The 114,000-nt window shown below is 69.0% G+C and carries 103 protein-coding genes, 1 other RNA gene and 2 pseudogenes (1 of these 106 only partly in view); 44 read left to right on the top strand and 62 right to left on the bottom strand.

All coding sequences use genetic code 11. The features are described from left to right. The 3 genes in view from AB0H78_RS31460 to AB0H78_RS31450 are tightly spaced (at most 37 nt apart) and all read right to left on the bottom strand, a layout consistent with a single transcriptional unit that may run on beyond the window. Window positions 1–90, bottom strand: the 5' portion of a protein-coding gene (locus AB0H78_RS31460; RefSeq protein ID WP_363238150.1) for an A24 family peptidase. 633 nt of this gene lie to the left of the window's left edge; the window shows 90 of its 723 coding nt (coding positions 1–90); the start codon lies at window positions 88–90; its stop codon lies off the left edge, out of view. Between the two features lie 37 nt (window positions 91–127). Next, window positions 128–910: a class I SAM-dependent methyltransferase gene (locus tag AB0H78_RS31455; protein WP_363238073.1), complete on the bottom strand. Its 783-nt coding sequence runs from the start codon at window positions 908–910 to the stop codon at window positions 128–130. Window positions 911–921: 11 nt separating this feature from the next. Then, entirely contained in the window at window positions 922–1,311 is a 390-nt protein-coding gene (locus AB0H78_RS31450; protein ID WP_363238072.1) for an anti-sigma factor antagonist, read from the bottom strand. A gap of 242 nt (window positions 1,312–1,553) precedes the next feature. Here AB0H78_RS31450 and AB0H78_RS31445 point away from each other — a divergent pair, with 242 nt between their 5' ends. The 3 genes from AB0H78_RS31445 (at window position 1,554) to AB0H78_RS31435 (ending at window position 3,973) form a co-directional block, all read left to right on the top strand. Then, window positions 1,554–2,864, top strand: a complete 1,311-nt coding sequence (locus AB0H78_RS31445; protein ID WP_363238071.1) for a histidine kinase — start codon at window positions 1,554–1,556, stop codon at window positions 2,862–2,864. Continuing rightward, the gene (locus tag AB0H78_RS31440) at window positions 2,828–3,475 is read left to right on the top strand and encodes a response regulator transcription factor (protein ID WP_363238070.1); all 648 of its coding nucleotides are present in this window, start codon (window positions 2,828–2,830) and stop codon (window positions 3,473–3,475) included. Before AB0H78_RS31445 ends, AB0H78_RS31440 begins: the two co-directional genes overlap by 37 nt. A gap of 96 nt (window positions 3,476–3,571) precedes the next feature. Beyond that, window positions 3,572–3,973, top strand: a complete 402-nt coding sequence (locus AB0H78_RS31435; protein WP_363238069.1) for a VOC family protein — start codon at window positions 3,572–3,574, stop codon at window positions 3,971–3,973. Window positions 3,974–4,004: 31 nt separating this feature from the next. Here AB0H78_RS31435 and AB0H78_RS31430 read toward each other — a convergent pair whose 3' ends face one another. Next, window positions 4,005–4,901 carry a sigma-70 family RNA polymerase sigma factor gene (locus tag AB0H78_RS31430; RefSeq protein WP_363238068.1) on the bottom strand — a complete coding sequence of 299 codons (897 nt, stop codon included), beginning with the start codon at window positions 4,899–4,901 and terminating at the stop codon, window positions 4,005–4,007. 197 nt (window positions 4,902–5,098) lie between these two features. On the opposite strand from AB0H78_RS31430, the gene AB0H78_RS31425 reads away from it, so the two are divergent. From AB0H78_RS31425 to AB0H78_RS31410, 4 genes are all read left to right on the top strand, one after another. After that, window positions 5,099–5,596, top strand: coding sequence for a sigma-70 family RNA polymerase sigma factor (locus AB0H78_RS31425; RefSeq protein WP_363238067.1), 498 nt, complete (start codon window positions 5,099–5,101; stop codon window positions 5,594–5,596). Beyond that, the gene (locus tag AB0H78_RS31420) at window positions 5,593–6,255 is read left to right on the top strand and encodes a hypothetical protein (protein WP_363238066.1); all 663 of its coding nucleotides are present in this window, start codon (window positions 5,593–5,595) and stop codon (window positions 6,253–6,255) included. The genes AB0H78_RS31425 and AB0H78_RS31420 overlap by 4 nt, the downstream gene beginning before the upstream one ends. Window positions 6,256–6,436: 181 nt before the next feature. Then, window positions 6,437–7,420: a DMT family transporter gene (locus AB0H78_RS31415; protein WP_363238149.1), complete on the top strand. Its 984-nt coding sequence runs from the start codon at window positions 6,437–6,439 to the stop codon at window positions 7,418–7,420. A gap of 41 nt (window positions 7,421–7,461) precedes the next feature. Further along, window positions 7,462–8,136, top strand: coding sequence for a hypothetical protein (locus AB0H78_RS31410; RefSeq protein ID WP_363238065.1), 675 nt, complete (start codon window positions 7,462–7,464; stop codon window positions 8,134–8,136). 18 nt (window positions 8,137–8,154) lie between these two features. Here the strand turns inward: AB0H78_RS31410 and AB0H78_RS31405 are convergent, their stop codons facing one another. The 3 genes from AB0H78_RS31405 to AB0H78_RS31395 all read right to left on the bottom strand — a co-directional run bounded on the left by AB0H78_RS31405 (window position 8,155) and on the right by AB0H78_RS31395 (window position 10,216). Beyond that, on the bottom strand, window positions 8,155–8,562 hold the full coding sequence (locus tag AB0H78_RS31405; protein WP_363238064.1) for a hypothetical protein: 408 nt from the start codon (window positions 8,560–8,562) through the stop codon (window positions 8,155–8,157). Between the two features lie 86 nt (window positions 8,563–8,648). Next, a complete protein-coding gene (locus AB0H78_RS31400; protein ID WP_363238063.1) occupies window positions 8,649–9,212 on the bottom strand; it encodes a dihydrofolate reductase family protein in 564 nt (187 codons plus the stop codon). Between the two features lie 56 nt (window positions 9,213–9,268). Further along, window positions 9,269–10,216 (bottom strand): sigma-70 family RNA polymerase sigma factor, encoded by a 948-nt coding sequence (locus AB0H78_RS31395; RefSeq protein WP_363238062.1) that lies wholly within the window; start codon window positions 10,214–10,216, stop codon window positions 9,269–9,271. A 107-nt stretch (window positions 10,217–10,323) separates the two neighbouring features. Here AB0H78_RS31395 and AB0H78_RS31390 point away from each other — a divergent pair, with 107 nt between their 5' ends. Then, entirely contained in the window at window positions 10,324–11,310 is a 987-nt protein-coding gene (locus AB0H78_RS31390; protein WP_363238061.1) for an NAD-dependent epimerase/dehydratase family protein, read from the top strand. Window positions 11,311–11,343: 33 nt separating this feature from the next. Here the strand turns inward: AB0H78_RS31390 and AB0H78_RS31385 are convergent, their stop codons facing one another. Next, window positions 11,344–12,474 carry a winged helix DNA-binding domain-containing protein gene (locus AB0H78_RS31385; RefSeq protein WP_363238059.1) on the bottom strand — a complete coding sequence of 377 codons (1,131 nt, stop codon included), beginning with the start codon at window positions 12,472–12,474 and terminating at the stop codon, window positions 11,344–11,346. 211 nt (window positions 12,475–12,685) lie between these two features. On the opposite strand from AB0H78_RS31385, the gene AB0H78_RS31380 reads away from it, so the two are divergent. Then, the gene (locus AB0H78_RS31380; RefSeq protein ID WP_363238058.1) at window positions 12,686–13,369 is read left to right on the top strand and encodes a hypothetical protein; all 684 of its coding nucleotides are present in this window, start codon (window positions 12,686–12,688) and stop codon (window positions 13,367–13,369) included. Window positions 13,370–13,446: 77 nt separating this feature from the next. On the opposite strand, the gene AB0H78_RS31375 is transcribed toward AB0H78_RS31380, so the two are convergent. Next, window positions 13,447–13,920, bottom strand: coding sequence for a MarR family transcriptional regulator (locus AB0H78_RS31375; RefSeq protein ID WP_363238057.1), 474 nt, complete (start codon window positions 13,918–13,920; stop codon window positions 13,447–13,449). A gap of 78 nt (window positions 13,921–13,998) precedes the next feature. On the opposite strand from AB0H78_RS31375, the gene AB0H78_RS31370 reads away from it, so the two are divergent. Further along, window positions 13,999–14,325, top strand: coding sequence for an HGxxPAAW family protein (locus AB0H78_RS31370; protein WP_363238056.1), 327 nt, complete (start codon window positions 13,999–14,001; stop codon window positions 14,323–14,325). Between the two features lie 11 nt (window positions 14,326–14,336). Here the strand turns inward: AB0H78_RS31370 and AB0H78_RS31365 are convergent, their stop codons facing one another. Continuing rightward, a complete protein-coding gene (locus tag AB0H78_RS31365) occupies window positions 14,337–15,017 on the bottom strand; it encodes a TetR/AcrR family transcriptional regulator (RefSeq protein WP_363238055.1) in 681 nt (226 codons plus the stop codon). 107 nt (window positions 15,018–15,124) lie between these two features. Here AB0H78_RS31365 and AB0H78_RS31360 point away from each other — a divergent pair, with 107 nt between their 5' ends. The 3 genes from AB0H78_RS31360 to AB0H78_RS31350 are packed head-to-tail and all read left to right on the top strand — an operon-like array spanning window position 15,125 to window position 16,998. After that, window positions 15,125–16,234 (top strand): FAD-dependent monooxygenase, encoded by a 1,110-nt coding sequence (locus AB0H78_RS31360; RefSeq protein ID WP_363238148.1) that lies wholly within the window; start codon window positions 15,125–15,127, stop codon window positions 16,232–16,234. Between the two features lie 42 nt (window positions 16,235–16,276). Then, a complete protein-coding gene (locus tag AB0H78_RS31355) occupies window positions 16,277–16,606 on the top strand; it encodes a hypothetical protein (RefSeq protein ID WP_363238054.1) in 330 nt (109 codons plus the stop codon). Then, on the top strand, window positions 16,582–16,998 hold the full coding sequence (locus AB0H78_RS31350; RefSeq protein WP_363238053.1) for a PIN domain-containing protein: 417 nt from the start codon (window positions 16,582–16,584) through the stop codon (window positions 16,996–16,998). Before AB0H78_RS31355 ends, AB0H78_RS31350 begins: the two co-directional genes overlap by 25 nt. Window positions 16,999–17,047: 49 nt before the next feature. Here AB0H78_RS31350 and AB0H78_RS31345 read toward each other — a convergent pair whose 3' ends face one another. Further along, complete coding sequence (locus AB0H78_RS31345) at window positions 17,048–17,578, bottom strand: ATP-binding protein (protein WP_363238052.1); 531 nt, start codon at window positions 17,576–17,578, stop codon at window positions 17,048–17,050. A gap of 266 nt (window positions 17,579–17,844) precedes the next feature. On the opposite strand from AB0H78_RS31345, the gene AB0H78_RS31340 reads away from it, so the two are divergent. The 6 genes and pseudogenes from AB0H78_RS31340 (at window position 17,845) to AB0H78_RS31315 (ending at window position 23,110) form a co-directional block, all read left to right on the top strand. Further along, the gene (locus AB0H78_RS31340; protein WP_363238051.1) at window positions 17,845–18,696 is read left to right on the top strand and encodes a helix-turn-helix transcriptional regulator; all 852 of its coding nucleotides are present in this window, start codon (window positions 17,845–17,847) and stop codon (window positions 18,694–18,696) included. A gap of 9 nt (window positions 18,697–18,705) precedes the next feature. Beyond that, window positions 18,706–18,897 carry a hypothetical protein gene (locus AB0H78_RS31335; protein ID WP_363238050.1) on the top strand — a complete coding sequence of 64 codons (192 nt, stop codon included), beginning with the start codon at window positions 18,706–18,708 and terminating at the stop codon, window positions 18,895–18,897. A gap of 99 nt (window positions 18,898–18,996) precedes the next feature. Next, the gene (locus AB0H78_RS31330; protein WP_363238049.1) at window positions 18,997–19,899 is read left to right on the top strand and encodes a hypothetical protein; all 903 of its coding nucleotides are present in this window, start codon (window positions 18,997–18,999) and stop codon (window positions 19,897–19,899) included. Window positions 19,900–20,681: 782 nt separating this feature from the next. Then, window positions 20,682–21,447: pseudogene (locus AB0H78_RS31325) on the top strand (IS5 family transposase). 175 nt (window positions 21,448–21,622) lie between these two features. Beyond that, entirely contained in the window at window positions 21,623–22,450 is an 828-nt protein-coding gene (locus tag AB0H78_RS31320; protein WP_363238048.1) for a hypothetical protein, read from the top strand. Window positions 22,451–22,477: 27 nt separating this feature from the next. Next, window positions 22,478–23,110 (top strand): hypothetical protein, encoded by a 633-nt coding sequence (locus tag AB0H78_RS31315; RefSeq protein ID WP_363238046.1) that lies wholly within the window; start codon window positions 22,478–22,480, stop codon window positions 23,108–23,110. A gap of 361 nt (window positions 23,111–23,471) precedes the next feature. Here AB0H78_RS31315 and AB0H78_RS31310 read toward each other — a convergent pair whose 3' ends face one another. Both AB0H78_RS31310 and AB0H78_RS31305 read right to left on the bottom strand, forming a co-directional pair. Next, window positions 23,472–23,930 (bottom strand): hypothetical protein, encoded by a 459-nt coding sequence (locus AB0H78_RS31310; protein WP_363238045.1) that lies wholly within the window; start codon window positions 23,928–23,930, stop codon window positions 23,472–23,474. Continuing rightward, entirely contained in the window at window positions 23,927–24,403 is a 477-nt protein-coding gene (locus AB0H78_RS31305; RefSeq protein WP_363238044.1) for a hypothetical protein, read from the bottom strand. The genes AB0H78_RS31310 and AB0H78_RS31305 overlap by 4 nt, the downstream gene beginning before the upstream one ends. 146 nt (window positions 24,404–24,549) lie before the next feature. On the opposite strand from AB0H78_RS31305, the gene AB0H78_RS31300 reads away from it, so the two are divergent. Beyond that, a complete protein-coding gene (locus AB0H78_RS31300; RefSeq protein WP_363238043.1) occupies window positions 24,550–25,113 on the top strand; it encodes a dihydrofolate reductase family protein in 564 nt (187 codons plus the stop codon). A gap of 273 nt (window positions 25,114–25,386) precedes the next feature. On the opposite strand, the gene AB0H78_RS31295 is transcribed toward AB0H78_RS31300, so the two are convergent. After that, on the bottom strand, window positions 25,387–25,689 hold the full coding sequence (locus AB0H78_RS31295) for a hypothetical protein (protein ID WP_363238147.1): 303 nt from the start codon (window positions 25,687–25,689) through the stop codon (window positions 25,387–25,389). Between the two features lie 150 nt (window positions 25,690–25,839). Between AB0H78_RS31295 and AB0H78_RS31290 the strand changes: the two genes are divergently transcribed. After that, window positions 25,840–26,109 carry a hypothetical protein gene (locus AB0H78_RS31290; protein WP_363238042.1) on the top strand — a complete coding sequence of 90 codons (270 nt, stop codon included), beginning with the start codon at window positions 25,840–25,842 and terminating at the stop codon, window positions 26,107–26,109. A 69-nt stretch (window positions 26,110–26,178) separates the two neighbouring features. Beyond that, a complete protein-coding gene (locus AB0H78_RS31285) occupies window positions 26,179–27,693 on the top strand; it encodes a S1 RNA-binding domain-containing protein (RefSeq protein WP_363238041.1) in 1,515 nt (504 codons plus the stop codon). On the opposite strand, the gene AB0H78_RS31280 is transcribed toward AB0H78_RS31285, so the two are convergent. The 15 genes from AB0H78_RS31280 to AB0H78_RS31210 all read right to left on the bottom strand — a co-directional run bounded on the left by AB0H78_RS31280 (window position 27,694) and on the right by AB0H78_RS31210 (window position 40,847). Further along, the gene (locus AB0H78_RS31280) at window positions 27,694–28,314 is read right to left on the bottom strand and encodes an SMI1/KNR4 family protein (RefSeq protein ID WP_363238040.1); all 621 of its coding nucleotides are present in this window, start codon (window positions 28,312–28,314) and stop codon (window positions 27,694–27,696) included. After that, complete coding sequence (locus AB0H78_RS31275; RefSeq protein WP_363238039.1) at window positions 28,311–28,880, bottom strand: DUF4240 domain-containing protein; 570 nt, start codon at window positions 28,878–28,880, stop codon at window positions 28,311–28,313. The genes AB0H78_RS31280 and AB0H78_RS31275 overlap by 4 nt, the downstream gene beginning before the upstream one ends. 223 nt (window positions 28,881–29,103) lie before the next feature. Then, complete coding sequence (locus AB0H78_RS31270; protein WP_363238038.1) at window positions 29,104–29,736, bottom strand: OmpA family protein; 633 nt, start codon at window positions 29,734–29,736, stop codon at window positions 29,104–29,106. A gap of 4 nt (window positions 29,737–29,740) precedes the next feature. After that, entirely contained in the window at window positions 29,741–30,328 is a 588-nt protein-coding gene (locus AB0H78_RS31265) for a hypothetical protein (protein WP_363238037.1), read from the bottom strand. A 15-nt stretch (window positions 30,329–30,343) separates the two neighbouring features. Further along, window positions 30,344–30,913 carry a pilus assembly protein TadG-related protein gene (locus tag AB0H78_RS31260; RefSeq protein ID WP_363238146.1) on the bottom strand — a complete coding sequence of 190 codons (570 nt, stop codon included), beginning with the start codon at window positions 30,911–30,913 and terminating at the stop codon, window positions 30,344–30,346. A 35-nt stretch (window positions 30,914–30,948) separates the two neighbouring features. Next, window positions 30,949–31,194 (bottom strand): hypothetical protein, encoded by a 246-nt coding sequence (locus tag AB0H78_RS31255; RefSeq protein ID WP_363238036.1) that lies wholly within the window; start codon window positions 31,192–31,194, stop codon window positions 30,949–30,951. Window positions 31,195–31,319: 125 nt separating this feature from the next. After that, the gene (locus tag AB0H78_RS31250) at window positions 31,320–32,186 is read right to left on the bottom strand and encodes a response regulator transcription factor (protein WP_363238035.1); all 867 of its coding nucleotides are present in this window, start codon (window positions 32,184–32,186) and stop codon (window positions 31,320–31,322) included. A gap of 37 nt (window positions 32,187–32,223) precedes the next feature. Then, complete coding sequence (locus tag AB0H78_RS31245; RefSeq protein WP_363238145.1) at window positions 32,224–33,480, bottom strand: histidine kinase; 1,257 nt, start codon at window positions 33,478–33,480, stop codon at window positions 32,224–32,226. Window positions 33,481–33,666: 186 nt separating this feature from the next. Then, complete coding sequence (locus AB0H78_RS31240) at window positions 33,667–34,557, bottom strand: DUF5936 domain-containing protein (protein ID WP_363238034.1); 891 nt, start codon at window positions 34,555–34,557, stop codon at window positions 33,667–33,669. Between the two features lie 16 nt (window positions 34,558–34,573). Next, on the bottom strand, window positions 34,574–35,515 hold the full coding sequence (locus AB0H78_RS31235) for a type II secretion system F family protein (RefSeq protein ID WP_363238033.1): 942 nt from the start codon (window positions 35,513–35,515) through the stop codon (window positions 34,574–34,576). Window positions 35,516–35,588: 73 nt separating this feature from the next. Next, the gene (locus tag AB0H78_RS31230; RefSeq protein WP_363238032.1) at window positions 35,589–36,932 is read right to left on the bottom strand and encodes a CpaF family protein; all 1,344 of its coding nucleotides are present in this window, start codon (window positions 36,930–36,932) and stop codon (window positions 35,589–35,591) included. Beyond that, window positions 36,929–37,234: a hypothetical protein gene (locus AB0H78_RS31225; protein WP_363238031.1), complete on the bottom strand. Its 306-nt coding sequence runs from the start codon at window positions 37,232–37,234 to the stop codon at window positions 36,929–36,931. Before AB0H78_RS31225 ends, AB0H78_RS31230 begins: the two co-directional genes overlap by 4 nt. A gap of 293 nt (window positions 37,235–37,527) precedes the next feature. Then, window positions 37,528–39,078, bottom strand: coding sequence for an AAA family ATPase (locus AB0H78_RS31220; protein WP_363238143.1), 1,551 nt, complete (start codon window positions 39,076–39,078; stop codon window positions 37,528–37,530). A gap of 72 nt (window positions 39,079–39,150) precedes the next feature. Then, window positions 39,151–39,876 (bottom strand): Flp pilus assembly protein CpaB, encoded by a 726-nt coding sequence (cpaB, locus tag AB0H78_RS31215; RefSeq protein ID WP_363238030.1) that lies wholly within the window; start codon window positions 39,874–39,876, stop codon window positions 39,151–39,153. Window positions 39,877–39,959: 83 nt separating this feature from the next. Then, window positions 39,960–40,847 (bottom strand): hypothetical protein, encoded by an 888-nt coding sequence (locus AB0H78_RS31210; protein ID WP_363238029.1) that lies wholly within the window; start codon window positions 40,845–40,847, stop codon window positions 39,960–39,962. Window positions 40,848–41,148: 301 nt separating this feature from the next. Here AB0H78_RS31210 and AB0H78_RS31205 point away from each other — a divergent pair, with 301 nt between their 5' ends. After that, the gene (locus AB0H78_RS31205) at window positions 41,149–42,630 is read left to right on the top strand and encodes a glycosyl hydrolase family 18 protein (RefSeq protein ID WP_363238142.1); all 1,482 of its coding nucleotides are present in this window, start codon (window positions 41,149–41,151) and stop codon (window positions 42,628–42,630) included. A gap of 73 nt (window positions 42,631–42,703) precedes the next feature. Here the strand turns inward: AB0H78_RS31205 and AB0H78_RS31200 are convergent, their stop codons facing one another. Together AB0H78_RS31200 and AB0H78_RS31195 are read right to left on the bottom strand one after the other, a co-directional pair. Further along, entirely contained in the window at window positions 42,704–43,567 is an 864-nt protein-coding gene (locus AB0H78_RS31200; protein WP_363238028.1) for a serine protease, read from the bottom strand. Window positions 43,568–43,651: 84 nt separating this feature from the next. Continuing rightward, window positions 43,652–44,047, bottom strand: coding sequence for a hypothetical protein (locus AB0H78_RS31195; protein ID WP_363238027.1), 396 nt, complete (start codon window positions 44,045–44,047; stop codon window positions 43,652–43,654). A gap of 109 nt (window positions 44,048–44,156) precedes the next feature. Between AB0H78_RS31195 and AB0H78_RS31190 the strand changes: the two genes are divergently transcribed. After that, window positions 44,157–44,618, top strand: coding sequence for a MarR family transcriptional regulator (locus tag AB0H78_RS31190; RefSeq protein ID WP_363238026.1), 462 nt, complete (start codon window positions 44,157–44,159; stop codon window positions 44,616–44,618). 49 nt (window positions 44,619–44,667) lie between these two features. Here AB0H78_RS31190 and AB0H78_RS31185 read toward each other — a convergent pair whose 3' ends face one another. The 4 genes from AB0H78_RS31185 to AB0H78_RS31170 form a co-directional block, all read right to left on the bottom strand. Then, window positions 44,668–46,146: a gluconate:H+ symporter gene (locus AB0H78_RS31185; protein ID WP_363238025.1), complete on the bottom strand. Its 1,479-nt coding sequence runs from the start codon at window positions 46,144–46,146 to the stop codon at window positions 44,668–44,670. A 182-nt stretch (window positions 46,147–46,328) separates the two neighbouring features. Further along, a complete protein-coding gene (locus AB0H78_RS31180) occupies window positions 46,329–46,745 on the bottom strand; it encodes a RidA family protein (protein WP_363238024.1) in 417 nt (138 codons plus the stop codon). Then, window positions 46,742–47,527, bottom strand: coding sequence for an IclR family transcriptional regulator (locus AB0H78_RS31175; protein WP_363238023.1), 786 nt, complete (start codon window positions 47,525–47,527; stop codon window positions 46,742–46,744). Before AB0H78_RS31175 ends, AB0H78_RS31180 begins: the two co-directional genes overlap by 4 nt. After that, on the bottom strand, window positions 47,524–48,558 hold the full coding sequence (locus AB0H78_RS31170; protein ID WP_363238022.1) for a sugar kinase: 1,035 nt from the start codon (window positions 48,556–48,558) through the stop codon (window positions 47,524–47,526). Before AB0H78_RS31170 ends, AB0H78_RS31175 begins: the two co-directional genes overlap by 4 nt. Window positions 48,559–48,687: 129 nt before the next feature. Between AB0H78_RS31170 and AB0H78_RS31165 the strand changes: the two genes are divergently transcribed. Both AB0H78_RS31165 and AB0H78_RS31160 read left to right on the top strand, forming a co-directional pair. Next, window positions 48,688–49,944 (top strand): amino acid deaminase, encoded by a 1,257-nt coding sequence (locus tag AB0H78_RS31165; RefSeq protein WP_363238021.1) that lies wholly within the window; start codon window positions 48,688–48,690, stop codon window positions 49,942–49,944. A gap of 19 nt (window positions 49,945–49,963) precedes the next feature. Further along, on the top strand, window positions 49,964–51,574 hold the full coding sequence (locus AB0H78_RS31160; RefSeq protein WP_363238020.1) for a D-aminoacylase: 1,611 nt from the start codon (window positions 49,964–49,966) through the stop codon (window positions 51,572–51,574). Window positions 51,575–51,695: 121 nt separating this feature from the next. Here AB0H78_RS31160 and AB0H78_RS31155 read toward each other — a convergent pair whose 3' ends face one another. Then, window positions 51,696–53,141 (bottom strand): cellulase family glycosylhydrolase, encoded by a 1,446-nt coding sequence (locus AB0H78_RS31155; protein ID WP_363238019.1) that lies wholly within the window; start codon window positions 53,139–53,141, stop codon window positions 51,696–51,698. 112 nt (window positions 53,142–53,253) lie between these two features. On the opposite strand from AB0H78_RS31155, the gene AB0H78_RS31150 reads away from it, so the two are divergent. The 8 genes from AB0H78_RS31150 to AB0H78_RS31115 all read left to right on the top strand — a co-directional run bounded on the left by AB0H78_RS31150 (window position 53,254) and on the right by AB0H78_RS31115 (window position 61,535). After that, a complete protein-coding gene (locus tag AB0H78_RS31150) occupies window positions 53,254–53,817 on the top strand; it encodes a hypothetical protein (RefSeq protein ID WP_363238018.1) in 564 nt (187 codons plus the stop codon). Window positions 53,818–53,827: 10 nt separating this feature from the next. After that, entirely contained in the window at window positions 53,828–55,039 is a 1,212-nt protein-coding gene (locus tag AB0H78_RS31145; protein WP_363238017.1) for a pyridoxal phosphate-dependent aminotransferase, read from the top strand. A 67-nt stretch (window positions 55,040–55,106) separates the two neighbouring features. After that, window positions 55,107–55,490, top strand: a complete 384-nt coding sequence (locus AB0H78_RS31140; protein WP_363238016.1) for a hypothetical protein — start codon at window positions 55,107–55,109, stop codon at window positions 55,488–55,490. Window positions 55,491–55,818: 328 nt separating this feature from the next. Beyond that, window positions 55,819–56,976 (top strand): serine hydrolase domain-containing protein, encoded by a 1,158-nt coding sequence (locus tag AB0H78_RS31135; protein ID WP_363238015.1) that lies wholly within the window; start codon window positions 55,819–55,821, stop codon window positions 56,974–56,976. Window positions 56,977–57,076: 100 nt separating this feature from the next. Next, window positions 57,077–58,186: a substrate-binding domain-containing protein gene (locus AB0H78_RS31130; protein WP_363238014.1), complete on the top strand. Its 1,110-nt coding sequence runs from the start codon at window positions 57,077–57,079 to the stop codon at window positions 58,184–58,186. A 1-nt stretch (window position 58,187) separates the two neighbouring features. After that, window positions 58,188–59,378, top strand: coding sequence for a toxic anion resistance protein (locus AB0H78_RS31125; RefSeq protein ID WP_363238013.1), 1,191 nt, complete (start codon window positions 58,188–58,190; stop codon window positions 59,376–59,378). Next, the gene (locus AB0H78_RS31120) at window positions 59,375–60,934 is read left to right on the top strand and encodes a substrate-binding and VWA domain-containing protein (RefSeq protein WP_363238012.1); all 1,560 of its coding nucleotides are present in this window, start codon (window positions 59,375–59,377) and stop codon (window positions 60,932–60,934) included. Before AB0H78_RS31125 ends, AB0H78_RS31120 begins: the two co-directional genes overlap by 4 nt. Further along, the gene (locus AB0H78_RS31115) at window positions 60,921–61,535 is read left to right on the top strand and encodes a hypothetical protein (protein ID WP_363238011.1); all 615 of its coding nucleotides are present in this window, start codon (window positions 60,921–60,923) and stop codon (window positions 61,533–61,535) included. The genes AB0H78_RS31120 and AB0H78_RS31115 overlap by 14 nt, the downstream gene beginning before the upstream one ends. A gap of 94 nt (window positions 61,536–61,629) precedes the next feature. Here the strand turns inward: AB0H78_RS31115 and AB0H78_RS31110 are convergent, their stop codons facing one another. Then, entirely contained in the window at window positions 61,630–63,465 is a 1,836-nt protein-coding gene (locus AB0H78_RS31110) for a phosphoenolpyruvate carboxykinase (GTP) (RefSeq protein WP_363238010.1), read from the bottom strand. 217 nt (window positions 63,466–63,682) lie between these two features. Here AB0H78_RS31110 and AB0H78_RS31105 point away from each other — a divergent pair, with 217 nt between their 5' ends. From AB0H78_RS31105 to AB0H78_RS31095, 3 genes are all read left to right on the top strand, one after another. Next, the gene (locus AB0H78_RS31105) at window positions 63,683–64,369 is read left to right on the top strand and encodes a hemolysin III family protein (RefSeq protein ID WP_363238009.1); all 687 of its coding nucleotides are present in this window, start codon (window positions 63,683–63,685) and stop codon (window positions 64,367–64,369) included. A gap of 124 nt (window positions 64,370–64,493) precedes the next feature. After that, the gene (locus AB0H78_RS31100) at window positions 64,494–65,981 is read left to right on the top strand and encodes an MFS transporter (RefSeq protein ID WP_363238008.1); all 1,488 of its coding nucleotides are present in this window, start codon (window positions 64,494–64,496) and stop codon (window positions 65,979–65,981) included. Window positions 65,982–65,983: 2 nt separating this feature from the next. Beyond that, a complete protein-coding gene (locus AB0H78_RS31095; RefSeq protein WP_363238007.1) occupies window positions 65,984–66,592 on the top strand; it encodes a TetR family transcriptional regulator in 609 nt (202 codons plus the stop codon). Window positions 66,593–66,646: 54 nt separating this feature from the next. Here AB0H78_RS31095 and AB0H78_RS31090 read toward each other — a convergent pair whose 3' ends face one another. From AB0H78_RS31090 to AB0H78_RS31065, 6 genes are all read right to left on the bottom strand, one after another. Continuing rightward, window positions 66,647–69,058 carry a galactose oxidase-like domain-containing protein gene (locus tag AB0H78_RS31090; RefSeq protein WP_363238006.1) on the bottom strand — a complete coding sequence of 804 codons (2,412 nt, stop codon included), beginning with the start codon at window positions 69,056–69,058 and terminating at the stop codon, window positions 66,647–66,649. Further along, window positions 69,055–70,233, bottom strand: a complete 1,179-nt coding sequence (locus AB0H78_RS31085) for a glycosyltransferase family 2 protein (RefSeq protein WP_363238141.1) — start codon at window positions 70,231–70,233, stop codon at window positions 69,055–69,057. Before AB0H78_RS31085 ends, AB0H78_RS31090 begins: the two co-directional genes overlap by 4 nt. A gap of 11 nt (window positions 70,234–70,244) precedes the next feature. Continuing rightward, the gene (locus AB0H78_RS31080; RefSeq protein WP_363238140.1) at window positions 70,245–71,798 is read right to left on the bottom strand and encodes a glycosyltransferase family 39 protein; all 1,554 of its coding nucleotides are present in this window, start codon (window positions 71,796–71,798) and stop codon (window positions 70,245–70,247) included. Between the two features lie 113 nt (window positions 71,799–71,911). Beyond that, entirely contained in the window at window positions 71,912–73,186 is a 1,275-nt protein-coding gene (locus AB0H78_RS31075) for a glycosyltransferase family 2 protein (protein ID WP_363238005.1), read from the bottom strand. Between the two features lie 196 nt (window positions 73,187–73,382). Next, entirely contained in the window at window positions 73,383–75,395 is a 2,013-nt protein-coding gene (locus AB0H78_RS31070) for a thioredoxin domain-containing protein (RefSeq protein ID WP_363238004.1), read from the bottom strand. Window positions 75,396–75,487: 92 nt separating this feature from the next. Continuing rightward, window positions 75,488–76,066, bottom strand: coding sequence for a CGNR zinc finger domain-containing protein (locus AB0H78_RS31065; RefSeq protein WP_363238003.1), 579 nt, complete (start codon window positions 76,064–76,066; stop codon window positions 75,488–75,490). A 111-nt stretch (window positions 76,067–76,177) separates the two neighbouring features. Between AB0H78_RS31065 and AB0H78_RS31060 the strand changes: the two genes are divergently transcribed. Then, the gene (locus AB0H78_RS31060; protein WP_363238002.1) at window positions 76,178–77,371 is read left to right on the top strand and encodes an MFS transporter; all 1,194 of its coding nucleotides are present in this window, start codon (window positions 76,178–76,180) and stop codon (window positions 77,369–77,371) included. Between the two features lie 21 nt (window positions 77,372–77,392). Here AB0H78_RS31060 and AB0H78_RS31055 read toward each other — a convergent pair whose 3' ends face one another. Together AB0H78_RS31055 and AB0H78_RS31050 are read right to left on the bottom strand one after the other, a co-directional pair. Continuing rightward, complete coding sequence (locus AB0H78_RS31055; RefSeq protein ID WP_363238001.1) at window positions 77,393–78,244, bottom strand: PRD domain-containing protein; 852 nt, start codon at window positions 78,242–78,244, stop codon at window positions 77,393–77,395. 139 nt (window positions 78,245–78,383) lie between these two features. Beyond that, complete coding sequence (locus AB0H78_RS31050) at window positions 78,384–80,498, bottom strand: glucose PTS transporter subunit IIA (protein WP_363238000.1); 2,115 nt, start codon at window positions 80,496–80,498, stop codon at window positions 78,384–78,386. Between the two features lie 308 nt (window positions 80,499–80,806). Here AB0H78_RS31050 and AB0H78_RS31045 point away from each other — a divergent pair, with 308 nt between their 5' ends. Continuing rightward, on the top strand, window positions 80,807–81,385 hold the full coding sequence (locus AB0H78_RS31045) for an anthrone oxygenase family protein (protein ID WP_363237999.1): 579 nt from the start codon (window positions 80,807–80,809) through the stop codon (window positions 81,383–81,385). On the opposite strand, the gene AB0H78_RS31040 is transcribed toward AB0H78_RS31045, so the two are convergent. The 3 genes and pseudogenes from AB0H78_RS31040 to AB0H78_RS31030 all read right to left on the bottom strand — a co-directional run. Continuing rightward, window positions 81,334–82,482: a uroporphyrinogen-III synthase gene (locus tag AB0H78_RS31040; RefSeq protein WP_363237998.1), complete on the bottom strand. Its 1,149-nt coding sequence runs from the start codon at window positions 82,480–82,482 to the stop codon at window positions 81,334–81,336. The two genes, AB0H78_RS31045 and AB0H78_RS31040, sit on opposite strands and share 52 nt — an antisense overlap. Before the next feature lie 74 nt (window positions 82,483–82,556). After that, complete coding sequence (locus tag AB0H78_RS31035) at window positions 82,557–83,897, bottom strand: nitrate/nitrite transporter (RefSeq protein ID WP_363238139.1); 1,341 nt, start codon at window positions 83,895–83,897, stop codon at window positions 82,557–82,559. 156 nt (window positions 83,898–84,053) lie between these two features. Next, window positions 84,054–84,516: pseudogene (locus AB0H78_RS31030) on the bottom strand (GNAT family N-acetyltransferase); the annotation flags it as partial. A gap of 206 nt (window positions 84,517–84,722) precedes the next feature. Between AB0H78_RS31030 and def the strand changes: the two are divergent. Further along, the gene (def, locus tag AB0H78_RS31025; protein WP_363237997.1) at window positions 84,723–85,394 is read left to right on the top strand and encodes a peptide deformylase; all 672 of its coding nucleotides are present in this window, start codon (window positions 84,723–84,725) and stop codon (window positions 85,392–85,394) included. Here the strand turns inward: def and AB0H78_RS31020 are convergent. From AB0H78_RS31020 to AB0H78_RS30995, 6 genes are all read right to left on the bottom strand, one after another. Then, on the bottom strand, window positions 85,391–86,209 hold the full coding sequence (locus AB0H78_RS31020; RefSeq protein WP_363237996.1) for a pentapeptide repeat-containing protein: 819 nt from the start codon (window positions 86,207–86,209) through the stop codon (window positions 85,391–85,393). The genes def and AB0H78_RS31020 overlap by 4 nt on opposite strands. Window positions 86,210–86,239: 30 nt before the next feature. Then, a complete protein-coding gene (locus tag AB0H78_RS31015; protein WP_363237995.1) occupies window positions 86,240–87,643 on the bottom strand; it encodes a hypothetical protein in 1,404 nt (467 codons plus the stop codon). A gap of 53 nt (window positions 87,644–87,696) precedes the next feature. Further along, window positions 87,697–88,923, bottom strand: a complete 1,227-nt coding sequence (locus AB0H78_RS31010; RefSeq protein ID WP_363237994.1) for an acyltransferase — start codon at window positions 88,921–88,923, stop codon at window positions 87,697–87,699. Further along, window positions 88,920–91,043 (bottom strand): bifunctional polysaccharide deacetylase/glycosyltransferase family 2 protein, encoded by a 2,124-nt coding sequence (locus AB0H78_RS31005; RefSeq protein ID WP_363238138.1) that lies wholly within the window; start codon window positions 91,041–91,043, stop codon window positions 88,920–88,922. Before AB0H78_RS31005 ends, AB0H78_RS31010 begins: the two co-directional genes overlap by 4 nt. Window positions 91,044–91,082: 39 nt before the next feature. Next, on the bottom strand, window positions 91,083–91,736 hold the full coding sequence (locus tag AB0H78_RS31000; RefSeq protein ID WP_363237993.1) for a hypothetical protein: 654 nt from the start codon (window positions 91,734–91,736) through the stop codon (window positions 91,083–91,085). A 225-nt stretch (window positions 91,737–91,961) separates the two neighbouring features. Further along, window positions 91,962–92,915, bottom strand: a complete 954-nt coding sequence (locus AB0H78_RS30995; RefSeq protein WP_363237992.1) for a LysR family transcriptional regulator — start codon at window positions 92,913–92,915, stop codon at window positions 91,962–91,964. 243 nt (window positions 92,916–93,158) lie between these two features. On the opposite strand from AB0H78_RS30995, the gene AB0H78_RS30990 reads away from it, so the two are divergent. Together AB0H78_RS30990 and AB0H78_RS30985 are read left to right on the top strand one after the other, a co-directional pair. Then, window positions 93,159–94,382, top strand: a complete 1,224-nt coding sequence (locus tag AB0H78_RS30990; RefSeq protein ID WP_363237991.1) for an MFS transporter — start codon at window positions 93,159–93,161, stop codon at window positions 94,380–94,382. Window positions 94,383–94,439: 57 nt separating this feature from the next. After that, window positions 94,440–95,432, top strand: a complete 993-nt coding sequence (locus AB0H78_RS30985; protein ID WP_363237990.1) for a LacI family DNA-binding transcriptional regulator — start codon at window positions 94,440–94,442, stop codon at window positions 95,430–95,432. Window positions 95,433–95,497: 65 nt separating this feature from the next. Here the strand turns inward: AB0H78_RS30985 and ssrA are convergent. The 5 genes from ssrA to ftsE form a co-directional block, all read right to left on the bottom strand. Then, window positions 95,498–95,886, bottom strand: a transfer-messenger RNA (tmRNA) gene (gene ssrA / locus AB0H78_RS30980). Between the two features lie 92 nt (window positions 95,887–95,978). Beyond that, window positions 95,979–96,458, bottom strand: a complete 480-nt coding sequence (smpB, locus tag AB0H78_RS30975; protein ID WP_363237989.1) for an SsrA-binding protein SmpB — start codon at window positions 96,456–96,458, stop codon at window positions 95,979–95,981. Between the two features lie 18 nt (window positions 96,459–96,476). Beyond that, window positions 96,477–97,679 carry a S41 family peptidase gene (locus AB0H78_RS30970; RefSeq protein WP_363237988.1) on the bottom strand — a complete coding sequence of 401 codons (1,203 nt, stop codon included), beginning with the start codon at window positions 97,677–97,679 and terminating at the stop codon, window positions 96,477–96,479. 67 nt (window positions 97,680–97,746) lie between these two features. Further along, window positions 97,747–98,667: a permease-like cell division protein FtsX gene (gene ftsX / locus AB0H78_RS30965; RefSeq protein WP_363237987.1), complete on the bottom strand. Its 921-nt coding sequence runs from the start codon at window positions 98,665–98,667 to the stop codon at window positions 97,747–97,749. A 9-nt stretch (window positions 98,668–98,676) separates the two neighbouring features. Further along, window positions 98,677–99,366, bottom strand: coding sequence for a cell division ATP-binding protein FtsE (ftsE, locus tag AB0H78_RS30960; protein ID WP_363237985.1), 690 nt, complete (start codon window positions 99,364–99,366; stop codon window positions 98,677–98,679). Window positions 99,367–99,642: 276 nt separating this feature from the next. On the opposite strand from ftsE, the gene AB0H78_RS30955 reads away from it, so the two are divergent. Beyond that, complete coding sequence (locus AB0H78_RS30955; protein WP_206963810.1) at window positions 99,643–99,834, top strand: hypothetical protein; 192 nt, start codon at window positions 99,643–99,645, stop codon at window positions 99,832–99,834. 68 nt (window positions 99,835–99,902) lie between these two features. On the opposite strand, the gene AB0H78_RS30950 is transcribed toward AB0H78_RS30955, so the two are convergent. From AB0H78_RS30950 to AB0H78_RS30940, 3 genes are all read right to left on the bottom strand, one after another. Further along, window positions 99,903–100,580: a hypothetical protein gene (locus AB0H78_RS30950; protein ID WP_363237984.1), complete on the bottom strand. Its 678-nt coding sequence runs from the start codon at window positions 100,578–100,580 to the stop codon at window positions 99,903–99,905. Between the two features lie 272 nt (window positions 100,581–100,852). Further along, the gene (prfB, locus tag AB0H78_RS30945; protein ID WP_363237983.1) at window positions 100,853–101,959 is read right to left on the bottom strand and encodes a peptide chain release factor 2; all 1,107 of its coding nucleotides are present in this window, start codon (window positions 101,957–101,959) and stop codon (window positions 100,853–100,855) included. 162 nt (window positions 101,960–102,121) lie between these two features. After that, window positions 102,122–106,087, bottom strand: a complete 3,966-nt coding sequence (locus AB0H78_RS30940) for a hypothetical protein (RefSeq protein ID WP_363237982.1) — start codon at window positions 106,085–106,087, stop codon at window positions 102,122–102,124. A 571-nt stretch (window positions 106,088–106,658) separates the two neighbouring features. On the opposite strand from AB0H78_RS30940, the gene AB0H78_RS30935 reads away from it, so the two are divergent. Then, window positions 106,659–113,468: an RHS repeat-associated core domain-containing protein gene (locus AB0H78_RS30935; RefSeq protein WP_363237981.1), complete on the top strand. Its 6,810-nt coding sequence runs from the start codon at window positions 106,659–106,661 to the stop codon at window positions 113,466–113,468. Window positions 113,469–114,000: the final 532 nt, after the last annotated feature.

The raw sequence follows: 114,000 nt of genomic DNA, 5'->3' as shown, positions 1-114,000 counted from the left end.
GACCGCCAACCGGTAGGCGGGGCGCGGCAGCAGGAGCCCGGCGGCGGCGCCGAACAGGCCGCCTGCGAGGGCGAGGATCGTCGACTCGATCACGTGGCGAGCGTAAGCGACCCTCGGCCGCTTGTCCTCAGTCGCCGGACGGGGTCGATACCGGCTTGCGCGCCTCGACCAGGAACCGTGCCGTCGTGGCGACGAAGGGACCCTCCGCCTCGATCTGCTGGTGCAGCGACCGGAGTTGGGGCAGGTACTCCTGCACCGTGAAGCCCGGGACCATCCAGATCACCTTGCGCAGGAAGTAGACGACGGCCCCGATGTCGAAGAACTCCGTGCGCAGCTTCTCCAGACGCAGGTCCACCACTTCCAGACCCGCCCCCTCGGCCTCCGCCCGGGTCGCCTCCGGGTCGCGGCCCTTGCGGGCCTCGGGCAGGGGGCCCAGGAAGTACTCGACGAGTTCGAAGACGCTCGCGGGGCCGACCTCCTGCGAGAAGTACGTACCGCCCGGGGCCAGGACCCGGGCGATCTCCGTCCAGTACGCCTTCACCGGATGCCGGCTGACCACCAGGTCGAACGCCCCGTCCGCGAACGGCAGCGGCGGCTCGTCCGCGTCCGCGACGACCACCACACCCCGCGGGTGCAGCAGCGCCGTCGCCTTCGCGACGTTCGGCGGCCAGGACTCGGTGGCTGCCATGAGCGGCGGCAACTTCGGTACGGACGCGAGGACTTCACCTCCGCCGGTCTGGATGTCGAGTGCTGCGGACGCCCGCCCCATCCGCTCCCCCACCCCCTGCGCGTACCCCCACGAGGGGCGCTCTTCCGTGGCGCGGCCGTCCAGCCAGGAGAAGTCCCAGCCCGCCACGGATACGGAGTCGGCCTCGGCGACGAGCTCTTCGAACGATCGGTTCGCGGTCATGGGAGGGGAGCCTACGAAAGAGGCTGGTGCGGGATCCACCCGATTAAGGCATCCGCCACCGTCCCCACCACCCGGAAACTGTCGCCGAGTCCGGCCCCGCGAAGGATCCGCAGATGCCAGGGGTTCGTACACACCACGGCCATGGTGCCGTCCCTGGCCCGCACCCTCCTCCTGGCGCGGCAGAGCAGAGCCAGTGCGGAGCAGTCGATGAAGGTGGCGGGCCCGAGGTCGACGATGAGCCGGGCCCCTGGGAGTGCGGTTGCGGCATCGAGGTGTGGGCGGACGCCGGGGCCCGTGGCCACATCGATCTCTCCGTGGAACTCCACGACGGTGAAGCCGCTCACCACGTAGCTGAAGGCGCTTTGGCCGGAATCAGGCAACAGCCCCGGTAGATCTTTCACACCCACGGCAGTCCTCGCGCTAGCACGAATCGGGACAGCCGCCGAAGTCCAGGGCGACGCTCCTCACCATAGGAAGGCGGAGGCCGCAGAAACGTGCATGCTTTTAGCACTTCACCCGTGCAAGTGAAAATTAGCCAATGGTTCAGCGCAAGAACCCATTCATCTGCTAGCAGTCGCCCGCTCCCCGGAAAGGGGAGTTTTCACCACCGACACGGCCCGTCCGACCATCGGATACTGACGCCATGAGCGACAGCGAACACACCACGACGTGCACGGACTTCACCCTCCGAGGCGGCCTCATAGCCTTCCGCAGGTCCCTCGCCCTCAGCGGCCTCGCGCATCTGGCCTCCCTGCGTTCCCTCGCCGTCACCGCAGCCGTGTGGCTGGCCGGTCCCGGCCTGGGGCTCGTCCCGGCCGCGATGGCCGGCGTACGCAAACAGGCGGACCGGCAGCGGCAGGTGACCGCCGCGTGGTCAGGGGTCGAGATCCCCGCACCGCCCGGACCCCTGCCACCCGTCCCACCGGGCACCCATGGCCTGGCCGCCCGGTACGCATGGCTGGCCAGTGACCCGCAGACCCGGCGGGAGCGGCTCTGGGCCCGGCTGGAGCCGCTGGTCGGCGGGCCCCTCGCCTTCGTGCCGGCCGCGCTGGTGCTCAGCGGACTCTGGGGGCTCTTCCTCGCCGCGTACGGGGCGCAGCTCTCCCAGGGGTCCTGGAACAACGCCTGGTATCTCTTCTTCCCCGTCATGGGGTGGAAGACCGCGGCCCTGGCCGGGCTCGTCGGGGTCGTGCAGTTCCCCCTCGCCCTGTGGGCCGCCCCCAAAGTCGTACGCCAGCACGCCCGTTGGACCCGCAAGATCCTGACGCCCAGCGAGAAGGAGCTGCTGAACGCCCGGGTCAGGCACCTCGCGGAGACCCGCTCGGACGCGGTCGGCAACCAGATGTCGGAGATCCGCCGCATCGAGCGCGATCTGCACGACGGGGCGCAGGCGCGCCTGGTCGCGATGGGCATGACGCTGAACGCCGCCGAGCACCGGCTCTCGACCGACCCCGAGTCCGTACGGGAACTGCTCGTCGAGGCCCGCGAGTCGTCCACCAAGGCCCTGCAGGAGCTGCGCGACCTCGTCCGCGGCATCCATCCGCCGGTCCTCGCCGACCGCGGACTCGCCGATGCCGTACGGGCGTTGGCGCTCGGCAGCCCGCTCGCCACCGAGGTCGTCGCCGACCTCCCCGGCCGCCCCGATCTGCCCGTGGAGTCCGCCGCGTACTTCGCCGTCTCCGAGGTGCTGACCAATGCCACCAAGCACGCGAACGCCGATCGTGCCTGGATCGAGGTCGGTTACGATTCCGACCGCCGCGCCCTGCGGATCACCGTCACCGACGACGGCCACGGCGGCGCGGACGTGACCCGTGGCACCGGCCTGCGCGGCATCGAGCGCCGGCTCGCCACCTTCGACGGCGTACTGGCCGTGAGCAGCCCGCCGGGCGGCCCGACCCTGGTGACGATGGAGCTCCCGTGCGAATTGTCCTCGCCGAAGACCACTTCCTTCTGAGGGACGGCCTGATCCGCCTGCTGAAGGCGTACGGCCACGAGGTCGCCGCCGCCGTCGACAACGGCGAGGACCTGCTCGCCGCCCTCACCGCGGACCCCCGCCCCGACGTCGCCGTCGTCGACGTCAGGCTGCCGCCGGGCTTCAGCGACGAGGGGCTGAGGGCGGCCGTGGAGGCGCGGCGCCGGGTGCCGGGTCTTCCCGTACTGCTGCTGTCGCAGTACGTGGAGCCGCTGTACGCAAGGGAGTTGCTCGCCGGGGGCGGAGGCGGCGTCGGGTACATGCTCAAGGACCGGGTCACCGACGGCACCCAGTTCATGGACACCGTCCGCCGGGTCGCGGAGGGCGGGACCGCGATGGACCCGCAGGTCGTCTCGCAGCTGCTGGTGCGCAGGGACCGCGACGAGCGGATCGGGGCACTGACCCCGCGCGAGCGCGAGGTCCTGGAGTGGCTGGCGCAGGGGCGGTCGAACGCCGGGATCGCGGAGGGGCTCTTCGTCACGGAGAAGGCCGTCGCCAAGCACATCGGCAACATCTTCACCAAGCTGGGGCTGCTGCAGGGGGACAGCGACAACCGGCGGGTGCTGGCCGTGCTGGCCTATCTGGACCGCTGATACCGGCTCCCGTATGATCCACGGCAGCATCGCGTGCCGGCCGCCGCCTGGGCGGAGCATGGAGGTGCCGGGACATGCCTCTGGAGGCATCTCACCGTGCAGTCAAGTGACACAGCAGGATCCGTCCAGCTCAACCACACCATCATTCATGCCCGTGACAACCGGGCGTCCGCCGCGTTCCTCGCGGACATCCTCGGCCTCGAAGTAGGCGAGGAATGGGGGCCGTTCGTCCCCGTCGTCACCGCCAACGGAGTCACTCTCGACTTCGCCACTCTGCCCGACGGGCCGATCACCCCGCATCACTACGCCTTCCTCGTGCCCGAGGAGGACTTCGACGCGATCTTCGCCCGGATGTACGCGACGGGCGTCGACTATTTCGCCGATCCGCAGAAGCGGTACCCCGGCGAGATCAACCACAACGACGGCGGCCGCGGGGTCTATTTCATCGACCCCGCGGGCCACGCCATGGAAGTGATCACCCGCCCGTACGGCGGCTGAACCCTTCCGCGGCATCTACGCGATCACACGATCACGCGATCCGGGCGAGCTTCTCCGGGTTGGTCACGATGTAGATGCTCGCCACCTCGTCGGTCTCCGGAGCGAGTTCCAGGACGAGTACGGCGAAGAGCACATCCCCGCTGAACAGCAGTGCCGACGGGTCCCCGTTGACCCGTCGGTACTGGATGCGCGCATCCGGAATCTGGCGCCCGGAGCGGACCGCGAGCAGTCTGGCGACCTTCTCCCGCCCGTGCACCGGCCGGCGACCCGCCGCCGGGGCCTTGCCTCCGCCGTCGGCGAGCAGCGTCACGTCCTCGGCGAGGATCTCCAGGAGCGCTTCCAGGTCTCCGCCCGCGTTGGCGGCCATGAAGCGCTCGGTGACCTGCTGCCAGATCTGCGGGTCGGGCCGGTAGCGGGGGCGCCGCGCCTGTACGTGTTCCCTTGCCCGGTGGGCGAGTTGGCGTACGGCGGAGGGTGAGCGGCCCAGGATCCTGGCCGTCTCGGTGTGTGCGTACCCGAACACCTCGTGCAGGACGAAGACGGTCCGCTCCAGCGGTGTCAGCGTCTCCAGGACGACCATCAGGGCCATGGAGACGGAGTCGCTGCGGTCCGCGTCGGCCTCGTCGGTGCTCACCAGCGGTTCGGGGAGCCACGGACCGAAGTAGGTCTCGCGGCGGCGGCTGATCAGGTCCTTCCTGGCCAGCGCCTTGTTCACGGCGATCCGCACCAGATAGGCGCGCGGGCTCTCGATCGGCTGCGCGTCCGGGAACTCGTTGCGGCGCGACCAGGCCAGCCAGGTCTCCTGCAGGACGTCGTCGGTGTCGGCGACAGAGCCGAGCATGTTGTAGACGAGGGAGAAGAGCAGCTCGCGGTGTTCGACGTAGACCTCGGTGGGCGGGGCCGGCGGGATCAGCGGTCCTTCGGTCATGGTGCGTGCCTCCTGTAGCGGTCCCTTCTTGCCCACTGAGAGCGGAAGCGGAGCCGGAAATGTGACACCCCTTGTCCCGGCCCTCCGGGACCTCGTCCACTGGGGACGTGAAGGGGGACGAGATCCCGGAGATGGTCGAGGGTACGACGGGTCGTCCGGCAGGTAAGCGGATCGGGGCCCCCAAGCGTAGGAGGGGTGTGAAGCAGCTGGAATTCAAGGAGTTCTACCGGGCCGACCGGGATGTGTGCCTGCGGGCCGTCCTGGCGAGCGTGGGTGACCGGCAGTTGGCCGAGGATCTGGTGGCCGAGGCCTTCACCCGCGCATGGACGGGGTGGGCGAAAGTGAGCCGGCATCCGTCACCGAGGGCATGGGTCGTACGGACCGCGCTCAACACCCGCGTCACCTGGTGGCGGCGCAGGCGGCGGGAGGTGGCGCTGATCGGGGACCACGACCCCGCCGGGCCGCCCGTCACCGATGCCGCCCTTGATCCGGCGCTGCTGACCGCGCTGCGCCGACTGCCGCAGCGGCAGCGGGAGGTGGTCGCCTTCCGGGTCTTCCTGGACCTGGACACGGCGGGCACAGCCAAGGCCCTGGGGATCGCGCCCGGGACCGTGACCGCGCATCTGGCGCGGGCTGTTGCGGCGCTGCGCGGCGAACTCGTATCCGTACCACCGCAGCGGGAGGACCTGCCATGAGCGATGCCGAGACCAATCAACTGCTGGACACCCTGAGGGACTCACTGGACGACGTCCGTCTCTCCACCCCCGTCGAGGAGATCATCGCGGCGGGCCGGGCCCGCAGGCGCCACCGCAAGGTCGCGGGGGTGGCCACGGTCGCCCTGGCCGCGGGCCTCGCGCTCGGGGTCTCGACCCTCTCCAACCCGTCGACCGCGCCACCGTCGGACGCGACGTCCGGCACGGGGGTGCACATCCACACGGCCGCGTACACCGTGGACACCCAGAGCGACGGCACGGTCCACGCCACCTTCGACAAGCGGCGGTACTTCACCGACCACGCGGGCCTGCAGGCGGCGCTGCGCAAGGCCGGATTCCCCGTCCTCATCAAGACCGGCATCTTCTGCAAGGGGCCGCACGACAGCGGCAAGCTGAGCCCGGCGGGCCAGGGTGCAGGGGTGACGCGGGTGATGGAGGGCGTACGGGAGGACGACGGGCAGGTCACCTTCGTCTTCAAGCCGGAGAAGATGCCGGCCCACACCCAGCTGTTCATCGGCTACCTGAACGCGGCCCAACTGGCCGCCGTGCACAACAATCCCGGGTCCGTGGAGCGACTGGTCCCGACGAACCAGAAGCTGACATGCGACGCGGTGGCGCCGCCGGAGCACGTACGCCGGTAGCCGAGCCAATCCCTGGAGGGGGGAGCGGGATCAGGGGGCAGCCGCCGCGACCACTGCGGCGGCTGCCCTCTGCCGATGCGTCCCGTTGCACCGAGCCGAGCCACCCGTCGGGCGGAACCGGCGGAACCACTTACGCTGTCCGGGCCCGCAGACCCGATCCCCGTCGAGGAGCCCGATGAGCATGCCCGCGGCCCGCCGTGCCTGGCTGACCGATTTGCCCGTGCTGCTGGTCGCGGTGGTGTGGGGCTCCAGCTATCTCGCCGCCAAGGGGGTCACCACGACCCAGACCGTGCTGGCGGTTCTCGTACTCCGCTTCGGCATCGTGCTGCCGGTGCTCGGCGTCGTCGGGTGGCGGAAGCTCCGGGCGCTGAGCGGTGCACAGATACGCGGGGCCGGCGTGCTCGGGCTGATCCTGGCGGGGATCTTCCTGCTCGAGACGTACGGCGTCGTGCAGACCTCGGCGACCAACGCCGGGCTCATCATCAGCCTCACGATGATCTTCACGCCGATCGCCGAGAGCCGTATGCGCGGGACGAAGCTGTCGCGTGGATTCGTCGCCGCGGCCGGGCTCTCGGTGCTCGGTGTGCTGCTGCTGACGCAGGGCGCCGGATTCAGCGAACCCTCGCTCGGCGACCTGCTGATGCTGGGCGCGGCCGTCGCCCGTACGGTCCACGTCCTCGCGATGTCGCGGATGGCCTCGGTGCAGGACGCGGACGCGCTCTCGATGACCACGGTCCAACTGGGCAGCGCCGTCGTGGTGTTCGCGCTGCTTTCGGCCGCTCCCGGGACCGGGGGCACGCCCTGGGCGGCCGCCGCGGACTTCGGGGCGGGCGACTGGCTGGGGCTGCTGTATCTGTCGGCGTTCTGCACGCTCTTCGCGTTCTTCGTGCAGATGTGGGCGGTGCGCAGGACGTCGCCCTCGCGGGTCAGCCTGCTGCTCGGTACGGAACCGGTGTGGGCCGCGGTGGTCGGCATCGCGCTCGCCGGGGACCGGCCCGGCTGGCTCGGCTTCGTGGGCGCGGTGCTGGTCCTCGCGGGCACGGCATGGGGGCGTACGACCGCCGTACCGCAGGAGGCCGACGAGCCGTTGCGGGCGGACCGGCCGGACACCTCCTTGGAGTTGCAGGTCCTGACCGCCTCCCCGCACCCTGCCAACCCTCGGTAATCTGGAGATGATTGAGCTTCAGGGATGAGACGGGGGAAGTTGTGGACAAGCGTGCCGGTGCGATGGGGCCGGGGGTCGAGGGATTCGCTCCGTGGACCGAGCTGGACGACCATCTCTTCTATACGTGCGATGTCGTCCACGATCTCGTGGGCGGACGCCTCCCCGGAAGGACCCCGCTGCCGACGATGACGCGGCTGGAACCGGGCGAACTGTCCCTGGCCTCGGGGCCGGCGGCGCGCGCGACCTGGCGGGCGGTGGGCAACGGTTCGTACCGGCACAGCAGCAGCTTCGCCTTCGGCTCGACGAGCTTCGTGGTGGGCAGCATGGCCGCCGACGCCATCGGAAACGCCTCCCGGCGCAACCAGGCGGCGGCCAACGCACAGCCGCGCTGGGTCGGCGACGGACACGGCGAGGTCACCGTCACCGACCGGCGGGCCCACTTCGCGCATCCGCAGAACTGGCTGAACCTGAACTGGTCGGGGCTCGACACGGTGGACCTGGTCGCGCCGGACGTGTTCCAGTGCGCGTTCCACGAGAGCGGGGGCGCCGGGTATCTCACCATACGGCTGCACAGCCTGTGGGCGTCCCTGATCTTCGTGCTCGCCGCGCACTCGGCGTTTCCCGCGCATCCGCGGCTGCTGTCGGGCGGGTGGCTGCCGCCCGGTTTCGAGGCGAAGTGCGCGGCCGTGGGGCGGGTCTGCCCTCCGGTGCGATAGGGGCGGACAAGGGGGACTTCAGGGACAGAGGTACTCGGCCACGATCCGGTGCGCGTACTGATCGTCGGGGCCGAGTTCCTGGACTGCTCGACGCGCTTCACGCTCCCGGCCCGTCTCGCCCAGCAGCCGCAGAAGCGCGAACAGGGCGCCACGGTCACCGCCCTTGGCCCGGTCGCGCAGCGCCGCCTCCATCCCCTGCTCGCGAAACCACCGGTTGAGTCTCCGGCGTGCGTGGAGATCGTCGACGGCGAGCGCGGTGAGCTCCGTGAGCCGCCCCGCGCGGGCGAGCAGATCCATGTGCCACAGGTGGTTGCCGTGCGCGGAGGAGTCGGCGGAGCAGCACTCGGCGTGTGCGCTCACCAGCGCGATCGCGGTGTCCCAGTCCCCACGCTCTTCCGCTGCCCGCGCCTGCTCGAACCACTTCATGCGACGAGTATCACGCAGCGGCGCCGGACGCCTGGGGCCGCTGCACGGAGTGCATGCCATCCGTGCAGCGGCCCCTCGGGCGGGCGCTAGCGGGCAGCCCTCCGGCAGCGGGTGAGGACACCGGCGCCGACCTTTTCCGAGTCCAGGCACTCCAGGTCCCTGCTCGGGGTGCCGGCCGGGAAGAAGCTGTCTCCGGTTCCCAGGACGGTGGGGAGCATCAGCAGGCGGTACTCGTCGATGAGGTCCGCGGCCATCAGCTGCCGCACGATGCTCACGCTTCCGGCGACGATCACGTCGCGCTTCTCCTGCTTCACGGTGTCCAGCAGATCCCCTTCCATGACCTGGGAGTTGGACCACGCCGCGGTGTCGGCCCCGGTCATGGTCCGGGACGCGGCCAGTTTCGGTACGGCGTTCATCCGCAGCGAGAACGGGTCCTCGCGGGTGGGCCACAACTGCGCGAACAGCCCCCAGGTCTTGCGCCCGAGCAGCAGGACCCCGTCGTCCAGGGTGCTTCCCAGCCGGAACTTGTCCCCTTCGACCGCCTCGGGGCCGTGCCGGAACATCCAGCCGCCCGCCGGCGTGCCCTCGGATCCGTCCGGGTCGGACACGAATCCGTCCATGGTGATGTACGTGATGACGATGACGCTCACGATGAGTTCCCTTCGGTTCGGTGCTCACCGGTATGTACCGGCGCCGCCGCCCCGACTCATCGGTCCGGGTGAAAGGAATCTCCGGGATACGTGTGCGGAAGGTCCAGGGCGCCGAGAACGCGCGGGTCGGTGAAGACGACGTTGTGCGTCACGCGACCCCGTACGACCGTGAAGACCTGCAGGGTGTGCAGCTGGAGTCCGCCCGCGACAGGGTCCGGCGCGTACGCGGCGAGCGCGGGCTGACCGTTGGCGGTGAGCTCCCGCATACGCCAGCCGGGCCCGCGCATCTGGAACACGCGCTCGATGAACAGGCCGTACTCCCTGCTCCCCCGGTACCAGAGCGGGACCGGCGGCATCTCCAGGATCGCGTCGTCCGCCAACAGCCGTACCAGCGCCGGGACATCGGCCGCCTCGAAGGCCTGCACGTACTTCTGGATCACCGCGCGCACCTCGGGATCCCCCGGCTCGCGATACGAATCGGCACTGCCGGCGCCCGCCTCCGCGACGGTCGCACGGGCGCGCTGCAGGGCGCTGTTGACCGCCGCGACGGTCGTCTCCAGGTGCCCGGCGACCTCGGCGGCCGAGAACTCGAACACTTCGCGCAGCACCAGTACGGCACGCTGCCGCGCGGGCAGGAGCTGGGTGGCCGCCACCCAGGCGAGCCGCAGATCGGCCCGCGCCTCCACGTCGAACCGCGCGTCGGGAAACGGCTCCAGCCACGGCACATCGAGCACCGGCGCGAGCGGCGCCCCCGGATCGTCGCTCGGCGCCCCCAGCCCGGACGGCAGCGGGCGCCGCGCGCGCCCGTCCAGCGCGGTCAGGCAGGCGTTGGTCGCGATCCGGTACAGCCAGGTCCGCACGGACGCACGCGCCGGGTCGTACCGGTCACGCGCCTTCCAGGCCCGCAGCAGAGTCTCCTGCACCAGGTCCTCGGCCTCATGGAACGAGCCCAGCATGCGGTAGCAGAACGCCAGCAACTCGCCTCTGTACGGCTCGATTTCCACCCGCCCATCATGGCGCACACCACTGACAACCGCCGGAGCGCCCGGCGGGAGCTGCGCTCTCGGCGAAGCAGGTGGCCACGGACCCGCACCCGTGTTGGGGTGGGCTGATGGAGATCTTGATATTGGGCGGGACGGCATGGGTGGGCCGCGAAGTGTCGCGGCAGGCGCTGGCACGCGGTCATCGGGTGACCTGTCTGGCGCGCGGTGAGAGCGGGGAGGTCGCGGACGGCGCGACGCTGGTCGTCGCCGACCGGCGGGATCCTGCGGCGTACGACAGCCTCAAGGGCCGGGACTGGGATGCCGTGATCGAGGTGTCGTGGCAGCCGGGATTCGTCCGCGGGGCGCTGGCCGCGCTCGGCGGGCGGGCGCGCCACTGGTCGTACGTCTCGTCGGTCAGCGCGTATGCCTCGCATGCCCGGCTCGACGCCGACGAGTCGGCGGAACTGCTCCCGGCGGCCGACCAGGACGAGGTCGAACGCGAACAGTACGGGGAGGCCAAGGTGGCCTGCGAGGAGGCATCGACGGCCGCGGTGGGCGAGCGGCTCCTCATCGCGCGGGCCGGGCTGATCGGCGGCCCCGGCGACCACAGTTGCCGTACGGGGTACTGGGTCGCCCGCGCGGCCCGCGAGCCGCTGGCTCCGCTGCTGGTGCCGGCGTCCGACGGCATTTCCACCCAGGCGGTCGACGCACGGGACCTCGCCGCGTGGCTGCTCGACTGCGCGGAGAAGCAGACGACCGGAACGTTCGACGCGGTCGGCCCGATCGTGCCGTTCGGGGAGTGGGTCGCGATGTCGCGCGAGATCGGCGGGCACACCGGGCCCGTGGTGGAGGCCGACGAGGCGTGGCTGCTGGGGCAGGAGGTCGTGCAGTTCATGGGCCCGGAGTCCCTCGCGATGTGGATGGCCGACCCCGACTGGTCCGGTTTCAGCGCCCGAAGCGGCGCAGCGGCCCTCGCGGCCGGCCTGCGGCACCGCCCCCGGACGGAGCTGCTGGCGGACACCCTCAGCTGGGAGCGGGAGCAGGGCCTGGACCGGCCCCGCCGGGCCGGTCTCAGCAGCGAGCGCGAGCGCGCGCTCCTGGACGCGTTGCGGTAAGCACGCTGTATCAGCGCACTGCCCGGCCGGCGGTCAGGCCTTGACCGTCACCGTCTCGACTCCCGGGAGCCCCTTGTCCCACCAGTGCCCATAGCGTCCGTAGACCGCCGGATCCCGGTCGGCGAGCAGCGCCGTCAGCTTCTCCGCCTCCTCGGTCAGGGCCTGCCACGCCGTCTTGTCCAGCTTGTGGAAGGCAGTCAGTTCCAGGCCGCCTTCGACCGCGCGCCATACGCCGGCGACCCGGCCGTCGACGAGGAGGCACGGCAGCATGTCGCCGTTGACCCGGACGACCAGGCGCCGGTACTCCTCGGGCATCACCCGGCCGGGGACGGCGTGGGCCAGCAGCGTGCTGTCCCACATCGGCAGCAGCCTCGCCGGCGCCGGGGTGTCGTCGGCGGGCACCGTCGCCTCCGGCAGGTCGAACAGGGCGGCGCGGCCCGGGCCTTGCACCCGTACGAGCTGGTCGTCGAGGTCGTGCAGCGCCCGGGTGATCGTCGGGCGCGCCAGCAGGGTGTACCGGGCGAAGTCCTGCGCCGAGGCCGGCCCGAACGCCTTGAGGTAGCCGAGCAGCAGCCTCCGCGCCCCCGCGTCCGCATCCTGTGGGTCGGTCCCGGGGGCGGCGCGGTAGGCGTTCCGCTGCGCGAACGACCAGGGGCCTCCGGTCGGCGCATGGTGGACCGGCGCGTACGTACGCAGCGCCCACCACAAGCGGTGCGCGCCCTCGCCGAAGCGCCCGGCGAGCTCGGTCTCCATCTCCGCGCCGGTACGGGGAGTTGCCAGCAGCCCGGCGAGTTCCGGGAGCATCGCGTCGGCGTCCGCGTCGGTCAGCCCGGTCGAGGTGAAGCGGCGGTCGTACAGCCGTGAATCGCGCAGCCTGGCCACCATCGCCGCGTGGTACGGCGCGTAGTCGTCGGCGTGGACGGCGTGCAGGGTGATCCGCATGAGGGTGGCCTTCACGATCCGGCCGTCCGCGAATGCCGCGTCGAGATCCGCCGGGTCGAAGTCCCGCACGCGGTTCCAGAGCGCGAGATACGGCGAGGCCGGTGTCTGCGCCTGCAGAGCGCAGACCTGGCGTACGGCCTCGGTCACATCGAGGCGGCGGCGTTCGAGCAGCAACTGACGGTCCAGGGTGGCCAGAGCCAATTGGCGCGCGGTGAAGGTCACATCGGGATTATGCCGCCCGGCGACACCGGAGAACATGTGTGCGCACGTCGCCCTGTGCCACGCCCGCATCAATGTGCGTGATCGGTAACGGTACGGTACGGCGCGCGTGGAACCACCGGTTCCACGGGCACACTTCACCCGCAGTCATTCATTGATCAAGCGCATTGCACCGCGCGTGCGCTCGAGTTCGGGGGATCATCCAATGCGAGCCATGCGCAAAAGCATGAAGCTGTACGTCCTGGGCGCGGTCGTCGCGACCGCCCTGACCGCCACCGCCTGCGATCCGAGCAGCGGCGACAAGAAGGCCGACGACAAGTCGAGCGCGCCCGCGTCCGCTCCGAGCAAGCCGGGCAAGACCACCGGCGCCGGAACCACGGGCACCGCCACGACGCCCACCACCCCCCAGCCCAGCAAGGGCGGTTCGGGCGGCGGGTACAAGTACGCGAACCGGCAGAAGCCGCCGAGCACCATGGTCTGCGAGCACGGCGGTCAGGGCCCGTACGGGTCGATCGAGTCCGTCAACTTCGGCGGCGAGAGCCCCAACACGGTGATCGGCCTCGTCCTCGGCTCCTACGAGTGCGTCGGCGGCGACGGCGCTCCCACCTTCACGCCGAACAGCGCGACCGGTGCCGCGACGGACGTGCTCCTCGACGACGCGCACCTCAAGGTGGTCGTGGGCGGCGACCTCGCGAGCAAGCTGGGCACCAAGACGCCGTCCGCGAGCAAGTTCGTCGACCAGCTCGCGAAGATGCAGGACAGCGGCCAGCTCAAGGGCCGCAAGGCGCCGCAGTTCTACTTCCGTCTCGACACCCCGTCCGACGACGTGAACACCACGCCGGACGACAACACCCACGTCATCTACCTGTACCAGCTCATCCTCACCGACGGCAGCTGACACCGGTCGCGCACGTCTCGGGCCCGGCACCCCCTGAGGGTGCCGGGCCCGACTCACGTACAGCACAGGGAACTTGGCTAGCACGACCCGTCGAGGTACGAGCGCGCCAGCGCGCCCGCGCGCGTCAGCCAGTCGGCCACCACGGCCATCTCGGCCGGCGAGTACTCCGCGCAGAGCTCGGCGAGGAGCGCGTCATACGGGCCGTAGACCGCGCGCACGCGTTCGGCGGCCGCCGGGACGGCGGTGACGAGCACACGGCGGCGGTCCGTGGGGTCCGGCGCGCGGGTCACGAAGCCGCCGCCCTCAAGGCGGTTGAGGATTCCGGTCACCGCTCCCGTCGTGACCTGTGCACGCCCGGCCAGATTGCCGGCGGTCACCGGGGACCCGTCGGCCTCCAGGACGTGCGCGAAGCAGATGAGGTCCTTCACGCTCAGCCCCAGGTTCCGGGCGAACTCCTGGCGGCCGATGAGGTTCGTCGCGACGAGATCGTCCAGCGCGCCGATCGCGGTTGCTGCGGCGGCAGTTGGGCGAGGGCTGGGCTTGCCGGCCATTGAAATCCCTTAGTCCGTAAGATAAATTCCTCACTTGCTAAGACATCCTACGGCTGCCGGACGCAAGGAGACAGACACGTGAGCGCACACGACGAGGGGCACACGATCGCGGGCTGGACCGGGTGCGCGGTCGCGACGGCCGGAACGGTGGTCGCCGGGGTGGGAGTCATCGGCTGGCGGCCGGGGATCTGGCTGGGGGCGGCCCTGTTGACGGCCGCCGCACTCGCGACGTGGTGCCTGCACCTGGCGGGCTGGGGCAAGCCGCCCGCCCGGCGCCCCTTCGATCAGCGCGGACTCATGGTGCGGGACCGCTCCGCGCGGGCGGGGCACGCGGACTGCCTCGGGTGCCGGATGGCCGGGCGGGGCGGGCGGGGCGAGAACCTCCCGTCCGACGTGGCAGGTTGAGGACCCGGACGTCACTTCGAGACGCGGGCCTCGATGCCGTCGAGCAGGAACTCCAGGCCCAGACGGAAGGTCTCGTCGGCATCCAGGTGGGCGGCATCGTGCACCATCCTGGAGAGCGCGGGGAACCGGCCGGTGGCGAGGGTCCGCTCCAGGTACGGACCGAGTGACCGCTGCCAGCCCTCCTCGTCCACCCCGGTGGCGCGCTCGGCACGCCGCTCGGCGATCTCGCGGCGTACGGCACCGGTCACGTACGCCGTGACCGCATTGGTCACCGGCATGACGTCGTCCACATCGACACCGTCCAGCGCGGCCGCCACGACCTCGCCCCTCGCCAGCGCGTGCGGCCCGAGCTGCGGACGGCCCCCGAGGAGATCGGCGAGCCACTCGTGCTCGTGGGCGGCCTGCCGGGTGGTCTCGGCAAGAGAGCGCAGCATCTCCCGCCAGCCGTCCCCGGCCGGCCGGATCTCGGCGTGGACCGCGTCGACCATCAGGTCGAGCAGCTCGTCCTTGCTCGCGATGTAGCCGTACAGCCGCATCGGCCCGGCGCCCAGCTCGGTGGCGACCTTCCGCAGCGAAACCGCCTCCAGACCGTCCGCGTCGGCCAGCCGGATCGCCGCCCGCACGATCCGCTCCCGGCTCAGCGGGGCCTGCGCCGGACGACTCGGAGGCTCCGGCCTCTCCCACACCACCATGCCGCTGACAGTACATCGCATCGAGCGATACGGTGTATTGACCAATACGGCGTATCGAGGAAGCGGGAGACACCACCATGCCCATGCCCATGCCCATGCCCATGCCCATGCCCATTGCCATCGTCGGAGCCGGGCTCGGCGGCCTGGCGCTCGCCCGGGTGCTGCACATCAACGGGATAGCCGCCGTCGTCTACGAGCGCGAACCCTCACGCGGTGCGCGCGGCCAGGGCGGGATGCTCGACATCCACTCCGGCCAGCGGGCACTGCGCGAGGCCGGTCTGATCGACGAGTTCTACGAGATCGCCCGCGGCGAAGGCCAGGACATGCGCCTCCTCGAACCGGACGGCACCCTGCTGCTCCAGGAGGACACCCCCGACGACGCCCCGCTCGACCGGCCCGAGGTCGACCGCGCCGACCTGCGCAACCTGCTGCTGGACTCCCTCCCCGAGGACACGGTGCGCTGGGGCCACGCCTTCACCTCCGCCGGCGACGGCGTGCTCCGTTTCGCCGACGGCAGCAGTGCGGCGTACGACCTGCTGGTCGGCGCGGACGGCGCCCAGTCCCGGGTCCGCCCGCTGCTCACGGACGCCCGCCCGGTGCACATCGGCCAGAACGTCGTCGAGGTCGGCATCCCCGACATCGACCGCACGCACCCAGACCTCGCGGCGATGGTCGGGCGCGGCAACTACTGGGTGCTCGGCAACGGAATCTCCCTGGGCGCACAGCGCAACGGCGATGGCCGCGTCCGCATCGGCGTCAGCTTCTACAACACCCCCGAGGACTGGTTCGCCACGAGCCGGATCCCCTTCGACGACCCGGCCGCCGCCCGGTCACGGCTGATCGAACTGCTCCCTGGCTGGGACGCACGGCACACGGCACTGATCGCGGCCTGCGACGACACGGTCGTACCGCGGTCGCTCACCACGCTCCCGGTCGGCCTGACCTGGCCGTCGTCCCCGGACGTCACCCTGATCGGCGATGCGGCGCACCTGATGCCGCCGGTTGGGCAGGGCGCCAACATGGCACTGCTGGACGGGGCGTTGCTGGGCCTCGCGCTGGCCGCGCATCGCGATGACTTCCCGGCGGCGGTGGCGGCGTACGAACGCGAGATGTTCGAGCGCGCGGGCGCTGCCGCCCGGATGTCGGCGGACATGCAGGAGCTGCTGATGTCGCCGGACGCCGCGCAGCGGCTGCTTGCGTTCTTCCAGCCGGGGTGAGGCACCCAAGCATATTGCTACACCTTTTGCTACTCTTGTCGCATGGCGACTTCCGCAGATTTCGGGCCGGACGAAGGCCCGGCACAAAAGGTCAGCGTTTCCATGCCAACGGGGCGAATCGCCGCCGTCAAGGAGCGCGTTGGGGCACGAGGGTTCTCGGCCTACGTAAGCGAGGCCGTTGGCCGGCGCATACAGCGTGACTTGGCAGAGGAGCTGATCCAGGCAAACGAGGCAGAGTCGCCCCCCATCTCCCAGGAGATGCATGACCGCGCAACGGAGGCAATCCGCGCGGCCAAGTCGCTGGCCGCGCTCGAAGCGGCCGACGGTGAGGCACGGGGGGACGTTTCATGGCACGAGCACGAAGCCAGCTGACCAGCGGGATCCTCCTCTTGGACAGCGAGGGGCTGTCCAAGACCGTGAACGCCGACGCGCAGGTGACCGCGTACCTCAGGGCCGCCCAGAACGAGGACATGCTGATCGCCGTCAGTGACTTGACCCTGATCGAGGCCTGGCACTCGAAGATCAAGATGGATCGCTTTCGCTGGAATGTCTCGCGACTCGAAGTGCTGCCAGTGACGGAAGCGATTACATGGAAGGCCATTGACCTGCTACGGGATGCAGGTCTCCACGGGCACAAGTACGCCATCGACGCGGTCGTCGCGGCCACCGCGCTCAGCCATCCCGGACCTCGCGTCATCCTCACCTCAGACGCCGATGACATGCGGAAGCTCTGCGGCCGACACGCGCAGATCGAAGAGATCTGAGCGCACCGGCGCACAGCGGGGCTGGACCGCAGGGACGTTGCGGCCCAGCTCATTCCCGGAACGCGGTGTCCAGGCGCGGCAGCGGGCCGTCGACGCAGACCGTGGCGAAGGCGGTGGTTTCCTGAGTCGGTAGTACCACCCAGGTGCGGGTCCCTCCCGTGGGTTCATGGGCCGGACCCAGACCCCAGGTGCCGCCGCACGCCTTGACCAGACAGACCAGCACACGCAGGCTCGCGCGGCGCCGGGCGTCGCAGGCGGCAGCCAGGCGGGGGTGGGTGTGACGGGGGTGGGCGTCGTACGCGACCAGGTGAAGGGCGTCGTCGCGATGACGGAGGGAGAGGTAGATCTCCGCCTCGGACGGGCTGAACTTGGCCGCGCAGGCGGCGAGTTCACTGGCGGCGAGGACGGCGGGGTCGGTGAGGGGCCCGAGGCCGTGCGCCCGGAGCGCGGACGCGGTGGCGATCCGGGCGACGGCCGCGCTGCGAGGGGCTGCGGGGAGGGTGAGGCTGTAGGCCAGGGCGGGGATGGGGCCGGGGACTTGGAGGGGCTCCGGACACTGGGTGATGGTGGCTCCGTGCATGGCAACTCCCTGAGCGGTTTCGGGTGTTGTTGTCGGGTCGCGGCGGGTGGTGTGCCTGTCTCCCTGACGCGGGGCCACCCCTCCCAGGGGAGGAGGTTTCGGGCAGCATCGCGTGATGCACTTCCAACTGCCTTGCGTAGTTGATGCGTTACCCACCGTAGGGCATAGAGGAGTACACGTACTACCTTTTGTGGAAGAGTTCCCGGTGGACCGATCACTCACCCCGGGGCACACTGAGCGCAGCACCGGCCTGAAGGGGAGAGCGCATGCCGCCGAGGAGCACGCCCACCGCGCGCCAGAAGCGGCTCGGGGCGGAGCTGCGCAAGATGCGGGTCGCGGCGGGGATCGGCACGGAACAGGCCGCAGCCCTGCTCAAGGTTCCCCGTACGAACATCCCCAACATGGAATCCGGCCGATCAGGAATCAGCGCGGCCCGCGTACGCACCCTCGCCGACAACTACGGCCACCAGGAGGGGGCGTTCATCGATGCCCTCGCCGCGATGGCAGGTGAGCGCCAGAAGGGCTGGTGGGAGGCATACCGCGGCCAACTCCGCGAAGGGCTGCTGGACATCGCCGAGCTGGAGTGGCACGCGGTCGCCCTCCGGATCGCAGTCACCGTCCATCTGCCGGGCCTGCTGCAGACCGAGGACCAGGCCCGCGCGGTCTTCGCCCAGGTCATCCCCCGGCTGTCCAGGGCCGACCTCGATGCCCGTCTGGCGTTCCGTATGGACCGCCGACGAATCCTTGACCGGCCCAACCCGCCAACGGTCGAGGCGATCATCCACGAGGCAGCCCTGCGTATCGAGTTCGGCGGGACCGAGACGACCCGAGCGCAGCTCACGCACCTCCTGGAACTCTCCGAACGGGACCACATCTCCCTTCGCGTCATCCCGTTCAAACGGGGCGGATTCCCGGGGTCGGGCCAATCCGTCGTCTACGCCACGGCCGCCGTCCCGAACCTCGACACCGTCGAACTCGACGCAACCCACGGTCCCGAGTTCCTCGACACGGACGTCCAGCTCGCCAAGTACCGTGCCCAGCTGGACGGGCTGGCGCACCTGGCGCTGCACCCCGAGGAGTCGCGCGACCACATCAGCGAACTGGCCCGCCACCTTTAGGAGATCACCATGTCACCCGTTCACTGGGAGGATCCCTTCTGCGGCGAGGGAGCCAACTGCTTCCGCCTCGGCACGGACGCCGAAGGTAACGCCTACATCGCCATCCTCGGCGAGGAGGACCGTTACCTCACCGACAGCCGCGAAGCCCTCCGCACGATGATCCGCGACATCAAGGCCGGCAAGGCGGACCACCTCCTCTAGCGTCTCCACACTTATCCACAGGGCCCGACGGCCGGCAGCCCGCTGCGGGAAGGTAACGGAATGGATGGGCTGCGGAGGTTCTCCGAACACGGGGTGCTGGTGAGCAGGCGGGCTCTCGAAGCGGGCTGGACCTCGGACCAGTTGAAGCGGAGCCTCCGCGACGAGGCGTGGAGGCCGATCCGGCGAGGGGCCTGGGCGGAGCCCGGGACGGAGATCGACAACGTGCTGCGGCTGCGGGCCGTACAGCAACTCCGCCCGGACCTCACGGTGAGCCACCGAACGGCGGCGGCACTCCACGGGATCGAAGTGCCGGTCGAACGCACCGAGTTCACGAGCCTCACAGGGCGTCGCACACTCATGACCGACATCGTGCAGCACCAGGTCCCCCTCACCGAGGAAGCCGTGTGGACACGCCAAGGCCTACGCCTGACGAACCCCGCCCGAACCATCGCCGACCTCCTTCGCGAGGGCCCCCGCGACGAGGCACTCGTCGCCCTCGACTCCGCACTCACGAAACGCCGCCCGCAAGGGCAGGCGCGCCGACCGCCCCTTGTGACGCTCATAGAGGTACGTACAGAGATCGGCTCCACCGCAAAGGGAGCGAAGCAAGCAAGAACCTGGCTCGCATACGGCGACCCTGGCGCGGGCTCCCCGGCGGAAACCCTCGCCCGCCTGCGCATAGGGGATGCAGGGCTCTACCCCGAGTCGCAGGTGCGCATGGTGACCCCGCTTACCGGGCACGTGCGCTACCCGGACTTCTACTTCAGGCAAGCGCGCGTGATCGTGGAGATCGAGGGCTACGCCTTCCACGGAACACGCGCAGCCCATCGCGAGGACGCGGCCCGCTTCAACGAGCTCCAGCTCTGCCCCGAGGTCCGGATGATCCTTCGGTATCCGGCATCGGTGGTGCTCCACCAACCCGCGAAGATGATCGCGGAGATCCGCGCCGCGGTCGGATCCGCCACCGGTCGACCGCTGCTCACGAATCCCTCGGGCGCGTGACGCCTTCGTGTGCCCGCTGCGTGACCAGAACTCGCGCCCGGCGGGCGGGTGGCTACGGCACAAGTAGGACGCGACTCCCGCGTGGTGGTCGAGTGCAACTCAAGACGAAAAGGCTACGTGGCTAGGGTGCGTGGTCGGTTGGCGCACCTCCGTCCGTCTCGTCGCTGTCTGCGGCAGCTCGCAAACTGACGGGTCCCCATGACCGTGAGAGAGCGGCCCGGATTTCCCACCTGTCCTTCTCACACACCAAGTTGAGATCCGTGCGGTGAAAGACAAAGGCGCAGCAACGGCAGGAGCGGGTGGGATGGTTACGGTCCGTCCGCCGACTGCAGACGGGTGGGTGGCAGACGGGCGCGAGGGGCTTTCCGGACCCCTAACTGAACAAACACAGCCCAGCGTCAGTAGCCGACGACGACCCACTCCTTCTCCTCCAGGCATACCTGCAGGTCAGAGACCTACCCGCCACACCTCCACTTAGTTCCGAATTCAAGTGAGTCACTTAATGGGGCGCTCAAGACCGCACGGCCCGCCGAGACCTCTCCGTAGATGCGTCTTTCGCTCGGTGACCGTGCTCCCCGCCTCCTGCACTCGGAGGACTTGCCGGGGGTGAGCGGACGGCGTGAATGGGGTTGTGTGAAGGGGATTGCGCAATTGCGGGCCACTCTCTTAGAGCTCGTAACACGACCTTGTTGAGGTGCCCTGGTCGGGTGTGACTGGTAGGGCGATTAGGCCCTTCGCGGAGTGTGAGTACTCGGCCGTGGATCGTGGACGACGACTTGTGGATGCTGATCGAGCCGCTGCTACCGCCCTGGCCCGCGAGGGCGCCGGGGCCGCAGCCGGTGGCGGACCGACTGTCTGTAGGGCACCCTGCATGTGCTCCACAACGACATAGCCTGGCAACTCCTGCCACTGGAACTGGGGTTCGGCTCCAGGCAGTCCTGCTGGCGACGCCCGGACCTCTGGCAGCAGGCTGGAGTCTTCGAGCAACTGCACCGCATCCTGCTCGCCGAACTCAACGCGGCCGGCGAACTCGACTGGTCCCGCGCATGTGTGGACGGCTCACACATCCGCGCAAAAAATAGGGGGAGCAGACACCGGTCTGTCGCCGGTCGACCAGCGGAAAACGGGCAGCAAGCACCACCTGATCTTTGACGGGCGCGGCACTCCGCTCGAGGTCATCACTACTGCGGCCAACGTCAACGACGTCACACAGACCCTCGCCCTCGTCGATGGCATCCCGCCCGTGGCCGGACGGCCCGGCCGCCCGCGCCGCCGCCCCGAATCACTTCTCGGCGACAAGGCCTACGACTTCAACCCCAACGGCGTGAGCTGTGCAAGCGGCGGATCCTTGCCCGTCATCTCGCGCAAGGGCGCCCCCAACATCAAGGGCCTGGGCAAACTCCGGTACGTAGTGGAGCAGACCTTCGCGCTCTCCACCAGTTCAAGCGCCTCGCCGTCCGCTGGGAACGTCGCACCGAACTCCACGACGCCTTCGTCGCATTGGCCTGCGGCCTCATCTGCTGGAGACGCCTCAAGAAGATCCGCTGATGATCCTCTTGCAAGCTTTCGTGGTGACCCACTGCGACATAAATGTGCTCACGGAACAACACGAAACATCTTCAGCACCACCTCACCCAGGGCTGCAACTAGGCGAGTTCGATGTAAACGGAATGACCAAGGGCGAGTTAGTCGTAACCCTTGCCACATCCCTCAGGAGGGGAGGATGGTCGAAATGAAATATCGGCCAAATAGTCACCTCGGCCCGAGCGTAAAGGAGATCGTCATGGCTCGTGAGTCAACTTCCGATGCGATTTCTGCGGCAGCAGTGAGCAACATCGAAGAGGCGATCAGCGACGGCGGCCCCGTGGTGCGAAACTTCCCCACCCCGGGGGCCCCACTTCTCAATACCTTCTACTTCCAGTACTCCGGAGACGACCACCACGTGCAACAGGTAATCGCCCTGCCTGATTTTCCGGAGAACGGGAAAATCGAGATCGGTATGAATGACGAAGGGCGCCAGGCGGACTACTTCTTCAAAGTGGGTCACTATATTGGCCACGATAGTCGATTCCGGCAGTTCTCCAGGTCCCTAGACCTCGGAGTGACGCGACAGGCGACCTTTGAAGGCGGGCGACCCTCTGCAAGCATGATATTCGTCCTGAGTGGATTCCAGCTTGCCTTCCGTGGAGCGGACCACCATCTCGACGAGATCGGCATATTCGAGTCGGATGGGACAGTGACGGTTCGACTTAACGACAGAAATGATGACGACACATTCGTGTTCAGGGTCAGCTATTGCTACGCGTCTCGGGATTTGTTCTCTTCGGTAGGGCTGGCACGCGGGAGTAATGCCAAGGGCGGGGCTCGTAAACCGATCCCCGACGGACAGGCCGTGATACGGGGGTTCAACATGAACTTCCGCTCAAAGGACCATCACATCCGTGATCTCGGCGCCGTCCTCCCGGGTGACGGCCGAGCTGAGGTGTACTTCGAAGACAAGAATGGTGACGATGGGTTTGACTGGTCGCTGGGATGGGCCGTTCTGCGGTGAGGCCACCCGGCGCGGCTGGGAGGAATTGTGGGCCTCATTGAAGCAGCGATGGGCGGCCTAGGCGCGTTCCTCGTAGGGACCGGATCCCTCGTCTACCTGGTTTTAAAGAACCGGGAGCGCGAGCGCGTACGGCAGCGTGAACGGCGGCAGGAGGCATCAAAAGACTATCTCAAGTCCCTCGGCCACACATGCGCAATGCTCGACAACATACTTATCGACGCTGGCAACGCGGATAACCTCATCTTCGAGGCCTCTAAGTCGTTCGCGGAAATGCAAGGCATCGGACAAGGTCAACTCGTGACGCTGTTCGGCGCCAACACACCCGTCAGTTGGGCGGACAGTGCCTGTCGACAGCTCCTTGGCAAAGCCCTCGACATGGCGGGCCAAGCACGCAAGGCATACGCAGAGGAGCGGTCCGGCGAAACCGTGCTGCAGACCAGCAGCAGGATCCGGCACCTCACTGGGACGACACTGGACGGTCTACCCCGCGATCTCATGCGTTGGACTTTGGAGACGGCAACCGAGAGGTGGCCGAAGCCTCTTGTGCGCTTCGAGGACCACTGGGTGAACGACGCGCAAAAGGTCGCGCAGGAGGCGGGCCTTCCGCTGCCGGATGCGCTCGTGTCGGACGGTGGGCCGTTACAACGGCCGACACAATGAGCCGAGCTGTCGGTGGGTGATGAGACAGCAGGCGAATTTGAGGAACGCCACGCCGCATTGAACTCCACGACGCCTTCAACCCCCAAGAGACTCAGTCCATGATCGTGTTACGAGCTCTTACGGCCATGGAAACCCGTCAGTTTGCGAGCCGCTGCAGACGAATACGATACGGACGGAGGTAGGCCGACCCACCACGCACCTCGGCCACGCAGCCGTTTCGCTTGTAGCCGCGTCCGTCCCGCCGTGCGCGGCCGCACTCCACCTTGGCCGTAGCCACCGGCCCGTGAGGCGCGAGTTCTGGTCACGCAGCGGGCACACGCAGGCGTCACGCGCCCGCGCCCGCGACAGCAGGCCGGGTCAATCAACGCTCGGACGACTCCACCGTCAGCTCCGAGGCGGCTACCAACACCCCTCCGGTGGAGAGCCATAGGAGCCATTGGTCGAACTCACCCTCCTCTGGATCCTTCCGATACATCGGGAAGGTCTGCAGGCGTAGCCCGTCGAAGTCGAACCGGGTCTCCAGCGCGGGCGGTTTGATCACGACGCCGGTCAGCGGTCTGCCTTCCAGCTGGGTGAGCGCCTCTTCGAGTCCCTCGTCCTCGGAACCGACGAGGACCTGGCCGGCCGTCTCCAACCGCCAAGCGGTCATCTGGATCCACAGGTGCCACTGCCCGTAAACACGGCCCGACTGGTCAGGTGGTAGTGGCTTGCCAAACTCCATGGTCACGAAGCTCCCGATGCCCCGCCGGACGTCCCACGCGCGCTGTCCGAGCAACGGGCCGATACGTCGGCAGGCCTCGGTGGAGTTGACGGCCGTCATGCGGTGACCGTCCAACGCGGCCCAGGGCCGACGACGAGAAGCCGGCCTGACGGCATGCGGAAAGTCCAGTCCGGGGGCGCTGAAGGGTCATGGTGACGTACGGGAAAGATCGTCAGCTGAAGGTCCCCGAAACGCATCCGGGTGTCCCAGCCGGGCAGTCGTAAGTGTAGCTCGGTCATCTCCCGTCCCGCCAGCACAGCGAGGTCCTCGGCCAACCGCTGCTCATGGTCGCCGGAAGCGGCCACAACGGCGTCTGTTTCGGCCGTCACCCGGTCAAGGCGCCAGGCCACCGCGTGGATCGCCAGCCATCTGAACCCGGTCTGTTCTGTCCCGTCGTCTCGGAGTCGCGTGAATTTGAACTGAAGACCGAACCTGCCCTCTCCGTCAGGTGGAACATGCACTCTCTCCACCGTGCTGCCGATCAGGCGGGCCACCAGTGCCTGTAGTTCTTCGACGTCTGTTGTCTCCTCCATCGCGGACAGTATGGGGACGGGTGACCCGCTCCTACAACGGAAATTGACTGCTCCAAGGCCACATGCGAGCTCGGATTGCGCGCCGATGAGTTTCCCGCGCCGCGTCGGTCTGTACGCGTGAGAGCGACTCACGGGAGGCTGGCGCCATGCGGAAATTGGTCTACGGCATGAACGTGACCCTGGACGGCTACATCGCCGCGCCCGGCGACGACATCGGCTGGAGCACGCCGAGCGACGAGCTGTTCCAGTTCTGGTCCGACCAGTTGCAGGCGACCGACCTGTCGCTGTACGGACGCAAGCTCTGGCTGACGATGAGTTCCTACTGGCCGACCGGCGACCAGCAGCCCAACGCCACCCCGGCGGAGAGCGAGTTCGCGCGCCGCTGGCGGGACATGTCGAAGGTGGTGTTCTCCTCGACGATCGACAAGGTCGACTGGAACACCCGCCTGGTCACCGGCGACGCGGTCGCCGAGATCACCCGGCTCAAGGCCGAGGACGGCGGGCCGATGGACATCGCCGGCGCGACTCTCGCCGGGGCGGCCATGCGGGCCGGACTGATCGACGAGTACGTGCTGGCCACCGCGCCGGTCCTGGTGGGCGGCGGCACGCCGTTCTTCGCCGCGATGGACAGCTGGGTGAACCTGAACCTGGTGGAGACGCGGACGCTTCCCGGCGGGGTGATCCTGACCAGGTACGAGACGAGGCGCTGAGCGCACGTCACACGGAACGTGGCGGCTGGCACCGGGCTCACATCTCGGCCAGGAACGCTTCCAGCCCGTGCTGCCGGGCGATCAGGCTGCCGCAACATCAAGGCCGGCAAGGCGGACCACCCGCTGTATCCGGCGCGGTCAGGGCGAGTGTAGGGTCTCGCGGCGCACGTCATAGCGCGTCGCGCTGACCAGCTGTTTCTCGAGTTGTCTCACGCAGTGGCCGGGGGCTCTCGTCTCAAGACGAGTGGCATTTCCTCACGACCGCCTTGGCGCTCATGCCGGACGGGCGGCGATGTGCTGGCGGGCGGTCCTCCAGCCCTCTTCGAGTTCCTCGGAGGTGAGCGGCAGCGGGTCGTGACCCTCCCACTCGGAGACGGGCAGTTCGGCAGTGATCCCGAATCTGCTGTCGTGCTCGTCGAGGCGGCCTGCGTCAAGGGCTCGCTGCCATTCTTCGAGGGAGGCAGCCGCAATCGGCGTTAGGTCAGGCCCTTCGAGCTCGATCTGCCGGATCACCCAGCCTTCGGCATCGACCTCGAAGTAGAACCAGGTGTCTTCCTCGTCCCAGTAGCAGCGCATCCATGTGGTCACCAGCCAATGGTCCCAGGCGGTGTTCTGTCCGCTCACCGAGGCGCTGTCAGAGCCATGGTGGAGGATCACGCCATGCTGATTGCAACCAATGCGGCTGGGCGAGTGACGAAGACGCCCTCGAAGCCAGCAATAGGCAGGATGCTGGCGAACCTCCATCGTGGGAACGCGCATCTGATCCTGGAGAACGTGGGGGAGGACATCGAGGGCAGCTTGTACACCCAGGTGCTGCTGCGCGACGACAACACGTACCAACTCGAGTTCCGGGACGGCGTAGCGGCCGAGCACTATCAGACGCGGACCATCTCCCAGGTGAAGATCCTGACCGCCTTGCTCGGCTGGGCTGCCGGCAGGACGGACTGGAGAAGCAACTTCATGTGGAACAACATCGGCTCGGAGTTCGCGGACTGAGTGCTTGCCCCCTCGATGCGCAGTGGCACTGCGCGTTGCCGCGTCCGAACCATGCTGGAAGATGAGGGCGTGCTGCCCTACGTCTATCGCGTAACCAAGTACGATCCCGCCGACCGTGATGAACACGGCCACTACACCGGCGCCGAGGACACGGTCAGCGACCACGGCCAGGTCGAGGGTGCCTACCTTCAAGCAATCGAGGCGTTCGCCGCAAACACCGGCATCGAGCGCCTGGAAGTGCGCGAGCCGCACCTCCCGGTGCCATTCGTGAACTTCGGGCTGGAGCCACCGATGGACGGCTTCGGGCTGGACGGTCTCTTCCCGACCGGGCCGGACGGTTTCCACGATGGCGCGGAGGTCTCGGTCGGCACCGCGATGGATCTTGTACGGGTCATGCTGCGCGACGGTGGCGCCTGGTGTCGGCTGGAAGTGGAGGGCACCTTCGCCGTGCACGTGGGCTGGGACCAGTACATGTACATCGGCAGCAGCCGGCCCTGCGAAACCGCTGCGGCCCGGACCCGCTCGCTCGGGTTGTTCCCAGAGCGGGTCGATGCCTCGCCGTACGACTTCGAAGCCGATGGCGAAGGTTTCCAGCGGCCGGCCGACGACGAATTCTGGGCCCAGTTGCGCTGGTCGATGGCGGGGACCAACGCCAAGGTCCTGGAAGAGCAGTCCGCCTACAACTCCGGGCGATGGCATCGCCTCACCCCTGACAACATCGACACGATCCGCGCCGGGCTCGCTCCCCGTGCCCGGCTGGCTATCTGGCCGGACCTGTCCTCCGACATCGACGCGGTACTCGCCACGCTCCCCGCCGAGGGCCACGTCGAGTGTGTCTGGCAGGGCAGTGATGGGCGGATGCACAGCGCCACCGCCGACGAAGACGAGTTCCCGGAGCTGGCCGCCCGTCTCTCCAGCGCTTCCGCCGCGATGATCCTGTCCATGTACGCCGACGACCGCGTCCCGCTGCTCGCCGCCGTCATGCCCGACAGCGACGGAGTGGCACGCGCCCGCTGGGAGATCGACCCCACACCGAGCACCCGGAATTGGGCCTTCCTCAAGACCCTTCACCGAGGCGAGATCATCACCGGCCGGGTGACCCTGATCGCCGATTTCTTGGTCACTTTCGTGGACATCGGCGGCTTCGAAGGGATGATCAATATCCCCGAGCTGTCATGGCGCCCCTTCAACCATCCTTCCGAGGTCGTTACCGTCGGCCAGGAGATCAGGGCCGAAATTCTCGACGTAGACCCGATCCGCGAACGCGTGTCGCTGTCGCTCAGGGCCCTGCAGGAAGATCCGATGCCACTGCTCGCCGGGCAGGTCGGCCAGACCGTCGTCGGCCGCGTCACCAAGCTCGTGCCGTTCGGCGTGTTCGTACGCATTGAAGAGAAGAAGAACGGCTTCGAGGGGCTCGTACACAACACCGAACTGGGCGACGGAAACCCCGACCATCCGCAGTTGGTCGTCCAGGTCGGCGACGCACTCCCCGTGAAGATCCTGGACATCGACCCGGCCCAGCGCCGCATCACCCTGTCGCACCGACAAGCGATCTCCCCCTGCCAGGACGAACCCGGAGCCTGATCAGTCCAGGTCTTCCGGATCCTGAGACCACCACCCTCGATCAGCCTGCCAGTCCTGGAGCCAGGAAACGAAGTCGACTTCCGGCTCTGCTTCCTCTTCCGCATCGGCGTAGGGGGCCGCGCATCCGTCGCCCAGCCACCAGACTCGGCCACGTTGAGGTCCAGTCACGATGAGTATCCAGAACTCACAGCTGCGGTTGCTGCCCAGGAGGATCGATCCGTGCTGATAGATGCCATGGAGGAGGGGCGAGTGCTGGTCGTGGTCGTAGTAGTCGTACTCCCACTGCCATTCCTCCTTGAGGGGAAATGGCACCGCGGGCTTCCGTAGTGCCGTGCCATCGAATGGATCGGGACTCAGCCAGCACTCAGCTTCCCAGAGCTGCCAGCTCTCGGGGAGTTGGCCCAGTGCGAGCAGCCCATGCGGGTCGGATGGGCCTTCCTGGGTGCCGTTGGAGATCTCCGCGACGAACGTGCGGTACGGCTCCGGTAGTTCAAAGGCCCGTTCGGCTTCCCATGCCTGAACTCCCGGCCAGCCGAGAGGAGGGCGGCGGCGTTCGTGTGGAATGGCATCGCTGAGGGCGGACATCGCAATGCGGAGTCGCTGCCTGGCGAGATCTGTCACGGGGTGTCATGGAGGAAGAGGGCGGTGAGCCGCGGGAGTCGACGTCGCATCTCGTCGGGGTCGTCGAAGTCGAAGTCTTCGCCCATGTCTTCGGAGTCGTGTCCGGAACTGTCTCGTGAGGCTCTGTGCTCGTCCCAGGCCTCGTAGAAGTCCTCGCCATCGCCAGAGATGCGCTTGAACGCCTCACTGGCGGCGTAGTTGACCTCCTCGTAGAAGAGAGCCTCGTCACGGTACACCTCTGCGGCGCCGATCACTGACGGGTCCTCAGCAAGACTGTCTGGGCAAGCCGCTGCCTTCTCGTACCAGTCGCGGCCCAGCGCGATCAAGCCGCCGCGGAAGTCCATGAAGCCGTCGTCCGAGCAGCCGCCGCCGAGGAGGTAGGCGGCAGCCCACACGTCCCAGCGATACACCGCGTCATGCACGTCGTCGAAACGTTCCTGGTAGCGGAGGATGCCGTCCTTGGTGCAGGCGGCCAGCTCGTCAACCAGAGCTTCGGCGAAGGGCCTGTCTGGCCCGCCGACCGAGCGTGCGGTCTCGATGATGGTCCAGAACTCAGAGGCGTCCATGGCTGGGCACTCTGTCAGTTGGGTCTAACAACGGCTCCTGCTGGCGCGGATGGCCTTCATAGCCAAACCGTTGCGGCCCTGACGACCCGCTGGCCGAGCGGTGTGAGGCTTCATGGGCGGCCTCGTTCGGCTCGTTCGAGCAGTACGCCACTAAGTTCGATTCTCGCTGTGCTTATGCAGCGAGTATTGAGTCCCTACAGGCCGATCAAGCCGCCTCGCAGTGCTAGGTGGCCGTGCGGGGGAAGGAGACCTCGACTCGGCGGTTCTTCGTGCGGCCCTCTTCTGTGGCGTTGGAGGCGATCGGGTAGTCCTCGCTGTAGCCGCGGATCAGGAAGGTGATCGCGGAGGAGGACGGGAGGGATTTTGCGAGTTCCTGCTGTACGGCGTCGGCGCGCTGCTTGGAGAGCACCTTGCCGTGTTCGTAGGAGCCGAGGTCGTCGGTGAAGCCGAACACGCGGACGTTGGTGGCGTGTTGGGCGCCGATCTCGGTGGCGATCGCCTTGATGCGGGAGGCCGCGAGCGGGTTGAGCTTGGCGCTGTTCTTGGAGAACAGGACCTCGGCCTGGAGCGCGAAGGTGGTGTCGGAGGGGGTGTCGGAGCGGCGTTCCTCGCCGCCCAGGTCCTCGACGACGGACTTGATGTCGATGATGCGGGAAGGCGCGAGCGTCGCACCGTCACCGAGTTTGAGGTTGGGCGCGGTGGGGCTGATCGTGGGGGCGGGGGATGTTGTCGTTCCGCCGGGTGGGGTGCTGGGGGTGGGGCCGGCCGCGTATGCGGTTGTAGGCGTGGCCAGAAGGAGGGTCGCGGCAGCGAGGGCTACTGCGGCCAGCGGGCTAGGGCGAGTTGATGGCGACATGGGGTCACTCGCCGTCGGTGAGGTCGATGGTGGCGGGGGGCATGTCGGCGATCTGGAACTCGACGGACTTGGTGCTGGCGGGTGGGGCGGGGAACTGAGCGTAGAAGTCCTTCTCCGCGTTCGCGAGGAATGCACCGTCGAACTTTGTGCACAGGCAGCGGCCACTCGTGTCGCGGAGGATCAGATACTTCTTCTTCCCTACCTTGTCGACCAGAGAAGCGCCGGCCATAGAGGCTGAGTTTCCTGCGAGTTCAGACTCGTCACCAGCCCACCGGCCCAGAGCAATCACCTTGCCGCTGGTATTGGCCACCTTGCCACTGATCGTGACGAAGCCGCCTGAGTCCCGGAGGGCCGACGTAATGGTGAGCGTGACGCCCTCTCCCCCCTTGACTTCTGCCAGCGGGGCATCCGATGTGGGGGTGGCGGACGGCTGCGCCTTGTCACCGCTCTGCGTCTTCTGGACGGGGGGAGACGACGTGCTCGACTTACCCTTGCCATCTCCGCCCCCACCGCAACCAGCCACCGTGAGGGCCAAGCCACTTGCGATCGCTACCGCGGTCAGCGCCCTGCGGGCCTTCCTGGTGTGCCGCATACTCATCTCTCCCACTCACTCAGCCAGATGTACCGAGAACAGATCCTTCGCCTCGGGTAGCGCAATGTCGTTGAGGTGCTTGGGGTCGATCTTCCACGGGGGCTGGTCACCACCACAGTCGAATTCGATGAAATCATCGGCGTCCCCCGACGTGAGCGTGCAGCGTGGCTCGATGACGGCCACCGCGTGGGCCTTGGCGTGGCTCTCCGAGGTCACGGGGAGGATGGATTTGCCCGCTGTGTAGTTCGTCGTGATGCTTGCCCTGAACGCGGGATATCCCTTGACCGTGGTTGGCGCCAGCCCATCGAGCGTTGCCTTGTTGTCCGCCGCAAGCTGTGCAGCTGCCGCCTCTCCCGTTCCCTGAAGTGGTAGCTCGATCAGTAGCCACTTCGTCGCATCAGCTGGATTCCCCAGGGCGTTGATGAACCCGTCAGCCAGTTCATCCCGGACGTCCTGCGCTGCCGCCAGCGCCGACGCATCCGCTGCCGACTGAGCACCATTGCGCGCGACCGCAGCCTGCGCAAAGGCGAAGTAGGCAAACGCGAGAAAGAGCAGACTGCCCACTACGACCACGTAGATGGGAATCGTCTGCCCTCGATCGCCTCGACGCTGGAGATGCGTCAGCCTCCGCTGGTGATGTTCGTGACCGCTGTACTGATCGCGTTCGAAATCGTCCCCTGCAACCCCAACCCCCGCACAGCCACCACAATCAGCGCCACAATCACCAGCAACCCCCCGTACTCCACCACGCTCGCCCCGCGATCCCCCGCCCGCTTCCCCATCCGCGCCACCACCGTGTCGCGCCACCCGCCCACCGCGATCTGCGCCCGGGTAATCGCCCTCAGCCTGGTGTGTCGCTTCGCCATGGTGGTGAACCCCTTTGGATGACTGTGCCTGCGCGTGTGCGGTCGTCCCCGTATTTGGGGCAACGTACGGGGAATCGGAGCCTCCGGCAGAGGGCCCACGGACCCATCTCCGGGCCCAAAGCAGCTCAGCCATGGCCGCGGCCCGCCGTCCCCAGCCACACCGCTATCGCTTCGCTTCTGGTCGTGCTGTGCAGTTTCGCGAAGATGCGGTTGATGTGGTTCTTGACTGTCTTCTCGCTGATGAAGCAAGTGGCGGCGATCTGCTGGTTGTTCATGCCCGATGCGATCAGGTCCATCACCTCCACCTCCCTCGAACTCAGCCCGTGGCGGTCCCCCTGTCGAGACTGTCCCATAAGTGGTTGCAGATGCGAAGAGGTTGGGCGGAATAGGGTGGGTTCCCGGTACGTGGCGTCCTGTCCGTACGCCGACCCCAGGCCTTCCGGCAACCCAGTCCCTACCGTCCCCCGCACATGCGCCACCAGCGCGTCCTGCGCCGACGCCGAGAACCGGCCCCTGCCCGCCTTCATGTCCCGTACCGCGCCCACCAGTTCGTCCGCGGTGAACTCGCCGTGCACCAGGTACCCGCCCGCTCCCAGCCGCAGCGCCTCCTGCACGATCTCGCTCTCGCGGCTGTACGTCAGCATCATCACCGGGGCGATCCGCACCAGGTACGGGAGCGCCGAGATGCCGTCCACCCCCGGCATGCGCACGTCCAACAGCACCACATCCGGGCGGTGTTGCTCCGTCTCCTTCAGCGCCTGGCGGCCGTCCGCCGCCTCCGCCACCACCTGGATGTCTTCGCGCGCGCCCAGCAGGGCGGTCAGGCCCGCGCGTACCACCGGGTTGTCGTCCGCGATCACGATCCGGAGCGCGGACGGGGTCGGCGGTGGGCTGTGGATGCCCAGGGGGGTGTGCTCGGAGCGGGGTTCGAAGGTGTGGGCGTGGGTGTGCTGGGAGACGTGGTACGACGATGATTCCGTCGGGGTCGGCATCGTGCGGTCTCCTCTCGGGGAGGGTCGGGGCAGGGTGTCAGGGGCGGGGCAGGTGGGGGGTGAGCGCGGCCATCGGGAGGTCTACGCGGACCTCCGTGCCGCCCTCGCTCCTCCCCCGGCCGATACGGATCCGTGCGCCTATGCCGGCCGCGCGCTCGACCATGCCGACCAGGCCGAAGTGGCCTGCCCGGTGGAGGTCTTCGAGTGACGTGCCGCGCGGGAGGCCGGTGCCGTTGTCGATGATGGAGAGATGGAGGTCGGAGAGGTGCGGGTCGGGGCCGTGGGCGTCGGTGGCGAGGATGCCGATCTCCACCGTGATGCGGGTCGCGTCGGCGTGGCGGTGGGCGTTCTCCAGGGCCTCCGTCGCGATCGTGAGGAGGTGGCGGGCCACCGCGTGCGGGAGTACGGGGGCGGGGGACGCGCCCACCGGGATGAAGTCGGTGGGGATGGTCGTACGGGTCGCGAAGTCCCGTACACGGGCTGAGAGTTCGGTCGCCACGTCCACGCCGCCCATGTCGTGGTCCGCCTTGCGGCGCAGGTCCGAGAGGATCTCGCGGGACTCCGCCGCCGCCCTGCGAGCCGAGCGGGCGACCATGCCCGCCTGGTGTTTGACCGTGAGCGGGTCCATCCGGTCCGCCGACTGGGAGAGGCTGTCGGCCGCCAGGGCGAGACCGTGGAGGGTTTTGGCCACGGAGTCGTGCATCTCGCGGGCCAGGCGGGTGCGTTCCTCCTCCACCGCGTCATTGACCGCCAGGCGCGCGGTCGCCTCGGAGAGCGCCTGGGTGGCCGTACCGAAGCGGAACATCAGGTTGCGGAGGGTGACTCCTATGACTCCGGCCGCGATGCAGAAGCCCGTGAGGAGCAGGGTCGATGCGGGGCCCGCCATGCGGACGTGCCAGGCGGAGTACGCGGCCGCCAGGAGAAGGATCTGGATGAGGGTGAAGATGCCCGCCCCGCGCCAGCCGTAGAGGAGGCCGGCGAGGAGAGGGGTGCAGACCGTTGCGTAGCCGAGGGTGGAGTCCGGGGACGCGGTGAGCAGCAGGACCGAGCCGAAGATGAAGTCCAGGAGCATCAGGGAGCGGTACTTGATGAGGAGAGGGCCGAAGACCTCCCAGTCCCGGAGCATCGCGTACGAGCCGACGAGGCTGAAGACGATGGCGGCGCCGACCAGCCAGACGCCGAAGCGAGAGTTCGCGCGGTCGAGTGCGAATGGGGTCCCGATCGCGATCAGGGCCAGCCTGAACCCGAAGACCTGTCTGCACAGGGCCTGCAATGCGTTGAGCTGGATCGGCAGACTTGGGGCGGGTGCGTCGTCCTCGAACGCTGACGCGGGGGCCGGGGTGGTGAACGCGCCACCCTGGAGCAGGGGTGCGCTCGCGGTCACCGCCGGGGGTTGTGCCCACCCGTTCCGCCCTGCGGAACGACTGCCCACAACTGGGTTTCTGGTCACCGCTGTTCCCCTCCTCCCCTGTGTTGAGTGTCAGTTGCCGAAGAGCTGGCCGAAGTCCGTGTTCGAGCCGAGGAACATGTTCGCCGTGATCAGGATGAGCGTGGCCGGGACCATCGTCATCAGGGTGACCATCGTGGTCTTGGGAATCGCCTTGGCCGCGCGGCGCCGGGAGTTCTGGGCGTCGGTGCGGCGCATGTCGGTCGCGATCTGGATGAGGGTGTCCGCGATGGGGGCGCCCAGTTCCTCGCCCTGCTGGAGCGCCGTCACGAACTGGCTGACCTGCTCGGATTCATTGCGGCGGCGCAGTTCGTCGAAGGCCTGGCGGCGGCTTACGCCCATGTCCATCTGGCGGAGTGTGATGCGGAGTTCGTCCGCCCAGGGGCCCGCGTATTTGTCGGATACGCGTTCCAGTGCCTGGCGGAAACCGAGGCCCGCCGAGACGACGACCGCCAGGACGTCGAGGAAGTCGGGGAGCGTGCGCTCGATGACGTCCTTGCGGTGGCGGATCGCCTGCCAGATGGTGACGTCCGCCGCGAAGGCCCCGTAGGCGAGCGCCAGGATCGCGAAGATCAGCATGCCGTTGGTGAGGAGCGCGAAGCCCGCGAAACCGCCGAAGATGCCGAAGACGGCTCGGCGGGCCGCGTAACGGTCGATGGTGAGGCCGCCCGGGTTGCCCGCCATGTCGATGCGGCGGCGCTTCTTCTCGACCTGTTTGGGACCCATGGTCTTGAGGACCGAGGGGGCGAAGCGCATGCCGGCGCGGTCGATGGCCGCCTCCAGGCCTTTGACGCGGGTGGCGCCGACCTCCAGGGCGATGGCCAGGTCCTCGGGGATCTTCGCTTCGGCGCGGTACATGCGTACGCCGATGAAGATGCCGGCGAGGGAGAGGCCGAAGAGTGCGGCCAGGAGGAGTCCTGTCATGGTGTCCTGTCCTCCCTCAGACTTCGATCTTGCCCAGGCGGCGCATCGCGATGAAGCCGATGGCGTAGAGGGCCATGGAGACAACTACCGCTATTTGGCCGATTGTTGAGCCCGTCATACGGGCGAGACTGCCCGGGGCCATCGAGTTCAGCATGACCATCGCGCCCAGGCCGAGGAGCGGGAGCGTGTACGCGGTGGCGTTCACCTCGGCCAGCATCGTGACCACCTCGCGGCGGGTTTCCTTGCGCTCCTCCAGGGTGGTGGTGAGGTTACGGAGGGAAGCCACGACCGTGCCGCCTGCCCGGTTGGAGAGGATCAGGGTCGTGACGAGGACGACCAGCTCGCGGGAGGGGAGGCGGTCGGCGAGTTCGGAGAGGGCCTCGTCGATGGAGCGGCCCAGGGCCAGTTGGTTGGCGACGGTGGAGAGTTCCTCGCCTGCGGGCGCTTCGAGTTCGTCCGCCGCCATGGAGAGGGCTGTGCGGAGGGCGAGGCCTGCGGCGGTGGCGTTGGCGAGGATGCGGGACAGCTCGGGGAGCTGGTTGATGAACGCCTCGATGCGCTTCTGGCGCTGCCAGTTGAGGAAGGTGTTCGCTGCCCAGAGGGCGATGAGCGCTGCGACCGGGCCGAAGAACGGGGCCAGGAAGGCGGCGGCGACGGCCCACAGGACGCCGGTCGCGAGGAGGGCGTAGACGAGGAACTCACCGGGGGTGAGGTCCAGGCCGGTCGCGGCGATCCGGTGTGCGATGCGCTTGCCTGCGGCTGTGCGGCGGAGGCGGGTGTCCACGGCCTGGAAGTGGCGGGTGCGGGTGCCTGGCGGGGTGTGGCCTGTGGTGATGGCGAGGCGCTTCTCCAGCTCTGCGTGCTGGGACTTGCCTCTGATGTAGGTGAGGAGGCCTGCGATGGCCAGGGTCGCGCAGGCGAGGGTGGCGGCGATTGCCACGTAGGCGGGGGTGGTCATCGGGGCTCCCTTCGGGGGTGGGTGGAGGGGTGCGGGCCGTGGGTGGTTTCGGGGGCGCGGGCTTTGGATGCCGTCATCGGGCCTCCCTCAGTTGGAGGGGGGTCAGTTCGTCCGCCACTCCGTAGGCGGGTGGGATCGGTTCGTTCGCCAGGTAGAGGCGTTCCGCGACTCTGCGCGGGAGGGGGAGGTGCTCGAACTCGCCGTGCACCACCCTGTCCGCCGACATGGGGCGGGACCGGAAGCGGGAGACCGTCGCGATCTGGAACTGTTCGCGGCCGTGCGAGGTGAGGATCGCCAGTTCGCTGATCTTGCGGGAGCCGTCCGCGTGGCGGGTCAGCTGGACGATCACGTCCACCGCGCTGTTGATCTGGTCGCGCAGCGCCTCGAAGGGGATCTCCACCTCCGACATCGAGCCGAGGGTCTGGAGGCGCATCAGCGCGTCCTCCGCGCTGTTGGAGTGGACCGTGGCGAGCGAGCCGTCGTGGCCCGTCGACATCGCCTGGAGCATGTCGAGGGTCTCGCCGCCTCGGACCTCACCGACGATGATGCGGTCCGGGCGCATACGGAGCGAGTTGCGGACCAGGTCGCGGATGGTGATCTGGCCCTTGCCCTCCACGTTGGCCGGGCGCGTCTCCAGGCGGATGACGTGGGCCTGCTGGAGCTGGAGTTCGGCCGCGTCCTCGACGGTGATGATGCGTTCCTGGTCGGGGATGAGGCCGGAGAGCGCGTTGAGGAGGGTGGTCTTGCCGCTGCCCGTTCCGCCGCTGACGATCACGTTGAAGCGGGCGCGTACGAAGGCGGAGAGGAGGAGCAGGAGTTGCTCGTCCAGGGTGCCGAGGCTGATCAGTTCGGTGAGGCGGTACGCGCGGGGGAAGCGGCGGATCGTGAGGGTGGGGCCCGTGAGGGAGAGCGGCGGGATGATCACGTTGACGCGTTCGCCCGAGGGGAGGCGGGCGTCGACCATGGGGTTCGACTCGTCGACGCGGCGGTTGACCGTGGAGACGATGCGCTCGATCGTCTGCATGAGTTGCTCTGTGGAGGCGAAGCGGAGGGGGAGCTGCTCCACGCGGCCTGCTCGCTCCACGAAGATCGCGTCCGGGCCGTTGACCATGATCTCGGTGATCGAGGCGTCTTCGAGGAGGGGTTCGAGTACGCCCAGGCCGAGTGCCTCGTCCACTACGCGGCGGATCAGCTGGGCGCGTTCGGAGGTGGAGAGGACCGGGCCCTCGCGGCTGATGATGTGGCCGAGTACGCGTTCCAGGCGGGCGCGGCGTTCGGCTGCGGCGAGGGAGGACATCTCCGCGAGGTCGATCTCCTCGAGGAGTTTCGTGCGGTAGGTGGCTACCAGGGGGCCGTCCTCGCGGGCCGTCTGGGCGTGCTCCTCGGGGGTGGTGACCATGCGGGATCGCAGGCTCATGGGGTGGCTCCTCCCTCGGTGGGTCGGTCGTCCCTGGGCATCGTCACGGATCGGGTGATCGGGCCGAAGGGGTTCACTCCGGGGAGTACGGAGGGGACGGTGACGGTGGCTTTCGCGGTGACCGTGTCCTGGGTGCTGGCGATGGATACGGAGGTGTCGTCGCTGAGCCAGCCGCTGACCGCGGAGTTGCCTGCGGCCTGGCCCGAGCCGGGGGTGAGGGATTCGCTGCGGGCGGCGGTTCGGGCTGCGGTGCCGGCCTGGTTGGCTGCGTAGCCGATGAGGCCGAGCTGGATTGCTGCCATCGCTACGAAGAGGAGGATGGGGAGGAACCCCGCGAATTCGAGAACGGAGGTTCCTCGGTCGCTGCGGAGGAGGTTTCGTCGGGAGTGCGGGTCCCGCTGCGCGGGCTTTACTCCCCTACCCCGCCCCTTCCCGCTGCGACATTCTGCGGCTCCGCCGCGGGCGGGGCCGCCGCCCCGGACCCCCTTTTCGGGGGCTCCGCCCCCGGACCCCCGCTCCTCAAACGCCGGAGGGGCTGAATATTGCGCAGCCCCAGTTCGGGAAGGGGCGGGTTGGGGAAAAACTCCTGGCCCCCTCACTCCCCTTCACCCCCCTCCGCCGCCGCAGCCGCATCCCCGTCCACCTTCCACGGGAAGTTCCCCGCACCCGGGAACAGGATCGGGGTGTTCAGCTTCACCTTCGCCCGCCACACCGCACCGTCCCGCGTGCACGTCGCCGCCCCCTGCCAGCTCGCCGGGAGGCGTTTGTCCGCCGCCGCCTGGCATGCTGCCGCTGGGTCCTCCCCCGCCGTGGCCGCCGCCGTCGCCGCCCGCGATGCCTCGTCCGCCGCGTTGCCCGCCAGGGAGAACGTGTAGCCCCACAGCACGCACTGCCACATCGCCACCAGTACGAAGATGATCAGCGGCGCCATCCCGGCGAACTCGATCATCGCCGCACCCCGGTCGCCGCCCCGCCTCCGCAGCGCCAGGCCCGTGCCCTTCGCGGGCGGGCCTGCGGCCGTCGACGAGCGGGTCAGTTCCAGTTCGGCCGCCAGCGTCCAGAGCGCCTGCTTCACCGTCCCGCGTGCGTCCAGGTCCTGCATGCGGCCCGCGTCCACCGCCGACTGAAGTTCCTTGAAAGCGGCGGGGATCGAGGTGCGCGAGACCTTCGTGCCCGTGATCCGTTCCACCAGCGGCGGCTGGATCTCCGTGGAGCGGGACGCGCGGTTGACCACCGTCGTCGTCTCCTCCGCCTTGCGGATCTGCAGGCGGTCCCACATCCGGACCATGCGTTTGGCCGCGCGGACCGCGACCACGTCCGGGGTGACCAGGAGCAGGGCCCGGTCCGCCATTTCGATGGCCGCCGCGTTGGCACCGTTCATCTGCGTACCGCAGTCGACGACCACCACTTCGTAGCGGTTACGGAGGGACGAGACCACCTGCCGTGCCACCCGGTCCGTGACCTCCTCGCCCCGTTCCCCGTCGCCGGGGGCCAGCAGCAGGCCGATGCCCGTGGGGTGCGCGTACACCGCGTCCTGGAGCACGCGCGGGGAGATGTCCGAGATGCCCGCCAGGTCGACGATCGAGCGGCGGAACTGGACGTCGAGGTAGGACGCCACGTCCCCGGACTGTAGGTCCAGGTCCACCAGGGCGACCGTATGGCCCGACGCGACTGCCGCCAGGGCCAGTTGGACCGCCGTGAGGGTCGTGCCCACGCCGCCCTTCGCGCCGGAGACCGTCACCACTCTCCCGCCGGGGCCGCCGCCCATCACCTCCGCGCTGCCGCCGAGGTGGCGTCGTACGCCCGTCGCCCAGGACGCCGCGTTCTGGACGCGGGCCGACAACTCCTCGTAGCCCAGCGGGAGTCCGACCAGGCCCCGCGCGCCCGAGTCCATCGCGGCCGTGAAGAGCATGGGGCCCGCGTCGGAGGTGATCAGGACGACGCCGCAGGCCGGGAAGCGCAGCGCGACCTCGCGGATCAGCTCCAACGCCGGTGCGGGGCCGATGCGTTCGTGGACCAGGACGACCTCGGGGAGTTCGTCGATCGACTCCGAGGCCAGGCGCGCCAGCATGTCGAGGAGCGAGGTGGAGTCGACGACCGGTGCGTACGGCTCCGCGTCGGGGAGCTGGCTGAGGAGGGTGGTCATCGAGCGGGCGGCGTCCAGGTCGCCGACCGCCGGGAGGATACGGATCGTCGTCACAGGCCCGTCCCCTTTCCCTTACTTGTCGCCGTCGAGGGTGTAGCGCCGATCGCCCGGTGGGACGGTCGGGGTGGATCCGGCCGCTCCTGGGGCCACCAGCGCCAGGCGGACGTGGGTCGCGAAGGATTCGGCGTACGCGACGCGCTGCGCGTCGAGGGTCCCCAGCGCGAAGGTGATCGGGACGGCCTCGGTGGCGGTGGAGCGGGTGCTGCGGTTGTTGGTGTTCGTCGCGTCGAGGGGGGTGAGTTTGCCTACGTCCAGGACTCGGGCGGCTGTGACGATCACCTCCGAGGTGTTGGGCTTCGATTTGTTGTCGCCCGCGAAGGTCGCGTAGATGTTGACCGTCGAGCCCGGCGTGATCTTGCCCGCGACCCCCGTCGCCGCGTCGATCATGATCGCTATCTCCTGTTCGCCCGCCTTGAGTTCGGGCTGGTTCACGATCATGTCCGACTGGAGGAGCGACCCCGATTTGAGCTGGGTGACCGCGATCTTCCCTCTGATCTCGGAGAGGTTCGTGATCGCGTTGTCGGAGAGCCAGCGCTTGGGCATCTTCGTCCGCGCGAAGTCGTCCTCGTCGAGCTGTTTGTAGGGCGCTATGTCGTTCTTGACGCGGTACGCCGTCACCTCCGAGCCGACCTTGGAGTTCACGTCGCGTATCACGGCCAGGACGCCGGCGAAGGCCGCGAAGGCGCAGAGGACGGACAGGAGCAGCAGGATGATGCCGCGGCGCTGGCGTGAGTTCACCGGGGGGACTCCTTGGTCTGTGCTGCACTCGTGCGGCTTGCGGGGGGATGGGGATGGGCTGGGCTGGTCGGGTTGTTGCCGGGTTACGTCGTGCCTGCGGGCAGCGCGGCCGCCACGCGTTTCTGCGGTGGCGCCGTGGACTGCTGTTGCTGCAGCAGCGGCGACGAGCAGAAACCGCAGCGGTCGCCGATCAGTTGGAGTCCGCACCAGTGGCAGGTCTCGCGTCTGACCGAGGCGACCAGCTGGTAGAGGACGGAGACGTCGTTGATCGCGGATGCGAACTCGACGAGCTTGGGCGTGCCCCACCAGAGCGGCGAATCGGCGGGGAGCGCCGTCTCCAGGAGGCCCTGCACGTGCCAGGCGGGGGCGAGGGTCGCGCCCACCCAGTCGGACTGGAGCTGGCCGCGGGCGATCAGCATGTGTGTGCCGAATCCGGGGCCCGGGAGCGCGTCAGTCGGTCCCGAAGTGAGCTTGAGGAGGTGGGGAGTCGGGGCCGTGAGCACCGCGAACTGCGACCCCGGCACCCAGGACTTGGCGTGCGCCTTGAGCGTCACCGGGACCCGGTCGAGCTTGGTCACCGAGGCGAGCAGCGCGCCCGCGTAGATGTAGTGCGAGAGCAAACGCGCCGCGGACGCGAGGACGCCGGGGCTGAAGTCGCAGAGGGAGAGCTGGCGCAGCTGGCGTACGAGAACGGCGACCGCGAGCGGCGGCAGGTCCAGCGGGAGCAGGGCGATCCGGTCGCTCTCCAGGACCGAGCGGACGGTGTGGAGGCGGTGAACCGCCGCCGGCGCAAGGGAGTTCGGATAGACGACCACCACGTACCCATGCTGTTCGAGAAGCGTGTGCATCTCGGCGAGCGAGCCTTCGAGCGACTGGACCGCCGGGGGCTGGAGAACCGCCGCGAGCGGAGTGTGGTGGTCGGGCGGTGGGAGTACGAGATCGGGGCTCGTCACGGCTATCGCGGTTGGCACGTTGTGTTCCCCCGTTCACGGTGTGTGTCTCCAGCAACAGCACTGTATCCAGGCAGGCCGGAGCAAGAACCCCCAACCGGGCAATATTCATTGGATCTTGGTCGAAGCGGGGCGTTCGATTCCGCGATGCGGATGTCCATGTGCCAGAGGTCTTGACAACCCAATTGGTCTGGACCAGCTTGTACGACCAACGGTGGCCACCGTCCCCCTCCCCCGTCCCGCGCCACTCCCCCACCCCCGGAGGCACCACGTGGACCGACCACACCGCGCATCGCGGTCTCCCCTTCTCCGCAGATCCTGGATCGGCGGAGCGACAGCTCTCATAGCGGCGGGCGCCGCCTCGCTCACCGGTCTGGCGAACAGCGCCCAGGCCGCCGACATCAACGTCGCCAAGAACGCCGGCTTCGAGTCCGGCCTCACCGGCTGGACCTGTACGGGAGGGACCGGCTCGGTCGTCACCTCGCCCGTGCACGGCGGCACCTCGGCCCTGAAGGGCGCCGCGTCCTCCTCGGACAACGCCCAGTGCTCCCAGACGGTCGCCGTCCAGCCCAACTCGACGTACACGATGAGCGGTTGGGTGCAGGGCGCGTACGTCTACCTCGGCGCATCCGGCACCGGGACGACCGACGCGTCCACCTGGACCCCCAGCGCCACGGGCTGGACGAAGCTCTCCACCAGCTTCAAGACAGGCGCCTCGACGAAGTCGGTCACGGTCTACACGCACGGCTGGTACGGCCAGGGCGCGTACTACGCGGACGACATCACGGTCTCCGGACCCGACGGCGGCGGCGGTACGGACCCGACACCGACCCCCACCACCTCCGCGTCCACCCCGTCGACTCCCACGCCGACGCCCACGCCCACGCCGAGCTCCACGGTGACGCCTCCCGCCGGGTCCGTGCCCAAGCACGCGGTCACCGGCTACTGGCAGAACTTCAACAACGGCGCCACGGTCCAGAAGATCAGTGACGTCCCGTCCGCGTACGACATCCTCGCGGTCTCCTTCGCCGACGCGACGACCACGCCGGGCGCGGTCTCCTTCACCCTCGACTCGGCGGGTCTGGGCGGCTACACCGTCGACCAGTTCAAGGCCGACATCAAGGCCAAGCAGGCCGCCGGCAAGTCCGTCGTCATCTCCATCGGCGGCCAGAACGGCACCATCAGCGTGAGCGACTCCGCCTCCGCCACGAACTTCGCCAACTCCGTCTACTCCCTGATGCAGACGTACGGCTTCAACGGCGTCGACATCGACCTGGAGAACGGCCTCAACTCCACCTACATGTCGCAGGCGCTCAAGTCGCTTGCCAGCAAGGCCGGTTCGGGCTTCGTCCTGACCATGGCGCCGCAGACCATCGACATGCAGTCGACCTCGGGCGAGTACTTCAAGACCGCACTGGCCGTGAAGGACATCCTGACCGTCGTCAACATGCAGTACTACAACAGCGGTTCGATGCTCGGCTGCGACGGCAAGGTCTACAGCCAGGGCTCGGTGGACTTCCTCACCGCGCTCGCCTGCATCCAGCTGGAAGGCGGGCTCGCCCCCTCGCAGGTCGGCATCGGCGTGCCGGCCTCGACGAGTGGCGCGGGCAGCGGCTACGTCTCGCCGTCCGTCGTGAACGCCGCGCTCGACTGCCTTGCCAAGGGCACCAGTTGCGGTTCCTTCAAGCCCTCGAAGACCTACCCGGGTCTGCGCGGCGCGATGACCTGGTCGACCAACTGGGACGCCTCGTCGGGCAATGCCTGGTCCAACGCGGTCGGGCCGCACGTCCACGCCCTGCCGTAGTCCCGTGGTGCCGTGGCACCGCAAGCACGCAGCGCCCGCCGCTCCCCCGGCGGGCGCTGCTGTTCCCGGGGCCTTACGGCTTGGGCAGGGTGCAGCCCGCGCGGCTCAGGTCGATCTTGTTGCCTATGCCCACGCAGGCGACGATCCCGTATGTCTCCTGGGCGTAGTTGATGCCCTTGCGGACGGTGACCGTGCCGTCCGCGGCGACCTCGCACGGGTTGTTCTCCGTGCAGCGGGCGCCGTCCTCATTGCCGGTGTTGTTGACGGCGACGACCTTGCCGGTCGTCGTGTCGATCACCGGCGAGCCCGAGGTGCCGCCGATGGTCTGGCAGGCGGAGGTGTAGCGGACCGAGTCCTTCCAGGTCCAGTCGCCCTCCTTGAGGCGGTAGACGAAGCCGTCGACGTTGCAGCTGTAGGTGCGCTTCCAGTAGCCGGAGACGACCTTGATGGCGCTGCCCTGCGTGGGGTGGGCGGCGTTGAGCTCCAGCGCCTTGATGCCGTAGGAGCTCTGGATCTGGGCGTAGGTCGTGGTCAGTTCGTACAGGGAGATGTCCGTGTCGGTCATCGTCCCGTACGCGATCTTGCTCGCCCGGAGCGTGGCGACCTTGGTGCCCGCGCCGTTCAGCAGGGAGAAGGTGCGGGACGAGGGGCGGTCGACGAGCACCTCGCCCGCGGCCGGGAAGCCGGTCTCCAGGCAGTGGCCGTTGGAGAGCACGAGCGCGTGGTCGGTGGACTGGGAGTCGGGCATGCGGATGACGGAGCCCGAGCAGTTGCTGAGCGCCACCGTCCCGGCGAAGTCGACTGCTTTGACCTTGACCGCGGGTGCGGCTGCCGGAGCGGGTGCGGGGTGGCTTGTGGCCGCCGCCGCTGTCGCGGGTGCTGCGCCGACTCCCAGGAGGAGGAGTGACAACAGTGCACCGACGAGAGGCTTTTTCATGGGGGGTCCCCTCTGTGACCGAAGTTCTTTCGGTTTTGACATGCGCATTGTTAGCGCATGTCCGGCACAGGAGGGAAGAGCGCCTTATTGGCCCCGGGAGTTGAGGTAGTAGGCGAGAACCGGGGCGATCTCGGCGAACCACTCATGGAGAGTGGCCGCATTGCGGGCCGAGACCGTGCCCTCGAAGAAGCGTCCGTCGGGCAGGACCACGGCGACCATCAGGACGGTGCCGGCCGGGCCCGCCTTGAAGTGGACGGTCTGGATGTGCCGCCAGGGGAAGTCCGCGGTCTGACCCTGGTGCTCGAAGGAGACCCCGTCGGCGTCGATGACGATCGCCTGGCGGCGGTCGGCGGCGAGGAAGTCCGGGTGAGGGGACGGGGCCTGGGGCTGCTGCGGCGCGGCGTACGGCTGCGGCGGCGGGCCGAAGCCCTGCGGGGGGTGCGGCGGGGGCGGGGGGTACTGCTGACCTGCGTTGTCCATGTCCGTTCCGGCCCTCTCCGCGTTCGGTTCCGCCCACAGTATGTCCAGTCGGCGGGCCCCCATGAAAGCATCACTCTTGATGCATCATCTCTGATGTATTCTGACGCCCATGAACGCAGTCGAGCTGTTCCTGCTGGGGCGCACCCTGATGAAGATCGGTGAGGCGGCGCTGCCCACCGAGGGCATCGGCAAGCACACCACCAGCGTCCGGACCGTGATGATCGTGGCCGGTGACGTACGGCAGAATCCCGGCAGCGCCGTGGGCGAGATCGCCGCCCGGACCGGCCTGCCGCAGAGCGCGGTCTCCGCATCCGTCGCCCGGCTGCGTACGGCAGGAGCCGTCGTCACCGAGCCCGACCCCGCCGACCGGCGCCGGATGCTGGTCAACCCGGCCGCCGCGGCCTCGGAGCGGGTCGAGGAGGTACGGGCGGCCACCGTCGACACGGCGCTCGCCACCGCCCTGGACACCGACGACCCCGAGCGGATCGCCGCTCTCGTCGCCACCCTGGAGTCGCTGGCCGCGGAACTGACCCCGCAGGTGCTCGGGCGGCTGCGGGCCGCAACGGACTGAGGGGCGCCCGGAGTCGACCCCGGACACCCCTCTCATCGCGTACAGCCGGCTAGATCACCAGGCTGAGCAGCGCCGCGACCACGAAGCCCGACACCGACAGGACCGTCTCCAGGACCGTCCAGGACTTCAGGGTGTCCCGCTCCGTGATGCCGAAGTACTTCGAGACCATCCAGAAGCCGCCGTCGTTCACGTGCGAGGCGAAGATCGAGCCCGCCGAGATCGCCATGATGATCAGCGCGAGGTGGCCCTGCGAGAGGTCCTGGCCCTCGACGAGGGGGACGACGATGCCGGCCGTCGTGACGATCGCGACCGTCGCCGAACCCTGCGCGACGCGCAGGACGACCGCGATCAGCCAGGCCAGCACGATGACGGGCAGACCCACGTCGTTGAAGGTCTTGGCGAGCGCGTCCGCGATGCCCGAGGCCTTGAGGACCGCACCGAAGACACCGCCGGCGCCGACGACGAGAAGGATGTTGCCGACCGGCTTGAGGGACGCCGTCGAGACCTGCTCCAGGGACTTGCGCGACCAGCCGCGGCGGATGCCCAGCAGGTAGTACGCGAGGAGCAGCGCGATGGTCAGCGCCACGAAGGGGTGGCCGAAGAACTCGATGACCGAACGGAACGTGGACGGGTCGAGCGCGATCGAGGAGAACGTCGCGAGGAGGATCAGGATGAGCGGCGTGCCGATGATCGCCAGCACCGCGGTGAGGGCGACCGGCGCCTCCTGGGACTTCACGCCCTGCGACTCGCGCTCGGCCAGGACCGCGGCCTTGGCCTCCTCGGAGGCGTCGAGCATGTCCTGCGGGACCTCGACGAACAGGCGCTTGCCGATCCAGGCGGCGTAGACCCAGGCGCAGAGCAGCGCCGGGATGCCGACCGAGATGCCCATGAGGATGACCCAGCCCAGCGACACGTGGAACAGGGCCGCCGCGGCGACCGGGCCCGGGTGCGGGGGCAGGAACGCGTGGGTCATCGAGAGGCCGGCGAGGAGCGGCATCGCGTACAGGACGATCGACTTGCCGGAGCGCTTGGTGGCCGCGTACACGATCGGTGCGAGCACGAAGATGCCGACGTCGAAGAAGACCGGGATACCGAAGATCAGGCCGGTGAGGCCCATGGCGAGGGGGGCGCGCTTCTCGCCGAAGAGGTTGAGGAGGCGGGAGCTCAGCGTCTCGGCTCCGCCGGAGACTTCGAGGATCGCGCCGAGCATCGTGCCGAGGCCGATGATGATCGCGATATGGCCGAGGGTGCCGCCCATGCCGGTCTCGATGACGGAGGTGGCGGTGGACTTCTGGACCGTGCCGAAGAGCTCGGTGACCGAGAGTCCCGCGCCGAGGCCGACGGCTATGGAGACGGCGAGGAGCGCCACGAAGGGCTGGATCCTGACCTTGATGATCAGGAGGAGAAGCAGGGCTATGCCGAGCGCGGCGACGATGAGGAGGCCTGTCGTGCCGCCGATGAGGGGGAGCAGACCGCCGGTGTGCGGGGTTGGCGGGGGGACTGCGGGGGCTGCTGCTGCGAGCATCATGCGGTGAACTCCGTTGTTTCCGTGGTGCTTTCGGGCATGGGGGACCGCGACACGGCGCCGCGAAGGAGCGGATGGGCGCCGTGTCGTGGGTACAGGGGGTGTGCGGGTGCGGGATTAAGAGACTCACTCTGAACTTCGGAATTGCCGTGCGGTGGTGGGGGGTTGTCTGGCCGGGTCGGCGATCAGCCGAGTACCGCCAGGGCGTCGATCTCGATCAGGAGGCCGGCGGGGAGACCGACGTAGACCGTGGTGCGGGCCGAGGCCGGGGCCTTGAGGTTCTCGCCCTCGAAGTAGGCGTTGTAGATCTCGTTGAGCTCGGCGAAGTGCGCGGTGTCCGTGAGGTAGACGCGCATCATCATCACGTCGTCCCAGCTCGCGCCGCCCTCTTCCAGGATCGCCTTGACGTTGGCGAAGGTCTGGAGGGTCTGCTCGCGCAGGGTCGGGCCCGCGGGGGTCGGGGCCTGGCCCTCGACGGCCGGCAGGAAGCCGACCTGTCCTGCGACCTGGAGGATGTTGCCCTTGCGGACGCCGTGCGAGAACTTCGCGGGCGGGGCGGTGTGCGTGGAGGGCGTGAGGGCGGTCTTCTCGGTGGTCGTCATGCGACTGGTCCCTTGGGGGTGTTGGGGGTCTCTTGCTGGGGTGTCCTGCCCGAATATTCGCCGCTGATGGCATCTGCGGTGCGGCGTACGAGCGGGAGCAGGGTGAGGAGTTCCTCCGCCGTGACGACGACGTTGGGCGCCGACATCGACATCGCTGCCACCATCCGGCCGTCGGCGCCCCTGATGGGGGCCCCGATGCAGTTGATGGACTCCTCGTGGCCGCCGAGGTCGGTGGCCCAGCCCTGTTCTCGTACGGTCGCGAGCTCCTTGAGGAAGGCGCCCGCGTTCGGGGTCGAACGGGCCGTGTAGGTGGGGTAGTCGAGCCGTTCCGCGATGGCGCGGCATTCGGGCTCGGGGAGGTCGGCGAGGAGGAGCTTGGCCACGGCGGCGACGGTGATCGCCACGGGCTTGCCGATACGGGAGTACATCCGGACCGGGTAGCGGCTCTCCACCTTGTCGATGTAGAGGACCTCGTTCTCCTCGTACACGGCGAGGTGGACGGTGTGGCCCACCTGCTCGTTGAGGGCGGTGAGGTGGGGGTGGGCGATCTCGCGCACGTCGAGGTTCTCGACCGCCTCCTGCGCGAGCGCGAAGAGGCGGGCCCCCAGGCGGTAGCGCTGGTCCTGCTGGCGGTAGACGAGTCCGTGCTCGTGGAGCGTGCGCAGCAGGCGCAGGGCCGTGGACTTGTGCACGTCCAGGCTCGTCGCGACCTGGCCCAGGTCGGCGGGGCCGCGGGCGAGCAGGGGCAGGATGGAGAGCGCCCGGTCTACGGTCTGGCTCATGGCGTACGAACCTCCTCGGCGGCCTCCGGTGCCGGTGTCTCCGTCGTCCAGCCGGGGCCGAGACGAAGTGTGCCCCAGGCGGCGTCGTCGAGGGCGGCAAGGCGGTCGGCGTGGGCGCGGGCGGGCGGGGCGGTGACGTCGGCGGGGGTGGTGAGGGCGGCGGCGGCCATGAGGTGCCCGTGCCGTACGCGGTCGCGGACGGGAAGGTCGCGGAGGGTGCCGGAGAGGAAGCCCGCGGCGAAGGCGTCGCCGGCGCCGACGGGGGCGATGACGTCGACGGTGAGGGCGGGGACGGACTCCGGGGAGCCGCCGGTGAACACCGTCGCGCCCTCCGAGCCGCGCTTGACCACCAGCGTCGCCGGTTCCGGCAGCGCGGCCCGGATCGCCTCCGCGCCGTGCAGGCCCCACGCGCCCGCCGCCTCGTCCTCGCCCACGAAGACCAGGTCGGCGCCGCGCGCCAGGTCGAGCAGCACCTCGGGGCCCTGCCCGTCGCGCCACAGGCCGGGGCGGTAGTTGACGTCGAAGGAGACCAGGGGGCGGCCGGGAGCGGGCGCGGTGAGCTCGCGCATCAGCGCCAGGCAGTCGGGCGACAGCGCCGCCGTGATCCCGGACAGATGCAGGATGCGGGCCGCCCGCAGGTCCTCGTACGGGACCGTCTGCGGCGACATCGCGCTGGCCGCGGATCCGGCGCGGTAGTAGAGCACCTCGTGGTCCGCCGACTCGCGGTCGTCGGCCGTACGGAAGTAGATGCCGGTGGGCCGGGAGGCGTCGCGGCGGACCGCGCTCACGTCGACCCCGTACGCCCCGATCGCCTCGACCAGGTGCTCCCCGAAGCCGTCCGCGCCGACCCGGCTGACCCACTTCGCCGAGTGGCCCGCCGCCGCCAGCGCGCACGCGACATTGGACTCCGCGCCGCCTATCGCGCGGTCGAAGCTGGGTACGTCGGCGAGGCGGCCCGCCCGGCCGGGCAGGAACGTGACCATGGACTCGCCGAGGCAGACGACGTCGACGTCGGCTGGGGTGGGCTGCACGGTCACTCCTGGGCTCTGCGTGCCACGGGATGGCACTGGACGGCTGGATGGCTCGGATGTTAGACAGCACTGAGCGCAGTACGCAATGAGCGTTGCACATGTTGCAACGAGGACTCACCTGGAGGTTCGATGAACGGCGAAGAAGAAGTAGTAGTCGACCACCGCTTCAAGGGGCTGCCCCCGACCGCCCAGGGCCTGACCCTCGCCGCCCTGGCCGCCGAGCGCCGCAACCTCTTCACCGACGGGTTCACCACCCCCGTCATCGCCCTCTCCGCCGAGTCCGTCGCGCACAACCTCGCCCTCATGGAGAGCTACTCCGCCCGCCACGGTCTCGCCTTCGCCCCGCACGGCAAGACGTCCATGGCGCCCCAGCTCTTCGCCCGCCAGATCGAGCACGGCGCCTGGGGCATCACCCTCGCCGTGCCCCACCAGGTGCGCGTGGCACGGGAGTTCGGCGTGCAGCGGATCTTCCTCGCCAACGAGGTCGTCGACGCGGCCGCGCTCCGCTGGATCGGCTCCGAGCTCGACGCCGACCCGGACTTCACCTTCATCTGTTACGTCGACTCCGTGCGCGGCGTCGAGCTGATGGACGAGGCGCTGCGCGGGACCTCCCGCGCCCTGGACGTCGTCGTGGAGCTGGGCGCGGGCGACGGCGCCCGCACCGGCGCCCGTACCGAAGCCGAGTGCGCGGCGATCGCCGACGCGGTGGCCGCCGCCCCGACCCTGCGCCTGGTGGGCGTCGCCGGCTACGAGGGCGAGGTCCCCGACGCGGACGGCGAGCGCGTCCGCGCCTGGCTGCGGCGGCTCGTCGCGCTGGCCGCCGACTTCGACAAGGCCGGGCGCTTCTCCCGTACGGACGAGATCGTGATCAGCGCGGGCGGCAGCGCCTGGTTCGACGCCGTCGCGGACGTCTTCGCGGAGATCCCCGAACTCTCCTCGCCCGTCTGCAAGTTGCTCCGCTCGGGCGCCTACGTCTCGCACGACGACGGCCACTACCGCCACCTCACCCCCTTCAACCGGGTCCCCGACGAAGGCGCCCTGCACGCCGGATTCCGGCTGTGGGCGCAGGTCGTCTCCCGCCCCACCGCCGAGCAGGCCTTCGTCAACGCGGGCAAGCGCGATGCCGCGTACGACCTCGACCTGCCCGAGGCGCAGGTCGTACGGGACGCGCGCACCGGCGAGGTCAGGGCCGCCACCGGCATCACGGTCAGCGGCCTCTCCGACCAGCACGGCTGGGTCCGCACCACGGACGAGGCGGACCTCGAAGTGGGCGACTGGGTCGGCATGGGGCTCTCGCACCCCTGCACCTCCTTCGACAAGTGGCAGCTGATCCCGCTCGTCGAGGCGGACGGCACGGTCGTCGACTACATCCGTACGTACTTCTGAGAAGCCGGAGCCCCCAGTCATGGCTGATCTCGTCATCCGCGACGCCCGTGTCATCGACGGCACCGGCGGCGACTCCTACCGCGCCGATGTGGCCGTCGACGGCGGCCGCATCTCCGCCATCGCCCGGGAAGGGGGCGAACGCCCCAGTGGTGCACGGGAGTTGGACGCCGACGGGCTGGCCCTCTCCCCCGGCTTCATCGACATGCACGCCCACTCCGACCTGGCGCTCCTGCGCGACCCCGGCCACGAGGCGAAGGCCGCGCAGGGGGTGACCCTGGAGGTGCTGGGGCAGGACGGGCTCTCGTACGCACCCGTCGACGACCGCACGCTCGCCGAGGTCCGCAAGACCATCACCGGCTGGAACGGCGACGGCAGCGACATCGACTTCGACTGGCGGACCGTCGGGGAGTATCTGGACCGGCTCGACCGGCAGACCATCGCGGTCAACGCCGCGTATCTGATCCCGCAGGGCACGCTGCGGATGTACGCGATGGGCTGGGACGACCGCCCCGCCACCCCCGCCGAGATCGCCCGCATGAAGCAGCTCGTCGCCGAGGGCATGGAGCAGGGCGCGGTCGGCATGTCGTCGGGGCTCACGTACACGCCCGGGATGTACGCGGACGACGCCGAACTCACCGAGCTCTGCCGGGTGGTGGCCTCGTACGGCGGCTACTACTGCCCGCACCACCGCTCCTACGGGGCCGGCGCCCTGCAGGCGTACGAGGAGATGGTCGACCTCACCCGCACCGCCGGCTGCGCGCTGCACCTCGCCCACGCCACCATGAACTTCAGCGTGAACGAGGGGAAGGCGCCGGAGCTGCTGACCCTCCTGGACGCGGCCCTGGACGCGGGCTCCGACATCTCTCTCGACACGTATCCCTACACCCCCGGCTGCACGACTCTCGTGGCCATGCTGCCCAGTTGGGCGAGCGAGGGCGGGCCCGACGCGATCCTGGCCCGGCTGCAGGACGACGCGACGGCGGAGAAGATCCGCCATGTCATGGAGGTCGAGGGCGCGGACGGCTGCCACGGGGTGCCCATCGAGTGGGACACCATCGAGATCTCGGGTGTCAGCGACCCGGGCCTGGCGGGCTGCGTCGGCAAGACGATCGCGCAGAGCGCCGCCGAGCGCGGCGAGGAGCCGTGGGTCACCGCCCGGCGCCTGCTCGTCAACGACCGGCTCGGGTCGACGATCCTGCAGCACGTCGGCCACGAGGAGAACGTCCGGCAGATCATGCGCCACCGTGTCCACACGGGCGGCAGCGACGGCATCCTCCAGGGCTACAAGCCGCATCCGCGCGCGTACGGCACCTTCCCGCAGTATCTCGGGCGCTACGCACGGGAGTTGGGCGTGCTGTCGCTGGAGGAGACGGTCGCGCACCTCACCTCGCGCCCGGCGGCCCGGCTCCGGCTGGCCGACCGCGGCCTGGTCCGCGAGGGCTACCGCGCCGACCTGGTCCTCTTCGACCCGGACACGGTCGCCGCCGGATCCACCTTCGAGGCGCCGCGCACGCTGCCCGTCGGCATTCCGTACGTACTGATCGACGGCCGCTTCGTCATCGAGGACGCCCGCAGGACGGACGTCATGGCGGGCCGCGCGGTGCGTGGCAGCGCCTACCGGGCGGCCTGACACCGGTGTGCCGCCCGCCCCGTGGCGAGGGAGGCGGGCGGCACGTTCCGGGGCCGGCCCGGTGCAGGGAGTTTCGTGCCGCGCCGCCATGAACGCCATACGCCAGAAATGCCCGACCCGCCTATCCGGCCGGGGTGACCTTCACCGTGTGCTCGCCTGCTCCTGAAGTGACGGTCAGGATCCGGGACTTGGCGTCCCAGGACTGCTGGACGCCGCCCGCGACCCGGCCCCCCTCGGGGAAGTACCGGACCGGCAGATAGATCTCGGTGCCGCCGAGGACGTCCGCCGCGCCCCGCCAACGCACTGTCAACGTACGGGACTTCACGTCCCAGTCGTATGCGATTGGATCGCCCGCGATCGCCCGAGGTCCAGGCCGGTCGAGGATCGGCACCAGCGCGGTCGGCTTCAGCTCCTTGTCCCAGGGCGACCAGGATCCCGGGTCGCTGGACCAGTAGGCCGTACCCGCGCCCATCGCGTCGGCGGTCTCCCGCACCTTGGTGACGTACGCCCCCGCTCCCGGCAGCGTCATGTCGAGTCCGTACTCACCGATGAGCACGGGCGCCCCGAGCCGCCGCGCGGTCTTCTCGGTCTGCTCGCGCCAGGAGTCGAGCGTCGAGTCGACCTGGGACTTCGTGGATCCGGTGTAGCCGCCGCCGAGGTCCATGGGCAGCGGATAGAGGTGCGGGGCGTACGCGATCCGCGCCTTGTCCCCGCCGCCGCGCGGGTCGGTGAGGCGCGGAAGGGCGCTGGGCAGGCCCCAGTTGGCGCTGACGGCCTCCGGCTCGACGAAGATCCAGGAGTCGCGGTCGACGGCGCGGATCGCGGTGATCGTACGGCGGTAGAGCGCGGCCAGCGGGCCGGCCTCGAAGGCGGGGCCCTGCACCGAGCCGCCCCAGGGCTCGTTCATCAGGTCGTAGCCGATGACGGCCGGGTCGTCGGCGAATTTCGAGGCCACGTGCGCCCACGCCGCCGCGTAGTGCGCGCGCAGGTCGCGGCCCCCGGAACGGGTGCCCCAGAAGTGGTCGAAGGCCCGGATCGTGCCGGGCTCCACGTACTTGAGCTCCCACTGCTCCTGCTCGGTGACGCCGAGGCCGTCGGCCTCGGTCGCCCAGGCGGGCGCGCCGTTGCCCTTCACGGCGGGCCCGTAGATGTCCTGGTGCATGTCGAGCATGACGCGGTAGCCACGCCTGCCGTACCAGCGCACCCGCGTCTCGACCTCTCGGAGGTACGCGTCGTCGTAACTCCCCGGCTGCGGTTCGACGTTGCGCCACTGGATCAGGAACCGTACGAAGTCCGAGCCGAGCGCGTCGCTCTCGCGCTGCACGTCCTTCTCCTCGATCCAGGGCATACCGCCTGGATCGGACTTGGCGCTGCTCGCGGTGTTGAGTCCGTGCAGGATCAGGGCGCGCCCCGCGTCGTCGGTGACCCAGCGGTGGCCGCTCGCGGTCGCGGCGCGAGGGGCTCCGGAACCGTCGGGGCCGACGGCCACCAGCAGCGCGGCGGCGACGGCGCAGGCGGCGCCAACTCCCGTCCAGGCGCGCCAGTTGCTGCTGATACTCCTGATCATGGCCGGGAGCGTAAGGCCTCGCGACCCCGCTCCACCAGACCTGAGGATTGTTCACTTTTTCTTCCGCCCACCCCCTGTCGGCCGCGTCCCCGTCCGCCTACAGTGACCGGCCATGCGCCCCAAGATCGCCGCCGCGAAGCGGTACCTCCGCCGGGACGCCACCACCTCCGTGGCGGGCGTCTGCCTGCTGCTCGTCCTGCTGTGCGGATCCGGCCACCTCTTCACCGCCCTCACCGCGCGCGCCGGCATGTCCGTCGTCCCGAGCGCGCTCGGCGCCCCGATGGGCCTGCCGGGCCTGCGCGCCGTCCCGCTCGGCGGGACCACCTGGGCCTGGCAGCTCTGCGAGGACTTCGCGGCGCTGCTGCTGATCGCGGTCGCCGTCGTACGCATCCGCCGCCATCTGCGCAGACGCCCCGTCGCCGGCCGCGTCCGCCGTCTGCTCGCGGGCTGGACCGCACTGATCGCGGGGGCCGCGGCGGCCGGGGTGTGGCGGGGTCTGGTGGCGGCCCGGATGGTCGACTCGGGGGCGCTCGGCTGGCTGGCGTACGCCGCTGCGGGCGCACTCTTCGGCGCACTGTGGGGCCTGCTGCTCGGGTGGCTGCCGGGCATCGCCGTGAGCGGGACCGTGAGCCACGCCTCAGACAAAGCAGCGGCGGACGGCGTTACCCGGCCGTAAGCTCACGGACATGCAGGTGATCCAGTCGACGAAGCTCGCCAATGTCTGTTACGAGATCCGGGGCCCGGTCCTGGAGGAGGCGATGCGGCTGGAAGCAGCGGGCCATCGCATCCTCAAGCTCAACACCGGCAACCCGGCCGCGTTCGGCTTCGAGTGCCCCCCGGCGATCCTCGAAGACGTCCTGCGCAACCTCCACGACGCGCACGGCTACGGCGACGCGAAGGGGCTGCTCTCCGCGCGCCGCGCGGTGATGAGCCACTACGAGACCAAGGGCATCCCCCTCTCCGTCGAGGACATCTACCTCGGCAACGGCGTCTCCGAGCTCATCCAGATGTCGATGCAGGCGCTCCTCGACGACGGCGACGAGGTCCTCGTCCCCGCGCCCGACTACCCCCTGTGGACCGCCTCGGTCTCCCTCGCCGGCGGCACCGCCGTCCACTACCGCTGCGACGAGCAGGCGGACTGGATGCCGGACCTCGACGACATCGAGCGCCGCATCACCGACCGCACCAAGGCCATCGTCGTCATCAACCCCAACAACCCCACGGGTGCGGTGTACGACGACGAGATGCTGCGCGGCATCACCGAGATCGCCCGCCGGCACTCCCTGGTCGTCTGCTCCGACGAGATCTACGACAAGATCCTCTACGACGGCGCGACGCACACCCCGACGGCCGCGATCGCCCCCGACCTGATGGTCCTCACCTTCAACGGCATGTCGAAGAACTACCGGGTGGCCGGTTTCCGCTCCGGCTGGCTCGCGGTCTGCGGCCCCAAGGCGCACGCCTCGTCGTACATCGAGGGCCTGACGATCCTGGCGAACATGCGCCTGTGCGCCAACATGCCGGCCCAGCACGCCATCGCCGCCGCCCTGCAGGGCAGGCAGTCGATCGAGGCACTGGTCCAGCCGGGCGGCCGGCTCCTGGAGCAGCGCGACACGGCGTACGACCTGCTCACGCAGATCCCCGGCGTGAGCTGCGTGAAGCCCAAGGGGGCGCTCTATCTCTTCCCCCGTCTGGACCCCGCGGTCTACAAGATCAAGGACGACCGCGAGATGGTGCTCGACCTGCTGCGCGCCGAGAAAATCATGATCGTCCACGGCACCGGATTCAACTGGCCCGAGCCCGACCACTTCCGCATCGTCACGCTCCCGGCGGCGAAGGAACTGCACGACGCGGTGACCCGGATCGGGAACTTCCTGGACGGATACGCGCAGCATTAAGACACCACTCAACTTTAGACAGAATCTAAGCTAGGATGAGGCTCTGACCGTGAACAGGAGGCCATTCATGTACGAACCGATCCGCAGGAAGTCGGTCCACTCGACGATGGCCGACGACACGGCGGCCTATCCGCACCGCACCCGCGAGGAAGAGCTGGACCTCCAGCTGGCGGGCCACCTCTCCGCACTCCTCTCGGTCACCGACGAGCTCGGCCTGGCCCAGGAGGGCGACCGCATCGCGAGCGAGATCGCCCGGCTGCGCTCCGCCCCGCCGGTCCGTCACGCGGGTCTCTCCGCCGCGGACCCCGCCGACCTCCACCAGCGCGCACACGCCCTCGCGGGCCGCGCCCTGGTGGTCGCCGCCTCCCGCGCGGACACGGCGGCCGCGATCCTGGCGGCCGAGCGTATGGACGCCCACGCGGCGGCCCAGCTGCTGACCGCGGCCCACTGACCGGCCCCGGCCCGCAGCCGCAAAGGCGAGCGGGCCGGGCGCCACTCTCCCGCCTTTGCGGCTAAACCGCCGCCGCTTTCGCGGAGGTGGCCGGCGCGGGTGGGGGTTGCTCAATGGCCGCTTGGCGTTCGTTCCCCTCTTTGCGGCTAAACCGCCGCCGCTTTCGCGGAGGTGGCCGGCGCGGGTGGGGGTTGCTCAATGGCCGCTTGGCGTTCGTTCGGATGCGACACCGGTAACCCCACACCAGACGTCTCAAGCCCGTCCGGCAATTGAGGACGAGCGGCCGGAGGCCCGCATTCCCCCCGCCCCCGTGGCTACGCTTGGCCCCATGCCGCCCTCCACGCTGCACGACCTCCTCACGACCCACGTCGACAACGGCACCGTCCCGGGAGCAGTGGCCCTGGTGTCGCGCGGCGGCCGTACCGAGGTGCAGGCCGTCGGTTCGGCCGATGCCGAAGGCGCCGCCCCGATGGTCCGGGACTCGATCTTCCGCATCGCCTCCATCACCAAGCCCCTCACCGCGGCGGCGGCGATGATGCTGGTCGACGAGGGCACGCTCGCCCTCGACGCCCCCGTCTCCACCTGGCTCCCCGAACTCGCCTCGCCCTCCGTCGTCCGTACGCCCTCGTCCCCCGCCGACGACGTGGTCCCGGCCGTGCGCCCGATCACCGTCGAGGACCTGCTCACGTTCCGCGCCGGATACGGATTCCCCTCCGACTTCTCGTACCCCGCGGTCCAACTCCTCTTCAGCGACCTGCAGAAGAGCGGCCTGGACCCCCAGGACACGCCCGCCCCCGACGACTGGCTCGCGGCGCTCGGCCGCATCCCGCTCCTGCACCAGCCGGGCGAGGCATGGCTGTACAACACCTGCTCCGACATCCTCAGCGTGCTGATCGCCCGCGCATCGGGCACCGGATTCGCCGACTTCCTCGCCGAGCGCCTCCTCGTACCCCTCGGCATGAAGGACACCGGATTCGCCGTCCCTGCCGCCGACTTGGGCCGGTTCACCACCTCCTACCGCCCGACGCCGGACGGCAAGCTGGAGACGGTCGACACCCCCGAGGGCCAGTGGAGCAGCCCGCCGCGCTTCGCCTCCGGCGCGGGCGGTCTGGTGTCGACGGCCGACGACTGGCACGCGTTCGCCCGGATGCTGCTGGCCGACGGCGCGGGCCCCGACGGCCGCGCGCTGCTCTCCCCGGACGCGGTACGCCGTATGACCACCAACCACCTCGACGAAGCCCAGCGCGAGGCGAGCGACCTCTTCCTGGAGGGCCAGGGCTGGGGTTACGGCGGCTCGGTCGACGTGGACGAGCGCGACCCCTGGACCGTCCCGGGCCGTTACGGCTGGGTGGGCGGCACCGGCACGAGCGCACACATCGTCCCCTCCACGGGCACGGCCGCGATCCTGCTCACCCAGGTCCAGATGACGAGCCCGGTCGCACCCGCGATCATGCGCGACTTCTGGCAGTACGCGACGACGGTCTGACGCCGCCCCTTGCCCGCCTCCCCCAACTCCGGAGCCCTGCACTCCTGTTGCGTACTGGGATGACACGGACACCTCCCGTTCACCCGACCCCGCGAGGAATGTGGGTTTCCGCGGGCACTCTGCGGGTGTGAGACGCATCGCAGCAATCGTCCTGGCGGTTCTGCTGATCGGCGGAGTGGCAGCAGCCGTCGTCGCAAACCGACAGTCCCAGGACAAGAGCACGGCAACGAAGACCGTGCGAGGAGTGATCGGGTCCGAGAAGGCAGAGTTCTTCTCCGACCCCAAGGTCGTGAAGGCCCTTGCCGCCAAGGGATTCACCGTGAAGGCGGAGACCTCCGGGTCCTGGGCGATGGAGGAACTGCCGCTCTCCGGCTACGACTTCGCCTTCCCCGCCTCGAAGGCCCCGGCCGACGCACTGCGCAAGAAGGGCAAGCTCCCGGACACCACCCCGCAGCGCCCCTTCTACTCGCCGCTGGTCGTCGTGGCCCACCGGGACGCCGCCCAGGTCCTGGCCGGCAACGGGCTCGCCGCCCTCACGGGGAAGTCCACAGGGACCCTGCGCATGACCCCGTACCTGGCCGCCGCGCGTGCCGACCGCACCTGGCAGCAGCTCAAGGGCGCCGCAGCCCACACCGAGCTCACCGGCACGGTCTTCATCAGCTCCACCGACCCCGAGGCCTCCAGTTCCGGCGCGCTCTACCTCGCCGCCGCCTCGTACGCGGCCGACGGCGGCAAGGTCGCCGACAGCCCGGCGGCGGTCGCCCGTACGGCGCCCCTGCTGAAGAAGCTCGTCTCCGTACAGGGGGCCCAGCAGACGTCGTCCGACGCCCCCTTCCGGGACTTCATCAGCGGCGTCGGCAACCCTCTCGTCCTCGTGTACGAGTCCCAGGTGGCCTCGCTGCTCCTCCAGCACCAGCCGGTCGGCGACCTGGTCGTCCTCTACCCGGACACCACGGTCAACAGCGACCACACCCTGGTCCCGCTCACCCAACAGGGCAGGGAACTGGGCGAGTTGCTCTCGACCGACCCCGCCCTGCGCGCCCTGGCCGTACGCCACGGCTTCCGCCCCCAGGGCGCCGCACCCGAATTCACGGCCGCGACGGCCCCGTACACCGCCTACCTCAACCAGACCCTGACCGGGGTCCGCCAGGCGCCCGTGCCCACCTCCGAGGTGCTGCACGCGATGGCGCGGCAGGCCCGAGGAGACTGAAGTGACCCTGACCCCACCCGGGCCCGCACCCGAGTCCCCGCTCGTCCTCACGCCTCCGGAGCCCGTGGCCCCGGTCCGCACGGAGCAGGCGGCCGGCCTGGTGCCGGTGGAGGATTCGGTACGCGAGGAGATGGCACGCCGCGCCGCGGAGTACGTGTCCTCGCTCGCCGGACTCGACTCCCGCTCCCCCGAGTTCACCACCCGGATCGGCGAGATCGCCGCACTCGGCGCCTCCGACATCCGCTCGGCGGCCGCCCAGTCCAACCGCATGCTGGACCGTACGGTACGCAACCTCACCGCCGCCTCAGGCGACGACGCGGGCTCCCGCGTCGGCACCTCGCTCATCGAACTGCGGCGCACGGTCGAGGACTTGGATCCGCGTGACGTCCCCGGCAAGGGGGCCCGCCGCTTCCTCTCCAAGCTCCCCGGCGGCAACAAGCTCCGCGACCACGTGGCGAAGTACGCCTCCTCGCAGACCACGCTCAACCGGATCGTCGGCTCCCTGCGCGGCGGCCAGGACGAACTCCGCCGCGACAACGCGGCCCTGCACACCGAGCGCACCCGCCTCTGGGACACCATGGGCAAGCTCCAGGAGTACGCGGTCCTCACCCAGGCCCTGGACGGGGCGATCGAGGAGCGCATCACCACGACGCAGGACCCGGCGCAGGCGGACGCCCTGCGCGCCGATGTCCTTTTCCCCGTACGCCAGAAGCACCAGGACCTGCTGACCCAGCTCGCGGTGAGCGCCCAGGGGTATCTGGCGATGGACGTGGTGCGCCGCAACAACGACGAGCTGATCAAGGGCGTGGACCGCGCCGCGACCACCACGGTCTCCGCGCTGCGGACCGCGGTCATGCTCGCCACGGCCCTGGAGAACCAGCGCAAGGTGACGGAGCAGGTGAACGTCCTGCGCTCGACGACCGAGGACCTGATCCGCGGCAACGCGGAGATGCTCGCGACCCAGTCGGGCGAGATCCAGCGGATCGCCGCGGACCCGGCGGTGGGCGCGGAGACGCTGCGTGCGGCGTTCCAGTCGATCTACCGGACGCTGGACGCGATCGACACGTACAAGGTGCAGGCGACCGAGGCGATGGCAACGACAGTGGAGTCCTTGACGGCCGAACTCCAGCACGCGAGCGCCTACTTGGACCGTACGAGGTCGGCCTCGGCACTCGAAGGCGGTCCCTCATGAAGCTGAGACGACCACTGACCGCACTGCTCGCGACCGCACTCCTCGTCGCCGCCGGTGCCGCCTGCGGCGGCGACAGCCACCCGGCCCCGGACGACCACGCCTACAGCCCGCACACCCTGCGCGTGCTGGCGTCCTCCGAACTCACCGACATGCAGCCCCTGTTGGAACAGGCGCGCAAGGCCACCGGGATCACCGTCCGGCCCACGTGGACCGGCACCCTGGACGCGGTGGAGCAGATAGCGACCGGCGAGGCGGACAGCCGCTACGACGCGGTCTGGCTCTCCTCCAACGACTATGTGCGCCTGCGCCCGGGCGCCGCGGCGAAGCTCACCTCGCAGACCTCGATCATGACGTCGCCAGTCGCGATCGGGGTGCGTGCCGCCACGGTCCGGCGCCTCGGCTGGAACCCGGAGAACGTCACCTGGTCGCAGGTCCACCAGGCGGTCACCGCAGGCCATCTCACCTACGGAATGACCGACCCGGCCCGGTCCAACTCCGGTTTCTCCGCACTGATTTCGGTCACCTCGGCCCTCTCCGGAGCCCAGTCGGCCCTGACGGACGCCGACGTGAAGAAGGCCACGCCGCGCCTCAAGGAGTTCTTCAAGGGCCAGAAGCTCACCTCTGGCTCCTCCGGCTGGCTGGCGACGGCGTACAGCCGCCGCTCCTCGGTGGACGCCCTGATCAACTACGAGTCCGTACTCCTGTCCCTGAACCGCGACAGCCGCACCGGTCTGACGGTCATCCGCCCCCGCGACGGCGTGGTGACGGCCGACTACCCGCTCAGCCAGCTGACGTCGGCCCCGCAGGAGGCGAAGGACAGCCTGCGGACGCTCACGGACTACCTCAGGTCCCCGACAGCCCAACAGGCCCTCACCACGGCGACGTTCCGCCGCCCGGTCGTCACCTCGGTGCACCCGGCCGCAGGCCTGACGACGGCTCCGCGCCGCGAACTCCCCTTCCCCGGCACCAAGTCGGTCGCCGACGGCCTTCTCCGCTCGTACGAGAACGAACTGCGCCGCCCGTCCCGCACGGTGTACGTCCTGGACACCTCGGGCTCCATGGACGGCGACCGCCTGGCCCGCCTGAAGAAGGCCCTCACCACCCTGACGGCGACCTTCCGCGAACGCGAGGAGGTGACGCTGATGCCGTTCGGCTCCTCGGTGAAGAGGATCACCACCCATACGGTGGACCCGGCTCACCCCGCCTCCGGCCAGGAGGCGATCAGGGCGGACGCGGCGGCGCTCTCCGCGGCGGGCGGTACGGCGATCTACAGCAGCCTGGAAGAGGCGTACGGCCATCTGGGCAGCGCCACGGACGACGTCTTCACGTCCATCGTCCTGATGACGGACGGCGAGAACACCAGCGGCCGTCACGCGTCGGACTTCGACGCCTTCTACGCCGCACTTCCCGCCGACAGCCGCAACACCCCGGTGTTCCCCATCCTGTTCGGCGACGCGGACCGCAGCGAACTGGACCACATCGCCCAGCTCACCGGCGGCCGCCTCTTCGAGGGATCGCTGGACGGCGCTTTCGAGGAGATCCGTGGCTACCAATAGGCCCGACAGGCCGAGCAGAGCCCTCGCCTACCTGGAATCGCGCAAGAACCTCACCGGCAGCGCGTGCGGCGTCGCGGGGGTGGCCCTGACGTTCACCGGGGTGGCGGGCCCGTACTGGCCGGCGATCGTAGCGGCGCTCTACGCGGCGGGCGCACTCATCGCCCCGCCGGAGCGGCCTCCGCTCCCCGCCTTCTCCCCCTCGGCCCAACAGGACGCGCTGCGGGCCGACTTGACGAGGCTGGGCGAGTACGTCGACGGGGCGCAGCTCCCCCAGCCGGCGACGGAGCTGCTCTCCACCCTGACGGCGCTGCTCACCGCACTCCTCGCGGAGGACTGGTCGACGGACCCCGAGTCCTTCCACACGCTCACCCGCACGGTGCGCCAGGACATCCCCGAGGCGGTGGACACCTACACCCGCACGCGCTGGTGGAACCGCCTGGCTCCGGGAACCGAGCCCCCGGAAAACCACCTGACCCACCAACTCACCCTCATCCACGGTGAGTTGTCGTCTCTGGCAGCGGCGCTCCGAGAGTCGGAGGCCCGCCGCCAGGAGACACACACCCGCTACCTGGAGGAACGGAACCGGCCCCCCGCGCCGTGAGGGGGCGCAGGGGGCCGGTCAACGCGATGGGCCGTCATGGACCCCACAGGTCAGGGCGGATGTCTGTGGACCCACCGCGAGTTCAGCTCACGCTCTAGCCGAGGCGCTTGACCAGGGCGTGGTACTCGTCCCACAGCTCGGTGGGCGTGTGCTCACCGAAGGTGTTGAGGTGCTCGGGGACCAGGGCGGCCTCCTCGCGCCAGACCTCCTTGTCGACGGTGAGGAGGAAGTCCAGGTCGGACTCGGCGAGGTCGAGGCCCTTGGTGTCGATCGAGCCCTTGGCCGGGAGGATGCCGATGGGCGTCTCGACGCCCTCGGCCTGCCCGTTCAGCCGCTCGACGATCCACTTCAGGACGCGGCTGTTCTCACCGAAGCCGGGCCACACGAACTTGCCCGCGTCGTTCTTGCGGAACCAGTTCACGTAGTAGATCTTCGGGAGCTTGGCCTGGTCCCCCTTGGATGTCGCAGTCGCGCCGACCTTGACCCAGTGACCCATGTAGTCGCCCATGTTGTAGCCGCAGAACGGCAGCATGGCGAAGGGGTCGCGGCGCAGCTCGCCGACCTTGCCCTCGGCGGCGGCGGTCTTCTCGGAGGCGACGTTGGCTCCGAGGAAGACGCCGTGGTTCCAGTCGAAGGACTCGGTGACCAGCGGGACGGCGGTCGCGCGGCGGCCGCCGAAGAGGATCGCGGAGATCGGGACGCCCTTGGGGTCCTCCCACTCGGGCGCGATGATCGGGCACTGGCCGGCCGGGACGGTGAAGCGCGCGTTGGGGTGGGCGGCCGGGACGCCGCTCTCCGGGGTCCAGTCGTTGCCCTTCCAGTCCGTGAGGTGCGCGGGAAGCTCCTCCGTCATGCCCTCCCACCAGACGTCGCCGTCATCGGTGAGCGCGACGTTGGTGAAGACGGAGTTGCCCCACATCGTCTTCATGGCATTGGCGTTGGTGTGCTCGCCCGTGCCCGGCGCGACACCGAAGAAGCCGGCCTCCGGGTTGATCGCGTACAGCTGACCGTCCTCGCCGAAGCGCATCCAGGCGATGTCGTCGCCGATGGTCTCGACGGTCCAGCCGGAGATGGTCGGCTCCAGCATGGCGAGGTTGGTCTTGCCGCAGGCGGAGGGGAAGGCGGCGGCGACGTACTTCGACTCGCCGCTCGGGGGCGTGAGCTTGAGGATCAGCATGTGCTCGGCGAGCCAGCCCTCGTCACGCGCCATGACGGAGGCGATGCGCAGGGCGTAGCACTTCTTGCCCAGGAGCGCGTTGCCGCCGTAGCCCGAGCCGTACGACCAGATCTCGCGGTCCTCGGGGAAGTGCGAGATGTACTTGGTGGTGTTGCACGGCCACGGCACGTCGGCCTCACCGGCGGCGAGCGGAGCGCCCAGCGTGTGGACGGCCTTGACGAAGAAGCCGTCCGTGCCGAGCTCGTCCAGGACGGGCTGTCCCATGCGGGTCATCGTGCGCATCGAGACCGCGACGTACGCGGAGTCCGTGATCTCCACGCCGATCGCCGAGAGCGGCGAGCCGACGGGCCCCATGCAGAAGGGGACGACGTACATGGTCCGGCCGCGCATGGACCCGCGGAAGATCCCCTGCTCACCGGAGAAGATGTCGCGCATCTCGGCCGGGGCCTTCCAGTGATTGGTGGGCCCGGCGTCCTTCTCTTCGGCGGAGCAGATGTACGTCCGGTCCTCGACCCGTGCGACATCGGACGGGTCGGATGCGGCGTAGTAGGAGTTCGGGCGCTTGATCGGGTCGAGCTTGGTGAAGGTCCCCTTGGCGACGAGCTCCTCGCACAGGCGCTCGTACTCGGCCTCGGAACCGTCGCACCAGACCACACTGTCCGGCTGAGTCAGTTCAACGATCTCGTTGACCCACGAGATCAGTTCCTGGTGCTGGGTGGGAAGGACAGCGGGAGCCGCGATGTCGCGCGCCACGGTTGCTCCTATGCAGGTGTTTTGGAGGGTGAAGGTTTTGCCGCCCCGTGGGGGCTGCGACCCGGATGCCTGCACGCCTGAAAGTTCCAGGCGCTCATCCGGTGCCGACCGCACTCATCTGATCATCCGCGCGATTCGCCCATATGTCCAGGGGGCCTCTCACGTGAGCATCGCCACTCCGTGACTGAACCTACGGAACCGTAGGTAGCATCGACGTATGACTTCCGCCGTCCCTGCCCCCTCCACCACTCCCGAAGTGACCGAGCTCCACCCGACGCCGGTCAAACCGAGAATGCGCGGCTGGCTGCACGCCGGAATGTTCCCGGCCGTGGTCGTGGCGGGCCTGGTACTGGTGGCCCTCGCCGACTCGACGCAGGCACGGATAGCCTGCGCGATCTACACGCTCACGGCCTGCATGCTCTTCGGCATCAGCGGGATCTATCACCGGGGAACCTGGGGCCCACGGGGCGAGGCGATCCTGCGCCGCCTGGACCACGCCAACATCTTCCTGATCATCGCGGGCTCCTACACCCCGCTCGCCCTGCTCCTGCTGCCGCGCTCCACCGCGGAGCCGCTGCTCATCGCCATCTGGGCGGCGGCCGCGGCCGGTATCGCCTTCCGCGTCCTGTGGGTCGGCGCCCCGCGCTGGCTCTACACGCCCTGCTACATCGCGATGGGCTGGGCGGCCGTCTTCTTCCTGCCCGACTTCCTGCGCGAGGGCGGGGTCGTCGTGCTCGTCTGCGTGGTCGTCGGCGGACTGCTCTACAGCGCGGGCGGCGTGATCTACGCGCTGAAGCGCCCCAACCCGTCGCCGATGTGGTTCGGCTTCCACGAGGTGTTCCACTCGCTGACGCTGGCCGCCTTCGTCACTCAGTACATCGCGATTTCGCTGATCGCCTACTAAGGCCCCCACCAGCAGGAAGCGGCCGTACCCCGTCGGGTACGGCCGCTTTTGCATTGACAGCCACATCCTTTTGAGAGTTACAGTCATAAGACATTGACTCGCATACTGATGGAGGGGCGGGGACATGGAACGCAAATGGTGGGCCCTCGGGGCCATGGTCATGAGCTTTCTGGTGCTCGGATTCGACACCACGATCCTGAACGTCGCGCTGCCGACGATGGCCGACCAGCTCGGCGCCACGACCGGCCAGCAGCAGTGGATGAGCGACGCCTACATCGTGGTCTTCGCGGCACTGATGCTCCCCGCCGGCCTCCTCGGCGACCGCTTCGGACGGCGCAGGATGCTGGTCACCGGGCTCGCGATCTTCCTCGCGGGGTCGGTCGTCGGCGCCTTCGCCACCAGCGTCGAGCCGGTCATCGCCGCCCGCGCCTTCATGGGCGTCGGGGCCGCGCTGATCATGCCGCTCGCGCTCTCCGTCGTACCGACGATGTTCACGCCGGAGGAGCAGCCCAAGGCGATGGGGGTCATCACCGCGGCCTCCGGCATCGGGATGCCGCTCGGGCCGATCATCGGCGGATGGCTGCTCAACCACTTCTGGTGGGGCTCGATCTTCGTGATCAATGTGCCGATGGCCGCGATCGGAATCGTGGCATGCGTCCTGCTGCTGCCCGAGACCCGCGACCCCTCGGCACCCAAGGTCGATCTGCTGTCCACCGCGCTGACGACGACCGGGCTCGCCGCACTGATCTTCGGGATCATCGAGGCGTCGGAGCGGAGTTGGGGCGATGCGCTGGTGGTCTCCATGCTGGCGGCGAGCGTCGTGCTGATCGCGGCTCTCGTCGTACGGGAACGCCGCATGGTCCGCCCCATGCTGGACCTCGAGCTGCTCACCCACCGGCCCTTCCTGCTGAACACGCTGGCCGCGACGCTCACGATGTTCGTCCTGTCGGGGCTGATGTTCGTGCTCACCCCGTACCTGTCGGCGGTCCTCGGCAACGACGCCTTCGGGACCGGGCTGCGGATGCTGCCGATGATGGCCGGGCTGTTCGTCGCCGCGAAGGCCGCGGGGCCGCTGCTGCAGCGGTTCGGGGCGCGCGTGGTGATCAGCGGGGGGCTGCTCGTGCTCGCCGCGGGGGTGCTGATCGGCTCGACCACGGGCGTGGACGACGGATACGGCTTCACCGCGCTGTGGCTGACGGTGACCGGGTTCGGTTTCGGGTTCGCCATGGTGCCCGCGATGACCGCCGCGATCGGGGCGCTGCCCCGGGACCAGGCGGGCAGCGGGTCCGGATTGCTGAGCACCGTACGGCAGACGGGCGCCGCACTCGGGGTCGCACTGCTCGGTTCGCTGATCGCCGGTGTGTACACGGGCCGACTGCCGGGCGGGGCGCCGGAGGCCGCGAAGGACTCGGTGGTCGGCGCCCATCTGACAGGGGATGCGGGGCTGGCGCGGGTCGCGGATGCCGCGTACGTGCACGGCATGTCGGTGGCGCTGATCGTGTGCGGGATCGCGGCTCTGGTGACGGCGGCGCTGGCGGTGGTGATGCTGCCGAAGAAGGCGGGGGCGGTTGCCGCGGCAGAGGACTTGGCCCCCGCCCCGGTGGATGCCTGACAATGTGCACCATGGCCGCCACCACGCCCCAGCTGGGACTCCGCGAACGCAAGAAGATCAAGACCCGGACCGAAATCCGCCGGGCGACGTACCGGCTGGTCGCCGAGCAGGGGTACGACGCCACGACGATCGAGCAGATCGCGGAGGCGGCGGAGGTGTCGCCGTCGACGGTGTTCCGGTACTTCGCGACCAAGGAGGACATCGTCCTCACCGACGAGTACGACGCCCTGATGGCGGCCCGGCTCCGGGACAGGCCGACGGACGAGTCGGCGCTGGAGTCGGTGCGGGCCGTCATGCGGGAGGCCATCCGGCTGGCCATGGCGGACGACCCGGCGGAACTGAAGCAGCGCACCAAGCTGATCGCGGAGGTGCCGGCGCTGCGGGCGCGGTCGCTGGAGAGCATGTCCACGACCAGCCGGCTGCTGTGCGAGGTCCTCGCGGACCGGATGGGGCGCTCCGCGGACGACCTGGAGATCCGGACGTACACGATGGCGCTCATGGGGGCGCTGCAGGAGGCGTCGGCGTACTGGGCGGAACGGGATCACCAGGACGACTTGGCGGAGCTGATGGACCGCACGCTGAACACGGTCCGAGACGGCCTGACGGCCTGACTCGATCGCCGGAGGGGGCCATGACGGGCCCCCTCCGGCGATCGGACCGCGAGGTCACGTGCGGCAGGCGACTCCGTTTCCGTCCGGGTCCAGGTGGAGCGGGTCGTCCCCGTTGACCCGCAGGCGGCCGTATCCGTGCGACGTCAGCCACGCACAGCGCGACGCGGTCGTCCGCTTCACCGTCGCCGGGAACACCGTCGGGACGCACACGTTCACCGTCCCGTAGTGCCGGTCACAGCCCGAGATCGTCGTCGACACCGGCGCCGAAGTCCGCTTCTTCGAAGGGGACTTCGGGGAAGCGGCCAGGTCCCCCGCGAAGGAGTGGACGTGTGCCGCCGAGGCCGTCGCGTCCAGCGCCGTCGGGCCCCCCAGGTGCACCCACTGCGCCACCGAGGGAATCCCGTTCGCGTCCACCCCGAAGAGCATGTACCAGCCGGGCGGCGCCATGTTCGGGTTGCTCGTGACGTTCAGGTCGATCGTCTTGTTGTTGATCACCGACATCGGGAGGTCGACGAACCGCTGGTTCGGGTCCGAGGAGTGGGTGACCGCCGCAGGCCGGATCAGCTCCGCCTTCGCGATCGGGCGGTCCACGGTGATGCGCTGCGTATCGCCGTACTTCCACTGGGAGTTGATCACCGAGGTGATCGACGGACGCGCGCCCTTGAGCAGGTACGGGGGCGTGTAGATCGACACGTTGTGGTTCCACGTGCCGTTGCCCGGGTTGTCACCCGTCGACATCACCCGGCCGTCCGGGAGCAGGAAGGAGGACGAGTGGTACGTCCGCTTCTGGGGGTCCGGCGCCATCGGGGTGAACTGGTTCGTCGTCGGGGAGAACATCGACGCCTCGTAGACCGGGTCGGCCCGGTCGTGCAGACCGCCGCCCGTCTCGAAGACATTGCCGTCCGGCAGCAGTACCGCCGAGACGTACATCTTGCCCTGCGCACCCGTCTCCGGCTTCGCGCCCGTCCCCTGGTCGACCGTGCCCTGCGGCAGCAACGGGCCTGCCTTGTACGTGGGGTTGGCGGCCTTGAGGTCGATGATGTCGGTGAGGCGGTTGCCCTCCGGGTTGTTGTTGACGTTGCCGCCGCCCATCGTCAGGACCCGCTGGTCCTGCGCCGGGGGCAGCAGCACGCTCGCCGACTGGTCGCGCTGGTCCTTGTTCTGCAGACCGGGGACATCCGTGATCGTGTTCGCGTCGTAGTCGTAGACCGACGCACCCGACCCCGGGGTCCCGTCGCCGAAGACATGACTGCCGCTGTAGAAGAGCCGGCCGTCCTGCATCAGGACCATCGAGGGGTAGAGGCCCCAGTACGACCAGGTCTGGTTGACCTGGTTCATCGGCAGCCACTTGTTCTGCGCCGCCGAGAACTTCTCCGCCGTCACCGAACCCGTCGAGTCCTCGCGCAGACCGCCGAAGGAGACGACGTCGCCGCTGCCCAGCACGGTCGCCGACGGGTACCAGTGGCCGTCGTTCATGTCGTTGGTCCGGGTGTACGTCTCGGTGGCCGGGTCGAAGAGGTACGAGTCCTTCAGGCCCTCGTAGCCCACCTTCCCGTCCGCCGTCGGGTACGCCTTGTTGCCGCTCATCACCAGCACCCGGCCGTCGGCCAGCTGCACATGGCCCGAGCAGAACATGTCCGCGGGCGTCGGGATCGACTTGTACGTGCCCTTGACCGGGTCGTACACCGCCGAGGTGAACGTGCCCGCCGCGAAGGCCGCCTGGTCGTTGCCCGAGCCCGCGATCAGCAGGACCTTGCCGTTCTTCAGGACGACGGAGTGCATCGAGCGGACCGGGTTCTGCGTCGGCAGGACGCTCCACTTGCCCTTGGCGCACTCCTGCGCCGTGCCCGAGCAGACCGGGTCGACCGGCGGCGGGGTGACCTCCGCCATCGCGTAGTCGTCGGTGGTGACCGAGCCGGTTCCGTAGACGGAGACGCCCCAGGTGATGCGGTCCGTCCCGGCGGGAACCGCCGGGGTGCGGACCGAGGCCTGCGCGTAACCCGCGCTCAGATCAAGGGTCTTGAGGTCGGTCCAGTACTGCCAGCCGGCCGTCGCGTCGTGCCGGAAGAGCGTGATGGAGGCATCGGGCGTCGTCGACTTGTACCAGAGCGAGAGGTCGTACTGGCTGTCCGGCGTCACCGTGGGCGCGCAGGCCGCGCTCTCCGTGATCAGCACCTTGCGGTCGCCGTCGACGCGGCGCGTGACGTTCACCTTCATCGCCTTCGACCCGGCGTGCGCGTCGGTGGTCGTGGCGATCGTGAAGTCGTTGTTTCCCCAGCCCGACTTCTCCCAGCACTGCGGCATCCCGTCCGTACCGGCCGTCTCGAAGCCGGGGTTGGAGATGAGATTGGCCGCCGACGCGGGGGCCTGTGCGGCGGCCAGCAGGGCGCCTGTCATCGCCCCGATCGCCACCATGGCGGATATGCGGGCGCGACGCGTGCGGTTGGTGCGGCTCGTACGTCTCATGCGACCTTCCTGTCTCTGGACTTGCGCATGCGATTGCGGCGCGGCAGATAGACCAGCGCCTCCGTCCCCGCGAACCGCAGTACGAACGTCAGCAGCAGCGCCGCCACCGTCGCGGTCAGCACTCCCATCCCCAACTCGCCCACGAACAGGGCGATCAGCGGAATCCGCAGCACCAGATCGGCATTGGCGATCAGCGCGAACCGGCCGGCCCGGTCCGCCCAGTGCCGGTGACCGCGCCGCGAGCGGAAGAGCAGCGGTTCGATGAGGAGAAAGTTCCAGGCGACGCCCGCCTGGTTGGCGAGCACCTCGGCCGGGAGGTAGTGCATCCCCGCCCGGTCGAGGGTGTGCAGGGCCAGGAGGTTCGGAACGAAGCCGGAGAGCCCGATCAGACCGAAGGCCAGCATCCGGGCGATCGGTGAGGCCGTACGCAGCTCGAGAAGATGGCGCAGGAAGCGCATCCCCTCCTTCGCGGAGGACTTGGACTCGCCCGCGAACCGGTCCTGGAAGACGAACGGCACCTCGGTGACGTTCGCGGGGCGGCAGCGCACCGCCAGCTCCAGCAGGATCTTGTAGCCCAGCGGCTTCAGCGCGTCCGCGCCGTCCTCCGCCGTCGTCACCACGCTGCGGCGTATCGCGAAGAAGCCGCTCATCGGGTCGGAGATCCCGCGCAGCCGGCGCGGGAAGAGCGCCTTGGTCAGCCAGGTCGCGCCGCGCGAGACGGCGACACGATAGCCGCCGGCCAGACCTGCGCGGCTGCCGCCCGCGATGTAGCGGGAGGCCACGACCAGGCCCGCGTTGGTGCGTTCGCCCGCCGCGACGAGCTCCGGGACGAGCGCGGGCGGGTGCTGGAGGTCGGCGTCCATGACGACCACCCAGTCGGAGCCTGCCGTACGGAGCCCTTCGACGACCGCGCCGCCCAGGCCGCCGACCGGCTCGTCGCGATGGATGACGGTGACCGGGAAGGGGCAGTCCTGGGCCGCGGCCGCGACGACCGCCGGGGTGTCGTCGGTGGAGTCGTCGACGAAGACGACCTCGCAGGGCAGCCGGGAGGGCACCGACTCGGTGAGCTGCCTCAGCAACTCCCGCACATTTCCCGCCTCGTTGAAGGTCGGGATGATGATCGTGACCGCGCCGGGCTCGGGGACTTCGGCGGCTTCGACGACCGGGTCGTCCATCGGCGAGATGCTCAACGCGCGCCTCCAGCGATCTTCCGGATCTCGACCCGGTCCTCACCGGTGCCGAACGTGGCGACCACCGTCGAGTGCTCAAGTGCGGCCCGGACATTGGGCAGATCGCGGGCGTCGCGCCGGACCGTCGGCGAGGCGACGACATAGTCGAGGTCGCGGTAGCCGTGCGGCATGGTCTTGGTGACGGCGGGGTCGAGGTCCGCCTTGTAGAACCAGATCGCTCCCAGACCCGGCTCGTACCCGGCGTGCACCAGGTCCAGCCAGAGTGCGTCGTCGACCAGGGCGCGGGTCGTGCCCGGGTCCTTCACCTGGGTCTTCATCCAGAGCGCGGCCTCACGGTAGGGGGCGTTGGCGTCGACGGTGAGGGCGTCGTGGTTGCCGTCGTACCAGCGCGGGGCGACGTACGCGACAGCCGAGACGGCGAGCAGGGCGGCCACGGTCCAGCGGGCGGCCATCGGAATCCGCGGACGCTCCCGCTCCGGGTCGATTCCCTTGCGCAGTACGGCATGCGAGATGCTCGCCGCGCCGCCCGCCAGCACCAGGGCCAGGAAGGGGAGCGCCTGGATGACGTACATCGCGGGAAGGTAGCCGCTGGGGCGTATGGCGACGACCGCGAGGATCGCCACCACCAGGGCCGGGCCCGCGAGCGCCCGCGCGGTGATCGACCAGCGCAGAGTGGCCAGGAGCAGCAGCGCGCCTGCCAGGCCGCCGAGGGGCAGCACCCGGTCGTAGTACAGCCAGGACTGGAAGACGCCGTGCGAGCCCGATGCGCTGTTGAAGATCGAGCCCGATCCGGGGCGGCTCATCTGGTACGAGATGCCGTCGATCAGCGACACATGCCCGGAGCCGGGGAGCAGTTCGTTGTTGAGCAGGGCGTAGAGCGGATAGGCGAGCCCTATCAGCACGCAGGCGGTGACCGCGCCGGTGACCGCGTACTTGCGGGTGTCGCGGTGGCTGTGGCGCCACATCGTGACGAGGAGGGCGGGCAGGACGAGCAGCATCGTTTCTTTGGAGAGGACCGAGGCCGCGCCCGCGACGCCCGCCGCGAAGTGGTGCCAGAGATGGCGGTTGGGCGATGCGGCCAGGCAGAAGGCGAGCAGCATCCACATCACGGCGATGTTGTCGAGGAAGATCTCGCGCTGCAGGACCACGGAGAGCGGGGAGAGGCCGAAGAGCGCCATCGCCAGGGCCGAGGCCCAACGCGGCAGGAACAGCCGGCGCGCCAGGATGTAGAGGAAGACGGCGCTCGCCGCGCTGACCGCGAGCATCGCGAAGCGCATCGTGGCCACGGTCATGTTGTCGGGCGAGAAGAGCGAGGGGATCCAGGTGAGGAACGCGATCTGGATCCAGCCGAGCGGCGGGTGGTCGTACCAGTAGGTGTAGTGCCCGAGGCCGCGGCCCTGCTGGACCGCCCAGGCCTGTGCGAGGTACGTGCCCTCGTCGTCGCTGAGCGAGGGGAAGCGGGTGATGTTCCAGCCCTGGACGGTCAGGATCACCGTCAACAGCCCTGCGCAGAGCGCGAGATCGGGGCGCGAGCGGCGGAAGCGGACCACGGGGCGCGGCTCGTGCGCCGGCCGGTCGACGGTGCGGCGGTCGCGCTGGACGGGGATCGTCGCGGCCGGAGGAGCGGGGGTGGCGGTCGGCGTCGGGTTGGGTGCAAGGGAGGTCACTGGTGGACGTCCTCTCGGATGCTGTCAGCGGCACCGGAAAGGTGCGCGCCGGTGTGGCTGGTCAGCTCCCACTCGGTGCGGCCCCGCTGCTCACGCCAGACCGCGCGGATCGCCGCGCCGGCGAGGAGCACCTGGTAGAAGGGGCCGCCGACGATGAGCTTGAGGTAGTGGACGAGGCGGACGCGCAGCCCGTACTGCGTGCCGAAGTCGTGCAGGCCGACGACCTCGAAGACGAAGGTCACCATCGCGGTGATCAGCGGCAGGAAGGTGATGACCGCTATACCGACGGGCACGTCGAGGAAGAGCGCCACGGCGATGTTGAACGGGATGACGATGCCGGTGAACGCCTGCAGGAACGGTGTGGCCAGGGTGTAGCGGGCCAGCAACCGCTGCCGCCAGGTGGGCAGTTGCTTCCAGTCCTTCTTGCGGTAGACCTGGAGGAAGCCCTGGTTCCAGCGGGTGCGCTGCTTGAGGAGCGAGAGCAGGGTGCCGGGTGTCTCCTCGCGGGTGACCATGTCGGCGTCGTACGCGACGACGACCTTCTTGCCCACGGAGGAGAGCCGCACCCCCAGGTCGCAGTCCTCGGCGAGGCACTCGGGGTCCCAGCCTTCGGCGGCGCGCAGCACATCGGTCCGTACGAACACGGTGTTGCCGCCGAGCGGGATGAAACCTTTCGCCGCGTGCAGGTGGAGGCGGGAGCGGAACCAGAAGAAGTACTCCAGGCAGTTGCGCAGGGCGTACCAACTGGAGTGGAAGTTGATGAGCTGGACGCCGCCCTGGACCACGTCGGCGCCGGTCGAGACGAAGGCGTGGTCGACGTGGGCGAGCAGCTCGGGGTGGACCTGGTCCTCGGCGTCGAAGACCCCGACCACATCGCCGCGGCAGTGCGGCAGCGCGGTGTTGAGGGCCTTGGGCTTGTTCTTCTTCTCGTGGGTGTCGACGACGACGCGGACCCGGAGCGGGTCGTGGGCCGCCATGCGCTCGGCGACGGCCGCGGTCTCCGGGTCGTCGTGGCCGACGATGACGATGACCTCGAAGTTCTGGTGGCTGGACTCCAGGAGCCGCTCGATGGTGCGCTGCAGCACCAACTGCTCGTGCCGGGCGGGCAGAAGCAGCGAGAACGACAGCCCCGACGTGTCCGTCGGAGCGTCGAAGCGGGTGGCGGCGAGCGTCTCGGGCGTACGCCAGGCGTGCATCTGCCACCAGAGCGTGAAGCCCGCCATCCCGAACAGCGCCAGTGAAACGGCAGCAACGAACAACGACAACACCACAGGTCGGTCCCCCCTTGAGCAGGGGTGGCACGAGGCGGCTCACGACAGGCCCCCCTTGGCCGCCGGTGCCCCAGCTATCCCCTGATTCCCCCGCACGCACTCCCCAGTGCGTGCGTCACTCTGTACTCAACTGTGCAGAGAATATAGGGAACAGGTGAAGACCAGTACACCCGCTGGGAGAACCCTGTGTTTCGTGCTACTCGCCCGAAAGCTGTCGTACCAGGTCATCGGGGTGGCGCACCGGGGTCGAACAGACAAAGTTCCGACATACGTACGCCGCTGCACCCTCATCGATCAACGGGCGCCCCACGAGCAACGGAAACTCCTCGCTGTCCGGCTCCCCCACGGCGACGACGGCCCCGGGCGCGGTCGACAGCAGTGCGGTGCGGTGCAACTCCCGCCTCCCCGCGTCCCCTTCGGCCCCGACGACCGCGACCTCGCGCGGCCCGTCGAGCGCGGCCTCCGCGGCGGCCAGACCCCAGCCGATGAAGCGCGGAGCGCGCGGCCCGAGCGCCTTGACGACGCCCAACGCCCTTTCGGCCGCGGTGCGATGGGCCTCGGATCCGGTGTGGGCCGCGTACGAGAGAAGGGCGTTCGCGGCGGCGGTCCACCCGGAAGGGGTGGCGTTGTCGGTCGGGTCCTGCGGGCGGCGGATCAGCTTCTCGGCGTCGTGGGCGGTGTCGTACAGGGTCCCGTTCTCGCCCACGAACTGGTCGATGACAAGATCGAGCAGGAACCCGGCGAACTCCAGCCAGACCCCCTCGCCGGTGACCGAGGCCAGCGCGAGGAAGCCTTCGGCGACATCGGCGTAGTCCTCCAACACACCGGCGTTGGCGCCGACTTGGCCGTCCTTGGACGTACGGGAGATGCGCGCACCGGCGTCCATGTGCAGCCGTACGAGAAGATCGGCGGCCTCCGTGGCGCGCTCGATGAGATCGGGCCGCTCGAAGTACGCCCCCACCTCGGCGAGCGCGGCGATCGCGAGCCCGTTCCAGGCGGCGACGACCTTGTCGTCGCGCCCGGGGGCGGGACGCAGGGCCCGGGCGGCGAGGAGCTTGGCGCGTACGTCGGCGCCCACTTCCTCCCCCGGCAGCTGGAGCACCGACGCACCCTCCTCGAAGGTGCCTTCCTCGGTGACCCCGAAGAGCCCGGCGGCCCGCTCGCCCTCCTCCTCGCCGAGGACCTCGCGCAGCTGCGCGGGCGTCCAGACGTAGAAGGCACCTTCGACGTTCTTCCCGGTCCCGTCATCGCTGTCGGCATCCAGCGCGGAGGCGAACCCACCCTCGGCCGTGCGCAGTTCGGTCGCGATGAAGTCGGCGGTCTCCAGGGCGACGCGGCGGGCGAGGTCGGATCCCGTGGTGCGCCAGAGGTGGGCGTAGACGCGGCAGAGCAGCGCATTGTCGTAGAGCATCTTCTCGAAGTGCGGCACGACCCACTCGCGGTCCACGGAGTACCGCGCGAACCCGCCCCCGAGCTGGTCGTACATCCCGCCGCGCGCCATCGCCTCACAGGTGTCGGCGGCCATCTGCAGCGCGCCTTCGGAGCCGGTCCGCGCGTAGTGCCGCAGCAGGAACTCCACCGCCATCGACGGCGGGAACTTGGGCGCACCGCCGAACCCGGCGCTCTTCGCGTCGTACTCGCGCGTCAGCCCGAGCAGCGCCTGCGCGAGGTCCTCCTCGCCGGGCATCTCCGGGGAGTCGTAGGCCAGGGAGCGCGCCGCCAGGTCCTGCACGATCTTCCCCGCGACCTCGTCGACCTCGCCGCGGCGGTCGGTCCAGGCGGAGTTCACGCCTTCCAGGACCTGCCGGAAGGAGGGCATGCCGTGGCGGGGCGCGGGCGGGAAGTACGTACCGAAGTAGAAGGGCTGCGCGTCCGGGGTGAGGAATACGGTCATCGGCCAGCCGCCCTGGCCCGTGGCGGCCTGGACGGCCTCCATGTAGACGGCGTCGACGTCGGGGCGCTCCTCGCGGTCGACCTTGACGGCGACGAAGTGCTCGTTGGTGTACGCGGCGGTGATCTGGTCCTCGAAGGACTCGTGGGCCATCACATGACACCAGTGGCAGCTCGAATACCCGACGCTCAGCAGCACCGGCACCCCACGCCGCCGCGCCTCCTCGAAGGCTTCGGGCGACCAAGGCCACCAGTCCACCGGGTTGTCGGCGTGCTGGAGGAGATAGGGGGACGTCTCGTGTGCGAGTCGGTTGGGCATGCCCCCATCCTGGCGCACCCGGCGGGGCTCCAACCATCCGCCACGGGGTGCGCACGAACGAGCGTACGGGCGTCCGCGCGAAGGAACGGCCCCTATCCGTCTCCCTGGGACGCTTTGCGCGCCCGGAAGGCCGCCGCCTTGACCCGGCTCCGGCAGGCGGTGGAGCAGAAGTGGCGGACCGCGTTGCGGGACGCGTCCACGTACACGCGGTCGCAGAGCGGGGCCGTGCAGACGCCGAGGCGTCCGGCGAGGTCGCTGCCGATCGCCAGTGCCAGGGCGGTGGCACACCCGGCGCTCCAGCCCACGGAGAGGCTGTCGTCGGAGCCGTGGAAGTGGACCTGCCAGGGCTCGCCGTCGACGCGGTCGAGCTGAGGGCGGGCGCCGGCGGTGCCCATCAGGACGTTCACCAGCCGGGCCGCCTGATCGATGTGGCCGCTGTCGACGGCCTCGAACACCGCCCGCATCTGCTGGGCGGTGCGCGCGAGATAGGCGGCGTGACCCGGTTCGACGGTGGAGCGATGCGACGAGAGCGGCAGTGCCTCGTGGACCGCTTGCGGGAGCCGGTCCCCGTGCGGGGCGGTGTACGGACGGCCCTGCCGGGTGCCGTCGGTCAGCGTATTCACGAGGGAGACGGCCGCATCGAGCAGCGTCACCACGTGACCATCGAACATCACTTGACCGGTCACCCCTTCGACCTCTAGCGTGCATGCGCAACCGACGATACCTGTTTCGCCGGTCACGCACGAGGGGGCTTCATGGGGTCTGCGCAGGACGGAAGACACGTGCCGCGCACGGTGCGCCTGCTGATCGTGGCGCGGGCGGTGAACCGGCTGGGGGCGTTCTCCCTGTCGTTCCTCACCGTGCTGATCACGACGAGCTTCGGTGCCAGTACCGTCGTCGCCGGGTACATCAGCGCAGCTTTCGGGCTGGCCACGATTCCTTCGCGCCTGGCCGGTGGCCGCCTGGCCGACCGTATCGGCCGACGGCGCACGATCGTGGTCGGGCTGACCGGGTGCGCGGTGGCGCAAGGAGGCCTCGCCATGTCCGACGGACTGGTGCCGGCAGCCTGCTTCGCGGTGTTGATGGGGTTGGCCTTCGAGATCTACGAGCCGCCCAGCCAGGCGATGATCGCGGATGTCGTGGCGCCGGGTGAACAGGTCCGCGCCTATGGCCTGTTGAACGCGGCCCTGGCCGTAGCCGGTATGGGTGCGGGGCTTCTGGCAGCCGGGTTGGGGCGCTGGGACCTGCGCTGGCTGTTCGTGGTCGATGCCCTCACCTGCCTGCTCTGCGCGCTGACCGTGCACCTTGTCCTGCCCGCGGACCACCGCACCACGACAGCGGCGACCCGGCAGGCGACCACCGTCGCCCCCTGGCGGGATCGCTCCTTGCTCGTGATGCTCGCGGCAGGGACGCTGTTCGCGGTGGTCTATCTCCAGATCATGATCGCGCTGCCGCTGTCCCTGGAACTGCGCGGACTGCAACCGGCCGACGCCGGACTGCTGTTCACCACGTCCGCCCTCACCATCACCGCCGGGCAGCCATTGCTGCGGCTCACCCGACTCGCCGCACTCCCGGCACCTGCCGCCTTCGCCGGCGGCTATCTCCTGCTGGCCCTCGGCCTTGCCGGATACGCGCTCGCTCACGACCTGGCCGGATACATCGCGGCGACCGTCGTATGGAGCGTGGGCGACCTGCTCCTCGTGGGCCGCGCGTACGCATTCGTGGCACGCCTGGCCCCTGCCGGCGGAAAGGGCCGATACCTGGCGGTCTATGGCACGAGCTGGGGCATCGGCGGGATCGCCGCCCCGCTCGCCGGGACACAACTGCTCGAACACGCCGGAGCGGCCGGCCTCTGGTTCACGACGGCCTCCGCCTGCCTCGTCCTCGCGGTCCTGCACCCTGCCTGGCTCCGCACCGCCGACGACGGCCGCGAACGGGACGCGACGCCCGCCCAGGATCAGGCCGCCTGTCGGTGACCGACGCCATACGCCACGACCTCAGCCGGCGTCGGCGTCCGCCTCCATGGTCATGCGGGCCACATGGAGCGCCAGATAGGAGACCTCGTCCTCGCTCAGCTGCTGCCCCAGCCGCAGTTCGACGATCGTCGCCAGCCTGTGCGCGGTGCCGGTGGCCTCCGGATAGTGCTGGCGGATGCCCTTGCCGATCGTGGACTCATGACCCTTCAGCTGCTGGTGCTGCTGGATCCGCACGAAGAGATAGCGCACGTGGGTGATGAACCGCGCCGCGCTCAGGGACTCCTGGGCGACATCGAGGCGGTACTGCTCCCGTACGACGGCGAGCATCTGCTGGATGACGCCGGTCATCGTGTACGTGAACGACAGGTCGCCCGAAGCGAAGCCGGCATTGACCAGGTGCAGGGCGAGCGCGGTCGCCTCGGAGGGGTCGAGGCGCGGATCCAGGCGTTCGTTGATGGCGGCCAGCAGGCTCTGCGCCTGGGCGTACTCGGTGGCGTACAGGGCCTGCGTCTCGGCGCGCAGCGGGTACTCGACGACGATGCCCCGCTTCGCCCGGTCCAGTGCGCCGGCGACATGGTCGGCGACGGCGATGGCAAGGGTCGGGCGGGTGGAGTCGCGCCCCTCGACACCGACCTCCTCCAGGGCGATGACGACGGCTCGCAGGACTTCCTCGCCGATGAGGGCGAAGACCTCCGCCAGGTGATCGGGGTCGCGGCCGTCGGCCGGGACGAAGACGCGCACGATCAGCGCGGGGTCGATGGGCTTGCCCTGCTGGGAGCTGAAGCCGATGCCACGCCCGGTGAGAATGACCTCCTGGCCCTTCTCGTCGCGCGCGAGGACCACGTTGTTGTTGAGGACGCGTAGTGCCTCCACCGGCCCTCCTTCCCGTCCGTGGTCCGATTTCTGTCCGATGATCCCGTATCGTCCACCGTTCGCGCCCACCGCGCCGTGATCGACGCGGGGGCGCGCGCCCCGCAAGGGAACGCGCGCCCCATGTCGGAACGGCGGGTGATTACCGCTTTACGGTCACCACGGGGTCGCCCGCGGCGACGTCCTGCCCGGTGTGCGGCACGACCGACGTCAGGTCCGCGGTGTTGGTGACGGTCATCAGCGTGACGGTCGGGTGGCCCGCCGCGCGTACGGCGTCGAGGTCGACCTCCACCAGGAGATCGCCTGCGGCGACCTGCCGGCCGGACTCGACGCGTACGTCGAAGCCCGCCCCGTTCATCTGCACCGTGTCGATGCCGACGTGGACGAGCACCTCGATGCCGTCCGCCGTACGGATACCGAAGGCGTGGCCGGTGCCGACGACGGTCACCAGCTCACCGTCGACCGGGGCGACGACATGGCCGTCGGCCGGCTCGATGCCCACGCCCTCGCCGAGCGCACGGGAAGCGAAGACCGGGTCCCCGACCTCGTCGAGGCCGACCACACGGCCCGCGACCGGAGCGGCGAGCTCAAGGCCCACGCCGGTGGCGGTAGCGGTGGTGCCGGCCGGGGCGGCCTTCACCGTGGCGGAGCCCGCGGAAGCAGCAGCGGTGGCGCCGACGGCGACGAGCTCACGCTCGTCGGCCGGTACGGCCTCGGCGGCCTCGGCGGCCTCGCCACGGGTGGTGGCCTCGGAGGCATCGCGCTGGGCGTTGAACGCGGCGCGCTCCTCGGGGGTGCGGAAGTCGGAGAAGTACACGAGCGCCATCGAGGTGAAGAAGGCGGCCGTGATCGCGATCACGTAGGTGGCCGCCGGGGAGAAGACCGGGATGGTCAGCAGCGAGGTGAAGGCGAAGGCCTTCGTGTCCACGCCGCCCAGGACGCCCACGAGCACGCCGCCCACGAGGCAGCCCACGAGCATGCGCGGATAGATCCGCTTGAAGCGCAGGTGGATGCCGTACAGCGAAGGCTCGGAGATACCGCCGAACAGGCCTGCGGCCAGGGCGCCGGTCGCGGTCTGGCGCATCTCCTTTTCGCGGTGGCGGACCGAGAGCAGCAGCACACCGGCGGTCGCGCCGAAGCAGGCGAAGTTCCAGGCGCCCATGGGGCCCTGGATGAAGTCGTAGCCCAGGACGCTGATGTTCTGCAGCATGAGCGCGTTCAGCGGCCAGTGCAGGCCGAGCGGCACCAGGAAGGGGTAGATCAGCGGGATCATGATCGCGAAGACGATCGGCGCGTTGTTGTTCATCCAGGACAGACCCTCACCGAGGCCGTTGCCGGCCCAGACGCCCATCGGGCCGATGAGGAAGGCGGTGACCGGGATCATGATCAGCATGCTGAAGAACGGCACGAACACCATGTGCACGCTCTCGGGGAAGACGCGCTGCAGGCCCTTGTAGACCAGGGCGAGCAGGGCGACCATCAGCAGCGGCACGAAGACCTGGCCGCCGTAGTCGTTCAGCTGCATCGGCAGGCCGAAGACGTGCGCCACGCACTCCTGGGTGCCCAGGGTCGCGTTGGTGGTGCAGGTGATCCCGGGGATGCCGGAGTCCTTGTTGAGCATCCCGGTGAAGTTCGGGGTCATCACCGCGGCCATCACGGCCGCGCCCACCCACGGGTCGATCTTCAGCTTCTTGGCCGCGTTGTACGCGACGAAGATCGGCAGGAAGTAGAGCACCGAGCGCCACATGGCGTCGACGAACACCCAGGTCGCGGACTTGTCCGCGGCCCGGAAGTCGACGACGCCGAGCGCGTCGAGCACGGACGCGATGGCGATGATCAGCGAGGAGCCGAGCAGCACACCCATGAGCGGGCGGAACGAGTCCGAGAGGTACTCGAAGAAGTTGTCGACGAAGGCGAACTTTCCGCGGCTCTTGGCGCGCATCTCGGCCTTGACGTCGGCGTCGGACTTCGGCCGCGCCGTGCCTCCGGCCGTCATCGACGGCAGGTTCATGATCTCGGAGTAGACGCGCGCGACGGCGCCGCCGATCACGATCTGGAAGCGGTCACCGGACTGCGGAACGGTGCCCATGACGCCACCCAGGGCGTCGAGTGCGGCCTGGTCGACCTTCGCCCCGTCGTGGAGCTGGAAGCGCAGCCGCGTCGCACAGTGCGTGAGGCTCTCGATGTTCTCGGGTCCACCGACGCCACGAAGGATGTCCTCCGCCAGCGCGCCTGTTCCCTGTGCGGGTGTACTCATGATGCTTCCTTGCATCCGTGGGCTCTTGCCGTCCTACATGGGTTCGTGATCTCTCCCGTCCCGTCTCCGGGCAACAAAAAAGGCCCGGGCAGCGCCACTGGCGCTTCCCAGGCCTTGCCTCGCCCAGCGAAGACGGTGAGGTCCTCGGGGGAGTAACAACCCTGTGATCGGGATCGATCGGTCGATACCTTAACCCGCAGTTTTCAGGACCGCAACCAACCCCCCTCTCGCCGGCTCTGGACGCACGCGCATGGAGGTGAGCGCCTCGGCCATGTCGGGCGGCGCGGGCCGCCGCTTGAATTGCGTACATGACACAGACCACGCACACGGCACAGCGGCAGCACACCACCTCCGGCCTCGTCCTGGGGGCGGCGCTCGTCCTGACGGGGATCGTCGCGGGCATCTGGTACGCGTACTCGACCTCGGTGATGCTCGCGCTCGGCGACACCGGTGACCGGACCTTCATCGAGGTCATGCAGAAGATCAACGACCGCATCCAGAACCCGGTCTTCTTCCTCGCCTTCTTCGGGGCGCTGGTGCTCACCGGGATCTCGTACTGGCAGCTGCGGCGGACCGCCGCCCGGTGGTGGGTCCTTGCCGCGCTGGTCCTGTACGCGGTCGTCTTCCTCCTCACCTCGGGCGTGAACGTCCCCCTCAACGACCAGCTCGCCCAGGCCGGGAACCCGGCGCGGATCGCGGACCCGGCCGCCGTACGGGAGAAGTTCGAGGGCCCGTGGGTGGCCTGGAACCACGTGCGCGGCGTGCTCACCGTTGCGGCGGTCGGGTGCCTTGGGCGGGCGGTGTTCCTCCACGGCCGGTACGGGACCGGGCGGGCTCAGGAGTCCGCGTACTTCTCGTCCGCCGCCGGGTCCAACGCCAGCCGGTAGCCCCTCTTGACCACCGTCTGGATCAGCCGGGGCACGCCCAGGGCCGTCCGCAGCCGGGCCATCGCCGTCTCCACGGCGTGCTCGTCGCGGCCGGATCCAGGGAGCGCCTTCAGCAGGTCGGCGCGCGAGACGACCCAGCCGGGGCGGCGGGCGAGTGCGCGCAGCAGGGACATCCCCGCGGGCGGTACGGGGCGCAGGTCGTCGTCGACGCAGACCGCGTGGCCGCGGATCTGGACGCGGCGTCCCGCGACCGGCAACAGGCGGGCCCGGGCGGGGAGTTCGGCGCAGACGGCCTGCACCAGGGGGCCCAGGCGGAAGCGTTCGGGCTGGATCGTGTCGATGCCGGCCACCTGGAGTGGCAGGGCGGTGACCGGGCCCACGCAGACCGCGAGCACGTCATGGTGGAGGGCGGCCAGGAGCTCCTGCTCCAGGCCCCGTTCCTTCGCGCGGGCCAGCAGGGAGACCGCGGCGGGCGCGCTGGTGAAGGTCAGGGCGTCCAGGGAGCGGGAGACGGTCGCGTCGATGAGCCGGTCCAGTGGCGCTATGTCCTCGGGCGGCATCCACCGGTAGACCGGTACGGCCACCACTTCGGCGCCCCCGGCTTCGAGCGCCTCCACGAACCCCGGCAGCGGTTCCCCGTGCAGCTGGATCGCGACCCGCCGCCCCTCGACCCCCTCCGCGAGGAGCCGGTCCAGGACCTCGGCCATCGACTCGGAGGCCGGCGACCACTCCTCGGTGAGCCCCGCGGCCCGGATCGCGCCCTTGACCTTGGGCCCACGGGCGAGGAGTTCGACGCCGCGCAGTACGGAGAGGAGATCGGCACCGATCCCCCAGCCGTCGGCCGCCTCGACCCAGCCACGGAATCCGATGGCGGTCGTGGCGACCACGACATCAGGCGCCTGGCCGATCAACTCCTTCGTGGCATCGAGGAGTTCGGTGTCGTCGGCGAGCGGGACGATCCGCAGGGCGGGCGCGTGCAGCACGGCCGCGCCCCGCCGCTCGAGAAGCACCCCGAGCTCCTCGGCCCGGCGGGCGGCCGTGACTCCGACCGTGAATCCCGCCAGGGGCCGGGGCGGTGTGGACAGTTCGTCTCGCATGGTCGTGAGCGTGCCAAGGGCTCGTGACGGGTTCGGTTCGACGGTATTTCCTCGCTGTTACGACTGGCTGGAGCCTAGACCTTTGCGTAGCTGAGCTGCGGTGTCGCTGTTGCGGGGACCGGAGTGCGTGATCCGCGAAGGTATACCGCCCAGGTGACCGCGAAACACGCGGCGTAGAAGACGAGGAAGGAGACGAAGGCCGCGGTGCCGGTGCCGGCCGTCTGGAAGGACTGGCGGAAGGCGAGGTTGATCGCGAGACCGCCGAGCGCGCCGACCGCCCCGATGAGCCCCATCGACGCCCCCGAGAGCCTGCGCCCGTACACGGCCGCCTCCTCGCCCGTCATCCCCTGCGCCAGAGCCTTCGCGTGGAAGATCCCGGGGATCATCTTGAACGTCGACCCGTTGCCGAGCCCGCTCAGCACGAACAGCGCGATGAAGCCGACCAGGAAGATCCCGAGGGACTTCTGCACGGAGGCGTAGATGACGACCGCGGTGGCCGCCGACATCGCGGCGTAGGTCCACAGCGTGATCCGCGCCCCGCCGTGCCGGTCCGCGAGCAGGCCGCCGACCGGCCTGATCAGCGAGCCGAGGAGCGGGCCGATGAAGGTGAGGGACGCGGCCTGCAGCGGGGTGCGGCCGAACTGGGTCTGCAGGACCAGGCCGAAGGCGAAGCTGTAGCCGATGAAGGAGCCGAAGGTCCCCACGTACAGGAAGGACATGATCCAGGTGTGCCGGTCACGCGCGGCGTCCCAGGCCGCCCCGGTGTCGTTCTTGACGGTCGCGAGGTTGTCCATCCGCAGCGCCGCGCAGGCGGCCGCGACCACGATCAGCGGGATGTAGATCCCGAGCAGGAGGCGCGGGTGGGTGGCGCCCGCGGTGCCGATGACGAGGAGCCCGACCAGCTGGACGACGGGGACCCCGATGTTGCCGCCGCCCGCGTTCAGGCCGAGCGCCCAGCCCTTCTTGCGCAGCGGGAAGAAGGAGTTGATGTTGGTCATGGAGGAGGCGAAGTTGCCGCCGCCCACACCGGCGAGGGCCGCGACGACCATGAAGGTCGTGTACGAGGTCCCGGGCTTCATCACCGCGTACGCCGCGATCGTCGGGACCAGCAGCAGCAGCGCGCTGACGATCGTCCAGTTGCGGCCGCCGAAGCGTGCGACGGCGAAGGTGTACGGCACCCGGGCGATCGCGCCGACCAGCGTCGCCATCGAGATCAGGAAGAACTTCCCGGCCGGGTCGACCCCGTACTTCGGCCCCATGAACAGGACCATCACCGACCACAGGGTCCAGATGGAGAATCCGATGTGCTCGGACAGGACGGAGAGGAGCAGATTGCGCCGGGCGATCTTCTCCCCGCCCCCCTTCCAGAACGTCTCGTCCTCGGGGTCCCACTGTTCGATCCAGCGGCCACTCATCACGCCTCCACGGGGGGTGTCGTCGACTAGACAACCGACCGTAGGGACCTGGGGTTTCGCGTTCATGGCTGTACGTGACCGGGACGCAACCTTGCGCTCACGCGGGGACGGGCGGGGCGGTGAGGAGACCCGCGGCTCACGCGGCGACATCCCGCGCCTGATCGCGTTCGTGTTCTGCGCGGCCGTGTGCAGGAACGGGGTCTCGCCCCGGGACTCGATTCCGTACGCGACCGCGCGCACCAGCCGGGCGGCGAGGCCCTGCCCCCGGTACGCGCCGTCGGTGCACACCGCGCTGATCTCCGTCCAGCCCGGCGGGTGCGGGCGCTCGCCCGCCATCGCGACCAGCGCGCCTGCGCGCCGTATCCCGGGATACGTACCGAGCTCGACGGTGCGCTCCAGGAAGGGGCCGGACACCGTCGATGTTCATGACCAACTCCCAGCCAGGCGGCGGTGATTGGTCAAGCCCCGGCAGCGGGACGATCGCGTCCGGCCCGGCGAACCCGGACACGTCGACCGGGTAGCGCAGCACGCGGCCGCGCCGCTCGGCGAAGTGGGCGTGCGGGCCGGTCAGGGCGGCTCGGGCCGGGTTGTCCAGGGGGTGCGGCCGGGGGTGCGGCAGAGGTGCCACCGCGCCGCCGGTCCTGTCGCTGCCGTACGTCGTCTCTGGCACGGGCCTCGCTCCACGTCACCGGTCCGCCGGCAGATTCCGGCAGATCACCACCTCTGGCGGGCCTGGGCATTCCCGTTTCCCGGAGATGTTCATACGGCCGCAACGACGGGCGTCCGGCGTTGCCGCCCGGTGATCGTTCTTGGCATCCTGGTCCGATGCCACCTCCGCTGCCCACGCCTCCGCCCCCGCATCCGCCCCTGAGCGACCGCGTCGAGGAACTCCTCGCGGGCCCGCACCCGCTGCCGATCGTCGTGGCCGGAGACCCCGTACTGCGGCGTCCGGCCGAGCCCTACGACGGCCAGCTGTCGTCCGGCCAGTTGGAGCGGCTGATCGCGGCGATGCGCGCGACGATGCTCGCCGCACCGGGCGTCGGCCTGGCCGCGCCGCAGGTGGGCCTCGCGCTGCGGCTCGCCGTCATCGAGGACCCGGCGACGGTTCCCGACGAGCTGCGCACGGCGCGCGGCCGGGTGCCGCAGCCTTTCCGGGTACTGATCAACCCTGTGTACGAGGCCGTGGGCGCGGCCCGCGCCACGTTCTTCGAGGGCTGCCTGAGCGTGCCCGGATGGCAGGCGGTCGTGGCCCGCCACGAGCGGGTGAGGCTGCGCGCGCAGGATGAGGAGGGGCGCACTCTGGACGAGGTGTTCTCGGGGTGGCCCGCACGCATCGTGCAGCACGAGACGGACCACCTCGACGGCACGCTCTACCTCGACCGCGCGGAGCTGCGCTCGCTGTCCTCACAGCAGACGCTGGCCGAACGGTGGGCCCAGCCGACGCCCCGACTCGCCGCACGGGAACTGGGGTTCACGCTGCCGCCGGCCGCCGACTAGCCCCAGTGCGCGGGCCGCGACAGCGACTGCGACAGCCGGGTACTCGCGTCGCCCCGGGCCGCGTTGAGCTGCGGCTGGGTGAGGAAGAAGGCGCCGGTAAGGTCCGCCCCGGCGAGGTTCGCATCGCGCAGGTCGGCGCCGATGAGGTCGGCGAAGCGCAGGTCGGCACCGGAGAGGTCGGCGGCGATGAGGTAGGCGCCGCGGAGATCGGCCCCGCGCAGATCGGCCTTGCGGAGGCGGGCGCCCATGAGGTCGGCGCCACGGCGGGACTTCTTCTTGCCGGTTCCGCCGGCCTGGGTGCGGACGAGCTCGCTGGTGCGCAGGAGGAGGGCGTTGACCTTCTGGCGCTGGGCGGGGACATCGAGTGCGTCGAGTGCGGCGGGGCCGAGGAGGGTGAGCGCTTCGGTTTCGTCCCGTACGAGGCGGAGTTGGGGATGCACGGGCTTCGCCGGCTCCAGGGTCAGCGCCTCGGTGACGTAGAAGAGGAGCTCGTGGAGCTGGCGTACGACCGGGAAGACCCCGAACATCTGCTGCGCGGTGTCCGGGGCCTGGCGCCAGTCCTTGCCGCCGAAGGTGACCTGGGAGACCTTCTGGCCCGCGCCGAAGCAGTCGTACACCGTGCAGCCGGAGAAGCCCTTGTCGCGGAGGCGGGTGTGGATGCCGCAGCGGAAGTCCTGCTGGAGGTTGGTGCAGGGCTTCCCGGCGGGCTTGGTGACGGCGAAGTCGGCGGAGGCGGCGAAGGGGAGGGCCACGCAGCAGAGGCCGAAGCAGGCGGCGCAGTCGCCTTGGAGGGCGGGGGCGGGGGCTTCGGTCATGGTGCGGGGATCCTCTTTACCGGTCCGGACTCAGGGCTTGTCGAGGACAGTCTGCCGCAGGGCGCGGGCGGTCCGGGAAATGGCGTCATGGCCGATCCCGCCGTCGACGATCACGATCGATCCGAAGCTCCCGTCGTCGGCCCAGGAGCAGGTCGCCATCGGGTTGCCGAGCAGGTTCGCGTACGCCACACACTCCATCGAGCCGCCGTAGCGCCCGGGGTCCGCGCTCCAGTGGTCGCTGACGTCGAGGCCGGAGGCCTCCAGCCCGCGCCGCGCCTCCTCGACCATGTCCCCCGGCATCCCGTGGAAGTCACCCTTGGCTCCGGCGGTGTACACCGCGACCTTGTTCCGGTCCGCGTCGCCATAGACGTACGTGAAGGACTCGGCGTCCTGCGGCGCGTCCTCCGCCGTCTCCGTCCAGTCGAAGGCGGTGTCCAGCATCCCCTCCAGCGGCGACGCGTAGAGCCGGTCCATCCCCTGGAACTTCTCCGGCGGCGAGAGCGTGTAGTGCGGGTACTCGCGGCTGTGCGCGTACCCCCATGACACGCTGCCCGTCGCTGCCGCCAGAGCCACCACGAGGGCCGTCAGCGCCAAGGACTTCTCGCGCGTGGTGTGCGCCGTCACCGGCGGCAGCACCTCCGTGGCCGCCTCGTCCGGGGCGCTCGACTCCACTGCGCCCGGAGGCACTTCACGCATCGCGGCCCGCTCCCGAGCCCCCTTCAGCACCCGCCGCAGCACCAGCTTCGGCACCGACGCGAACAGTGCCGCGCACAACACCCACCACGGCAGGCGGAACGCCGGTACGGACAGCATGACGGCCGACTGGAGAGTCACCACCGCCACCACGTAACCGAACGGCGCCCGCACCATGGCCCGCAGCGCACCCCGCCCACGCGGGGACAGCGCCGTCAGCGTCTCGTCCAGTACGGCAAGGCGCGCGTCCAGCGGCCGGGCAGCGGCCAGTTCGCGTACGCGATCCCGCTCCTCGGCGCCCGCCTTGAGCGCGGCCTGCGCGTCGAACCTCTGCACGCGCTGCGGATGCGGCGCCTTGGGCGCCCCCGCGGCCTGCGGCGATCCCGGGCTCAGCTCCTGCAGCCGGGCGGCCGCCTCCATGCCACGGCGGCGGCGCCCCGGATACTCCATGGCGTCGGTGTTCGCGGCCAGTTCCGCGTACGCGGCCAACAGGTCGAGGTCGTCGGGGAAGGCTTCGAGCCCCTCCACGTACGCCGCCTCGGCCCGGCCGTCGTGATCGTCCTCGTCCTCCGCCGCATGGGCCCGGCCCAGGACCGCGTACAGACCGGCGGAAGACCCCTCCCCCGACATCCCGTCCCGCGCGGCCCGCCGGGCCTCCCCCAGCCGCCCCGCCCGCAGCAGCGCTCGCGCCTCCGCTTCCGCGCGCGCCGGTATGACCTCAGAGCTCTCGTCCTGCTGCATGTGCTGTTCGTCCCCACCCCTGGTGCAACCGCCGATCCCCTCGGCGGCCGTCACTATCGCGCGGGGCTGCCTGCCTGGTCAACCGGGGTTTTCCTGGGATGGGCACGGCCTCCTGTAGGCCACAACCTCGGCTTCCGCTTGGCCGCCACGTCCTCGATCCAGCCGACGGCCAGGATCATCAGTCCAATCAGCGGCCACACCGCCACGAACATCAGCACGCTGTTCATCGAGGTCAGCAACGCGTCGAAATGGTCGTCGATGAAGGGCACGTCGTACAGAAGGTCCACCAGCGGCACCGTCGCCATGATCAGCAGGTTGTGCCACAGGTAGATCGTGACGGCCCGGTTGTTGGACAGGGTGATCACCTTGTCGAACTTCGCGAGCCTGCCCGGGAGTTGCTGCCATGAGGGCGAGTACGCGAGCAGGATCGCGCACGCCCCGAAGGACCAGGTCGCCTGGGAGAGCGGGATGTCGTTCAAGTCCCAGCCGTCCGGGCCGAGATGACCCGATGCCCACCACAGGCCGAAGACCATGACCGGGATCGCACAGGACACCAGGAAGTAGCGCGGCACCTGCCGCAGCAGCCCGTCCTGGTGGGCGAAACCCAGCAGCCAGCAGGAGCCGAAGACCGCGAAGTCCGTGAGCGCGAGCCCCGGTTCACCGGGGACCGTGACCAGTCCTGTGGCGAGCAGCGCGGTCAGGCCGAGCGGGGCGAGGAGCGTCGGCCAGGGCAGCCTGCGGAAGGCTTTGAGCAGGAGCGGGGAGAGCAGCACGAACCACAGATAGGCGCGGATGTACCAGAGCGGGCCCACCGCCTGGTCGGCCCAGGTCGCGTCCAGCAGGCCGCCGTCGTCGCCGAGCGTCTCGGGGTAGCCGGGGGCGCCGACCGGCAGGACGTACAGCAGCAGCTTGGTGAAGGAGGGCCGCCACCCCGCGTACAGCATCATCGTCAGCGTGATCGCCCCGAACGCCCACATGGGCGGGAGCAGTCGGCGCAGCCGGCCGCGGATCACGCCGAGCGGGGGGCGGGAGAGCGAGCGGGCCATCAGAGATCCGGCGAGGGCGAACATCACGCCCATGGACGGGAAGACGACAGAGAGCCAGCCCCAGCCGAAGAGGTGGTAGACGACGACCCGGAAGAGGGCGACGGAGCGGAGCAGGTCGAGATACCGGTCGCGGCCGGGGGCACTGGCGGCCGTGCGGGCGGCGGCGGGCTTCGCCCGGTGGGCCTGGCGGGCGGCCGGGACGGCGACGTGCCGGGGTTTGGCGGTGTGGCTCATGCGACGGGCCTCCGGTCCTGGCCTTCCCGGCGCTGCGACGGGATCGATCCTGGCGCCTCGACGACTCCCGTACGGCGGAGCTTCTGCCAGCGCAGCCGGCCGCCGGTGAGAGCGGTGATCCAGGACTGGAGCAGCACGACGTACATCAGCTGCCGGTAGAGGATCTGCTGCAGCGGCAGCGAGACGAGATGGGTGAGGCGCTCGCGGTCGAGCCGGAAGGCGTACGCGGCGCAGACGGCCTGCAGGCCGAGAACCGCCCCCCAGGCGGCGGCAGTTCGCATGGTCGGCCCGAAGACCAGGCCGTACAGGAGGAAGACGTCGATCAGGGGCGCGAGCAGCGGGGCGAGCACCATGAAGAGCGAGACGAGCGGAAGACCGACCCGCCCGAAGCGCCCGGAGGGGCCGCGCTCGACCACCGCGTGGCGGTGCTTCCAGATGGCCTGCATGGTGCCGTACGACCAGCGGTAGCGCTGCGACCAGAGCTGCTGGACGGACTCGGGGGCCTCGGTCCAGGCGCGCGCGTTCTCCGCGTACACGACATGCCAGCCGTCGCGGTGCAGCGCCATGGTGATGTCGGTGTCCTCGGCGAGGGTGTCCTCGCTCATGCCGCCGACCCGGTCGAGTGCCTCGCGGCGGAAGGCGCCGACCGCGCCGGGGATGGTCGGCATGCAGCGGAGCATGTCGTACATCCGGCGGTCGAGGTTGAAGCCCATGACGTACTCGATGTGCTGCCAGGCCCCGATGAGCGAGTCGCGGTTGCCGACCTTGGCATTGCCCGCGACGGCGCCGACGCGCGGGTCGCCGAAGGGCTGCACGAGCTCGCGCACGGTCGACGGCTCGAAGACCGTGTCGCCGTCCATCATCACGACGAGGTCGTAACGGGCGTGCTCGATACCGTTGTTGAGGGCTGCGGGCTTGCCCGCGTTGCGCTGGCGCACGACTCTCACGTACGGCATCCTCAGCGCGTCGACGATGTCCGCGGTGCCGTCCGTCGAGCCGTCGTCGACGACGATGATCTCGATGCGGTGGTCGCTCGCGGCGAGGGAGCGGACCGTGTTGGCGATGCACTCGCGCTCGTTGTACGCGGGGACGATCACCGAGACGGGGCGGGTGACCTCGGGCCCCCAGCGGAAGCCGCGTCTGCGGACCTTCCGGGCGTGGGTGGCGGCGAGGATCAGCATCAGCCCGAAGCGGGTGAAGACCAGGACCCCGATGATCGCGAGGCAGATGACGAGGGCGTCGGTGGCGTGGTCCGAGACGTCCACGACGAGGACGAAGGCCTTGCCCTTCCAGAGCGCGATGCCGGTGACCGGGGTGTGCGCGCTGGGGGCGCCGAGCGCGTCGGTGAGATTGGTGAACTTGTAGCCCCGCGCCTGGAGTTCGGGCAGGAGACGGTCGAGGGCCTCGATGGTCTGTGTCCTGGGGCCGCCCGCGTCGTGCATCAGCACGACCGCGCCCTTGCCGCCCTTGGGTGTCGCGTTGCGGATGATCGCGTCGACGCCGGGCCGCTGCCAGTCCTCGCTGTCGGTGGAGTCGAGCGCGGTGATGTAGCCGCGGCTTCCGACGTACTGGACGACCGGCCAGTTCGCGTCGTCGAGCGCATCGGCGAAGGAGGAGTACGGCGGCCGGAAGAGTGAGGTGCGGATGCCCGCGGCGCCCGCGAGGGCGAGCTGCGTCTGGGAGAGCTCCCAGTCGATGCGGCTCCTGGACTGGTAGGACAGGTCGGGGTGGTTGAAGGTGTGCACGCCCACCTCGTGCCCCTCGGCCACCATCCGCCGCACCAGATCCGGATAGCGCGAGGCGTTGGCGCCGGTGACGAAGAAGACCGCATGCGCGTGGTGCTTCTTCAGCGCGTCCAGGACCAGCGGCGTCCACTTCGGGTCGGGCCCGTCGTCGAAGGTCAGGACCAGCCGGTGGGCCGGAATGTCCAGGCTGGTGGGGCGGGACGGGGAGCGCGCGTCGATGACCGGGCCGCCCTCCAGGATCCGGTCGGGCACCTCACCGGTGTCCGCCTCGGGCCTGATCCGGTGGTCGGGGGCAATCTCGTTGTGTACGTACCCGCGCACCAGGAGCATCGCGAAGAGCGCGACCAGGAAGAGCAGCGGCAGCAGCAGCCGCATGGGGAAGGTGCGCCGTGCGGCGGCGCGTCGGCCTGTCACTTACGGCGCTCCCGCCACGGGCGGGGCGGGCGAGGACGGGTCGGCCGGCGGGGCGCTGGGGCTCCCGCTGGGGCCGGGGCCCGGATCGGCGGAGGCGGACGGCGACGGGCTGGCCGCGGGCGGGGGCGACGTGACGCCGCTGCCCGGCAGAGGGCCGCCGACGGCCGGAGTGCCCGCGGAGGCGGGCTTCCCCGGCTTGGCGGGGGAGGTGGCGCGCGCCGAGGCACCGGCAGCAGCGCTGGCCGCGGGGCCGGAGGCGGCGGTTCCTGTGGGGGTGGCCGCACCTGCCGTGCCGGTGCTGCCGTAGGTGCCGGAGGTCTGCCCCGGAGCGGCGTACGCGCCCTGCGACGCGTCGGCGCCGGGCGGGATCCGTACCGTGTCCGCCGCCTTCTTGCCGTCGTCGGCGGGGCCGGGGATCAGCAGCCAGGGGGCGCTCGAATTGCCGCCCAGGACGGTGACGACGAGCATCACCGCGTAACAGGCGCAGACGATCCCGGCGAGCCAGCCGATCCGCCGGATCTTGCGGCCTCTGCGCCCGCTCTCGTCGACGAAGACAGGCCGGCCGTCGACGCTCTCCGCGACGAGGGCTTCGAGCGTCGCCTCGAGGGGCGTGGGCGCCAACTCCCGCCCGAGACCGTCCCGTTGAACGGTCACATCGGGCGGCTCATACACATGCCCGAACTGGGCACCTTCTTGCCATTTATCCACCACTGCTGAACACACTCCCCCAAGGCCTATGTCGCATACGCGTCATGGACCGGACACCCGCCGCTCGCGAACCGGGGTCCCCACCCCGTCCGAGCGCCCCCTACCCTGCTGAATCCGGACCGCGAATGTAGCGCACCACCACACCCGCCTGACGCCAGTGTCCACAGTTGTTCACATCAGCGTCAGGTCGATGCCAGGAATCCACGCTCCCGGGGGTCGCTCCAGCCATCCACGTGTCTCCACCAGCACATCTGCGCTCCCCCGAATCGCATCAAGTGCCGGGTGTCGCACATCTTTTCGCCATACGAGGGAGATCGGGGACAGCGGTACGGGGTCGACGATCGGCCGCAGCACCATGCCCTCCACTTCGATGAACTCCGTGCTCGCGAGCACGGACCACCGCCGTTTCCGGATCACCCTGGCGAACTCCTCCGCCCCCTCGATCTCGGGGAAGGGCGGCGCCAGTTCGATACCCCGCCCCTCGAACAGCCGCTCCGCCAGGTCGGTCCACTCGGCGGTCGCCGGATTCCCCGCCGCCGCATAGAGCGTCTCGCCCGCGAGCGCACCGAGCGGAACCTCGTCGAGGCCGGCCAGCACATGATCGTCCGGCAGCAGGACCGCCATCCGCTCGAAACGCAGAGGCCGGTACTCCAGCTGCTCGCGCAACGCCTCCGGAAGCCCCGCGACCCGCCCCGCCGACACATCGAGCCGGCCCGCGACAATCTCGGCGGCGGCCCCGGTGAGACCACTGTGGAACCGGGCGACGAACTCCAGGTCCGGTGCCGACTCCCGGGCGTACGCGAGCAGTTCGGCGGCGGTGCTGACCGGAGCCCCCACGTCGACGATCAGCGGCCGCATGCCGCCCGTCCGCGCCGCGGCCAGGTCGTCGTACGCCCCGAGGACCCGGCGGGCGTACGGCAGCAGCCGTACGCCGTCCTCCGTGAGGGCGACCTGCCGCGTGGTCCGCACGAACAGCGCACACCCCAACTCCCGCTCCAGCCGCCGGATATCGCGACTCAGCGCCTGCTGCGCGACATAGAGCCGGGCGGCGGCACGGGTGAAGTGGAGGTCCTCGGCGACGGCGGCGAAGGCGCGGAGGAGCCGGGGCTCTATGTCGTGGGGCACGACCTGAACCTACAGCGGGCCAAAATCAAGCCGTCCGGCGATTGAGGACCGGGGGTCCGGGGGCAGAGCCTCCGAAACGGGGCGCAGCCCCGCACACCGGGGCCTGGGGGCCTGGGGGCCTGGGGGCCTGGGGGCTCCGCCCCGCGCAGCGGCCACCCGCACCCCCGATTAACATCCCACCCGCGTAAATTGCCCCCGAACAGGTGTTGGACCAGCTCGCCACCCCGCACCGACCCTTGATCCATGCCGCAAACGACCACCCGCACCCCCCTCGCCCCCTACACCCGCCTGCTCGCCGCCCCAGGCGCCCGGGCCTTCACCCTCGGCAATCTCATCGCCCGCCTCCCCATGGGCATGTTCAGCGTGAGCGCGGTCATCATGATCGCGAACACGTACGGCTCCTACGCCCTCGCCGGCGCCGTCACCGCCACCGGCCTCGCCGCCACCGCCCTCGCCGCCCCCTGGACCGCCCGTCTCATCGACCGCCACGGCCAGGCCCGTATCGCCGTACCCGCCACCCTGATCGCCGCCCTCGGCTCCCTCGCCCTCCTCCTCTGCGTCCACTACGACGCCCCCGCCTGGACGCTCTTCCTCTCCTACGCGGCCACCGCGACGACCCCCAACACCGGTGGCATGTCCCGCGCCCGCTGGGCCCACCTGCACCGCGACGACCCCGCCACGCTCCACACCGCCAACTCCTTCGAGCAGGCCGTCGACGAGCTCTGCTTCATGACGGGCCCGGTGATCGCCGCCTTCCTCTGCTCGACGCTCTTCCCCGAGGCCGGCACCCTCACCGGCGCGATCCTCCTGGTCACGGGCATCCTCGTCTTCGCAGCCCAGCGCTCCACCGAACCCCCGCCCACCGCCCGCACCGCCACCACCCGCTCCCCCGTCCGCACCCCGGGCTTTCCCGCCCTGCTCGCCGTCTTCCTCGCCACCGGCGCGGTCTTCGGCGCGATGGAGGTCACCACGATCGCCTTCGCGGACGCCCAGCACCACAAGTCCTCAGCCGGCGCGGTACTCGCCCTCCAGGCCGCGGGTTCCTGCATCGCAGGCCTGCTCTACGGCTCCCTGCGCCCCGCCCCCGACACCGCCCGCCGCCTCCTCGCCTGCCTGGCCGCCATGACGGCCCTGATGTCGGGCCCTCTCCTCTCCACGACCGCCACGCCCTCCCTCCTCGCCCTCGCCGCCTCCCTGCTCCTCGCGGGCGCGGCAACGGCCCCCACCATGGTCACCGGCATGACGCTGGTCCAACGCCTCACCCCCGAGGGCCAGTTGAACGAGGGCATGACCCTCGCGGTGACCGCACTCCTCGGCGGCATAGCGACAGGCTCTGCGACAGCGGGCTGGCTCGTCGACCACACCACCCCGGCCACGGCGTACGTCACCCCCGTAGCGGCAGCCGCCCTCGCACTCCTTCTGTGCGCCGTGGGAGTCCCCCGCACCGCCCCATCCCGCAGCCGCTGACCACCGCCCCGACCGCGAGGGCTAGGCTCTGTCCGACCGGTCGAACAGGGGGCTCTCATGGTGAAGATCACGGACGTCGCACGGCACGCGGGGGTCTCCCCCAGCACCGTCTCGTACGCCCTCAGCGGCAAACGCCCCATCACCGAGGACACCCGGCGTCGCATCGAGGAGAGCATCCGCGAACTGGGCTACCGCCCGCACGCCGGCGCCCGCGCTCTCGCCAGCAGCCGTTCGAACGTCATCGCCCTGGTCATCCCGCTCCGTACGGGCGTCCACGTCCCGGTCGTCATGCAGTTCGCGGCAGCCGTCGTCACCGCCGCCCGCGCCCACGAATACGACGTCCTGCTCCTCACCCAGGAGGAGGGCGAAGAAGGCCTGCGCCGGGTCGCCGACACCGCCCTGGCCGACGCGATGATCGTGATGGACGTCCAACTCCACGACACCCGTCTCCCCTTGCTCCGCTCCCTGGACCGCCCCTCGGTCCTGATCGGCTTCCCGGCCGACCCCTCCGGCCTCACCTGCGTGGACCTGGACTTCCGCGCGGCGGGCGAGGCCTGCGTCGACCACCTGGCCGCCCTGGGCCACCGCACGCTCGCGCTGGTCGGCTCGCCGCCCGCCGTGTACGCACGCGAGACCGGCTTCGCCGAGCGCGTGCTCCAGGGCTTCACCGCCGCGGCCGACCGCCACGGCCTCAGCGCCTCGGTCCACCCCTGCGAGGCGACCCCCGCGGCGGCGAAGGAGCTGGCCCGGCGCCTGCTCGCCCAGTCCCCCGCACCCACCGGCCTGGTGATCCACAACGAGCCCCTGATCCAGCCCCTGACGGAGGCGTTCCAGTCCCTGGGCCTGCGCATCCCCCAGGACCTCGCCCTCACGGCGATCTGTCCCGACGAGACGGCGGAAAAGGCCCCCGTCCCGGTCACCTCGATCGCGATCCCGGCGACGGAGGTCGGCGAGAAGGCCGTAGAACTCCTCATGAAAAAGCTGGACGGAATCCCCGTCCCGCAGTCGACGCACCTCGCCCCGCATCTGACGCACCGCGCATCGAGCTGAAGGCAGCGGAAAACGAAGAAGACCCCGGCTGCCGAAACAGTCGAGGTCTTCTTCTCACATGGGAATTGTGGAGATGGCGGGAATCGAACCCGCGTCCAACGGTGCAGAACCAGGGCTTCTCCGAGCGCAGTTCGCTGTGATTTTCTCGGCCCCGGAAATCTCGCGAACAAGTCTCCGACGGGCCCAGTCACTGTTTGATTTCCCATCTCACCCCGTGACCGGGCGAGACGGTTTAGTTCCCTAGATTATGCCAGGGTCCGGGTCGGGAACACCCCCGGGCTGACACCCATTAAGGGTCCCTCACTCACTGCTTATTAGGCAGCGAGGGCGAAGGACTGGGAATCGCTCTTAGAAGTGGCGATTATTGTTTGCGACATATGGTTTACGAGATCATTGCCGCTTCCTCGGCTCGCTTCCCCTGCCTCGACATCCGCTGTCGAAACCGATCATCCCCATGTTGATTTTTCAAGGTGGTGCCGCACCCCTTGAGGTGCAGTCCCATCGTACGTGACCAACGCACGCCGATGCCAGTGCATTCCCTGCGGGCTACCCCCGCTGCTGCCTGCGCACCGCCGCGACAGCCCGGTTCGTCTCGCGGGTGTCCTGCTTCTCGCGCAGCGTCTGCCGCTTGTCGTACTCCTTCTTGCCCTTGGCCAGCGCGATCTCGACCTTGGCCCGGCCGTCCTTGAAGTACAGCGACAGGGGCACGATCGTGTGCCCCGACTCGCTCGCCTTGGACTCCAGCTTGTCGATCTCCGCCCGGTGCATCAGCAGCTTCCGCTTGCGCCGCGCGCTGTGGTTGGTCCAGGTGCCCTGGCTGTACTCGGGCACGTGCACGTTGTGCAGCCATGCCTCGCCGTTGTCGATCTGGACGAACCCGTCGACCAGCGACGCCCGCCCCTGCCGCAGCGACTTCACCTCGGTGCCGGTCAGTACGAGACCGCACTCGTAGGTGTCCAGAATGAGGTAGTCGTGCCGCGCCTTCTTGTGCTGGGCGACCAGCTTCCGCCCTGTTTCCTTAGCCATAGTGCGTTCATTTTCGCACTAAGACCCACCCCCGAGGCCACTCAATACTGTCTCGGCTCTCGCCTCGGCCCGATCGGAGGCCACCAGGTCCGGCGTGATGCCCACCCCGTCGACCCCGTGGCCCGCCGGAGTGCGGTAGTGCCCGACGGTCAGCTCGGCCACCGAACCGTCCTTCAGCCTGCTGGGCATCTGCACCGAGCCCTTGCCGAACGTACGGGTGCCGACCGTGATCGCCCGCCCCCGGTCCTGCAGCGCACCGGTCAGCAGCTCGGCGGCGCTCATCGTGCCGCCGTCGACCAGCACCACGAGAGGTCGGGCGGTGTCGCCGCCCCCCTCGGCGTACAGCGCGCGCTGCTTGCCATGGACGTCGTACGTGGCGACCAGACCGCCGTCGAGGAAAGCGGAGGCCGCGGACGTGGCCTCGGTGACGAGCCCGCCCGCGTTGCCCCGCAGATCGAGCAGCATCCCGCCGTCCGAGGTGCGGACCGCGTCGCGCACCCGCTCGCCGGAACCCTTGGTGAAGCCGGTGACCTTGATCATCGTGGCTCCGTCGGCCAGCGTCCTGACCGTCACGGCCTCGGTGGAGAGCCTGGCCCGGCGCAGCGTCCGCTTCCACGCGTGGGTGCCGCGCTGCAGGCCGAGTGTCACAGGGGTGCCGGGAGCGGCGGATGCGGCGGAGGCGTCCTTCGCGTCCGTGTCCCCGTCTCCGCGCAGTTCCGCGACGACCTCGGTGACGGGACTGGCGTCCACGCGCCGGCCGTCGATCGTACGGATCCGGTCGCCGGCCCGTACCCCGGCCAGCGCGGCGGGCCCGCCCGGCTGCACGGTGGAGACCTCGATCTGTCCGTCGCCCGTACGCCGTGCGCCGAGTCCGACGCCCGTGTACTCACCGTCCAGGGCCTGTTCGAACTCCTCGTACTCCCCGCGGTCGTACACCGCGCCCCAGCGGTCCCCGCTGCGGCTGACGACGTCCTCGGCCGCCGCCGTACCGGACTTGCCGTCCGCGACGGCGTCCGCGGCGGCCTTGTCGAGGGCCTGCGGGGAGACGGGGAGCGAGGAGTCCGCGACGTTTCGGGTCCGGCCGGACGGCGGCGATTTCACGTCGCCGCTGGGCCAGGCATTGGTCGCGGCGGAGGCGGCGAGGACGCTCGCGAAGACCAATGTCAGGGCCGCCCCGCGGCGGGAGCGGCGGGGCCTGGAAGCGAATTCCGGGCCGGACATGGCGACCACTCTAGGCCAACCCCGTGCGCCGTACGGCTTGTTGCCCGTACGACGCACGGGGCGTCGGTCACACCTTCAGATACTTGCGCAGCACGAAGGAGGCGGCGAGCGCCGGCATCAGCACACTGATCGCGAGCACCAGCGGGAACTTGGTGATGACTTCGTTCCAGCCGATGAAGTGGATGAGGTTCAGCTTCTCCTGCAGCATCAGCCCGTGATCGACGGTGAAGAACCGCCCGGCGGCCAGCAGCCCGCAGGCCACGACACCACCGATGAGCCCCGCGACGGCGGCCTCCATGATGAACGGCGTCTGGATGTAGAAGCTGGACGCGCCGACGAGCCGCATGATGCCCGTCTCTCTTCGCCGGCTGAAGGCGGAGACGCGCACGGTATTGATGATCAGCATCAGCGCAATGACCAGCATCAGCGCCATCACACAGAACGCGGCGACCTTCATGCCGTTGAGCAGCGCGAAGAGATTCTCCAGGATCCCGCGCTGGTCCTGGACGGACTGCACCCCGTCCCGGCCGGCGAACGCGGTGGCGATCACCTTGTACTTGGACGGGTCCTTGAGCTTGACGCGGTACGACTCCTGGAGCTGGTCAGGGGTGATGGACGAGGCCATCGGGGTGCCCTTGAACTGGTCCTGGTAGTGCTTGTACGCCTCGTCGCTGGACTCGTAGCTCACCGTCTCGACAAGATCGTCCATCTTGTCCAGGTCGGCCTTGATGGCGGTCTTCTGTGCCTCGGTGACGGCACCCTTGGCACACTTGGTGAACGTCTCGGCATCACCCTTGCTGCACAGGTAGATGGAGACGTTGACCTTGTCGTACCAGTAATCCTTCATCTTGTTGACCTGGTCGCTCATCATGAGCGCCCCGCCGAACAGTGCGAGGGAGAGGGCGACGGAAACGACGACGGCGAAGGTCATCGTCAGATTGCGGCGGAGACCTACGCCGATCTCCGACAGGACGAACTGGGCGCGCATGGCGTCCTTTCAGTGCTGGTAGCCGTAGACGCCGCGCGACTGGTCGCGTACGAGACGGCCCTTCTCGAGTTCGATGACGCGCTTGCGCATCTGGTCGACGATCTGCTGGTCGTGGGTCGCCATGATGACGGTCGTCCCGGTCCGGTTGATCCGGTCCAGCAGCTTCATGATGCCGACAGAGGTCTGCGGGTCGAGGTTTCCGGTCGGCTCGTCCGCGATCAGCAGCATGGGCCGGTTCACGAAGGCCCGCGCGATCGCCACGCGCTGCTGCTCACCACCGGAGAGCTCGCCCGGCATGCGGTCTTCCTTGCCGCCGAGACCGACGAGGTCGAGAACCTGCGGCACGGCCTTGCGGATCTCACCGCGCGGCTTGCCGATGACCTCCTGCGCGAAGGCCACGTTCTCGGCGACGGTCTTGTTGGGGAGGAGGCGGAAGTCCTGGAAGACGGTGCCGAGCTGGCGGCGCATCTGCGGCACCTTCCAGTTCGACATCCGCGCGAGGTCCTTGCCCAGGACGTGCACGGCGCCTTGGCTGGCGCGCTCCTCGCGGAGGATCAGCCGCATGAAAGTGGACTTGCCGGAACCGGAGGATCCCACCAGGAAGATGAACTCTCCCTTCTCGATCTCAAGGGAGACGTCGCGGAGGGCGGGGCGGTTCTGCCTCGGGTAACTCTTGGAGACGTTGTCGAATCGGATCACAGGTGCACCACGGTCGGCCGGGAGTAGGTGTGCGTGACCTTACGCGAAGCAGATGCGCGCCCGCAGGCGGCGTATGGGGATGCGTGTTATGTCCGGTAATGGAGCGGCCCCCGCACGGCCCCGGATCTGCCGAAATGCGGCAGGGCGCGCCGCATCGTGCCCGAGCTGGCACAGTGGTAAGGGGAACGGTTGCGTTTCCCCGGGCGTTGCACGGAGAGAACGACCCGTAAAGCATGTCCCGTAAAGCATGTTCTGTGTGCGGAAGGAGGAGAGCGGATGACCTACGACCGATTGGTGTGCGCGAACTGCGCGTCGCCCGTCAGCGAGGGCCGCTGCCCCGTCTGCCGCGCCAACAGAGAACGCCTCCAGCAGGAGGGCCCCTGGGGCGGCCTGAGCCCGGTGGCCCTGATCACGCTGCTGGTGCTGCTGGTGGGGGCGGTAGCCCTGCTGGCCCATCAGACGGTCTGACGCCGTCCCCTTACGTACGAGAGAGGGCCCCGACACCGGGTGGTGTCGGGGCCCTCTCCGCGTATGTACTACGCGGCGGTGCGGTTGCTGCCCGCGAGACGCGGCAGGAACCGGAAGCCGATGCCACCGGCGATCATGGTCGCGGCACCGATAATCAGGAACGAGGTCTCGGCGGCGCCGGTCTCAGCCAGCTCCTCCTTGGCCTTGCCCTGCTCGACCGGCTGCGAGCCGAGGTTGTCGGTGTTGGTGTTGGAGCTGCCGTCGGTGCACTTGGCACCGTTCAGGTCGACGGTGCAAGTGCCGGTGTCGCCGTCGTCGCCACCCGTGGTGCCGCCGGTCGAAGACCCGTGGGTGGGGTCGTCGGTGGGCTTGTCCGTCGGCTTGTCGGTGGGCTTGTCCGTCGGCTTGTCCGTCGGCTTGTCGGTGGGCTTGTCCGTCGGCTTATCCGTCGGCTTGTCCGTGGGCTTGTCCGTCGGGATATCCGTCGGGATATCCGTCGGCTTGTCCGTCGGGATGTCCGTGGGAGTGTCCGTCGGGGTGTCCGTCGGGATACCGGTCGGGTCATCGTTCACGCCGAGGCCGGCGTCGATACCCTTCCCATCCACGCTGGCGTGAGCATTGAGCGGGCCGACGCCCACGTCTATGCCAACAGCCTGGGCGGCACCCGCGGCGGTGAGCGAGGCACCCGCAGCGATCACCGCACCGGCAGCGATTCGTGCAACGCGGATCCGCGTCTTCTTCGTCATCTGCTTGCTACCCCCAGTAGCTGATCGTCAATGGAGCAGCGTCCGGGGGCGGCGGCGCCAGAGGGGGTGTCGTGCTCATCCCCCCGGCCACACACGCCCCAGTGATACGCATGCCGCGCGTCAGCCTTGCCGTAAATAAGATGGGCGTCAAGGTCATTGCGGGCGCAATGCCCGACATGCACCGACTTGACCGTCGTACGGGAATACGACTGTGACGTAAAACGCGAACTGCCGCCCATGGGGCGGCAGTTCGCTTATCGACAAAGTTACTGCTACTTCTCCTGCTGCTTGCGCCAGCGAATTCCGGCTTCCAGGAAACCGTCGATCTCGCCGTCGAGCACGGCCTGCGGGTTACCGACCTCGAAGTTGGTCCGCAGGTCCTTCACCATCTGATACGGCTGCATGACGTACGAACGCATCTGGTTGCCCCAGGAGTTGCCGCCGTCGCCCTTGAGCGAATCCATCAGCGCCTGCTCCTCCTGGCGGCGGCGCTCGAGGAGCTTGGCCTGGAGGACGTTCATGGCGCTGGCCTTGTTCTGGATCTGCGAGCGCTCGTTCTGACACGACACCACGATCCCGGTGGGGATGTGGGTCAGACGCACCGCGGAGTCGGTGGTGTTGACGCCCTGACCGCCGGGGCCCGAGGCGCGGTAGACGTCCACGCGCAGCTCGGTCTCGTCGATCTCGATGTGGTCGGTCTTCTCGACGACGGGCAGCACCTCGACGCCGGCGAAGGAGGTCTGGCGACGCCCCTGGTTGTCGAAGGGCGAGATCCGTACGAGGCGGTGGGTGCCCTGCTCCACGGAGAGCGTTCCGTAGGCGTACGGAGACTTGACGACGAAGGTGGTCGACTTGATGCCGGCCTCTTCCGCGTACGAGGTCTCATAGACCTCCGTCGAGTACCCGTGGCGCTCGGCCCAGCGCAGGTACATGCGCTGCAGCTGCTCGGCGAAGTCTGCGGCGTCGACGCCACCGGCCTCGGCGCGGATGTTGACCAGCGCCTCGCGCTCGTCGTACTCGCCCGAGAGAAGTGTCCGTACTTCCATCTCGTCCAGCGCCTTCTGCACGGACGCAAGCTCGGACTCGGCCTCCGCGAGGGTGTCGGCGTCGTCCTCGGCCTCGGCGAGCTCGAAGAGCACGCTCAGGTCGTCGATACGCCCGCGGAGCGCCTCGGCCTTGCGGACCTCGGCCTGGAGATGCGAAAGCTTGCTGGTGATCTTCTGTGCCGCATCCGGGTCGTCCCACAGGGACGGCGCCGCGGCCTGCTCCTCGAGCACGGCGATATCGGCCCTCATCTTGTCGAGGTCCAGGACGGCCTCGATCGACCCCATGGTCGAGGAGAGGGACTTCAGCTCTTCGGAAACATCGACGACTGCCACGGGTCCAGCGTAACGGCTGCTGGTGCGGACGTTCCCCGGGCAGCATGATCAAGAAGACCTGCGCCCGAAGGCGGCTGTCCTTGGGGCAACCGATACCAGTTGCCCCAAGGACGAAGGCCCTCATCGCCCAGCTGTGAGGCACTACCTCACGGAGTCCGGCAGCTACTCCGTGGACGGCATTGCATCAGGAAGAAGTTGCGATGGGTCAAACGCGTGCGCCAGCGCCATGTACCCGTCGCGGGTGAAGTTCAGATGATCCCCCGCATCGTAATCGGCGGGAGCCGCACCGTTCCCGAGCCGCATCGTCGGTGCTTCGGGGTCGCTCGCCGGGTCCGGAACCGAGACGGCGGAGGCTACGTCGACGTAGTCGACGTAGGGAGTGGTGAACGTGCGCTGTCCTGAGATCCACGCATTGGTCTCCACCCGATTCGCATCCACCGCCGTCGTGCATGGCGCATAGCCAGTGCATGGCGTCAAGGTGGTGAACACGGTCTTGATCCCCCACGCGCTCAATTGATCCCTCAAGATCGTGTACGAATCTTGGAGATCACCGTCGTCGACTGCCGCAAGCGTGTCTTGCAGCCCTTCGTTGATCACAACAGTCTTCACTCCTGCCACAGAGAGAACGTCGCGATCCAGCCTCGTCAAAACTGCCGCCCCGGCACCCGTCTGATCTACCGCCAGTCGATTGTTGTGGATACCCGCATTGAGCACCCTGGTGTTGGCCGTACTCAACCATTCAGCGAGTCGCGCGAGCCCACTTTGCGGAGTTGCGCCACTGGCTCCTTGATCTGTCAGACCGTCCCCGATAACGACCGTCACTGGATGACCCTCGGTGGTGAGGAGATCCACGCCCGTCAGAATATGGGCAAATCGACCCCACGTCACACCCGCCGCCTTGAAAGCAGTATCGCCAGAATCGGCCGTATGGTCCCCGGACCCGGCAGGGGTCACATACACGGTGCTGTAATTCGAAGTCCAACTATGCTGAGGAAGATAGGTCACCTGATTGGCCAGGTGGAAACTGAGCATCACGTTTTTACCGGCGGGCACCTCTACGGCGAAAGGATCGGTGTAGATTTCGGCGCCAACCGGGATGGTGATCGCGTGTTTCCCGCCGTCAAACGTCAGATCAGCAACTGGCCCATCAGCGCTGGGGCTTGGGCCCGGCACATTGAGAGCAAAGGTCGCGTGGTCGATCACCAGAGGGACATAGCCCCGAGCGTTCGACAACCGGAATCTGACACCGCTACCACTGGAATCGGAGTGGACAACGGTTCTGAATGTCTGGTCCTTATAGTCTGCCGAGTTTGCGTTGTAGTTGTAGCTCGCTTCGGTCGGCGCGGTCCAGGCTCCTGCCCATGACGCCCCACCCGGAGCAGACTCGGTGTCACGGACTGCCATTCCGAAGATGTGCAGACCAGGGTTTCCGTTCGCCGCCCGGTTGCTGATATCGGGCAACGTGACAGAGTCGATCTTCGCGCCAGGCTTCAAAGGAACCGAGATCGCATAAATCTTGACCGGCGTAGCCCTCTGGCCACTCATGGTATTAGCGTGCGGAAGCGTGACAACCGCCAGAGGCGACGACCCAGGTGTCCAGTCGGGCGTCGACAGATAATAGGGACTCGGCGCCGTCGAATCACTGTACGAAATTTCACCAGTCGCTGGATGGCAGTCGGTGGGCACTCCATTACTCAACGTGCAGCTCGCTGCGACGCTAGGAGTACCGTCCGGTATAACCGGACTCGAAAGATCCTGGGCCTCGCGGTCGTAACCGGTGTTCGCGAAAGATCCTGTGGCCAGGAAGACCAGAGATTTTCCGGATTCTCCATTCATCTTGATGGTCTGGTTCGACGCCAGGACGTTGTCGGGAGTGCCGGAACCAAAACTGGGTAGGGTGAATTCCGCCCCGTTTATCCTAACCTTGCCTCCCGATTGCCAGCCCGCCGCCTGCAGGTCCTGGAGCGAAAGACTGTAACCATTTCCGTCGAGATCCGCTGAGCCGGGGCTTCCATCGGCGGAAACCGCTGTGTTGTTGAAAGCATCCTTGAGGCTGGCATACGTGTGCGAGTCATGCCCCTTGGCTACAAGCAAATACGAGGCCATCGCGGAGGCGTTACCCGCCGAGTCGAGCGCATAGACCCACAAGGTGTGTGTGCCCGGCGAAGGAGGGGCGATCGTGTACGACGCGCTGTTGTTCACAGCGGCGACCACCTGCGTAGCGGGCGGATTCGACGTCGGAGGCTGAACGTCAAGACCAAAGACGAACTTGGCTGCCGTGTTGTTGGTGGAACCGGGAGCCACACTTGCCTTGAAGACTGCTCCAGTTCCTGCTGGTGCACCTGGTATCGGGTCAGCTTCCGGTGCATTCTCCGGGAACAGGCCACCAACGGACACGATCACCGGCTTCTCGGGTGCCCGCTGGTCAACGGTGAAGTGACAGACCGCACTGTTCGCCCGCGTGTCCTTGCCATCAGTCGTGGACACCTGCCAGTCGACAGTACTGCCGTCCTTGAGCGTGGAAATGAACGTCGCCGGAAGGCTCACCTTGGGCTTCTCGCCGCTGGACACGTTCGCCGAAGTGATCGTCTTCTTGGCCGTCGTGCCGTCCACCCAGTAGGTGTACGTGGCCGACAGCGCGTCCTTGTCGCCGTCACTGACCGTCGAGATCAAGGCCGGCGGTGTCGTTGCGATCGTCTTGCCGATCACCGGGTACGGCGCGACCGTGTCGCATCCGTACGAAGCCGTGTTGACCACAGCCGCGAGCGCGCTCGGCGTATTGGGCACGTGGTTGTACGTGATCGACAGCGACGGGTTCGCAGCGAAGCGCCGGAACAGGGCGCCGTCCGACTCGTTGGTGTTCAGCAGCGCGAAGGTCCAGCTCGCGGACTTCCCCGCCGCGACCTTGGCGATCGTCGACGTCACGCCGTAGCCCTTGGACTGGTAGCTGCTGCAGGCCGGTCCGAAGGACTGCGTGCCCAGTTTGCTGACGAGGCCGGGCCTGTTGTTCCACGTCGTGCCGGAGCCGAACGAGTTCGCCGAGTAGAGGTTGGCGCTCGCCGACAGCGAGCAGCTGGAGGAGCCCGTCGACATGGTGTTGACCACCGCGTCGACGATGTGGGTGCCCCAGACCGCCGACGGGATGCCCAGCTGGAAGTACGACCGTTCCAGACCGATGCAGCCCGACCACGAGTTCATGCCTACGCCGGGATCTCCATAGCGCGTCGAGTCCCAGTTCTTTGCCGTGGGGCAGCCCTGCTGAACCTCGACGAAGTGCTGCCTGGAGCCCGGCAGCGTGTGCGGGTTCCACGACGGGTCGATGTAGACCGGGTAGTGGGTCGCGCTGCCGGTGAGCAGTGCCTTGTCCGGGGTGAGGGTCAGGGTCGAGCCGCTCACGTCCGTGGCGACCGGAGCGGACTTGACTCCTTCGCCCGGGCTTGCCGGAGGAGTCGTGTCCGAAGTCAGCGCTCGGGATGCGGACTTCGCGCCCGGTTCGGGGGACTCCCACATCTGGGACTGTGGTGCGCTGAACACCACCTGCCCGTTCGGGGCCTTCGCCTCCACGTTGTCGTGACCATCGTCGGAGACATTGAGGCCCGACGCATGCATCGCCAATTTCAGTGACGCGAGTTGGGGGTTGGCCGCGGCGGCCGCCGTCTTCACCACGAGCACCTGGGTGAATCCGCCCACCGTGTTCGCCTTGAGCTTGAGGTCCACGTCAGGGAGGACCGCGTACGTGATCTCCGAGCCGGAGGTCGTCGGCGGCGGCAGCGGCGTGGGCCAGGACAGGGCGAGTTGGGACTTGCCGCTCTTCATCGTGACCAGCGGACCGGAGCCGCCTCCCGAGAACGTCAGCGATCCCGTCGCCGCCGACGGCCCGTACGAACCATTGCTGTTCTTCTTCAGGGTGCTGTCGACGGGCACCCACGCACCCTTCTGCCGCGTCCGCTCGGGCATCACGCTGGTCTTCCAGGTGACCGTCCCACCCGGATTCGCCGTCACCGAGTCGGTCTCAGTGGTCAGGGCACCGACCCCGACCGGCGCACGCTTGCTGTCGGCCTGGCGCTGAGCGGCGGCGAGCGCCTTTTCCTGCGGGCTGGTCAGGCCAGTAGGTGCCTCGTCGAGCATGTGCCCCAACGGACCCTTGGGAGCCGGGTCCTTGGTGACAGGCGCGGGCTTGCCCCCACCCGATATGGGCTGCGGCAGTCCCGGATCGGACGACGGTGGGGCGGCAAATGCCACCCCAGGTGCTGCGGTCGCGATCAACGCTGCGCACAGCAACACAGCCGTGCGTCGTTTCCGGGCAGATGGACGTTGGCCCCACATGCAAGCCCCCCTGGGCATGTCGGCAGATTCGCTCCTGGCCCGCGGAGGGTAGCCATTTCACAATGAAATGAACAAGTAAAGATTCTGCAAGGAAGAAGCAGAAAGCAAAGCAATGAATCGATTTGTCCGCAATGAGAGTAATGACGTTCGGTGGTGCGGCAGTTACCAGACGTTGAACACAAAAAATGCACAAACCAGGGCAAGTTGAGCAGCTGCGCGCGTTATTTTTACTTCACCTTTTGGCTCCCTTTTGGATTTACAGAAACTCTGTTCCCTCACCGCTGCTAAATTCCGCAAGCCATCTTGTGAAGCTGTGGGGGGTTTCGTGACGGGTCAGTGGAGAGCTGGACGGGTTTTCAGACGGCGTGGACGGGTGACCGGACGTGCCGCGCTCGTCACTTTTGCGTCAGCGCTGACGTTGATCGTCACCCTGGCCGACCCGGCCGGCGCGGCATTCGCCTCGGACAGCGCCAAGCACAACTACGCCGTGAAAGCCGAGCAGGCGAAGTCGGTTCCGGTGCAGCCCGTTCCCAAGCACCCGCAGCCTCGTCCGAAGACCCCCAAGTGGGATCCGGCCGCCGTCAAGAAGGCCTGGCCAAAAGCCGGTTCGGCGGACGCTGCCGTACCCGCCTCCACAGCACAGCACGCCGTCCAGGCGGGATCGCTGCCGGTGTGGGTAGCACCCGCCGCGGCTCCGTCCGGAGCGAAGGCGAAGGGCGTAAAGGGCGCCGCGCCCGTCGTCGGCAAAGTCCGCGTCGAGATGGCCAAGCAGTCCGCGGCGACGCAGGCCGGCGTCGCCGGAGTCCTCGCGTCGGTGCGCCGTAGCGACGGCGGTACGGGCGGGGGCGTCCATGTCGAGTTGGACTACCGCAGCTTCGCCGACTCCTACGGCGGCGACTGGGCTTCACGCCTCCGGCTCGTACAACTCCCCTCCTGTGCGCTGACCACGCCCGAGCTTGCGGCCTGCCAGAAGCAGACCCCGCTCGTGTCCACCAACAACGCCGAGACAGGCCGGGTCGCCGCCGACCTCCCTCTGGGCAGCGGCTCTACCGCACAGCCCGCCGTCTTCGCCGCGACCGCAGGGGCCGCGGGCGGGGGCGGCAGCTTCGGTGCCACATCCCTCTCCCCCTCAGGCCAGTGGTCCGCAGGCGGCGCCACCGGCGGGTTCTCCTGGTCGTACCCGATCGGCGTGCCCGACGTACCAGGCGGGCTGAAGCCGAACGTGGCACTGGACTACAGCTCCCAGAGCGTGGACGGCCGCACCTCCTCCACCAACAGTCAGGCCTCCTGGATCGGCGACGGCTGGGACTACTCCCCCGGTTACGTCGAGCGCTCGTACGCCTCCTGCTCCGACGACACCGCCGGCGGAAGCCCCAAGACCGGCGACCAGTGCTGGTCGGACGCGGTCGACACCCTCACCCTGTCCCTCAACGGCTCCTCCAACACCCTGGTCTACGACGACAAGACCAAGGTCTGGCGCCCGCAGAGCGACAACGGCGAGAAGATCTCCGTCCGTACGGACACGGTCAACGGCGACAACGACCACGAGTACTGGGTTGTCACCACGGCCGACGGCAACGACTACTACTTCGGCAAGAACCAGCTCCCGGGCTGGACGACCGGCAAGGCCGTCACCAACTCCACGTGGACCACCCCTGTCTTCGGCAACGACGCAGGCGAGCCCTGCCACGCCTCGACGTTCGCCGCCTCCTCCTGCCAGCAGGCGTACCGCTGGAACCTCGACTACGTCGTCGACAGCCACAACAACGCCATGAGCTTCTGGTACACCCCGGAGACCGGCTACTACGGCGTGAACAACGCCACCGCTCCCACCGCGTATACCCGCTCCGGGAATCTGGCGAAGATCCAGTACGGCCAGGTCAAGGACAAGGTCTACGACACGGCCGCGCCCGCAGCCGGCCAGGTCTTCTTCGACACCTCCGAACGCTGCCTGGCCGACAAGACCTTCGACTGCGCCGAATCCAAGCGCACCGCCGCCAACAGCTCACACTGGCCCGACGTCCCGATCGACCAGACCTGCGCCTCCACCGGCACCTGTGCCAATCACGGACCGTCCTTCTGGACCACAAAGCGCCTCACCACGATCCGCACCCAGGCCCTTGTCGGCTCCGCCTACAAGGACATGGACTCGTGGGCGCTGACCCACGACTTCCCTGCGACAGGCGACACCACCACGCCGTCCCTGTGGCTCTCCTCCATCGTCAGGACGGGCAAGGCCAACGGCACCGACCTCCCTCTCCCCCCGGTGACCTTCGACGGGCAGGCGATGGCCAACCGGGTCGACGGCCTCGACGGCTTTCAGCCGATCACCCGCCGCCGGATGATGACCATCAGGTCCGAGACCGGTGACGTCATCCAGGTCAACTACCTTGCGGCGCAGTGTCACCGCAAGGGCACGGTCGTCATGCCGGACAGCCCGCAGACGAACACCATGCGCTGCTATCCGTCGTACTGGACACAGCCGGGCCACACCGCGCCGGATCTGGACTGGTTCAACAAGTACGTCGTCAATACGGTCACCGAGCAGGACACCACCGGCAACGGGCTGCCGCAGCAGACCTCGTACCGCTACGTCGGCAATGCCTTCTGGCGTTTCAACGACGACCCGATGTCGCAGGCCAAGTTCCGCACGTACAACCAGTGGCGCGGATACGGCAAGACCGAGGTGCGGACCGGTTCGGCGCCCGAGAAGATCACTCTCAGCAGTGCGACGTACTTCCGCGGCACCGGCGCCAAACTCACCAACTCCGTGGGCGACATGACAGTCACCGACTCGGACGCGCTCGCCGGACAGGTCTTCGAGACACAGAGCTTCAACGGTGACGGGGGCGCCCAGCTGGCCTCCACCACGACCGAGCCCTGGCTCGGTCCGGTGACGGCGACGCATGTCCGTACGAACGTCGGCCTGGACACGCCGCTGGAGGCCCGGGCGGTCAACTCCCGCCGGGTGCGGACCACCACACCAAAGGCGGACGGCACGTCCCGCACGACGGAGACGGTGACCAACTTCGACACCGCGACCGCTCTTCCCACCTCCGTCGACGACAAGGGCGACCTGTCCACGGCCTCGGACGACAAGTGCTCGCGCACCTGGTACGCGACGGACGCGGGCGGCAAGGTGCTGCCGGTGCCGCGCCGGATGCAGACCGTCGCGGTCAACTGCGACGCGACGCCGAAGTACCCGGACAACCTGATCACCGACGACCTGTCCTTCTTCGACAACCACACCGACAACCTGGCCGCGCCGGGGATCGGTGACGTCACGATGGTGCAGAAGGCCGACTCGGTCGCCGCGGACGGCACCCCGCACTACGTCACCGTCCTGAAGAACAGCTACGACTCCTACGGTCGCGAGATCACGGACACGGACGCTCTGGGTCGCACGACCACTACCCAGTACACGGCGGCCACCGCGACAGCCCCGGCGAGCGTGAAGGTCACCCAGCCGAAGGTCACCGGCCAGACCGCCGCGTTCGCGACGTCGACGACCGCCGACGCGCGTGGCCTCCCGGTGACGACGACGGATGCCGCCGGATACACGACGACGAACTCCTATGACTCGCTGGGCCGGCTCATGTCGGTCTGGAAGCCGGGCTTCTCGACGAGCAACGGCCCCAACGTCAAGTACACGTACAACCTCGACCCGGATGACCCGTCGACCGTCACCACCCAGACGCTCACAGACGACGGCAGCTACCTCACTTCGATCTCGATGTACGACGCGATGCTGCGCCCGCGCGAGACGCAGACGCAGACGGTCGGCGGCCGGGTCGTCGTCGATACCGTCTACGACTCGCATGGCTGGACGGTGAAGACGGCAGGTCCGTACTTCAACACCGGTGCGCCCGACGGTTCGACCATGGTCTACGCGCCGGACAACCAGGTGCCGACGCAGACGGGCACGTTCTACGACGGGGCCGGCCGGGTCACCGACGCGGTGTCGTACACGAAGGCGTCCGAGACATGGCGGACGACGACGTCCTACCCGGGTTCGGACCGGACGGATGTGGTCCCGCCGGAGGGCTCCACACCGTCGAGCACCTTCACCGATGCCCGCGGCAACACCACCAAGTTGACGCGCTATCACGGGCGTTCGACCTCCGGGGCCTCGGACTCGGTGACGTACGCCTACGACTCCTCGGGCCGGCAGGTCGGCCAGGACGACGGGCAGCACCACACCTGGTCGAGCACGTACGACCTGCTGGGGCGGAAGACCGCGCAGGACGACCCGGACACCGGGCATACGTCCTCGACGTACGACCTGGCCGGGCAAGTGCTCACCTCGACCGATGCGCGGCTGAAGACGATCAGCCTCACCTACGACGAGATGGGCCGCCAGAAGGCGAAGTACGACACAACCGGCGGAGTGGACGCCGCGCCGGAGAACATGCTGGCGTCGTGGACGTACGACACGCTGAAGAAGGGCCTGCCGACGTCGTCGACGAGCTATGCGAAGGACGCGACGGGTGCTGTCTCGGCGTACACCAGCAAGGTGCTCGGGTACGACTCGCACGGCTGGACCACGGCGTCCGCGCTGGTGGTCCCGGCGGGCGAGGGCAAGCTGGCGGGCACGTATCTGACGCAGAACCAGTACAACGCGACGGGCTCGCTCCACTCGTACACGGACACGGCGGCCGGGTATCTTCCGCAGGAGACGTTCACGTACGACTACGACGCGCTCGGGCGGCAGAAGAGCGTGGGCAGTACGGCGATGACCGCCGGGTTGTCATGGACGCAGTTCGACGAGCCGTATCAATTCACTTACGGGACGTCGGGCAACTTCGCTCAACAGACGCTGACTTACGAGGAGCAGACGCACCGGCTGTCGTCGTCGTTCGTGGTGACGGCTTCGGGCGCGAAGGTCACGGACAAGACGCAGTACAAGTACCAGCCCTCCGGAAACGTCACCACGATCACGGACCACCTGGACGACGGCACCACCGACACCCAGTGTTTCGACTACGACTGGGCGCAGCGCCTGCAGTCGGCCTGGACGGCGACGGACAGCTGCGGCACGACTCCCGCTTCGGGGGCGGCGTCGACAGTGGGCGGTCCGACTCCGTACTGGCAGTCCTGGACATTCGACGCGACGGGCAACCGCAAGACGCAGACCGACCATGACCTGGGCGGGGACGCGGCGAACGACACGGTGTCGACGTACGCGGTGCCGGACGCGGGGACGAAGCCGGCGCACGCGCTGGCGGAGGTGGCGCGGGACGTGCCGGGTGGCACGGACCAGGACACGAAAACGTCGTACACGTACGACGACGCCGGGAACGTCCGGACGCGAACGGCGCGGGCCGGGACGGACACCTTCACGTACAACTCCGAGGGCAAGCTCGCGGAACTGGCGAAGACGGGGACCGCGGGCTCGACGAAGTACGTCTATGACGCTTCGGGGAATCTGCTGATCCGGAGGGACGCCGGGGCGACGATGCTCTTCACCGGCGACCAGGAACTGTCGCTGAAGACGGGCGCGGACAAGGCGGAGGGTTCGCGGTACGCGGCGCTGGGCGGCATGCAGATCGCGGTGCACACGGCGGACGCGCAGGGCGAGCGCGTGAACTACGTGGTCTCCGATCGGCAGAACACGGCGCAGCTGCAGATCGATGCGGGTTCGCAGGCGGTGACGCGGCGCCAGTACAAGCCGTTCGGCGAGGTGCGGACGGCTGCGGCGGGCTGGCAGGGGACGAAGGGCTACGTCGGCGGGCAGCAGGACGACGCGACAGGCCTGACGAACCTGGGGGCGAGGGAGTACGACCCGGCGACAGGCCACTTCCTGAACCCGGACCCGCTGCTGATGCCGGGCGACCCAGAGAGCTGGAACGCGTACGCGTACGCCAACAACAGCCCGGTCACGATGAGCGACCCGGACGGACTGTGCCCGAAGGACGGCGACGTCTGCGGGGTGCAGGGCCAGACGCCGGACAGGCCGCCGACAAAGAAGGAGATCGACGAGTACTACAGCACCAACGTCGCGGCGAAGCCGGCGCCGAAGGCCACGGTCGCGAATGTGGCGGCAGCGAAGGCAGAGCAGGCGAAGGCAGAGCAGACGGCTGCGACGGCGCGGGCGGTCACGGCTGCGGCGAAGAAGGAAAAGGAAGGGCTTCTCCACAAGATCATCAACCTGGTGGCAGACCTCGTCGGGATCACCGACGCAGTGAACTGTTTCACCAAGGGCGATGTGATGGGGTGCGTCAACACCGCCTTGAATGCGGTCCCTTGGGGCAAGGTCTTCAAGGCGATCAAGGTGGGCTTCAAGGCTTTCAAGATCTGGCGGGCCATCGAACGGGCCGGCGAGGTCGTGAAGGATGCCGCGGCAGCCGAAGAGATCGCTGTGGCTGGGGCGAGGGCCGCCAAGAGCGAGGCCAACGCGCTCGAATCTGCAGCGGCATCCTGCTCAATACATAGCTTCACCGGCGACACGGCAGTCCTTCTGGCCGACGGCTCGACCAAGCCCATCTCAGACCTGAGACCGGGCGACGAGGTCACGGCGACGGACCCGCAAACGAATGTCACGTCGAAGGAGCAGGTCCAGCGCCACATCGTCACCAAGGACGACAAGGAGTTCACGGACCTCACAATTGCGGCGAAGCCGGCGGACGGCGCCAAGGCCGAGCCTCCGGCGAAGCTCACCACGACGTGGCACCACCCGTTCTGGGACGCCAAGCACAACCGATGGACCGACGCCAAGGACCTCAGGGCCGGCACGAAACTCCGCCAGCCTGACGGCGCGACGGTCACCGTCCTGCAGGCCCGGAATTACCGTGCCGCATCCCTCACTTACGACCTCACCGTCTCCACTGTCCACGCGTACTATGTGCTGGCGGGTGCCACACCAATCCTCGTTCACAACTGTGATATCTCGATGGATGAGGCCGTCTCTCGTGCCGTTTCGCATGTCGGGGACGACGCAACGGTGGTCCGGTCTGGAAGTGGCGGAGTTCAGTTCATGAGCGTGGCGACCGACGAGGCGGGGAACTCAGTCAGGAAGATTGCGCGATTTGACGTGAACCCGAACAGCGCTCATGTCCAGAAACTCGGACCACACCTTAATCTGGAGACCCAGATCAACGGGAGAACGGTAACTAGTGGCCCCCTCAAGGACCCACACACCCCTATCGATCCCTCCACTATTCGGCCAGGCGACCACTGGCAGTAGGAATCCAACGGAGACACGACGTTGCAGATATTGCGCCAAGACTCGACAGGCGAAGTAGAACTCTCTGGCACTTGCTCCGAACTGCTGTCCTTTGTTCAGCGGCTGCGATGCGGTGAAGGGGAAATTCAAACCCTGCGGGTGCCAGATCCTTCCCCGTACGATAGATCCTTGTCTCGGATCGAATTGCGGAGGGCAAGCGGGAAGGTCAGAATTACTTCCTCTGGAGACTCCGATACCTTGAAGGTACAGGGAGGGGGAGACGCTCTTACTCTCCTTGCCGACAACATCGAAGGGTTCGCCTTCGATGCGGATCTGAATGGCCATCTCCATGTAGAATATTTTCCAGAACATGAGTATCTGGCCGAGGGGTCAGAATCGCTAGTAATCGGCTTCGACCCGGATGCGACCGACCCGTCGTGAAGTGGCTTTTCTCCGACTACTGGGCTTGAACTCGTGGAGTCGTTGGAGTGAGGGATAGGCCGGTGCCGGCGAGGCATCCGTCGATGAGGTTGCTGCGGTACTGGATCGTGCG

It is taken from the genome of Streptomyces sp. NPDC050738 (assembly GCF_040654175.1).
Classification (GTDB): domain Bacteria; phylum Actinomycetota; class Actinomycetes; order Streptomycetales; family Streptomycetaceae; genus Streptomyces.
Note: the sequence above shows the minus strand (reverse complement) of the source record. Positions and strands in the feature narration are given on the sequence as shown.

Excerpts from the sequence above, each read along its gene's own strand:
- AB0H78_RS31455 (WP_363238073.1), bottom strand. The coding sequence starts at position 910 with ATGACCGCGAACCGATCGTTCGAAGAGCTCGTCGCCGAGGCCGACTCC.
- AB0H78_RS31445 (WP_363238071.1), top strand. The coding sequence starts at position 1,554 with ATGAGCGACAGCGAACACACCACGACGTGCACGGACTTCACCCTCCGA.
- AB0H78_RS31430 (WP_363238068.1), bottom strand. The coding sequence starts at position 4,901 with ATGACCGAAGGACCGCTGATCCCGCCGGCCCCGCCCACCGAGGTCTAC.
- AB0H78_RS31420 (WP_363238066.1), top strand. The coding sequence starts at position 5,593 with ATGAGCGATGCCGAGACCAATCAACTGCTGGACACCCTGAGGGACTCA.
- AB0H78_RS31415 (WP_363238149.1), top strand. The coding sequence starts at position 6,437 with ATGCCCGCGGCCCGCCGTGCCTGGCTGACCGATTTGCCCGTGCTGCTG.
- AB0H78_RS31405 (WP_363238064.1), bottom strand. The coding sequence starts at position 8,562 with ATGAAGTGGTTCGAGCAGGCGCGGGCAGCGGAAGAGCGTGGGGACTGG.
- AB0H78_RS31390 (WP_363238061.1), top strand. The coding sequence starts at position 10,324 with ATGGAGATCTTGATATTGGGCGGGACGGCATGGGTGGGCCGCGAAGTG.
- AB0H78_RS31380 (WP_363238058.1), top strand. The coding sequence starts at position 12,686 with ATGCGCAAAAGCATGAAGCTGTACGTCCTGGGCGCGGTCGTCGCGACC.
- AB0H78_RS31375 (WP_363238057.1), bottom strand. The coding sequence starts at position 13,920 with ATGGCCGGCAAGCCCAGCCCTCGCCCAACTGCCGCCGCAGCAACCGCG.
- AB0H78_RS31365 (WP_363238055.1), bottom strand. The coding sequence starts at position 15,017 with ATGGTGGTGTGGGAGAGGCCGGAGCCTCCGAGTCGTCCGGCGCAGGCC.
- AB0H78_RS31360 (WP_363238148.1), top strand. The coding sequence starts at position 15,125 with ATGCCCATTGCCATCGTCGGAGCCGGGCTCGGCGGCCTGGCGCTCGCC.
- AB0H78_RS31355 (WP_363238054.1), top strand. The coding sequence starts at position 16,277 with ATGGCGACTTCCGCAGATTTCGGGCCGGACGAAGGCCCGGCACAAAAG.
- AB0H78_RS31350 (WP_363238053.1), top strand. The coding sequence starts at position 16,582 with ATGGCACGAGCACGAAGCCAGCTGACCAGCGGGATCCTCCTCTTGGAC.
- AB0H78_RS31345 (WP_363238052.1), bottom strand. The coding sequence starts at position 17,578 with ATGCACGGAGCCACCATCACCCAGTGTCCGGAGCCCCTCCAAGTCCCC.
- AB0H78_RS31340 (WP_363238051.1), top strand. The coding sequence starts at position 17,845 with ATGCCGCCGAGGAGCACGCCCACCGCGCGCCAGAAGCGGCTCGGGGCG.
- AB0H78_RS31335 (WP_363238050.1), top strand. The coding sequence starts at position 18,706 with ATGTCACCCGTTCACTGGGAGGATCCCTTCTGCGGCGAGGGAGCCAAC.
- AB0H78_RS31320 (WP_363238048.1), top strand. The coding sequence starts at position 21,623 with ATGGTCGAAATGAAATATCGGCCAAATAGTCACCTCGGCCCGAGCGTA.
- AB0H78_RS31310 (WP_363238045.1), bottom strand. The coding sequence starts at position 23,930 with ATGACGGCCGTCAACTCCACCGAGGCCTGCCGACGTATCGGCCCGTTG.
- AB0H78_RS31305 (WP_363238044.1), bottom strand. The coding sequence starts at position 24,403 with ATGGAGGAGACAACAGACGTCGAAGAACTACAGGCACTGGTGGCCCGC.
- AB0H78_RS31300 (WP_363238043.1), top strand. The coding sequence starts at position 24,550 with ATGCGGAAATTGGTCTACGGCATGAACGTGACCCTGGACGGCTACATC.
- AB0H78_RS31295 (WP_363238147.1), bottom strand. The coding sequence starts at position 25,689 with ATGCGCTGCTACTGGGACGAGGAAGACACCTGGTTCTACTTCGAGGTC.
- AB0H78_RS31290 (WP_363238042.1), top strand. The coding sequence starts at position 25,840 with ATGCTGGCGAACCTCCATCGTGGGAACGCGCATCTGATCCTGGAGAAC.
- AB0H78_RS31275 (WP_363238039.1), bottom strand. The coding sequence starts at position 28,880 with ATGGACGCCTCTGAGTTCTGGACCATCATCGAGACCGCACGCTCGGTC.
- AB0H78_RS31270 (WP_363238038.1), bottom strand. The coding sequence starts at position 29,736 with ATGTCGCCATCAACTCGCCCTAGCCCGCTGGCCGCAGTAGCCCTCGCT.
- AB0H78_RS31265 (WP_363238037.1), bottom strand. The coding sequence starts at position 30,328 with ATGCGGCACACCAGGAAGGCCCGCAGGGCGCTGACCGCGGTAGCGATC.
- AB0H78_RS31255 (WP_363238036.1), bottom strand. The coding sequence starts at position 31,194 with ATGGCGAAGCGACACACCAGGCTGAGGGCGATTACCCGGGCGCAGATC.
- AB0H78_RS31250 (WP_363238035.1), bottom strand. The coding sequence starts at position 32,186 with ATGCCGACCCCGACGGAATCATCGTCGTACCACGTCTCCCAGCACACC.
- AB0H78_RS31240 (WP_363238034.1), bottom strand. The coding sequence starts at position 34,557 with ATGACAGGACTCCTCCTGGCCGCACTCTTCGGCCTCTCCCTCGCCGGC.
- AB0H78_RS31235 (WP_363238033.1), bottom strand. The coding sequence starts at position 35,515 with ATGACCACCCCCGCCTACGTGGCAATCGCCGCCACCCTCGCCTGCGCG.
- AB0H78_RS31230 (WP_363238032.1), bottom strand. The coding sequence starts at position 36,932 with ATGAGCCTGCGATCCCGCATGGTCACCACCCCCGAGGAGCACGCCCAG.
- AB0H78_RS31225 (WP_363238031.1), bottom strand. The coding sequence starts at position 37,234 with ATGGCAGCAATCCAGCTCGGCCTCATCGGCTACGCAGCCAACCAGGCC.
- AB0H78_RS31220 (WP_363238143.1), bottom strand. The coding sequence starts at position 39,078 with ATGACCACCCTCCTCAGCCAGCTCCCCGACGCGGAGCCGTACGCACCG.
- AB0H78_RS31200 (WP_363238028.1), bottom strand. The coding sequence starts at position 43,567 with ATGAAAAAGCCTCTCGTCGGTGCACTGTTGTCACTCCTCCTCCTGGGA.
- AB0H78_RS31195 (WP_363238027.1), bottom strand. The coding sequence starts at position 44,047 with ATGGACAACGCAGGTCAGCAGTACCCCCCGCCCCCGCCGCACCCCCCG.
- AB0H78_RS31190 (WP_363238026.1), top strand. The coding sequence starts at position 44,157 with ATGAACGCAGTCGAGCTGTTCCTGCTGGGGCGCACCCTGATGAAGATC.
- AB0H78_RS31185 (WP_363238025.1), bottom strand. The coding sequence starts at position 46,146 with ATGATGCTCGCAGCAGCAGCCCCCGCAGTCCCCCCGCCAACCCCGCAC.
- AB0H78_RS31180 (WP_363238024.1), bottom strand. The coding sequence starts at position 46,745 with ATGACGACCACCGAGAAGACCGCCCTCACGCCCTCCACGCACACCGCC.
- AB0H78_RS31175 (WP_363238023.1), bottom strand. The coding sequence starts at position 47,527 with ATGAGCCAGACCGTAGACCGGGCGCTCTCCATCCTGCCCCTGCTCGCC.
- AB0H78_RS31165 (WP_363238021.1), top strand. The coding sequence starts at position 48,688 with ATGAACGGCGAAGAAGAAGTAGTAGTCGACCACCGCTTCAAGGGGCTG.
- AB0H78_RS31160 (WP_363238020.1), top strand. The coding sequence starts at position 49,964 with ATGGCTGATCTCGTCATCCGCGACGCCCGTGTCATCGACGGCACCGGC.
- AB0H78_RS31155 (WP_363238019.1), bottom strand. The coding sequence starts at position 53,141 with ATGATCAGGAGTATCAGCAGCAACTGGCGCGCCTGGACGGGAGTTGGC.
- AB0H78_RS31150 (WP_363238018.1), top strand. The coding sequence starts at position 53,254 with ATGCGCCCCAAGATCGCCGCCGCGAAGCGGTACCTCCGCCGGGACGCC.
- AB0H78_RS31145 (WP_363238017.1), top strand. The coding sequence starts at position 53,828 with ATGCAGGTGATCCAGTCGACGAAGCTCGCCAATGTCTGTTACGAGATC.
- AB0H78_RS31140 (WP_363238016.1), top strand. The coding sequence starts at position 55,107 with ATGTACGAACCGATCCGCAGGAAGTCGGTCCACTCGACGATGGCCGAC.
- AB0H78_RS31135 (WP_363238015.1), top strand. The coding sequence starts at position 55,819 with ATGCCGCCCTCCACGCTGCACGACCTCCTCACGACCCACGTCGACAAC.
- AB0H78_RS31120 (WP_363238012.1), top strand. The coding sequence starts at position 59,375 with ATGAAGCTGAGACGACCACTGACCGCACTGCTCGCGACCGCACTCCTC.
- AB0H78_RS31105 (WP_363238009.1), top strand. The coding sequence starts at position 63,683 with ATGACTTCCGCCGTCCCTGCCCCCTCCACCACTCCCGAAGTGACCGAG.
- AB0H78_RS31100 (WP_363238008.1), top strand. The coding sequence starts at position 64,494 with ATGGAACGCAAATGGTGGGCCCTCGGGGCCATGGTCATGAGCTTTCTG.
- AB0H78_RS31095 (WP_363238007.1), top strand. The coding sequence starts at position 65,984 with ATGTGCACCATGGCCGCCACCACGCCCCAGCTGGGACTCCGCGAACGC.
- AB0H78_RS31090 (WP_363238006.1), bottom strand. The coding sequence starts at position 69,058 with ATGAGACGTACGAGCCGCACCAACCGCACGCGTCGCGCCCGCATATCC.
- AB0H78_RS31085 (WP_363238141.1), bottom strand. The coding sequence starts at position 70,233 with ATGGACGACCCGGTCGTCGAAGCCGCCGAAGTCCCCGAGCCCGGCGCG.
- AB0H78_RS31070 (WP_363238004.1), bottom strand. The coding sequence starts at position 75,395 with ATGCCCAACCGACTCGCACACGAGACGTCCCCCTATCTCCTCCAGCAC.
- AB0H78_RS31065 (WP_363238003.1), bottom strand. The coding sequence starts at position 76,066 with ATGTTCGATGGTCACGTGGTGACGCTGCTCGATGCGGCCGTCTCCCTC.
- AB0H78_RS31050 (WP_363238000.1), bottom strand. The coding sequence starts at position 80,498 with ATGAGTACACCCGCACAGGGAACAGGCGCGCTGGCGGAGGACATCCTT.
- AB0H78_RS31045 (WP_363237999.1), top strand. The coding sequence starts at position 80,807 with ATGACACAGACCACGCACACGGCACAGCGGCAGCACACCACCTCCGGC.
- AB0H78_RS31040 (WP_363237998.1), bottom strand. The coding sequence starts at position 82,482 with ATGCGAGACGAACTGTCCACACCGCCCCGGCCCCTGGCGGGATTCACG.
- AB0H78_RS31035 (WP_363238139.1), bottom strand. The coding sequence starts at position 83,897 with ATGAGTGGCCGCTGGATCGAACAGTGGGACCCCGAGGACGAGACGTTC.
- def (WP_363237997.1), top strand. The coding sequence starts at position 84,723 with ATGCCACCTCCGCTGCCCACGCCTCCGCCCCCGCATCCGCCCCTGAGC.
- AB0H78_RS31020 (WP_363237996.1), bottom strand. The coding sequence starts at position 86,209 with ATGACCGAAGCCCCCGCCCCCGCCCTCCAAGGCGACTGCGCCGCCTGC.
- AB0H78_RS31015 (WP_363237995.1), bottom strand. The coding sequence starts at position 87,643 with ATGCAGCAGGACGAGAGCTCTGAGGTCATACCGGCGCGCGCGGAAGCG.
- AB0H78_RS31010 (WP_363237994.1), bottom strand. The coding sequence starts at position 88,923 with ATGAGCCACACCGCCAAACCCCGGCACGTCGCCGTCCCGGCCGCCCGC.
- AB0H78_RS31005 (WP_363238138.1), bottom strand. The coding sequence starts at position 91,043 with ATGCGGCTGCTGCTGCCGCTGCTCTTCCTGGTCGCGCTCTTCGCGATG.
- AB0H78_RS30990 (WP_363237991.1), top strand. The coding sequence starts at position 93,159 with ATGCCGCAAACGACCACCCGCACCCCCCTCGCCCCCTACACCCGCCTG.
- AB0H78_RS30985 (WP_363237990.1), top strand. The coding sequence starts at position 94,440 with ATGGTGAAGATCACGGACGTCGCACGGCACGCGGGGGTCTCCCCCAGC.
- smpB (WP_363237989.1), bottom strand. The coding sequence starts at position 96,458 with ATGGCTAAGGAAACAGGGCGGAAGCTGGTCGCCCAGCACAAGAAGGCG.
- AB0H78_RS30970 (WP_363237988.1), bottom strand. The coding sequence starts at position 97,679 with ATGTCCGGCCCGGAATTCGCTTCCAGGCCCCGCCGCTCCCGCCGCGGG.
- ftsX (WP_363237987.1), bottom strand. The coding sequence starts at position 98,667 with ATGCGCGCCCAGTTCGTCCTGTCGGAGATCGGCGTAGGTCTCCGCCGC.
- AB0H78_RS30955 (WP_206963810.1), top strand. The coding sequence starts at position 99,643 with ATGACCTACGACCGATTGGTGTGCGCGAACTGCGCGTCGCCCGTCAGC.
- AB0H78_RS30950 (WP_363237984.1), bottom strand. The coding sequence starts at position 100,580 with ATGACGAAGAAGACGCGGATCCGCGTTGCACGAATCGCTGCCGGTGCG.
- AB0H78_RS30940 (WP_363237982.1), bottom strand. The coding sequence starts at position 106,087 with ATGCTCGACGAGGCACCTACTGGCCTGACCAGCCCGCAGGAAAAGGCG.